Genomic DNA, 110,420 nt, shown 5'->3' on the forward strand with positions numbered 1-110,420 from the left:
CGGTGCCAAAGTCATCAATATAAATTGCATGTCCCGCGTTACGGTATCTGGCGACAATGGGCGCGCTGGTTTTCGGATCGGCGAACTCGCGTTCCGTTAATTCAAGCGCGATTTGCGACGGAGAAATTTGGCTACGGTTTAGCAGCGTGCTTAACAGCGTCGGCAACGTTTCCGACGCCAGATCGGATGCCTCAAGATTGATTGAAATATGTTGTTCGGGATGGGACTTTAACCAACCCCCCATGTCTTCAAAAACGGTTTCGATGATTAGCCGGGTTAGTGGCTCCGTGAGCCCGGTTTGTTCAGCCAGCGCGATAAAAATTTCTGGCGAAAGGAAGGTGCCGTCCGCCTGTTGCCAGCGAGCTAAGGCTTCGGCACCGACAATTTTTCCGCTGCTCAGGGAGACAATAGGCTGATAGTGTACGTTAATTTCGCGATTGTCTATCGCATCCTGGAGACGGTGGCGGGGCGACTGTAGCCGACGCAAAATACGCAGAATAAAGGCTGCGGCCAGCAGACCCGTTACGATGCCCGCCGGTAGCCAGATAAACGCCTGTCGATACCAGCTCCTTTCCAGCGGAGCGGTCGGTGCCCAGCTTACGATAGTAATGCCCATTTCCGGAAAGGGGTGGATAGCATACTGAATGCCTCGGTTTTCCAGCCGCAGGGGCGTCTCATGGTGAATGAGCGGAAGAATAGCGGAGTCAAGGTTACCGCTGCTGGCAACCACAGTATTGCGTTCCCGGCCAATAATAGCGACGTCAATCGGCCATGCGCCAAACGGAATCACATCGATAAAGGACGCCGGGTCGATCATCACGATATAGCTGTCGCTCCCGAGTGCCGCCATATAGCGTTTTATACCCAGATCGTTTTGCGCCGTAAACCAGGCGCGATAACCGTCGCGAGTGATTTTCATAGGCGGAGGGAACGCGGGAATATGGCTCTCTTTTTCAAGTGAGGAGCAAACGGGAATCGAATTTTTAAGGTACAGAACTTCCTGGACATACCGAAAGCTATAAGACACGCGGCGCATGGCGAGTAAATGGGCGCTGCTGCAGGACTCGCCTTTAAAGGAGGCAATATGCGTTAACGCTGCTTTTGCCTGGTCACTGACCCTTTCTGTACGTAGCGCCACCCGGGACGAGAAGATATCCAGCTCTTCATTAAACCTTTTTTCAACTTGACGGTGCGCCAGCCACAGACTCAATCCTATCGGGAAAAGGACAGACAGGATAAGCACTCCCGTTACCAGGCTGACCAGATGTCGTGTTGTCACAGTGATGTCCTTATAAACACAGCGTAGAGAAAGTATATCCGATCGTAAATCGCGCCCTCGAATGATAAAGCTATTTTATCGATTTTACAGATTCAGGCGCCAGGCTAACGCGTTACGCCACGTTGCTTTTGCCGCCAGGAAGAGATCGTGAATGTTTACCGGTTGAAAAAGGATCGTTGATAGCGTATTTTGTTGTTATGTTATAACATAATTGAGGGGGCGCAATGAAACCTGATATTCATCCTGTATACCGCACCGTCGTATTTCACGACACCAGCGCAAATGAATATGTGAAAGTGGGATCAACTATCAAAACTGAACGTGAAATCGAACTGGACGGCGTGACATATCCGTATGTCACTATTGATGTGTCATCAAAATCGCATCCTTTTTATACCGGTAGACAGAAAACGTTTGATAGCGAAAGTAGCGCCGCACGCTTCCAGAAACGTTTTGGTCATTTTATCGGCGCTAAACGGGGGTAAATGAAATGCAGGTGTTAAACTCACTTCGCAATGCAAAACAACGGCATCCGGATTGCCAGATAGTCAAACGCAAAGGACGCTTATACGTGATTTGTAAAACAAATCCGCGTTTTAAGGCGGTTCAGGGGCGTAAAAAAAGACGTTAAAAAACCAACGGTTCAGGGAAAGCAGTGCGTACCAGGGAGGGTGCGCACTTTTTTATTACCGGCTGGCTTCTGCGCGGGCCAGCGTAAAAATATCGTAGAAGGAAAGTTCGCCCTTACGGGCAACCATTTTTTGCAGCTGGACTTTATGTTCATTATCCACCTGTGGAGACTGAAGAATCGTCTCAATGAGCGTGGGGGGAACAAAGCGGGTGTTGTACCATTCGCCGTTGTAACAGACCCGGAGGTCCAGCACATCGATGTCGTTATAGTGATAACGCGGGGCGATGTCGAAAAAGAAGAAGCCATTAAATGCGATAAATAACACCACTAACAGCCACACTGACCCCACCAGCGTTTCTGATTGCAGCATGACCGCCAGCGTCGCAAACCAGGCTGCATACATCGCGATAAATAACCCAGGATGCTTGCGGATAAAACTGATACTAAAACGCGGCCTGTTATCGCGTTTTTCACGGATGTTTAAGTCATCAATAGTTTCGCTAAGCAGGCGCTGTATCTCTGTCATCTTTTGCCTTCATGATTTCTGCGACATAGGGTAATAACAGCCCATTTTAAAGGGAGGTGTAACGTGAAAAAAGTAACAGATTAACCACGAATTAGCATAACAATTATCATTTTGACTACAATTTTTTAATGATTCGCGCCGGATTTCCGCCTACCACGACGTCTGGCGGTACGTTTTTTGTCACCACAGCGCCTGAAGCGACGACGACGTTATCGCCGATGGTTACGCCAGGATTAACGACGGCTCGTCCGCCTATCCAGACGTTATTTCCGATAGTGACGGGTTTACCTAATTCTCTGCCGCTGTTGCGTTCGACGGCGTCCAGCGGGTGCGTGGCGGTATAGATATGTACCCCTGGCGCGAGCATACAATTATCGCCAATATGAATTGGGCAAACATCAAGCATGACGCAGTCGAAGTTAGCGTAAAAGGAGTGACCAAGAAAAATATTATAGCCGTAGTCGCAACGGAAGGAAGGTTCAATATAGGCGTCTTCGCATCGACCCAACAGGTCGCGTAAAATCGCCTGACGCTTATTTATTTCATCAGGCGTAGTATAATTGTATTGATGGATGAGTTGACGCGCCCGCAGTCGATCCTGGCATAAAGTTTCATCGGTCGGGCAATACAGTGCCCCAGCGATCATTTTTTGTTTTTCGTCACTCATCGCGCGCTCCCCTTGGTGGATATTATCGCAATAGAAGCAATAATAAAGTATTAGAGGGAACGTTCCCTGCTATTGGTATGTGATCTATATCACTGTTCTATAATAGCCCGTTGTGTTATTAGCCTGAACGAGGAGGCAGATAACACCTGTGTGTTCTCTAAAAAGTAATGTTGCGTGATTAACGAATGAATTTCCATACTGAAGAGGGGATCTTGTCGTAGAGTTTGTTCATCGTCAATTCTGCAAGACGGTGATCCGCAGCTGAGTAAAATACAGCCAGCTCATTGTCGGATAATTCATATTTATTTTTCTCAATGACGCGCTCCAGAGTGTCAATTGTCTGACAGCGCCGTAAACGCATCAAATAATCAGTTTTAGTTAATGGTTTATCAGACATAAATTCTACCTATGATTGTAATAATTTTTAACAAGACAAACTAACAGGATTGGCCCTGGTGGCGTTGACGAAACAACGGAACAGGCGGTTGCCCGATTTACGCCATTTTTGCAAATCCTGCGTATTAATACCATAGCTGCTGAACAACATAAAGGTGTCGTCCAGGTATTCATCTATCTGCGCAATCAATTTATTGTCTTCATTGTACTTAATTTTATAATTAAGCGCGAAAGTTGCAATATGCTCTATCAGCTCATTGAGCTGCAGGTTGACTGCTGAGGTCGGGTCATTAACCCAGCCATGGTTGCTTTCTTCAAGGTTTGCAAGACAGTCATGATACAGGGTTTCGCAAAGAAATTTAAGCTGTGCTATATCATGTCTTTTGGGTGAGTATTCGTCCATAATGCATCCCCTTTTTAGTGGCTTAAACTAACCGAACACCTTCGGGATGGATACAACTAACTAACCTGGTACTTCCCACGTCACCTTATGATTTAACTATAATCTACTCTAAAAAACTTTTCATCGTCATATTACTAAAAATTACAATTGCGTGAAAGCCGTGTGTCGCCATACTTTTTCGAATTTTAACAGTGAACGTCGGTCGCCTAAAAAGGAACCAGTTTTATTGTTTGTGTAATCATTGGGTTAACGTTTTTTAGCTTTTCAGGCTAAAACAATAGACTCTGACAGGAGAAAATAGCCAGGAATATTCTTAATATTTCTTAATTAATGGCTGAATTAAGAAATGGCCAACTTTCCTAAGAAAAGCCTTTAACGCAGTAAGGATTATACCTTTTATTAATATGGCAAGAAATAATCAATCTAACAATAAGCGTATTTTATGATTTTTGCGTAAAAAAGGCCGCTTGCGCGGCCTTATCAACAGTGAGCAAATCAGCGATGTTCTGTCGAATGACTATGCTCAATATCTTCGCTTTTACGGCTAAAGCGGCGGCGTACCACCACGAAGAAGACCGGTACGAAGAAAATAGCCAGTACGGTTGCCGTTACCATCCCGCCCAGTACGCCAGTACCTACCGCATTCTGCGCGCCGGAACCCGCGCCGGAACTGATAACCAGCGGCATAACCCCCAGCATGAACGCTAACGAGGTCATCAGAATCGGACGCAAACGCATCCGGACGGCCTCCAGCGTCGCTTCTACCAGACCTTTCCCTTCTTTATCCATTAAGTCTTTGGCGAATTCGACGATAAGTATCGCGTTCTTCGCCGACAACCCAATGGTTGTGAGCAGGCCCACCTGGAAGTAAACGTCGTTAGTCAGTCCGCGGAAGGTCGCAGCCAGCAGCGCGCCGATAACCCCAAGCGGAACAACCAGCATTACGGAGAACGGGATAGACCAGCTCTCATACAATGCCGCCAGACACAGGAAGACGACGATCAGCGAGATAGCATACAGGGCAGGGGCCTGGTTGCCGGACAACCGTTCCTGGTAGGACATCCCGGTCCAGTCATACCCAATGCCTGACGGCAGCTTGCTGGCCAGTTCTTCCATCATCGCCATCGCTTCACCGGTACTCTTGCCTGGCGCCGCCTGACCCAGAATTTCCATCGAAGGCAGACCGTTATAGCGTTCCAGACGTGGCGAACCATATTCCCAGCGGGAAGAGGAGAATGCGGAGAACGGCACCATCTGACCATCGCTACCACGAACGTACCAGTCGTTAATATCATCCGGCAACATGCGGTATTTCGCTTCGGACATCACGTAAACTTTCTTCACACGACCGCGATCGATAAAGTCGTTTACATAGCTGCCGCCCCATGCTGCGCCCAGCGTGGTATTAATGTCGCTAATAGACACGCCCAGCGCCTGAGCTTTTTCCTGGTCGATATCGATTTTAAACTGCGGCGTATCTTCCAGACCGTTAGGTCGAACGCCGACCAGCAGATCAGGATATTTCGCCACCTCGCCGAACAACTGATTACGCGCCTGGGTGAGTTTTTCATGACCAAGTCCCGCCTGGTCAATCAACTCGAAGTCAAACCCGGTTGCGGTGCCCAGTTCAACAATCGCCGGTAGGTTAAAGGCGAAGACCATCGCATCTTTAATTTGTGAAAACGCTGCGGTTGCCCGCTGGGTAATCGCTTCAACCTTGTTTTTTTCGCCTGGACGATCGGCCCAGTCTTTCAACGACACGAATGCAATACCGGTATTCTGACCGCGCCCTGCAAAACCGAAGCCGTTGACGGCGAATACCGATTCAACGTTGGCTTTCTCTTTGTTCAGATAGTAATCCGTGACCTCATCCAGCACTTTTTGCGTGCGCTCTTGCGTCGCGCCGGCGGGGAGCTGGACCATTGTCAGGAATACGCCCTGGTCTTCATCCGGCAAGAAAGAGCTTGGCAGACGAACGAACAGATAAGCCATACCGACGACGATAATGAGATAGAGCAGCAGATAACGCCCGGTGCTGCGCAGAATATTGCCTACGCTATCGGTGTAGTGATGCGTGCTCTTATCAAACAGGCGGTTAAACCAGCCGAAAAAGCCTTTTTTCCCTTCGCCATGATCGCCTTTGGCGACAGGTTTGAGCATCGTCGCGCACAGCGCGGGCGTCAGGATCAGCGCGACCAACACCGACAGCGCCATCGCCGATACGATGGTGATAGAGAACTGACGATAAATTGCCCCGGTTGAGCCGCCAAAGAAGGCCATCGGAATAAATACCGCCGACAGTACCATCGCGATACCCACCAATGCGCCCTGAATCTGGCCCATGGATTTGCGCGTCGCTTCCTTCGGCGGAAGGCCTTCTTCCGTCATAACACGTTCGACGTTCTCGACCACCACGATGGCGTCATCCACCAGCAAGCCGATGGCGAGCACCATCCCGAACATCGTCAGCGTGTTTATCGAGAAACCGAATGCCGCAAGCACGGCAAAGGTTCCCAACAACACCACCGGAACCGCAATAGTCGGAATCAACGTCGCGCGGAAGTTCTGCAGGAACAGGTACATCACCAGGAACACGAGGATAATCGCTTCGACCAGCGTTTTTACCACTTCATGAATAGAGATCTTCACGAACGGCGTGGTGTCATACGGGTAGACGATTTTCATCCCTGGCGGGAAGAACGGTTCCATTTTTTTCAGTTCGGCGCGAATAGCGGTAGCGGTATCCAGCGCGTTGGCGCCGGTAGCCAGTTTGATGCCAAGACCTGACGCTGGCTGACCGTTAAATTTCGCGATGACGTCGTAGTTCTCGCCGCCAAGCTCAATTTTCGCTACATCCCGCAGACGAACCTGAGAGCCATCCTGATTCACCTTCAGCAGGATTTTGCCAAACTCATCCGTTGAGGTCAGACGCGTTTGGGCAATAATCGATGCGTTAAGCTGCTGGCCTTTTACCGGCGGCGTACCACCGAGCTGACCTGCCGCGACCTGGGCGTTCTGCGCTTTGATCGCGTTAATCACGTCGACCGGCGTCAGTTGGTATTTGGTCAGCTCTGTCGGATTCATCCAGATACGCATCGCATACTGCGAACCAAACAGCTGGACGTCGCCCACCCCAGAGGTACGGCTGATCGGATCTTTCATATTGGCGGCAACGTAATCCGAAATATCCTCCTGGGTCATGGTGCCGTCGGTGTTAATGACGCCCACTACCATCAGGAAGCTACTTGAGGACTTCTCAACGCTCACGCCCTGTTGCTGTACTTCCTGGGGAAGTAACGGCATTGCCAGTTGCAACTTGTTCTGAACCTGAACCTGCGCGATGTCCGCATCGGTGCCGGATTCAAAGGTCAGCGTGATCTGCACGGTCCCCGTGGAGTCACTGTTGGAGGACATATACATCAGGTTATCGATACCGTTCATATTCTGTTCGATAACCTGCGTGACGGTATCCTGTACCGTTTTCGCATCAGCGCCAGGGTAGGTTGCGGAGATCGTCACTGCTGGTGGCGCAATCGTCGGATATTGCGCTACCGGCAATTTGAGGATCGCGAGCCCCCCTGCCAACATGATGATGATGGCGATCACCCACGCAAATATAGGGCGATCGATAAAGAAATTAGGCATGTCTTAACGGCTCCTGTTTAAGTTAAGACCTGGGCTGAGCAGGTTGATCACCGCTTGCGGCTTGCTGTTTGTTATCCGCGGTAATTTCCTGCACTTTAACCTGTGCGCCAGGACGTACTTTTTGCAGCCCGCTGACGACTACGCGGTCGCCCGCTTTCAACCCGTCAGTCACCAGCCACTTATCGCCGATCGCCTGGCTTGCGACGATTTGGCGGGTTTCCACTTTGTTATCAGCGCCAACCACCAGCACCGTGGCATCGCCGCGTGGAGTACGGGTAACGCCCTGTTGTGGAACCAGTAATGCCGTCGGTTTTGTCCCTTCCTGCAGACGTGCGCGAACGAACATTCCTGGCAATAAGGTGTGATCCGGGTTAGGGAAGATGGCGCGCAAAGTAATAGATCCGGTGGTTTGGTCAACGGTAACGTCGGAGAATTCAAGCGTACCGGATTGCGGGAATTTGATACCGTCGCTGGTCACCAGATCGACCTTCGCTTTGCCGTTTTCCTGCTTCAGCGAACCATTTGCCAGCTCCTGCTTCAGGCGCAGGAAATCATTGCTGGACTGGGTCACATCGACATAAATAGGGTCCAACTGCTGCACTGTCGCCAGCGCCGACGCCTGACCGTTCTGTACCAGCGCGCCTTCCGTTACGGATGACTTACCAATACGACCGCTAATCGGTGAGGTGACTTTGGTATACGCCAGGTTGATACGTGCGGTTTCAACGGCGGCTTTTGCTGCGACAACGGCGGCAGTCGCTTGTTGCGCGTCAGCCAGCGCCTGATCGTATTCCTGCTTACTGATGTACTGCGTACCCAGCAGCTTTTGATAACGCTTCACCGTCAGTTCAGCGATATTCGCGGCGGCCTGCGCTTTTGCCAAATCGCCCTTAGCGCTGTCGTAAGTCGCCTGGTAGGTCGCAGGATCAATCTGATAGAGAGAGACTCCCGCTTCGATATCACTTCCCTCAACGAAATTACGCTTCAGGATAATGCCGCTTACCTGTGGGCGAACTTCGGCGATACGGTAAGCAACGGTACGACCCGGAAGTTCAGTTGTGATTTGCAGTGGTTCCGTTTTTAGTGTGACAACCCCAACTTCTGGCATCTGCTGGCCGCCTTGCTGGTTCTGTTTGTCGTCACATCCTGTTAGCGCTAAGCTGCCTGAGAGCATCAGAACGACCGCCAGAGGCGTTAACCCTCTGTTTTTGTTCATATGTAAACCTCGAGTGTCCGATTTCAAATTGGTCAATGGTCAAAGGTCCTTAAACCCATTGCTGCGTTTATATTATCGTCGTGCTATGGTACATACATCCATAAATGTATGTAAATCTAACGCCTGTAAATTCACCGACATATGGCACGAAAAACCAAACAACAAGCGCTGGAGACACGACAACACATCCTGGATGTGGCCCTGCGTTTGTTCTCGCAGCAAGGCGTATCAGCAACCTCGCTGGCGGAGATTGCGAACGCTGCTGGCGTGACGCGCGGCGCAATCTATTGGCATTTCAAAAATAAGTCGGATTTATTCAGTGAGATCTGGGAGCTATCAGAGTCCAATATTGGTGAGCTTGAGATTGAGTATCAGGCAAAATTCCCCGACGATCCACTATCTGTATTAAGAGAAATTTTAGTTCATATTCTTGAAGCTACTGTAACAGAAGAACGACGCCGCTTATTGATGGAGATTATATTCCATAAATGTGAGTTTGTCGGAGAAATGGTTGTGGTTCAACAGGCGCAACGTAGCCTTTGTCTGGAAAGTTACGATCGGATTGAACAAACGTTAAAACATTGTATTAATGCTAAAATGCTGCCTGAAAATCTGCTGACCCGTCGTGCGGCGATACTGATGCGCAGCTTTATTTCAGGGCTCATGGAAAACTGGTTATTTGCTCCGCAATCGTTTGATTTAAAAAAAGAAGCTCGCGCCTACGTCACGATCCTGCTGGAGATGTATCAATTGTGTCCGACGCTGCGCGCGTCGACGGTCAACGGCTCCCCCTGATAATATTCCAGGAAAACTCCTGGACATTTTCTGTGTCGCTATTCTGTTTGTTACAGGCGTGATATTCTTGCGACTCAATTATTTCCGGTCTGCTTGCCGGTTCAGACACTTCATTCTCATGACTATGTTGCAGCTTTATAAACGTTCACAGCATTTTGTTTTTATTACAATTAGCGTCCTTATTATCCTGCTGTCCTGTCAGTCTCTGGCGTTTGCCCGGGGGCAAACGAATGGCGACCTGCCGTCAAAAGCGGATGTGCAAAACCAGTTGGATACGCTGAATAAGCAAAAAGATCTCTCCGCCCAGGATAAGCTTGTCCAGCAGGACCTTATTGATACGTTAGCTACGCTGGAGAAAATCGAGCGGGTAAAAGAGGAAACCGTACAGCTACGGCAGAAGGTGGCGCAGGCGCCTGAAAAAATGCGCCAGGCGACGGCTGCGTTGAATGCGCTGAGCGATGTCGATAATGATGATGAAATGCGAAAAACGCTGAGTGCGCTTTCGCTACGTCAGCTTGAGCTGCGTGTGGCGCAGGTACTGGATGATTTGCAAAATTCGCAAAACGATCTTGCCGCTTATAACAGCCAGCTTGTTTCGCTACAGACCCAGCCTGAGCGCGTGCAAAACGCCATGTATACCGCCTCACAGCAAATACAGCAAATCCGTAACCGTCTGGACGGCAATAACGTCGGCGAAGCCGCGCTTCGCCCCAGCCAACAGGTGTTATTACAGGCACAACAGGCGCTGCTTAATGCGCAGATCGACCAGCAACGTAAGAGTCTTGAAGGAAATACCGTTTTGCAGGACACCCTGCAAAAACAGCGAGATTACGTGACGGCCAACAGTAATCGCCTTGAACATCAGCTTCAACTTTTACAGGAGGCGGTCAACAGTAAACGACTTACGCTAACGGAAAAAACGGCCCAGGAGGCCATTTCGCCGGACGAAACGGCGCGTATCCAGGCAAACCCGCTGGTAAAACAGGAACTGGATATTAACCATCAACTCAGCCAGCGTCTGATTGTCGCGACCGAAAACGGCAATATGTTGATGCAGCAAAACATTAAAGTAAAAAACTGGCTCGATCGCGCGCTGCAGTCGGAAAGAAATATCAAAGAACAGATTGCCGTCTTAAAAGGCAGCCTGTTGCTGTCGCGTATTCTTTATCAACAGCAGCAAACTCTGCCCTCCGCCGACGAACTCGAAGATATGACCAACCGCATTGCGGATTTGCGTCTGGAGCAGTTTGAAATCAACCAGCAGCGTGATGCCTTATTCCAAAGCGATGCCTTTGTCGACAAGCTGGAGGAGGGGCATACCAGCGAGGTGAATGATGAAGTTCATGATGCGTTGCTTCAGGTGGTGGAGATGCGCCGTGAGCTATTGGATCAGCTAAATAAACAGTTGGGTAACCAGCTGATGATGGCGATTAACCTGCAAGTTAACCAGCAGCAGCTGATGAGCGTCTCGAAAAATCTGAAAGCCATTCTGACGCAGCAGATTTTTTGGGTGAACAGTAACCGCCCTATGGACTGGGACTGGCTTAAAGCGTTCCCCCAAACGTTAAAAGAGCAATTCAGCGCCATGAAAATCACGGTGAACTGGCAAAAAGCCTGGCCCGCGGTATTTATTGCTTTTTTGGCCGGGTTGCCGCTCTTGCTCATCGCCGGTTTAATCCGCTGGCGTCTGAAATGGTTAAAAGCGTATCAACAGAAGCTGGCCGCCGCCGTGGGATCGCTGCGTAACGATAGTCAGCTCAATACGCCAAAAGCTATTCTGATCGATCTGATCCGCGCGCTGCCGGTGTGCCTGATTATCCTCGCGATTGGATTGATCCTGCTGACCATGCAGCTAAATATCAGCGATCTGCTCTGGGCCTTTAGTAAAAAGCTCGCGATGTTCTGGCTGGTCTTTGGGCTGTGCTGGAAGGTGCTGGAAAAAGAAGGCGTGGCGATACGCCATTTTGGTATGCCGGCGCAGTTGACCAGCCACTGGCGTCGCCAGATTGTACGCATTAGCCTCGCATTGCTGCCGCTGCACTTTTGGTCTGTGGTGGCGGAGTTGTCGCCGCTGAATCTGATGGATGACGTGCTGGGGCAGGCGGTTATTTTCCTCAATCTGCTAGTCATAACATTGCTGGTGTGGCCACTGTGCCGGGAAAGCTGGCGCGATAAAGAATCTCACGGCATTCGACTGGTGACCGTGACGATTCTTTCCATTATTCCAGTGGCGTTAATGGTATTAACGGCGACCGGCTATTTCTATACCACCCTGCGCCTGGCGGGGCGCTGGATTGAAACCGTCTATCTGGTCATTATCTGGAACCTGCTTTATCAAACGGTGCTGCGCGGGTTAAGTGTAGCGGCGCGCCGGATTGCCTGGCGACGCGCGCTGGCTCGTCGTCAGAACCTGGTAAAAGAGGGAGCGGAAGGGGCGGAGCCACAGGAAGAACCCACCATCGCGTTGGAGCAAATTAACCAGCAAACATTACGTATCACGATGCTGCTAATGCTTGCCCTGTTTGGCGTTATGTTCTGGGCGATTTGGTCCGATTTGATCACCGTATTCAGCTATCTTGATAGCATCACGCTGTGGCACTACAACGGCTCCGAAGCTGGCGCTGCGGTGGTGAAAAGCGTGACGATGGGCAGCTTGCTATTTGCCATTATTGCCGCGATGGTGGCCTGGGCGCTCATCCGCAACTTACCCGGCCTGCTGGAAGTGCTGGTGCTTTCACGCCTGAATATGCGCCAGGGGGCTTCGTATGCGATCACCACGATCCTTAACTACGTCATTATCGCTGTTGGCGCGATGACAGTATTCGGATCGCTCGGCGTCTCGTGGGATAAACTCCAGTGGCTGGCGGCGGCGTTGTCGGTAGGTCTCGGTTTTGGGCTACAGGAGATCTTCGGTAACTTTGTCTCGGGTTTAATCATCCTCTTCGAACGTCCGGTACGCATTGGCGATACGGTAACGATCGGCACCTACTCCGGCACGGTCAGTAAGATTCGTATTCGCGCCACCACTATTACCGATTTTGATCGTAAAGAAGTGATCATTCCGAACAAAGCGTTCGTAACGGAGCGGCTGATTAACTGGTCCCTCTCCGATACCACGACACGTCTGGTGATCCGGCTTGGCGTGGCCTATGGCTCGGATCTGGAGAAAGTGAAAAGAGTCCTGCTACAGGCGGCGATGGAGCATCCGAAGGTGATGCACGATCCGGAACCTGCCGTATTCTTCACCACCTTTGGCGCCAGCACTCTGGATCATGAACTGCGTCTGTATGTGCGTGAATTGCGCGATCGTAGCCATACGGTGGATGAACTGAACCGCGCGATCGATCGACTGTGCCGTGAAAATGATATCAATATCGCCTTTAACCAGCTTGAGGTGCATCTGCATAACGCGAAGGGCGATGAAGTCACTGAAGTGAAGCGCGATCTCAACGGCGGCGATCTGGCGCCGGCGGCAAGCTAAAAGGCGGTGGGCCGCGCGCTTTATGAGTGCGCGCGGCGCCGCTAATGCGAAAGCGTAGAAAGCTCTTCCGGCGTAATGCCGGTGACGCTGGCGATGAGCCCGGGTTCCAGCCCGTTGGCAAGCATTTTGCGGGCAATAGCGCGCGCTTCGGCCTCACGGCCTTGTGCTAACCCTTGCTCAAGCCCTTTTCGCAACCCTTCCGTTCGGCCTTTTTCTTCCAGCCATTCCGCTATTGTCATCAGTTGTTCCTTATACTGCGGCGCGCCCTGCGCCAGTTGACGAATTAGCGCCCCGGGTTCTGCGGCGTTTCCTGCTTTCAACATATAGTTGATCAACACACTGAGCTGCGCGTCCGTCAAATGATCCTGCGTTAAAAGCGTGATAAGGGGGTCGAGCAGTTCGCTTAAATCGCGTTGACGAATATGTTTTTGCAGGAGCTCTAACATCGCTATCCGCCGATGCTGCAAAAGCTGATTATCCGGCATTATCGTTAGGTCGACCAGCGCAAATTCATGACTGTATAAGGCCTTCGCCATATCCGGTTTCACAAACATATTATGCCAGTTAAGGCTATAGGGCCACGGGCTTTCCGGACCGTGATAAAAGAGGATTGGCACCACCAGCGGCAAGGTATCATGGCCGGCATCCAGATGACGCTGCATGGCGGCAATGGCGTAACGCATCAGGCGAAAAGCCATCAGCCGGTCTGATTTGCTCTGATGTTCAATGAGCGCGTAAACATACCCGGGGCCGTGTTGGGTATGCAGAGAGTAGAGAATATCTGAATAGCGGCTGCGTAAATTGTCTTCAACAAAACTCCCTGACTCCAGCTTCAGTGAATCCAGATCGCAGATTGCAAGAAAGTCTTCTGGCAAGTGGATAGCCAGAAAGTCGCGGGCGACCTCTTTTTGCATCAGCATCTGTCGGAATACCGCATCGTGCGGCGTGGTGGGTAGACGTTCCATGCCCCGTCCTTTGTTGCCTGACTGTAGCGACCACTTTGTCAGCGACAACGAGGACAAACCAGAGGGCAATTACTCTGTTTGCGAGTCGTCTTCCGTACTTTTTAACTTGTTTTCATAATCACGCATAACTATTTCCAGCGCGCGTAGCACCGTTCGTGCCGGTAAGCGATTCTCTTCAAGCAGAACAATTAAATCCACGGCCAGTTTGACTTCATCAGGGGCATTTTCAAGCGACATACTTTCTCCAGGGTTAACGGGTTAAACGCGCCAGGACGTTTTCTATTTTCTCCAGCGCATGTCGGCAACGCGCCAGCCGTCCTTCATAGATCTCGACTTCCTTTTGCAGCGTTTGTTGCTCGACAAGGCCGGTCGCCTGCGCCAGACGAATTTTGCGCTCCTGTGTCATCGCCAGTAGTCGACGTTCAAACTCCTGATGCTGTATTCGTCTGCGCTGCCAACGGCCAAGCCCTGGCGCGGCGGTGTCCCATTGGCGCAGCGACCAGGCGGCGGTTTCACGCGATATCGCCTCCAGTTGCGAAGCCAGATGTTCCGCCAGCCAGGCGACTTGCGGCAGTTGCTCATGTTTTACCGCCTGACGCAACGCGGCGAGATTGGCGTCAGCCTCTTCCAGATACCCCTGCAACAGAGTACTGCGGGTACGGAAAAGGTGTCGGTCAAAGCGCGCGCTTAACGTCGCATGTTGCGCCAGCGGCGCGCAGCGTTGGCGTAGCGTCGCCAGCCTCTCTTCCAGCGTCTGTAACAGCATAGCGGTTTTCAATTCAACACCCCGATGAAAATAAGACAGGCTGTGCTACAGTAGCCTTCTGTTTGATAACGATTCGCATTATGCAACGTACTATTTTAATCATCATTGGCTGGCTGGCGGTAGTATTAGGGACCTTGGGCGTGGTTTTGCCCCTGTTGCCGACTACGCCGTTCATTTTACTGGCGGCCTGGTGTTTCGCCCGCTCGTCGCCGCGTTTCCATGCCTGGTTGTTATACCGCTCATGGTTTGGCGGTTATCTGCGCCACTGGCAGCGCTATCGGGCCATGCCGCCGGGAGCGAAACCGCGAGCGATCGCGTTGATATTGCTGACCTTTGGTATCTCGCTGTGGCTGGTGAATATGATGTGGGTGCGGGCGCTGCTGTTGGTTATTTTGGCCTGTCTGCTGATTTTTATGTGGCGGATACCGGTGATTGATGAAAAGCAACAAAAGCGCTGAAGCACACGAATCGCTGTTGCAATTGTCGTTCACAGCCAGTAAATTCGACCGTTTTCGAGCACAGGCGCAGGCGGTCAAAGAGTAACCGAGCGTTACCCCTGACCGAAAAGTATTGCGCCGTGAGTAACACCGTACTTAGCAGGCATATATCCATGACCGCGACTGCACAGCAGCTTGAGTTTCTCAAAAACAGCATCAAAAGCATTCAGGATTACCCGAAACCGGGCATTCTTTTCCGTGATGTCACCAGCTTACTGGAAGACCCGAAAGCCTACGCGCTCAGTATTGAACTGTTGGTTGAGCGTTATAAAAATGCGGGTATCACCAAAGTGGTCGGCACCGAAGCGCGTGGCTTCCTGTTTGGCGCGCCGGTTGCGCTTGGGCTGGGCGTTGGTTTTGTTCCGGTACGTAAACCGCGCAAATTACCGCGTGAAACTATTGCCGAGACCTATGAATTAGAGTACGGCACCGATCAGCTGGAAATCCATGTCGACGCGATTAAACCTGGCGACAACGTGCTGGTCGTGGACGATCTGCTGGCGACTGGCGGCACCATTGAGGCGACCGTGAAGTTGATCCGTCGTCTGGGCGGGAAAGTCACCGATGCGGCGTTCATCATCAATTTGTTCGATCTGGGCGGCGAGCAGCGTCTGGAAAAGCAAGGAATTACCTGTTATAGCCTGGTGCCGTTTCCAGGGCATTGATTCAGGCTATCCGCACTGCTATTTTAGCCAGAGAGACAACCTCGCTGTATCGGCGAGGTTGTGTTAGCATTACCCTTCTATGAATCCACCTTCCAGCGTTTCAGAGCCTGCCAATGAGTTATCAGGTCTTAGCCAGAAAATGGCGCCCACAAACCTTTGCTGACGTCGTCGGCCAGGAACATGTGCTGACCGCACTGGCGAACGGCTTGTCGTTAGGGCGCATTCATCACGCATATCTTTTTTCCGGCACGCGCGGCGTCGGTAAAACCTCTATCGCCCGACTGCTGGCGAAGGGGCTGAACTGCGAAACCGGTATTACCGCGACGCCGTGCGGCGTTTGCGATAACTGTCGGGAAATTGAGCAGGGGCGTTTTGTCGATCTCATTGAGATTGACGCCGCTTCGCGTACCAAAGTCGAAGACACCCGCGACCTGCTGGATAACGTCCAGTACGCGCCTGCGCGCGGTCGCTTTAAAGTCTATCTGATCGATGAAGTCCACATGCTGTCGCGCCACAGCTTTAATGCGCTACTTAAAACGCTTGAAGAACCGCCAGCGCATGTGAAATTTTTACTGGCGACCACCGATCCGCAGAAGCTGCCGGTGACCATTTTGTCGCGCTGCCTACAGTTTCATCTCAAAGCGCTGGATGTTGAACAGATTCGCCATCAGCTTGAGCATATTCTCAATGAGGAACATATCGCTCACGAACCCCGCGCGTTGCAGTTGTTATCGCGTGCGGCTGACGGCAGCCTGCGCGATGCATTAAGTCTGACTGACCAGGCGATCGCCAGCGGCGACGGGCAGGTTTCGACGCAGGCGGTAAGCGCCATGCTCGGTACGCTGGACGACGACCAGGCTTTGTCATTAGTCGAGGCGGTGGTTGACGCTAACGGCGAACGCGTCATGTCGCTTATCAACGAGGCGGCGGCGCGCGGTATTGAATGGGAAGCGCTGCTGGTCGAAATGCTTAGCCTGCTGCACCGTATTGCGATGGTGCAACTTTCGCCTGCCGCGTTAGGCAGCGATATGGCGGCTATCGAGCAACGGATGCGCGAACTTGCCCGGACGGTGCCTCCCGGCGATCTTCAGCTCTATTATCAGACGTTGTTGATTGGTCGCAAAGAATTGCCCTGGGCGCCGGACCGGCGGATGGGCGTTGAAATGACGTTACTGCGTGCGCTGGCGTTTCACCCGCGTATGCCCTTGCCGGAGCCTGAAACGCCGCGGCAGTCTTTTGCGCCCGTGGCCCCAACGGCGGTAATGACGCCGCCGCAGGTGCAGCAGCCGTCGGCGCCCGCGCCGCAGACATCGCCAGCGCCGCTGCCGGCGTCTACCAGTCAGGTGCTGGCGGCGCGCAATCAGCTACAGCGCGCGCAGGGAGTAACCAAAACAAAAAAGAGTGAACCGGCAGCCGCATCCCGCGCGCGGCCGGTGAATAACTCTGCGCTGGAGCGGCTGGCCTCGGTTTCGGAGCGCGTACAGGCGCGTCCGGCGCCGTCTGCGCTGGAAACGGCGCCAGTAAAGAAAGAGGCTTATCGCTGGAAGGCCACCACGCCGGTAGTGCAAACCAAAGAAGTGGTGGCTACGCCAAAAGCGCTTAAGAAAGCTCTGGAGCATGAAAAAACGCCGGAGCTGGCGGCTAAACTGGCGGCGGAAGCGATTGAGCGCGATCCGTGGGCGGCGCAGGTAAGTCAGCTTTCTTTGCCTAAGCTGGTGGAGCAGGTGGCGCTCAATGCCTGGAAGGAGCAGAACGGCAACGCGGTTTGTCTGCATCTGCGCTCGACGCAGCGGCACCTCAATTCCAGCGGCGCGCAGCAAAAGCTGGCGCAAGCGCTCAGCGATCTGACGGGAACGACGGTTGAACTGACCATCGTTGAAGATGATAATCCCGCGGTGCGTACGCCGCTGGAATGGCGTCAGGCCATTTATGAAGAGAAACTCGCGCAAGCGCGTGAGTCAATTATTGCGGATAATAACATTCAGACGCTGCGTCGATTCTTCGACGCCGAGCTGGATGAAGAGAGTATCCGCCCCATTTGATCGTAAGCCTGGCTTGCGATTGTGAACCATCAAGAGAGAGAGCTTATGTTTGGAAAAGGCGGTCTGGGCAATCTGATGAAGCAGGCCCAGCAGATGCAGGAAAAAATGCAGAAAATGCAGGAAGAGATTGCGCAGCTGGAAGTGACCGGCGAATCCGGCGCGGGTCTGGTGAAGGTTACCATCAACGGTGCGCATAACTGCCGCCGCGTGGAAATTGACCCAAGCCTGCTGGAAGATGACAAAGAGATGCTGGAAGATCTGGTCGCTGCGGCCTTCAACGATGCGGCGCGCCGCATTGAAGAGACGCAAAAAGAGAAGATGGCCTCCGTCTCTTCCGGTATGCAACTGCCGCCAGGCTTTAAGATGCCATTCTGATGCAAACCAGTCCGCTGTTAACTCAGCTTATGGAAGCGTTGCGCTGCCTTCCGGGCGTTGGCCCTAAGTCGGCGCAGCGGATGGCGTTTACCCTGTTGCAGCGCGATCGCAGCGGCGGAATGCGCCTGGCGCAGGCGCTGACCCGGGCGATGTCGGAAATCGGCCACTGCGCCGACTGCCGCACCTTTACCGAGCAGGATGTTTGTAATATCTGTTCGAACCCGCGGCGTCAGGAAAACGGCCAGATTTGCGTGGTGGAGAGTCCTGCGGATATCTACGCCATTGAGCAGACCGGGCAATTTTCCGGGCGGTACTTCGTGCTGATGGGCCACCTGTCGCCGCTGGACGGCATCGGGCCGGATGATATCGGTCTCGATCGTCTGGAACAGCGGCTGGCGTCAGAAAAAATTAGTGAGCTGATCCTCGCGACCAACCCGACGGTTGAAGGGGAGGCTACCGCGAACTATATTGCCGAGCTGTGCGCGGAGGCCGGCGTCGAAGCCAGTCGTATCGCCCACGGCGTGCCGGTTGGCGGCGAACTGGAGATGGTCGACGGTACGACGCTGTCCCACTCGCTGGCGGGACGCCATAAGATTATTTTCTGAACAAACGGAGGCGGCATTCGCGGCCTCCGCTTGAAATCACACCCGCTTGTCCCCATCTCACCCTCAACGTATTTTTACCATTAAAAATGGCATTGTTGAGGTCTATCCACATGAAAGGACAAGAAACGCGTGGTTTTCAGTCAGAAGTTAAACAGCTTCTGCACCTGATGATCCATTCTCTTTATTCCAATAAAGAAATCTTCCTGCGTGAACTCATCTCTAACGCCTCAGATGCGGCGGACAAGCTGCGCTTCCGCGCTCTGTCAAACCCGGACCTGTATGAAGGAGATGGCGAGCTGCGTGTGCGCGTCTCTTTCGATAAAGATAAGCGTACGTTGACCATTGCCGATAACGGCGTGGGGATGAATCGTGATGAGGTGATTGACCACTTAGGCACCATTGCCAAGTCCGGCACCAAATCTTTCCTCGAATCAATGGGGTCCGATCAGGCGAAAGATAGCCAGCTCATCGGTCAGTTTGGCGTAGGCTTCTACTCCGCGTTTATTGTGGCCGATAAAGTGACCGTACGTACCCGTGCGGCAGGCGACAAGCCGGAAAATGGCGTGTTCTGGGAATCGGCAGGCGAAGGCGAATATACCGTTGCCGATATCACCAAAAATGACCGTGGTACGGAAATCACCTTACACCTGCGTGAAGGCGAAGATGAATTCCTCGATGACTGGCGCGTACGCTCGATTATCAGTAAATATTCCGATCACATCGCATTGCCGGTAGAGATTGAAAAACGGGAAGAAAAAGACGGCGAAACCGTGATTTCCTGGGAGAAAATTAACAAGGCCCAGGCGCTGTGGACCCGCAACAAGTCGGAAATTAAAGACGACGAGTACAACGAGTTTTACAAGCACATCGCGCATGATTTCACCGATCCGCTGACCTGGAGCCACAACCGTGTGGAAGGTAAGCAGGAGTACACCAGCCTGCTGTATATCCCGTCGCAGGCGCCGTGGGATCTGTGGAACCGCGATCACAAACATGGTTTGAAGCTGTACGTACAGCGCGTGTTCATTATGGACGATGCCGAGCAGTTCATGCCGAACTATCTGCGTTTCGTGCGCGGCCTGATTGATTCTAATGACCTGCCGTTGAACGTCTCCCGTGAAATCCTGCAGGACAGCACGGTAACGCGTAATCTGCGCAGCGCCCTGACCAAACGCGTTCTGCAAATGCTGGAAAAACTGGCGAAAGACGACGCGGAAAAATACCAAACCTTCTGGAAACAGTTCGGTCTGGTGTTGAAAGAAGGCCCGGCGGAAGATCACGCCAACCAGGAAGCGATCGCTAAACTGTTGCGCTTTGCCTCCACCCATACGGACTCTTCCGCCCAGACCGTGTCGCTGGAAGATTACGTCTCCCGGATGAAAGAAGGGCAGGAAAAAATCTACTACATCACCGCAGACAGCTATGCGGCGGCGAAAAACAGCCCGCACCTGGAACTGCTGCGTAAGAAAGGCATCGAAGTGCTGCTGCTCTCCGATCGCATCGACGAGTGGATGATGAACTACCTGACCGAGTTTGACGGTAAAGCATTCCAGTCGGTCGCTAAAGCCGATGAGTCCATCGAAAAACTGGCGGATGAAGTCGACGAAAACGCGAAAGAAGCGGAAAAGGCGCTTGAGCCGTTCGTGGAGCGTGTCAAAACCCTGCTGGGCGATCGCGTGAAAGAGGTGCGTCTGACACACCGTTTAACCGACACGCCGGCGATTGTCACCACCGATGCGGATGAAATGAGCACCCAGATGGCGAAACTGTTCGCCGCGGCCGGTCAGTCCGTGCCGGAAGTGAAATACATCTTTGAGCTCAACCCGGATCATGTGCTGGTCAAACGCACTGCCGATACCGAGGATGAAGCGCAGTTTAAAGAGTGGGTCGAGCTGCTGCTGGATCAGGCGCTGTTCGCTGAACGCGGTACGCTGGAAGATCCGAACCAGTTTATCCGCCGTATGAACCAGTTGCTGGTGTCCTGATAACGCTCATCTGATTGCCGGATAGCGACGCGAAGCATCTTATCCGGCCTACGGACGGGTACTGTTTTGTGACTGCCGGATGGCGACGCGAAGCGTCTTATCCGGCCTACGGGCGGGTACTGTTTTGTGACTGCCGGATGGCGACGCGAAGCGTCTTATCCGGCCTACGGCGGGTACTGTTTTGTGACTGCCGGATGGCGACGCGAAGCATCTTATCCGACCTACGGGCGGGTACTGTTTTGTGACTGCCGGATGGCGACGTGAAACGTCTTATCCGGCCTACGGACGGGTACTGTTTTGTGACTGCCGGATGGCGACGCGAAGCGCCTTATCCGGCCTACGGCGGGTACTGTTTTGTGACTGCCGGATGGCGACGCGAAGCGTCTTATCCGGCCTACGGCGAGTACTGTTTGTAGGCCGGATAAGCGCCAGCGCCATCCGGCATTTTTTATAATGCCTTCTCTTTTCTGGATTTCTCTTCGTTAACCGTTTCAGCATCAGGCGGCTTCCTTGAGCGAAATGCGTGATGGTGGTATCGTTTAGCGCTTTTTAAAAAATATCGACAACCTTTGAGGGGATTTTCGTAATGCGTATTATTCTGCTTGGCGCTCCGGGCGCGGGTAAAGGAACTCAGGCTCAGTTCATCATGGAGAAATATGGTATTCCGCAAATCTCCACTGGCGATATGCTGCGCGCCGCAGTGAAATCAGGCTCCGAGTTGGGCAAACAGGCGAAAGATATCATGGACGCCGGTAAACTGGTGACCGATGAACTGGTGATTGCGCTGGTTAAAGAGCGTATCGCCCAGGAAGACTGCCGTAACGGTTTTCTGCTGGACGGTTTCCCGCGCACGATCCCGCAGGCTGACGCGATGAAAGAAGCGGGTATTGTGGTGGATTACGTGCTGGAATTCGACGTACCGGACGAACTGATCGTTGACCGTATTGTGGGTCGTCGCGTACACGCCGCCTCTGGCCGCGTTTACCACGTTAAGTTTAATCCGCCGAAAGTAGAAGGCAAAGATGACGTCACCGGTGAAGATCTGACGACCCGTAAAGACGATCAGGAAGAGACCGTTCGCAAACGTCTGGTGGAATATCATCAGATGACCGCGCCGCTGATTGGCTACTACCAGAAAGAAGCGGAAGCGGGCAACACCAAATACGCTAAAGTTGACGGTACGCAGGCCGTTGCCGACGTGCGCGCAGCGCTGGAAAAAATCCTCGGTTAATTTTTTCGCGTAGTGAACCGCTTATCAGGCCTGCTGTTATCCCACAGGTCTGATAAGCGTAACGCCATAGGCAATCGGTGCCGGATGGCGGCCTGAACGCCTTATCCGGCCTGCTGGTATCGTTAGCGCCATTCGGCAAATTCTCGTCTTACCTCTCGCAGCAATTAGTTCTTCTTTATCGCTTTTCCGCTACAATTATCAACAATTTGAATAGATAAGAGGCGGCAATGCGTCAGACGAAAACCGGTATCCTGCTGGCTAACCTTGGCACGCCAGATGCCCCAACTCCCGAAGCGGTAAAGCGCTACCTGAAACAATTTTTAAGCGACAGACGCGTGGTGGATACTCCTCGTCTGCTGTGGTGGCCGCTGCTGCGTGGCGTTATTTTACCGCTGCGTTCGCCGCGCGTCGCGAAACTCTATCAATCTATCTGGATGGATGGCGGTTCGCCGCTCATGGTATATAGCCGCGAACAGCAACAGGCGCTGGCCGCGCGGTTGCCAGACACGCCCGTCGCGCTGGGGATGAGCTACGGCTCGCCCTCGCTGGAAAGCGCTGTCGATGAACTGTTAGCAAGCGACGTCGACCATATCGTCGTGCTGCCGTTGTACCCGCAATACTCTTGCTCAACGGTGGGCGCAGTCTGGGACGAACTGGGGCGGATACTGGCGCGTAAACGCCGTATTCCCGGTATCTCATTTATTCGCGATTACGCGGATGACGGCGCTTATATCGATGCGCTGGCGAAAAGCGCGCGTGAGTCGTTCGCCAGACACGGCGAGCCGGATGTGCTTCTGCTCTCCTATCACGGCATTCCACAACGTTATGCGGATGAAGGCGATGACTACCCGCAGCGCTGTCGCGATACCACGCGCGAACTGGTTTCCGCATTGGGACTGCCGCCGGAAAAGGTAATGATGACGTTCCAGTCGCGCTTTGGCCGTGAACCGTGGCTGACGCCGTACACCGATGAAACGCTAAAAATGTTGGGTGAAAAGGGGACTGGCCATATTCAGGTCATGTGTCCGGGGTTTGCCGCGGATTGTCTGGAGACGCTGGAAGAGATAGCGGAACAGAACCGCGAGATTTTCCTTGAAGCGGGCGGTAAAAAATATGCGTACATTCCGGCGCTGAACGCGACGCCGGAACATATTGATATGATGCTGAAACTCACGGCGCCGTACCGTTAACGCGGTGTCTTCATCCTCGCCATAAAGAATCGCGCGCCGTCCTGCAAGGCATCGTCGGCGATTGTCATCATTCGCGAATAGTGCAGGAAGGCGTGCAGCGTGCCGGGATACATTTTGTATTCGCAGGGCTGCTGGTGCGCCTGTAATGTCTGGTGCAGCAAGCGGCTGTCATCAATGAGCGGATCAAACTCCGCGCTGGCAATAAAGCAGGGCGGCACATCGCGCGTGAGATCGTTATTAAACAGACAATACCAGGGCGATTCCCGATCTTCATCGTTACGCAGATAGGCCTTTTCGTACATGTCCAGATCTTCACGCGTCAGGCCGTCCCACGCGCCGCCGAACAGACGGCGGCTTACCGAGTCCTGCAACCCATACAGCCCATACCACAACAGAATCGCGATAACGTTACCGCAGCGAATGTGCTTATCACGTAGCCAGAGCGCGCTGGCAAGCGCCAGCATGGCGCCTGCGGAATCCCCGGCGAAACCGATTTTCTCCACGTTGAGCGAGTATTCATCGGCATGTTGAGAGAAGTAGCTGCATACCGCGACGGTTTCTTCAATGGCCTGCGGATAACGCGCTTGCGGCGACAGCGAATAATCAATACCGATCACGGTGCAGCCGGTATAACGCGCCAGCAGACGCATTATCCGGTCATGCGTATCCAGGTTACCGAGGATAAATCCGCCGCCGTGCAGATAGTATAAGGTGGCCTGACTGGTCGGCTGCGGCGAGTAGAGCCGGGTTGTTACATCGCCATAAGGCGTAGGGACGGCGCAGGTGCGGGTGGTCATGGACGGCGCGTCGGCATTCCAGAAACGGCGCTCAAGAAGATAATACTGACGCTGGGTCTCAATATCGCCATCGGCAGGCCAGGGGGGAAGGCCTGGTTGCTGGAAGTTTACGACGGCTGTCATTTCGTCAGACAGTCGGATGAGTACGGGAATTTTATTTTCCGGCTTCATAAAACGCTCCTTGTGAAAGTGAACCATTGTAAAAAACGCGGCTGGAGAAACTGCGATCTCGTCGTCCGATATTGAAACGCCATCGTCCGTCGCGCGCAGCGGGGGGAATGTGCTACCATGCAGCGCTCCGTTATTCATCCGTAAGCACAATCATGAAATTTCCCGGTAAACGTAAATCCAAACACTATTTTCCCGTCAATGCGCGTGACCCGTTGTTGCAACAAATTCAGCCAGAACAGGAAACCAACGCCTCCTGGGTCGTCGGTATCGACCAGACGTTGGTGGATATTGAGGCGAAAGTGGATGACGATTTTATTACACGCTATGGATTAAGCGCCGGGCATTCTCTGGTGATAGAAGACGAGGTGGCGGAGAAGCTGTATCAGGAACTGACGCGGGAAAATCTGATCACCCATCAGTTTGCTGGCGGCACCATAGGCAATACGATGCACAATTACTCGGTACTGGCGGATGACCGTTCGGTGTTACTGGGCGTGACGTGCAGCAACATTGAGATTGGCAGCTACGCTTATCGCTACCTGTGTAATACTTCCAGTCGTACCGACCTGAATTATCTGCAAGCGGTAGATGGCCCGATTGGCCGCTGTTTCACGCTGATTGGCGAATCCGGCGAGCGTACCTTCGCTATCAGCCCCGGCCATATGAATCAGCTACGGGCGGAAAGTATTCCGGAAGCGGTGATCGCTGGCGCTTCCGCGCTGGTGTTGACCTCATATCTGGTGCGCTGTAAGCCTGGCGAACCGATGCCTGACGCGACGATGAAAGCGATCGAATACGCGAAAAAGCATAACGTGCCGGTTGTCATGACGCTGGGCACCAAATTTGTGATCGCCGATAATCCGCAGTGGTGGCAGGCGTTTCTCAAAGAGAATGTCTCGATTCTGGCAATGAATGAAGAAGAAGCGGAAGCGCTGACCGGCGAAAACGACCCGCTGCTGGCGGCGGATAAGGCGCTGGACTGGGTCGATCTGGTGTTATGCACCGCCGGGCCGATAGGGTTATATATGGCAGGCTTCACCGAAGAGGAAGCAAAACGTAAAACCCAGCATCCGCTGCTGCCGGGGGCTATTGCTGAATTTAACCAGTATGAATTTAGCCGGGCAATGCGCCATAAAGATTGTATTAATCCGCTGCGCGTTTATTCGCATATTGCGCCGTATATGGGCGGGCCGGAAAAAATCATGAACACCAACGGCGCGGGCGATGGCGCGCTGGCGGCGCTGCTGCACGATATTACGGCGAACAGTTACCATCGTAGCAACGTACCGAACTCCAGTAAGCACAAATTCACCTGGCTGACCTATTCGTCGCTGGCGCAGGTGTGTAAATATGCTAACCGTGTCAGTTATCAGGTACTGAACCAGCATTCTCCGCGTCTGACACGCGGGCTGCCGGAACGTGAGGACAGCCTGGAAGAGTCGTACTGGGATCGCTAATCTGGCTTGCCCGATGGCGCTGCGCGCATCGGGCCGTCCGGAAAACCCTTAACTGGCGACGACTTCACCTGCGGGCGGCGTTTCAAGCAGTTCCAACATCGCCCGGGCAATTTCTCGCTCGCCCATCACTACCTGATTGGCTCCCCGCTCGGTAATATATTTCACTTCATCATCATAGTGTGCGCGGGCGATTATCTCGATATCAGGGCTTTTTTCTCGCGCTGAGGCGACAATCTCACCGGCTTCGTAACCGTTGGGGATGGTCAATAACAGCCAGCGGGCGCAGTCCAGATGCGCCAGATTCATGATTTCTTCGTTAGCGGCGTTGCCCAGCACGGCGCGAATCCCGCGTTCGCGCAGTTCATCCACGCGGGTACGGGACGTTTCGATAACCACCAGCGGAATCCCCGCCGCCAGTAATTTTTCTCCCAGCAGACTGCCTACGCGGCCAAAACCCACCAGCAGGGCATGATTACAGATATCCACCGGAATTTGCTTCTCTTCTTCGATAGCCTCTTCCAGAGTTTGCTCTTCCAGCGTTTCGGTTTTCGCCAGATACTTCTCCAGCAGGGTAAACAGTACGGGATTAAGCATAATCGACAAAATAGCGCCTGCCAGCACCAGGTTCTGTCCCGCTTGCGGCAGCAGGTTGAGCGCCATGCCGAGTCCGGCGAGAATAAAGGCGAACTCGCCGATTTGCGCCAGGCTGGCGGCAATGGTCAGCGCGGTTCGCGGCGAGTGGCCGAACATACGCACCAGGAAAAACGCAGCGATCGATTTACCAAAGACGATAATGGCAAGCGTCGCCAACACCGCCAGCGGCTGTTGAATCAAGACTAGCGGATCGAACAACATGCCGACGGAAACAAAAAACAGGACGGCAAAGGCGTCGCGCAGCGGCAACGTATCGTGCGCCGCCCGGTGACTCAGTTCCGACTCATTAAGCACCATTCCAGCGAAGAACGCGCCCAGCGCAAAAGAGACGTCAAACAGTTCTACCGCGCCAAACGCAATGCCTAACGCCAGCGCCAGTACGGAAAGGGTAAATAATTCGCGCGAGCCGGTGGCGGCGCTGCGGGCCATAATCCACGGCACCAGGCGGCGTCCGACCAGCATCATGATGGCGATAAACGCCACCACTTTACCAATGGTTATCCCCATATCGACTGCCAGCGAGGCTATGCCGACATCGCCTTTTTCCACCATGCCGGCAACGGCGGGCAGCAAGACCAGCGTCAGCACCATCACCAGATCTTCGACAATCAGCCAGCCGATGGCGATTTGTCCGCGCTGGCTATCAAGGAGTTGCCGCTCCTCAAGCGCGCGCAGCAGGACGACGGTACTGGCGGTAGACAGACAGAGACCAAAAACGATGCCGGTCATTAATGACCATCCCAGCACGGCGGAAAGCGCCATACCCAGCAGCGTCGCCACCGCTATCTGAGCGACAGCGCCGGGGATGGCGATAGACTTTACCGCCATCAAATCCTTCAGCGAAAAATGCAGCCCGACGCCGAACATCAATAGAATCACGCCGAGCTCCGCCAGCTCCGGCGCCAGTTTGGTATCCGCAACAAAACCCGGGGTAAAAGGTCCCGCCAGAACGCCCGCTAACAGATATCCCACCAGTGGAGAAATACGCAATTTGTTGGCAATCATGCCGAGAATAAAAGCGAGCACAAGGCCGCCGACAATGGTGGTGATAAGCGGGGTAGCGTGATGCATTCCGTCTCCTTTGGTTGCTGGACTCCAAAACTCCGGGTAATAGTTTATGACAATTTCAATCAGGATGTTTATAAAAAATGGTTGTGTTTTATAAAAATATACGATCTGAAGGCAAAAAGAGCACGGAACGTAAAAGTGATAAGTATGGGATGGGCAAAGCATGATGGCATCGGGATGTACAGGCGGTTAAAGCGTACCTTTAACCGCCATAAAATCACGCTTTATGTCGATTATCAGGTAAGAATATGGTCAGTATCCCCAGAAGCGGCAGGAAAGCACAGATTTTATAAACTAAATAGATACTGGTATGGTCGGCAATCAGCCCCAGCACCGCTGCGCCCAGGCCTCCCATCCCGAAGGCAAACCCGAAAAACAGGCCGGAAACCATACCGATGCGTCCTGGCAGCAACTCCTGGGCATACACCAGAATGGCGGAAAACGCCGACGCGAGAATAAAGCCGATAATCACCGTTAAAATCCCCGTCCAGTACAGCGTGGCGTAGGGTAAAACAAGGGTAAACGGCGCGACGCCGAGAATAGAGCCCCAAATCACATATTTCCTGCCGATTTTGTCGCCCACCGGCCCGCCGATAACCGTCCCGGCAGCCACCGCAAACAGGAAGGCAAACAGATGGAGCTGCGCGTTTTGTATTGATAATCCGAATTTTTGCATCAGATAAAAGGTGTAATAGCTACTGATGCTCGCCATATAGAAATATTTCGAGAAAATGAGTAGCAATAATACGCTGACCGCCAGCACGACTTTATTGCGCGGCAGCGGGTTAGCGATTATCGCTTTTGGCTTGCCTTTCGCTATCCGGTGCTGGGCTGCATACCAGCGGCTGATCTGCGCCAGCACCACGATCGCCAGCAGCGCGGCCAGCACAAACCAGGCGACATTCCCTTTGCCATAGGGCGCGATAATCACGGCGGCCAGCAGCGGGCCCAATGAACTGCCGAAGTTACCGCCGACCTGGAAGATAGACTGCGCCAGACCATGACGTCCGCCGGAGGCCATGCGCGCCACGCGGGATGATTCCGGGTGAAAAACGGACGAGCCGGTACCCACCAGCGCCGCAGCGAGCAATACGCCGCCAAAACTTCCCGCCATTGCCAGCAGTACCAGCCCGCTCAGGGTAAAACACATGCCGACAGGCAGCGACCACGGCATGGGATATTTATCCGTCCAGTAGCCGACGACCGGTTGCAGTAGCGATGAGGCGAGCTGGAACGTCAGGGTGATCAAACCTATCTGGACGAAAGTCAGCGAAAACTCCGCCTGCAACAGGGGATAAATGGCTAAGATTAGCGACTGGATCATATCGTTCAGCAGATGGGAAAGACTGATCGCGCCCAAAATACCAAACGAAGTACGTGCTTTAGCGGCCGCTGCGGGCGCGCCGGCTAACGGCTGGGTTGGTTCACTCATGGCCATAGAAAGTCACTTAAATTTTATGCGATGTTGGAGATAGTAGGATGTGTAATTATTACTTGCCTAACATACCTGTGAAATGTGTTTGAAGGAAGTCTCAATTCTGAAAACATATTTGTCTATTATTGCAAGGAAAGGTAATTTCTGCGGTTGATATTGAGTCAGGGAGAGAAAGATGAAATTTTTGAAACGGGGTGTGGCGCTGGCGTTACTGGCGGCGTTCGCGCTGACGACTCAGCCTGCACAGGCTTACGAAAAAGATAAAACCTATAAAATTACTATCCTGCATACCAACGATCACCACGGTCACTTCTGGCGCAGCGAATATGGCGAATATGGTCTGGCGGCGCAAAAAACGCTGGTGGACAGTATCCGTAAAGAGGTGGCGCAAGAGGGGGGAAGCGTCCTGTTGTTATCCGGCGGCGACATTAATACCGGAGTGCCGGAATCCGATCTCCAGGATGCGGAGCCCGATTTCCGCGGGATGAATCTGATTGGCTACGACGCTATGGCCGTCGGTAATCATGAATTTGATAATCCGCTCACCGTATTGCGCCAGCAGGAAAAGTGGGCGAAGTTTCCCTTTCTTTCCGCCAATATTTATCAAAAAAGTACCGGCGAGCGTCTGTTTAAGCCGTGGGCTATTTTTACACGCCAGGATATAAAAATCGCGGTAATCGGCTTAACCACCGATGACACGGCGAAAATAGGCAACCCGGAATATTTTACCGATATTGAGTTTCGTAAACCTGCTGAAGAAACAAAGGTGGTGATTCAGGAACTTAATATGAATGAAAAACCGGACGTGATTATCGCGACCACGCATATGGGACATTATGACAACGGCGATCACGGTTCGAACGCGCCGGGCGACGTTGAGATGGCGCGTAGCCTGCCTGCCGGTTCGCTGGCGATGATTGTAGGCGGTCACTCACAAGACCCGGTATGTATGGCGTCGGAAAATAAAAAACAGGTGAATTACGTACCGGGAACGCCCTGCGCGCCGGATAAGCAAAATGGTATCTGGATCGTGCAGGCGCATGAGTGGGGTAAATATGTGGGCCGCGCGGATTTCGAATTCCGTAACGGCGAGATGAAAATGGTTAACTACCAGCTTATTCCGGTAAATCTCAAGAAAAAAGTGACCTGGGATAACGGGAAAAGCGAGCGTGTACTTTACACGCCGGAAATCGCCGAAAATCCGCAAATGCTCTCGTTATTAACGCCGTTCCAGAATAAAGGTAAAGCGCAACTGGAGGTGAAAATTGGTAGCGTGAATGGCCTTCTTGAAGGCGATCGCAGTAAGGTCAGATTTGTCCAGACCAATATGGGACGGGTGATTCTGGCTGCGCAGATCGCGCGCACCGGCGCCGATTTTGGCGTGATGAGCGGCGGCGGTATTCGCGACTCGATTGAGGCGGGAGATATTACCTATAAAAGCGTGCTCAAGGTACAGCCGTTCGGCAACATTGTGGTGTATGCCGATATGAGCGGCAAAGAGGTGGTTGATTATCTCACCGCCGTAGCACAGATGAAACCGGACTCCGGCGCCTATCCACAGTTCGCCAATGTGAGCTTTGTCGCCAAAGAGGGCAAGCTCACCGATCTGAAAATCAAAGGCGAGCCTGTTGATCCGGCTAAAACCTATCGCATGGCGACGCTGAGTTTCAACGCCACGGGCGGCGATGGTTATCCGCGCATCGATAACAAACCGGGATACGTGAATACCGGGTTTATTGATGCGGAAGTGCTGAAAGAGTTTATTCAGCAGAATTCACCGCTGGATGCGGCGGCGTTTACGCCAAAAGGCGAGGTGAGCTGGCTGTAGCGGTACGGATAGCCATCACTGCCTGATGGCGCGCAGCCTTAAGGCCTACGGATTATGTCTGCTGTAGGCCGGATAAGGCGTTTGCGCCGCTATCCGGCAATGTATTTTACGCAGGCTTAATCCCGACGCGCGATATCAGCGAATTTAGCACCCAGGATGGCGGCCAAATCGTCAGCCGCCAGTTCAATATCCAGCCCGCGTTTACCACCGGAAACATAAATAGTGGCAAACGTGCGGGCTGGCGCGTCAATCAGCGTGGGCAGCCGTTTCTTCTGTCCCAGCGGACTGATCCCGCCGACCAGATATCCCGTGGTGCGTTGCGCCACCATCGGGTCGGCCATATCGACCTTTTTCGCGCCCAGAGCTTTGGCGACTTTTTTCAAATCCAGCTGTCCGGCTACAGGCGTCACGGCGACGGCCAGTTGCTTCATATCGCCATTCACGGCGACCAAAAGCGTTTTATACACCTGATCGGCGTTTAGCCCGAGCTTACGCACCACTTCATCGCCAAAGTTAGTTTCATTCGGATCGTGATCGTAGGTGTGAATGTTAAACGGAATCTTGTTTTTTTCGAGTAACTTAACTGCGGGTGTCATAACGTTCCTTCTTACTACAGACGTGATTTGCCATCAGCATACGCCCGAAAGCGGACTAAAAAATAGTATAATCTTGTGCATTAGGTCTTGGCAGTTGCGGCAACTTTGAGCGACAATCTGAAGATCCGAAGCGAAAGCGTCGGGATAATAATAACGATGAAATTCCTCTTTGACGGGCCAATAGCGATATTGGCCATTTTTTTATTTCAATATTTGCGGTAGGTTGCCTTCGCCGTACAGATGTAGCGCCCCTACGGCTACCACGTAGCGTCCCGGCGGCAGTGCCAGCAGCGCGTCGCGCCAGGCTTCATTGCGTTTCACCATCAGTACATCATACAGCGGTTGGCTAAACGTTCTGGGGAGCGAAGCGCCGACGCTGGTCGGCGGCTGTTCAAGCCACCAGCCGATCATCACCTGCAAAAGCCGTGCGTTGGTGTGCCAGTGCGTCAGCGTGTCGTCGAGCAGCGCCATCCCGCCATCGGGCAGATCGCATAGTAGTTCGAGCTGGTGTTTCGCCCCTTCCAGCTCTTGCACTGGCAGCGACATTTCGCGGGCAGCCTGTAATAGCTGATAATCAATGCCATAGTCCGGACGCAATCCCAGCCGTTGCGCCTGCGTGGCCTGTAGCACCATAGCTATCTGCCATAAAGGTTGATTATCAAAATGGATCAGCGGCATACCCAACTCACTGACCCGTTTTTCCAGTGCGCTTAGCTGCCCGGCGCTGAGACGTTCGACCAACGGCGGGCATTTGGGGAGATTGCTGAATGGCGTTTCGTTACCAGAAATATCCGCTTCAACGACCAGCGCATCGGCCTGGCGTAGCTTTTTCACCAGCTTTGCTGGAAGAGGAGCCATATCGCGCGTTCCCATATGGATACTGCCAACCAGATGCAGATGACGACCACCGGGCAGGGAGAGATCGATAGCAGGCCAACTATTTGGGGTACCACGCAGCGCGCGCCATAAACGTTTAAGTTGATTTAATAGCTCCATACGCGCTCCCTTTGAAAAAGCTCATGCTAGCGCGTTGGAGAAAAGGGCGCAATGCGCCCTGACGGGACGTCAACGATCGGTCGGGTTATTCGCTGCCGTCGAGATAGGCCGTTCTGGCGATGGTCATTTCAAGCTGGCATTTATAAATACTGATGCGCTTTTCAGCAGGTATGGCCTCGGATTTTGCATCGCTAAGTTTGCCGCACTGCTGCTCTTTTTTGGTCACCCAGACTCGCTGCTCTTGTTTTAATGCCGTTCGGGCAGAGGCGGGTAGCGATTTCCAGACCTGATTAAGCTCGCGATCTCTACTCTCAAATTTCTTTGCTGCGATTTCAATCAGTGAGTTATTTTTTTTCTTTATAATGCTATCACCAGATACCGTCATTCTTGCCATTACATAAATAGATCGCGCCAATTTATCGGTTTTTTGCACAGAGGTGACAACAATATCTTTGTTGTTGTCTGCTAGCTGAATATTGTAGTTAACCTGTTTCCAGGTCACCGTATTGTTTATTACCTGTCCATCCCCTTGTGAAATATAGAATAGAGTATTTGGTAAGTCTTTCATTAATTTAAATAATGGCTGAGGAATACCCATGGCGACGGTAGCCGAGCAAGTTCGTAGGTTGGCATTTTCTGCTTGAGGGTTCTGCGTTATTACATCACTGAATTGAACAGGAATAGCCCGGAGTTGCTGCTCGTATTGAGTCTGGGGGATATCGAAGAAAAGCGTGGAGGGCTCTTTAATATAGTCTTGCTGTAAACGACCTAATGCTTCATTGTAAATCCATTCTTTTGCCGCCGTGACTGCATTATCGTTGCCACATTTTAACTCTGGAGTGGAATCAAATAACCCTGCATAACTGACGGCGGGAGAAAGCAGGAAAAGAAGCGTAACTGCTTTTCTAAACATAAATAACACATCCTTATGATTCAAAAAAACATTATAAAATGTTGTTTTTTATTTTTCTACAGGATGTGCGGTTAAATTTTTATATATTGATACGGTAAATTACTGATGGCTTAATAATATATCAGGCAGCTGATGCTGCCTGATATAGCGTTTTTACGCTTTCGGTTTAAAACGCAATAGCCGGTTGGCATTGCTTACGACGGTAATGGAAGACAGCGCCATTGCCGCGCCCGCTACTACCGGGTTTAACAAGGTACCGGTAAACGGCCACAGAATACCGGCGGCCACCGGGATACCAATGCTGTTGTAGATAAATGCGCCAAGCAGGTTTTGCTTCATATTGCGCAACGTCGCGCGCGAAATGGCCAGCGCATCCGCCACGCCCATCAGACTATGGCGCATCAGCGTAATCGCCGCGGTTTCAATCGCCACATCGCTGCCGCCGCCCATCGCGATACCGACGTCCGCCTGCGCCAGCGCGGGCGCATCGTTGATACCATCGCCGACCATCGCAACCTGACGACCCTGGCTTTGCAGACGTTTAATCGCATCGGCTTTGCCATCCGGCAGAACGCCCGCAATGACTTCGTCAATACCCGCTTCTTTGGCAATCGCGTTAGCCGTCGTTGGGTTATCCCCGGTGAGCATTACCAGACGGTATCCGGCGTTGTGCAGGCGTTCAAGCGCGGCAATACTATCGCTGCGCAATGGATCGCGTACCGCCAGTAACGCCGCCGCTTTACCGTCAATCGCCAGCAGGACCGGAGTCGAGCCTTGCGAGGCCTGCGCGGTGATTTCCGCCGTCATATCATCCGTGGCGACGTGCTGTTCGTTCAGCAACGCCTGGTTCCCCAGAAGCAGTTGATGGCCTTCCGCTTCACCGCTGACGCCCAGTCCGCGCAGCGTTCTGAAACCGTTCACCTGCGGCAGTTTATCATCGCCGGCTTTTTCCAGAATCGCATGGGCCAGCGGGTGGCTGGAGCCTTGTTCGAGCGCGGCAGCCAGACGTAATGCCTGAGCTTCCTCAACGCCGTTAAAGGTTTTTATCGCCACCACTTGCGGCTTGCCTTCCGTCAGCGTCCCGGTTTTATCAAAAACGAGGGTATCCAACGTACTGGCGCGTTGCAGGGCATCAGCGTCGCGTACCAGCACGCCGAATTCGGCAGCGCGGCCTACGCCGGAAATAATCGACATTGGCGTCGCCAGGCCTAATGCGCAAGGGCAGGCGATAATCAGTACGGTGGTGGCGATGACCAGCGTATAAACAATTTGCGGCGCCGGCCCGAAGAAATACCAGATAGCGGCGCTGAACAGCGCAATGGCCACGACGACGGGAACGAATACCGCGGAGATTTTATCGGCCAGTTGGCCAATTTCCGGTTTACTGCTCTGCGCCTGGCGTACCATGCGAATAATGCGTGACAGCGTGGTATGACTGCCCACCGCGCTGGCGCGGAACAGGACGCTGCCGTCCTGGACGACGGTGCCGGCATGAACGCTGTCGCCTTCGCCTTTTTGCTGCGGAATGGGTTCGCCGGTCAGCATGGCTTCATCAAGCCACGCTTCGCCCTGGGTAATTTCGCCATCCACCGGCACGCGATCGCCGGTAGTGAGCCGCAGCAGCATCCCTGGCTGAACGTCCGCCAGCGGGACGCTTTTTTCGCCGTCTTCTGTCACGACGCGTGCGGTGGGCGGGGTGAGATCGAGTAATTTTTCCAGCGCTTTTGAGGAACGCTGACGGGCGCGCGCTTCCAGCATGTGTCCGAGATTAATCAAACCGATAATCATCGCGCTGGCTTCGTAATAGAGGTGCCGCGCTTCCATCGGGAACCACTGCGGCCACAGGTTGACGCTCATGGAGTAGAGCCAGGCGACCCCGGTGCCGAGCGCCACCAGCGTATCCATCGTCGCCGTGCCGTTCAGCAGGCTTTTCCACGCGTTACGGTAAAAGTGACCGCCCGCAAAGACCATCACCGCAAGCGTGATCAGGCCAATAGCCAGCCACAGGCTGCGGTTGTCGCCGGTCACCATCATGTTATCGCCGATCATCCCCCAGACCATGACCGGTATACCGACCGCCAGGGCGACGATGGCCTGCCAGCGAAAACGTTTCATGGTGGCGATGGCGGTTTCCTGCTGGCGCTCGCGGCGTTTGATGTCATCTTCAATCGCTTCTGCGCCGTAGCCGGCTTTTTCCACCGCCTGCACTAAATCAGCGGCGGACGCGCTGCCCATCACCAGCGCAGTGCGTTCCGCCAGGTTTACCCGTGCCTGCGTGACGCCCGGTACGCTTTGTAGCGCATGTTGTACGCGGGTGACACAACTGGCGCAGCTCATGCCGCTTAACAGCAACTGTTGGCTTTCTTCATCGGCCGTCGCTACCGGAAGCTCATGAGGAACCGCTGCCAGTGCTTCCGACGGGATTGATGACTCCGTCAGCGGTTTAGCCTTTGGGTGGCTTAACGTCGCGCCATACCCGGCTTGTTTGATGGTTTCAATTAACGCGTCCGCACTGGCGGTACCGGTAACGTGCGCTTCGGTTACGGTGACGTCCGCCAGCTCAACATCCGGACGTTGTTCAAGACTTTCTTTCACGCGTTTAACGCAATGACCGCAGGACAAACCGTCCAGGGTCAGGTCGATAGTTTGAGACATAGTAAAAACTCCTTTATGATTGGTCATCAATTCATTGACCTTAGTAATCGTAGTGACTCACTGTGATAAAGGTTAAACCTTCCAGCAAGGTTAAGGTCAAGGGGGAAATATGAATATTAGCGATGTGGCGAAAAAAACCGGTTTAACCAGCAAAGCCATTCGGTTTTATGAAGAGAAAGGGCTGGTGACGCCGCCATTACGTAGCGAAAATGGTTATCGCACCTATACGCAGAAGCATTTAAACGAGCTGACGTTGCTGCGACAGGCGAGGCAGGTGGGGTTTAATCTGGAAGAGTGTGGCGAACTGGTCAATCTGTTTAACGATCCGCGACGCCATAGCGCAGATGTGAAAAAGCGGACGCTGGAAAAGGTCGCGGAGATCGAGCGCCATATCAGCGAGCTGCAATCAATGCGCGATCAATTGCTGGCGCTGGCGGAGAGTTGTCCCGGCGATGACAGCGCCGACTGCCCGATTATTGATAATCTTTCTGGCTGCTGTCATCACAAGGCGCAAAAGCCACGTTGATTAAACGGCACGAATGCGTAAGGTGATGCCTTCCACGGCGATCACTTCGACATGCGTACCTGCGCGCAGGTCTTCGTCAGCGCATACCGGCCACGAGCTGTCGCCGACACGCATATGACCCCGTCCGTTAACTAACGCGGCATCAAGCATAAACCGGCGGCCTACCAGTTGTTGTCCGCGTTGGTTAAGGCGGCTGTCGGTCGGCTTCTGTTTCCGCACGCGACGCGCCAGCCAGCGCCACCAAAGCCAGGCCGCCAGCAACGTTAAGGCCGCAAACAGCACGCCCTGCCATTCCCAGCCGAGCGGTAAGAGCCAGACGGTTAAGCCGGTAATCACTGCCGCCACGCCGCTCCACAGCAAATAGCCGTTACCGCCGAGCATTTCCGCAGCCAACAACAGGCCGCCGAGGCTAAGCCAGAAGATATGCGGATGTACCAGAATCATCGCTATCATGCTTTTTTCCGTTCGCTGGCGCTGTCCTTAACCAGCTCGCTGATCCCGGCGATAGCGCCCATCAGACTGCTGGCATCCAGCGGCATCATGACCACTTTGCTGTTATTCGCCGAGCCGATTTGCTGTAACGCTTCGGTGTATTTCTGCGCCACGAAGTAGTTTATCGCCTGAATATCCCCGGCGGCGATGGCTTCAGACACCATCTGCGTAGCGCGGGCTTCCGCTTCGGCGGAACGTTCGCGGGCTTCCGCCTGCAGGAAAGCGGACTGACGTTCGCCTTCGGCTTTCAGAATCTGCGACTGTTTTTCCCCCTCGGCTTTCAGTATTTCCGCCTGACGTACCCCTTCGGCCTCAAGGATATAGGCGCGTTTGGTACGTTCCGCTTTCATCTGGGCATTCATCGAGGAGATCAATTCCGCGGGCGGGCGGACATCGCGAATTTCGATACGGGTAACTTTAATTCCCCACGGGTTGGTGGCTTCATCAACAATATGCAGCAGCCGTGTGTTGATGCTGTCGCGCTGGGAGAGCATTTCATCCAGCTCCATCGAACCGAGCACCGTACGGATATTGGTCATGGTCAGGTTAATGATCGCCAGTTCCAGGTTACTGACTTCATAAGCGGCGCGCGGCGCATCGATAACCTGAATAAAACAGACCGCATCGATAGTGACGTTGGCGTTATCTTTTGAGATCACCTCCTGCGACGGAATATCCAGCACTTGCTCCATCATATTGATCTTGCGGCCAATTCTGTCCATAAACGGTACAACAAGGCTTAATCCCGGCTGCAAGGTTTTGGTGTAACGTCCAAAGCGCTCCACCGTCCACTGGTATCCCTGCGGAACGATTTTGACGCCCGCGCCGACGATCACCAGCGCGACGAAAATGAGAATAGGGATAAGAATGAGCATAGCTAAACCTCCTGTTGCGTTGTCCATAAACCGATTTTGCTGACGAATTAAGCGAATTATACCTGATTCAGTAAAGCATGTTCCCCCCTTATTAATTACAGGGATACACTATCGCTATAAAAATATGAACAACGGATGCGCAATAAATGACAGAACGTAGCATGTTGCTTGAGTTAAAGCAGGTCGGTTACCGGACTGCGACGACAAAAATAGTGAATAACATCAGTTTTACGCTGCAACGCGGCGAATTTAAGTTAATTACCGGTCCTTCTGGCTGCGGAAAAAGTACGTTGTTGAAAATGGTGGCCTCGCTAATAAGCCCTGATATCGGCGTGATTCTTTTTGAGGGGCAGGATATTACTACTCTGAGTCCGGAAGCCTATCGCCAGCAGGTTTCTTATTGCGCTCAGACGCCAGCGCTATTTGGCGATACGGTTTACGATAACCTGATTTTTCCCTGGCAAATTCGCCATCAGCGCCCGCAGCCGACAGCCTTCGCAGACGATCTGGCGCGTTTTGAACTGCCGGAGACGATTCTGCAAAAACCGATTACCGCGCTTTCCGGTGGAGAAAAACAGCGTATTGCTCTAATTCGTAATCTACAGTTTCTGCCGAAAATACTGTTACTCGACGAAATAACCAGCGCGCTGGATGAACATAACAAACGGAATGTGAATGATATTATTCATCGCTATGTTCGCGATAAGCAGGTCGCTGTCTTGTGGGTAACGCATGATAAAGATGAAATTCAACACGCGGATAAGGTGATAACGTTAACGCCATCTGCCGGAGAGATGCAGGAGGCGCGTTATGAACGAGCATAATATTACCAATACCTCGCTGGCGTTATCGATGCTGCTAGTGGTGGTCGCGATGCTCATCAGTCACAAGGAAAAGCTGGCGCTGGAAAAAGATATTCTGTGGAGCGTATGCCGGGCGGTGATACAGCTCATTATTGTCGGCTATGTACTGAAATACATCTTTGGCGTTAATCATGCCGCCCTGACGCTGCTAATGGTGCTGTTCATCTGTTTTAACGCCGCCTGGAACGCGCAAAAGCGCAGTAAATATATCGATAAGGCATTTCTCTCCTCGTTTATCGCCATCACCGTCGGCGCCGGACTAACGCTGACGGTACTGGTGCTTACCGGTTCGATTGAATTTGCGCCGATGCAGGTGATTCCCATCGCTGGCATGGTCGCCGGCAATGCGATGGTGGCGGTAGGGCTGTGCTACAACCAACTGGGGCTGCGTTTTCACAGCGAGCAGCAGCAAATCCAGGAAAAGTTAAGTTTGGGCGCAACGCCGAAAATGGCCTCCGCCGGGCTTATCCGCGATAGCATCCGCGCATCGCTTATCCCGACGATCGACTCGGCAAAGACCGTTGGGCTGGTGAGCCTGCCGGGGATGATGTCCGGGCTGATTTTTGCCGGGATCGATCCGGTAAAAGCGATTAAATATCAAATTATGGTAACGTTTATGCTGTTGTCGACAGCCAGCCTGTCTACCATCATTGCCTGCTATTTAACCTACCGGAAGTTCTATAATTCGCGTCATCAGTTAGTAGTGATGCCGCTCAAGAAATCATGATAGTTGCCGGATGATGGCGCAAGCGCCTTATCCGGCCTGAGGACGACAGGTAGGCCAGATAAGCGCGCCATCAGGCAAGAGAGGATTAATACAGTAGCGCGTACAACTGGCGGCGGTATTTCGACGCCAGCGCGTCGCCGGTGCCGAGCGCGGCAAGGATCTCCTGGAAGGTTTTGCGCGTCTGTCCCTCGGCGGCGGCAAGATCTTTTCTCAGATGGCTGAACAGCAATTCCAGCGCTTCTTCATTACGTCCGACCTGGTGCAACTGCAACGCCAGTTGCGTTGCCAAAGCCGCATCCTGCGGATTCTCCGCGACTTGCTGCTGAAGTTGCTGAATTTCCGGCGTATCCGCCGCCTGTTTAAGCAGTTCGATCTGCGCAACCAGCCCCTGATAACGGGTATCCTGATCCTGTAGCGGGATAGTTTTTAATACCGCTTCGGCCTCTTCAGAGCGGTTCAGCGCAATTTGCGCTTCCGCCAGTAACAGGCCAATCTCACTGTTCTGCGAAGAGAGCTGCCAGGCGTCTTTGAGCAACGGCAGCGCGTCAATGTAGTTGCCCTCCTGCATTAACTGCATCGCTTGCTGCGCTTTTAGCTCTTCTTCACGCGGCAGTACTTTATCCAGCAGAGCGCGGATCGCCTCTTCCGGCTGCGGCCCCTGAAAACCATCGACCGGTTGGCCATTCTGGAACAGATAGACTGTCGGGATGGCGCGCAGACCAAACTGAGCGGCGATCATCTGTTCGGCGTCGCAGTCCAGCTTTGCCAGAATAAACTGACCGTGGTACTGGGCAGCCAGACTTTCCAGCACTGGCGTTAATTGCAGACAGTGTTGGCTGCGTTCAGACCAGAAATAGAACAGTACCGGCGTGGTCATGGACTGCTCTAAGGTCTGCTGCAGGTTGGATTCATTAATATTGACAATGTTCTGTACGGACATGGCGTCGCTCTCTTTTGTCTGTGTCACGTTTACATGGGGGCTGACGGGCGCGCTTCAACTCAGCTTTGTAAAATTTTATCCAGCATCCGGCCCGGCAATAGGCGTTTCAGCGCCATCACTGCCCAGGTGACCAGCGTAACGGGATAGCGCAGCCTGGGTTTATCGCTTGCAAAAGCATGACGTACTTTCGCTACTACCGCGTCAGGATCGCGGGTGAAACGTGCGGCGATGCCGGGATTTTCTACCGGTTTATCACGCTGCGTCTGGTTAACGTTATCCGTAAAACGGGTACGAATTGGTCCCGGTTCTATCAGACTCACTTTAATGCCTGTGTGCCGTAGCTCCATACGTAGCGCGTCAGACCAGGCTTCGAGCGCATATTTGCTGGCAGCGTAAGCGCCGCGCCCTGGGGTGGAAATCAGCCCCATCACCGATGAGGTCATCACAATGCGTCCTTCGCCATGCGGCAACATGGCCGGAAGTAAGCGCATAGTAAGCTGATGCGCGCCGAAGAAATTACTGGAAAACTGTTGCTCCATCTGCTCACGGCTGATGGTGGAAAGGGGGCCATACACGCCGTAGCCGGCATTGTTAAAGATCCCATACAGACGATTATCGGTCAGGGCGATCACTTCATCGGCGGCACGATCCACGCTTTCAGGGGAGTCGAGATCGATCAACACGCCGGTAAATCCCATACTGTTCATCCGGGCGACATCATCAGGTTTGCGGCAGCCCGCCAGGATTTGAAAGCCCTGGCGTTTAAGTTCAAGCGCGCTGTCCAGACCGATTCCGCTGGAACATCCTGTTATTAAGACCGATTTTTGCATAACTTTACCTGTCAGGATCTCCGTTGATTTAAGAGTCGTGGTTAACTATATCCGTCATACTTCAAGTTGCCTGTGCGTTCGTTTACTCCAGTCACATAGGTATCTATGCTCCTGGACATTCTCTTACGTGCCGCCCTCATGCAACTCGAATTATTCAGGAGAGAAAAGGGGTCAACTGCTTCGCCATCCAGTCGGCAATAAACGGCTGGGCGTCGCGGTTGGGATGAATGCCGTCATCCTGCATCCACTGCGGTTTCAGATATACCTCTTCCATAAAAAACGGTAACAGAGGAATATCGAACTCTTTGGCGAGCTTAGGATAAATGGCGCTAAAGGATTCATTATAACGGCGACCGTAGTTAGCGGGCAGATGAATTTGCATCAGTAACGGTTGGGCATCGGCGGCTTTCACCGTCTGAATGATTTTACGTAGCGTCTGTTCGGTTTGCGCAGGCGCAAAACCGCGTAGGCCATCGTTGCCGCCAAGCTCCACCACTACCCAGCGCGGGTGATGCTGTTGCAACAGTGCCGGCAAACGCGCCAGTCCCTGCTGCGAGGTATCTCCGCTTATACTGGCATTAACGACCGACGTTTTGTTTTGCCATTTATCATTAAGGAGCGACGGCCATGCCGCGCTGGCGGCCATACGGTAACCGGCGCTGAGGCTATCGCCCAGAATTAATAAGGTGTCTGCGGCGGCGGCACGGAAAGTTAACAGGATCAAAAACAGGAAGGGCAAATGCCAGCGGAAAACAGTGTTGAAGTTCATCGTCTCAGGAAGTCCGTCGGTCAGGGTGAGCATGAGCTTTCCATCCTTACCGGAGTTGAACTGGTTGTCAAACGCGGCGAAACCATTGCGCTGATTGGCGAATCAGGATCGGGAAAATCTACGCTGCTGGCGATTCTCGCCGGACTGGATGACGGCAGTAGCGGAGAGGTCAGTCTGGTCGGGAAACCGCTTCACCAGATGGACGAAGAGGCGCGGGCGCAGCTTCGCGCTCAGCATGTCGGTTTTGTTTTTCAATCCTTCATGCTTATTCCTACGCTTAACGCGCTGGAAAACGTTGAACTACCGGCCCTGCTACGCGGTGAAAACAGCGGTCAGAGTAAGGCGGGGGCGAAAGCGCTGCTCGAACAACTGGGACTGGGAAAACGGCTTGACCACCTTCCGGCACAGCTTTCCGGCGGCGAACAGCAGCGCGTAGCGCTGGCGCGCGCGTTTAACGGGCGTCCTGATGTGCTGTTTGCCGATGAGCCGACGGGCAACCTTGACCGTCAGACCGGAGATAAAATCGCCGACCTGCTATTTTCGCTTAACCGCGAGCACGGCACCACGCTGATTCTGGTGACGCACGACCCGGCGCTGGCGGCGCGCTGCGACCGGCGGCTGCGGTTGGTCAACGGTCAGTTACAGGAGGAGGCATGATAGCCCGCTGGTTCTGGCGCGAATGGCGCTCGCCGTCGCTGATTATTGTCTGGCTGGCGTTGAGTCTGGCGGTGGCCTGCGTACTGGCGCTCGGCAGTATCAGCGACCGGATGGAAAAAGGGTTAAGTCAGCAAAGCCGCGAGTTTATGGCAGGCGATCGGACGCTGCAAAGTTCGCGGGAGGTACCGAAAGCCTGGCTTGAAGAGGCGCGTAAACGCGGTCTTAACGTGGGCGAGCAGTTAACCTTTGCGACCATGACGTTTGCCGGCGATACGCCGCAACTGGCCAGCGTGAAGGCGGTAGATAGCGTTTATCCGATGTACGGCGAATTGCAAACCCGTCCTGGCGGAGTGAAACCGCAGCCGGGTAGCGTACTGCTGGCGCCGCGTCTGATGGCGCTGCTTAATTTGAAAACGGGCGATACCATTGATGTCGGCGACGTGACCTTGCGTATTGCCGGTGAAGTGGTGCAGGAGCCGGATTCCGGATTTAACCCTTTTCAGATGGCGCCGCGTCTGATGATGAATATGGCCGATGTGGCAAAAACCGGTGCGATACAGCCGGGGAGCCGCGTGATGTGGCGGTATAAATTCGGCGGAACGCCGCAACAGCTTGCTGGCTATGAAAGCTGGCTGTTACCGCAGCTTAAACCGGAACATCGCTGGTACGGGCTGGAGCAGGATGACGGGGCATTGGGGAAATCGCTCGAACGTTCGCAGCAGTTTTTGCTGCTTTCGGCGTTATTAACGCTACTGCTGGCGGTAGCTGCCGTCGCGGTGGCGATGAGCCATTACTGCCGTAGCCGCTACGATCTGGTGGCGATTTTAAAAACGTTGGGCGCGGGCCGGGCCCAGTTGCGTAAACTTATTATCGGACAGTGGTTGATGGTGCTGGGGCTTTCCGCCGTCACGGGAGGCGCGATTGGGTTACTGTTTGAAAACATATTGCTGGTGCTGCTAAAACCGGTACTGCCCGCCGATTTGCCGCCCGCTAGCCTGTGGCCCTGGCTGTGGGCGCTGGGCGCGATGACGGTCATCTCTCTGCTGGTCGGTTTACGGCCTTATCGATTGTTGCTGGCGACCCAGCCGCTACGGGTGCTGCGCCGCGATGTTGTCGCTCGCGTCTGGCCGTTAAAAATTTATTTGCCTGTCGCCTGCGCCGTCGTGGTGGCGCTGCTCGCCGGATTGATGGGCGGAAGTATGCTGTTGTGGGCGGTTCTGGCGGGCGCCGTGATACTGGCGCTGCTGTGCGGTCTGGTGGGCTGGATGCTGCTTAACGTGCTGCGCGGCATGACGTTGACGTCGCTACCGCTGCGTCTGGCCGTCAGCCGACTGCTGCGTCAGCCGTGGTCAACGTTGAGTCAGCTTTCGGCGTTTTCGCTTTCGTTTATGCTGCTGGCGCTCTTGCTGGTGCTGCGCGGCGATCTCCTTGATCGCTGGCAACAGCAGCTCCCGCCGGAAAGTCCGAACTATTTCCTTATCAATATTGCTTCAGATCAGGTCGCGCCGCTGAAAGCCTTTTTGGCGGAACATCAGGTGATTCCGCAGACGTTTTATCCGATTGTGCGGGCGCGGTTAACGAAGATAAACGGTAATCCGACGGAAGGTCAGCAGGATGAGTCGCTCAACCGTGAACTGAATTTGACCTGGCAGGATACGCGCCCGGCGCATAATCCGCTGGTCGCCGGTCACTGGCCGCCAAAACCGGGCGAAGTCTCCATGGAAGAGGGGCTGGCGAAGCGGCTGAACGTCAAACTCGGCGATAGCGTAACCTTTATGGGCGATACCCAGGCGTTTAGCGCTAAAGTCACCAGCCTGCGTCAAGTGGACTGGGAAAGCCTGCGGCCCAACTTTTTCTTCATTTTTCCTTCCGGGGCGCTGGACGGGCAACCACAAAGTTGGTTGACCAGTTTTCGCTGGGAGAATGGCAACGGCATGTTAACGCAGCTTAACCGCGAGTTTCCTACCGTCAGCCTGTTAGATATCGGGGCGATCCTGAAACAAGTGGGACAGGTGCTGGAGCAGGTCAGTCGGGCGCTGGAGGTGATGGTTGTGCTAGTCACCCTCTGCGGCATGTTGCTATTACTGGCCCAGGTACAGGTCGGGATGCGTCAGCGCCATCAGGAGCTGGTGGTGTGGCGCACATTAGGAGCCGGAAAGAAACTGTTGCGTACCACACTCTGGTGCGAATTCGCCATGCTGGGGTTAGTTGCCGGGCTGGTCGCCGCGATTGGCGCGGAAACGGCGCTGGCGATCTTACAAATCAACGTTTTTGATTTCCCCTGGGAGCCGGACTGGCGTTTATGGGGCGCACTGCCGTTTTGCGGCGCGCTGCTGCTTTCCGTATGCGGCGGCTGGCTTGGCGTTCGTTTGCTGAAAGGCAAAGCGCTATTCCGACAGTTTAACGGATGATTCATGATGTGAATAATTTCGCGCCGGTTTTTAAAACGGCGCGTACTTTTTTAGTCGCACAAATTGATAACTCCTTGATTTTTAGTAGCACAAATCATTAAAAAATACACAACACGTAAGGTTTTATAACAGTTATTATTTGCCTGCTAAATGATTTGGATTGGCTATCTATCAAGGAAAATATAATGACAATTAAAATAACAGCGTTGGCGGCATCGATCGGCGCGGCAATGGCTTTCATGCCTTTCGCCACTCAGGCGGAAATCACCGTTTTAAAACAAGATCCCCAGGCGGGTAATCCACTCAGCCGACTCAATTTCACCGTCGGCGGGAGTATTCGTCCGCAGTTCCAGAATATGACCGGCAATGACGGCGCGAACGGTTATAAACGTAATGGTTTTGATGGCGGGACGCGTTTCCGCTTCGCCGCGGATTATTATCTGTTTGATGATATCAGTTGGATTAGCTATTACGAGCTGGGCGTCAATATCCCTGCGGTATTTGACTGGGATAACCATTATGCGAAGGGCGCGACTGATACCACTCGCCGTATGCTGTATACCGGCTTCAAGAGCGCGACGTGGGGAACGCTGACCTTCGGTCAACAGAACAGCATTTATTACGATGTGGTGGGCGTAAAAACCGATATCTGGGATTACGACATGATAGGTCAGGCGCCGGGCAACGGGATTAACGGCGACTACGATGGTTCTTATCGCACGCGTAAGTCATTGAAGTATAAGAAAAGCATTGGCAATGTCGATCTCTACGCATCTTATCTGTTCAGCGACGATTATAATGCCAATAACGGCCTGAATTACAAGCGTAAAGGCGGCGGTTCTTTAGGCGCGGATTACCATCTCACCGACGATCTGACCTGGGGGACGGCATGGAACTATACCCGTGCGGAGATGCGCGGCAACGGCAATAAAACTTACGATCAAAATATTGTCGGTACCGCGTTAAGCTGGACGCCGGAAAACTGGACTATCGCCGCAGGCGGCGGTTGGTATCAGAACTTTATGACGACCAAAAAAGTGTCTGTGAATGATTACTTTGCCGGCGATGCGTGGGGTCTGGAATATTTTGTCGGTTACGCTTTCCCGATTGGTCAGTATGCCGTGAAAGCTATTCAACCGTACTTTATGGGCGACCGCATTGAATATGTGAATGGCCGCGACTATCTGCGCACCGATAACGGCGTGGGGATCACCTTCCAACTGGATTATGGTTTCCGCGTTGATTATGAACATGTTTTCACCTCCAGCACTGACAATCTGGGCGATATGAACCTGGTGCGTCTGCGTTACGATTTCTAAAGCGTTTTCCTCTGCCGGATGTTGGCGTTAAGACCTCTTATCCGGCATTTCCCTTTACGCCATTCCCGCCTGACACACGCCTGAGCGCCTGCCTCGTACATTTAACGACACACCAGGAAACATCATGAAATAATTTCAAGGACAGCAGGCTGTGATCTGTGTCATGTTAAGAAATAGCCTTTCGTTTGGGCCAAAACAGACGATGCCGCATGAACGGCATCCGGCACAGCATCACACTATTTAAAATGGAGAAATTATGGGATTGCGTCAGAGTTTACGCATTGCGGCCAGCACGCTATTACTGGCCTGCGGATTACAGTTTGCCCATGCCGATAGTTCCCCGCAAACGATCGTATTTGGCGTCGCGCCAGGGCCGTATGGCGACATGGTGAAGCAGGCGATTGCGCCGACATTAAAAGAAAAAGGGTATAAGGTCGTGGTGCGCGAGTTTAGCGACTATGTCCAGCCCAATATGGCGTTAGCTAATGGCAGCATCGACGCCAACCTCTTTCAACATACCCTCTATTTTGACAAATTCACCGCTGACAAAGGGCTGAAGCTCAGCAAACTTATTGTGGTACCGACCGCCGGGATGGGCTTCTATTCACGTAAAATCAACAGCCTGGATGCGCTTAAAAAAGGGGACATTATTACCCTCTCCAACGATCCGACCAACCTGGCGCGCGGCCTTCGCTTCCTGCAATCGTTGGGGCTTATCACGATTAAGGACAATATCGATCCGACCAAAGCCTCTGAACGAGATATCGCCAGCAATCCAAAAGGACTGGTTTTCAAACCGCTGGAAGCCGCACAGCTACCGCGCACGCTGGATGGCGTGACCGGCGCGCTGGTTAACGGGAACTTTGCGGTGGCGGCAGGACTCGATCTCTCCAGCGCGATTAAGCAGGAACACCTGGATGAGAACCTGAAAAATATCATTGCGGTACGCAGTGAAGATGCCGATAAGCCGTTTGCCAAAGATATTGTCGAGGCGGTGAAATCGCCGGCTTATCGCGCGGTTATCGACGATCCAAAGAATATTTATAGCGCCTTCCAGAAACCGGAATGGATGACCGCGACACCCTGATCGCAGCGGTGGCCATCCCCAATTTCTGAGGTGAATATGATTGAAATAGAAAAAGTCTGCGTCGATTTTACCGCCGGGCGCGGTACCTCCACGCGCGCGGTGGATGATGTGAGCCTGCATATCGCCGCGGGCGAGATTTTTGGCATTGTCGGTACCAGCGGCGCAGGAAAAAGCACGCTGCTGCGTACCCTGAACGCCTTAACGCGTCCCAGCCAGGGGCGCGTCAACGTCAACGGCGTGGAAATTTCGGCGCTGGACGGAAAAGCGTTACGCCAGGCGCGGCAGCGTATTGGTATGATTTTCCAGCATTTTAACTTAATGCATACCCGGACAGTGGCGCAAAACGTTGCGTTTAGCCTGAAAGCGGCTGGCTGGGAACGCAGCAAAATCGCGCCGCGGGTGGCGGAAATTTTAACGCTGGTGGGCCTTGCCGATAAAGCGAACCGTTTCCCGGTACAGCTCAGCGGCGGGCAAAAACAGCGGGTGGGGATAGCCCGCGCCATCGCTAACCATCCGGATGTTTTGCTGTGTGATGAACCGACTTCCGCGCTGGATCTGGAAACTTCCGCCACGATTCTGGCCCTGCTCAGACAGATCAACGCACAGCTCGGGATTACTATTGTGCTGATCACCCATGAAATGAACGTGATCAAATCTATTTGCGATCGAGTGGCGGTGATGTCGGGCGGTAAGGTTGTGGAATCGGGCGAGGTGTTTGATGTGTTTGCCCACCCGCAACACGCTTTCACACAGCAACTGGTGTCTCATACCCTTAATTTGACCCTGCCGGAACGTTTACGGGAACACCTGCCCGGGCAGTTGCTGAAAATTTTGTTTATCGGCGATTCGGCGGAGCAGCCGGTACTGTCGGAGGTGGCGATCAAGTTTGGCGTCGCGGTCAATATCCTGCATGGCAAGATTGAATATATCGGCGAACGCGCGTTGGGCATTCTGGTGGTGCAATTAACCGCGCCGCATAATCCAACGGCGGTGGCCGCCGCCGTGGAGCATATCCGTCAACGTACCGCACAGGTGGAGGTGATCCGTGGATGATTTATTGCCGGATTTAACGCTGGCGTTCAATGAAACTTTCCAGATGTTGAGTATTTCAACGGTGCTGGCGATTCTTGGCGGTCTACCGCTCGGTTTTCTGATTTTTGTCACCGATCGTCATCTGTTCTGGCAGAACCGTTTTATTTATCTCGTCGCCTCGGTTCTGGTGAATATTATCCGCTCGGTGCCATTTGTTATTTTACTGGTGCTGTTACTGCCGCTAACGCAGCTTTTGCTGGGCAATACCATTGGCCCGATTGCAGCCTCCGTCCCGCTGTCGGTGGCCGCAATCGCGTTTTATGCACGCCTGGTAGATAGCGCGCTCCGTGAAGTCGATAAAGGGATTATTGAGGCGGCGCTGGCATTCGGCGCTAGTCCGATGCGTATTATCTGTACCGTACTGTTGCCGGAAGCCAGCGCAGGGCTGCTGCGCGGCCTGACGATTACATTGGTAAGCTTAATCGGCTACTCGGCGATGGCCGGGATTGTCGGCGGCGGCGGGGTAGGCGACCTGGCGATTCGCTATGGCTACTACCGTTACGAAACCGAAGTGATGGTTGTTACCGTGGTGGCGTTGATTGTGCTGGTTCAGGTCGTTCAGATGCTGGGCGACTGGCTGGCAAAACGTGCCGACAAGCGCGACAGACACTAAGCCGGCGTCAGCCGGCAATAAAAGTAAGCTATTGCGCTTTTAGCCAGTTGGCAACGTCTTGCCATGGGCCGCGAAAAACGATATTCGCGGCTTTTTTCTCCAGTTGATAGCGATACATTGGGTCGTAATATTCGTTAAGTAGCGGAACCAGCCATGCCATATGGCCGTCGGTGCTGCCGCTGGATAATTGCTCTGCCAGCGCCCTATCCAGCGTGTCCGTCAGTTCGGCAAAGCGTTGCAACCCCAGACGGCGGCGAATAGCGAACAGTCCATGATGAAGATATTCACTATACGCCTGCCAACCGGCTTCATCGCCGTAGGCGTGGGTGAAGTCGTGATGCATACGGATGAAATACTCTTCACGCAGTCGTTCCAGACGAAGCGCAAACGGATCTTCCACTACCGCAATGGGGGCCTGCGCCATTCTTTCGCGTAAACACTCAGGCAGATGGTTGGCGCCGATCGTTCGCCCTTCATCTTCCAGTACCCACCTTTTTAGCGTCTGACGCGCGTTAATTTTCAGCAATTCAACGGCAAGTTTGTTTTCAAAACTGGCCTGGCTGAGCTGGGGGTTCAGCGTGCGGCCAAAAGAGGAGCCGCGATGACGCGCAAGACCTTCCAGATCCACGCCGTTGGGCTGTTGTCGCACCAGTTGCGTTTTGCCGCTGCCCGTACAGCCGCCAATTAAAAGTATCGGTTTTTGCGCCAGTTGCCAGGTCGCCTGAATTGCTGTCTGGCGCAGCGCTTTATAGCCGCCTTCAATAAGCGGGCAGTCAATCCCTGTTTCTTGCAGCCAACGTTGTACGATATGTGACCGCTGACCGCCGCGCGCGCAGCACAGATACCCGTTGGGGAAACGTTGATACGCGGCTTTCCAGGCCTCAAGCCGCTGCTGGCGAATGTCCCCGCAAACCAGCCGATGCCCCAGCGCTAACGCCGCATCCGCGCCCTGACGTTTGTAGCAGGTGCCGACGGCGGCTCGCTCGTCATCCATCATCAATGGCAGGTTGATAGCGCCCGGCATGGCGCCCTGTTCAAACTCAATCGGCGCGCGTACATCAATTAAAGGCGTATCGGCAAGGAGGAGCGCGCGATAGTCCGTTCCATCGTTCATGTGTAATCCCGAAAAACAAAACAGCAATAGCGAGATTTTACGCGCTGAGGGAGGAGCCGGGAAAGGGGAAGATCATTCTCCCGGCATTTTATGTGTTATTTAAGCTTACTTTGCGCCCAGATAATGCCGCTGGCGTATTCGCCCGGCAGGAGCGGAGAGAGCGCTTCCAGGGTGGCGCTAAGACGTGACGTATCGCTGTCGGTCAGATTCAGATGGCCGACTTTTCGCCCCGGACGTACCGCTTTATCATACCAGTGCAGATGTACCAGCGGCAGCTTCAGCCAGTCGTAATTCAGCTCGCTGCCGATCAGATTGATCATCACCGACGGGGCGTTAATCACCGGCGCGGGCAACGGCAGGCCGGTAATCGCGCGCAAATGCAATTCAAACTGACTGATGCTGGCGCCATTTTGCGTCCAGTGTCCGCTGTTATGCACGCGCGGCGCCAGTTCATTGATTAACAGGCCTTCCGGCGTGATAAAACATTCCATCGCCATTACGCCGACGTAGTTCAACGCCTGCATAATTGCTGACAGCATCGATTCCGCCTGCTCCTGCTGTTCGGCGTTCGCCTGTGGGAACGCGACGCTGGTCCGCAAGATGCCGTCCTGATGCAAATTGTGCGTTAGCGGGTAAAACACGGTACTGCCGTCATGAGCGCGCGCGCCGACTAACGACACTTCGCCGGAAAAATGGATGCCGCGCTCAACAATACATTCGCCATAGCAGTCATCCGGCAGTTGCCCGATTTCGTCCGCGCGTAGACGCCACTGCCCGCGACCGTCGTAGCCGCCAACGCGACGCTTAATAATCGCCAGTTCGCCCAGGCGGTCAAAGATGCCGGACCACTCGTCGGCGCTGGTCAGCAGTTGCCACGGCGCGGTCGCGAGTCCCAGTTTATCGAAAAGCTGTTTTTGTGTCAGACGGTCGGCGATGATCGGAAATACATCGCGATTGACGAAGGCCGGGTGGCGCGCCAGCTCGCGGGTAAGCGCGGTTTCCGGCCAGCGCTCAATCTCTGCGGTAATGACGCTCTGCTGTACCGGAACGGCGGTAGGCTCTGCATCCAGGCCAACCGGCCAGACGGCGATACCCAGCGGTTCGCCCGCCTGGCGCAGCATTCGGCCCAGTTGTCCGTTGCCGAGAACGCAAACTTGCTTCATAGCGTCCCCCGCGGATCGGGATTTTCCAGAACCTCATCGGTTTGCGCTTTGCGCCAGTCGGCAATGCGCTGATGCAGTTCCGCGTCGTGTTGCGCCAGAATCTGCGCGGCGAGCAGGGCGGCGTTCGCGGCACCGGCTTTGCCGATCGCCAGCGTACCCACCGGAATGCCGCGCGGCATCTGCACGATGGAGTAAAGGCTATCCACGCCGCTTAGCGCAGCGCTTTGTACCGGCACGCCGAGTACCGGGACCAGCGTTTTTGCCGCAATCATTCCTGGCAGGTGCGCCGCGCCGCCCGCGCCGGCAATAATCACTTGATATCCGTTCTCTTCCGCCGTTTCGGCGAAGCTGAACAGTTTATCGGGGGTGCGATGGGCGGAAACCACTTCTACATGGTGCGGGACATCCAGAATTTCAAAAATTTCGGCGGCGAATTGCATGGTAGCCCAGTCGCTTTTGGACCCCATCACGATGGCGACACGCGCCAGATTATTGCGGGAAGACATGCGTCTTAAAACTCCTGTGGTGCGGGACACGCTGCTTTTGAGGTGTCAGAGAATAGCATGATAATCAGGCAAGGAAAACGGTTGCGTGTGCGCCGTAACGGACGATTCGACGAACATTTACAGGGGGAAGGCGATTAACTCCACGTTGTCCGGCGTGACTTTTACCATTGAACCTTCATGATGCCATGCGCCTAACACCACGCGGAACGCGGGCTGGCCGTTGGCGGAAAGTTCATGCACCGCCGGGCGGTGGGTGTGACCGTGAATCAGCCACTGTACGCGGTGTTTTTCCATTTCGGCGACGACGGTCTGCGCATTGACGTCCATAATATCCAGCGATTTGCTGCTGTTGGCGGCTTTACTGCCGGCGCGCATTCTGGCGGCGATACGGCGGCGGATAAACAGCGGCAGGGTAAGGAACAGCCGTTGAACCCACGGATTATGGACTTTGGCGCGAAACGCCTGATATCCGGCATCATCGGTACAGAGCGTATCGCCGTGCATAATCAACACATTGCGGCCATACAGGTCGAGCACTTTTTCCTGCGGCAGTAGCGTCATGCCGCTTTCGCGGGCAAAGCGTTTGCCAATCAGGAAGTCGCGATTACCATGAATAAAGAAGCAGGGGACGCCGGAATCAACCAGCGATTTAATGGCAACGGCCATTTCACGATGTAGCGGGTTGGGGTCGTCGTCGCCAATCCAGGCCTCGAAGAGATCGCCAAGAATATACAGCGCGTCGGCCTGGCGGGCTTCTACGGCTAAAAAACGCAGAAAACCGGCGACGATCGCCGGTTCTTCCGTTTGCAGATGCAAGTCTGCAATAAACAGTGTCGCCACGATTACTCGCTGACGGTCACGTTTTCAATGATGACGTCTTCTTTTGGTACGTCCTGGTGCATACCGCTACGGCCAGTGGCGACGCCTTTGATTTTATCTACCACGTCCATACCTTCTACAACTTCCGCAAAGACGCAGTAGCCCCAGCCCTGCAGACTTTCGCCGGAGAAGTTCAGGAAGTCGTTGTCTGCCACGTTGATGAAGAATTGCGCGGTAGCCGAATGTGGTGCCTGAGTACGCGCCATCGCCAGCGTACCACGGGTATTTTTCAGACCATTGTTGGCTTCGTTTTTGATCGCCTCTTTGGTGGCTTTCTGTTTCATGCCCGGCTCAAAGCCGCCGCCCTGAATCATAAAACCGTTAATCACACGGTGGAAAATGGTGTTGTTGTAAAAACCTTCGCGGCAGTAGTCCAGGAAGTTTTTAACTGTTTCAGGCGCTTTATCATCAAAGGTTTTGATTACGATATCGCCGTGATTAGTGTGGAAAGTAACCATTTTTGCATCCTGTTCCAAGAGAGTGGTGCTTTAGCCCGCAATGGGGCACATATAGGGGCTTGTTATAGCATAACCGTAAGCTGCGATCACCTTGCAAAGTGTGCTGCTTCGATTACGAATAATATGTATCATACGGAGATTATTACCCACACACGTCTATACGGAATCTTCGATGTTAAAAATTTTTAATACACTGACGCGCCAAAAAGAGGAATTCAAACCCATTCATGCCGGGGAAGTCGGCATGTACGTGTGTGGTATCACCGTTTACGATCTCTGCCACATTGGCCACGGACGCACGTTTGTCGCTTTTGACGTTGTCGCGCGCTATTTGCGTTTTCTCGGTTATAAGCTGAAGTATGTGCGTAACATTACCGATATCGACGATAAAATTATTAAACGCGCCAATGAAAACGGCGAAAGTTTTGTCGCGCTGGTCGACAGAATGATTGCGGAAATGCATCAGGACTTCGACGCGCTGAATATTCTGCGTCCGGACAGCGAGCCGCGTGCGACGCACCATATTCAGGAAATTATCGAACTCACCCGCACCTTAATCGAGAAAGGGCACGCCTATGTGGCGGATAACGGCGATGTGATGTTTGATGTACCGACCGATCCGACTTATGGGCAGCTTTCCCGTCAGGATCTTGAGCAGCTTCAGGCGGGCGCGCGCGTGGATGTCGTTGACGTGAAGCGTAACCCGATGGACTTCGTGCTGTGGAAAATGTCGAAAGAGGGCGAGCCGAGCTGGCCGTCGCCGTGGGGCGAAGGGCGTCCGGGCTGGCACATTGAATGTTCGGCGATGAACTGCAAGCAGTTGGGCAACCATTTTGATATTCACGGCGGCGGTTCCGATCTGATGTTCCCGCACCATGAAAACGAGATTGCCCAGTCTACCTGCGCGCATGACGGCGAATACGTCAACTACTGGATGCACTCCGGTATGGTGATGGTGGATCGCGAGAAGATGTCCAAATCGCTGGGCAACTTCTTTACCGTGCGCGACGTGCTGAAATACTACGATGCGGAAACCGTGCGCTACTTCCTGATGTCCGGGCATTACCGTAGCCAACTGAACTACAGCGAAGAGAACCTCAAGCAGGCGCGCGCCTCGCTGGAGCGGTTATACACTGCATTGCGTGGAACGGATAAATCAGCGGCCCCGGCGGGCGGCGAAGCGTTTGAAGCGCGTTTCGTGGAGGCGATGAATGACGATTTCAATACGCCGGAAGCCTACTCCGTCCTGTTTGACATGGCGCGTGAAGTCAACCGTCTGAAGGGCGAAGATATGACCGCCGCGAATGCGATGGCGTCTCATCTGCGGAAGATTTCCGGCGTGCTGGGACTGCTGGAGCAGGAGCCGGATGTTTTCCTGCAAAGCGGCGCGCAGGCGGATGACGGTGAAGTTGCGGAAATTGAAGCCTTGATTCAACAGCGTCTGGATGCCCGTAAAGCGAAAGACTGGGCGGCGGCGGACGCGGCGCGCGATCGTCTCACTGAAATGGGTATTATTCTGGAAGATGGCCCGCAGGGCACCACCTGGCGGCGTAAGTAATTGCCGTATTGCCGGATAAGACGCAGGGCGTCTTATCCGGCCTACCTGAGATGAAATCTACAGGTCGGGTAAGCGTAGCGCCGTCCGACATTAGCGAGCCCGCTTTTCGTCCCCTATACGCCATCTGTGCCAGCCCAATATCCCCATTAGCACGCCTCCCGGTAGCCACACCCATAGCAGCTCCGAAATAATCACCTGATGCCCATACGGCGTGGCGTAGCTTGAAAGCGCGAACGGCGCGACTTTAATCACCTGCCAGGGCGCAAAAAAACGTTCATCTGACCACGGCCACAGCCATCCGACGCCTTTACCACCCGTGGTTATCGAATCCAGCAGGCTGTGCGACAACAATGAAACGGTTAAAAATAGCCAGCAGCGCACCTGCCCAGCTCGAAACCATCGTCGTCCCGCGAGTACGCACAACAGGGGGAGGACGAATGCGAAAAGTAAAGAGTGGGTAAATCCGCGATGGCCGAACACGTTGCCGTAGGCGACGCCAAATTTAAAGGCCAGCACGTCGGCATCGGGGAGCATCGCCAGCAAAACACCGGCAAACAGCAGGCGAGGAGGGATAACTTTCAGGCCTAAGCCTGCGCCAAGACACAGAGGAACGGCGGCGTGGGTGATAACGGTAGGCATAGCGATGGTTCACAGGGAAATAGCCATGCTAGCAGTTGGAACGCAGAGGATTAAGTGGATGATTATCTGAAAAGACAGCGTAATCAGGCCGGATAAGACGCTTTGCGTCGCTATCCGGCACTCTGTATCAGGCCACGACGTTCACACTTTGGCCTTCGAAGCTAACGGTTTGCCCGGCGACAATTTTGCAGCGTTTACGCGTTTCAACCGCGCCATCAACCTTCACCAACCCGTCGGCAATGGCGATTTTCGCCTGCGCGCCGCTTTCGCTCCAGCCTTCCAGCTTGAGCAGATCGCACAGCTCGACGTGCGGGTGCTTGCCTAAAGAGAATGTCGCCATGTTATTTTCCTTGTGGATCGTGATATTCAATGCACGCCTGCAGCGTGTTTTCGATAAGCGTGGCGACCGTCATCGGGCCGACGCCGCCCGGTACTGGCGTGATGTATGACGCGCGCGCCGCGGCTTCGTCAAACACGACGTCGCCAACGACCTTGCCATTTTCCAGACGGTTAATACCGACATCAATCACAATTGCGCCTTCTTTAATCCATTCGCCGGGAATAAAGCCCGGTTTACCTACGGCGACAATGAGCAAATCAGCATGCTCGACATGGTGACGCAGATCTTTGGTAAAGCGGTGCGTAACGGTAGTCGTACAGCCAGCCAGCAGCAGCTCCATGCTCATTGGGCGTCCAACGATATTGGACGCGCCAATGACCACCGCATTCAAGCCGTAGGTATCAATATTGTAACGCTCAAGCAGGGTCACTATACCGCGGGGCGTACAGGGACGCAGGCGCGGCGCACGCTGGCACAGACGACCGACATTATAAGGATGAAAACCGTCTACGTCTTTATCCGGCGCGATACGCTCCAGCACTTTAACGTTGTCGATGCCTGCCGGTAAAGGCAACTGCACCAGAATACCGTCGATCGTGTTATCTGCATTCAGAGTATCGATAAGCGCCAGCAGTTCGGCTTCGCTGGTGGTTTCTGGCAGGTCATAGGAGCGGGAGACGAATCCCACTTCGTCGCACGCTTTACGTTTGCTTGCGACATAAATCTGTGAGGCCGGATTGCTGCCGACCAACACCACAGCCAGGCCGGGAGCGCGAAGACCCGCTGCGACGCGTGCCTGAACTTTTTGAGCAACCTCAGATCGCACCTGCTGCGCAATCGTTTTACCGTCAATAATCTTTGCTGCCATCAGAGAGAAGATTCCATCTGTTACTTCAAGTCAAAGGGGATAACGCTATTTTGTCAGAAGCGGGCCTCGCTGTCAGTTAACGTTTGTGTTTCCGATGCAAACGCGACGTCTCCCCCGTTCGTTGCCGATGCTGAGACGTGACTCGTAAGCGCGCCATGATTAACCAAAAAGAAACAATTCATCACCCTGGCTATGGTTACCGTAATCCCTCGCCGTTAATAGCATCGGGCGGCATAATGCGACATTTTATACAAAATAAGATTAGACCCTTCTTATATCCCAATAAGAATTAGCTTAGGTCATTAAAAGAGTTTGCGGCTATTTTTTATTTAGCGAAATGTTTAATTTATTACCGTGACGAAATGTCATATTCGCAAAGATTAATTACTGCGTCTGATACTCAGGGGAGAAACAGAAAACTAATTAATCTGCGATATCTATCTTTACAGGATGCAGAGATAACTTTTCTGACATGCTATGTCGATAATAATTCAAACGGAGCCGACAGGATGCCGAAACCGGGTGTGTGTAATTCAAGGGAAATCCATGAAATATAAATTAATGACCTCTACTATTGCGAGTCTGATGTTTGTCGCTGGCGCAGCGGTTGCGGCTGATCCTACTCCGGTGAGCGTGAGTGGCGGTACTATTCATTTCGAAGGTAAACTGGTTAATGCAGCCTGTGCCGTTAGCACTAAATCCGCCGATCAAACGGTGACGCTGGGTCAATACCGTACCGCCAGCTTTACGGCGATTGGTGATACGACCGCGCAGGTGCCTTTCTCCATCGTCCTGAATGACTGCGATCCAAAAGTGGCGGCCACCGCTGCCGTGGCTTTCTCTGGTCAGGCAGATAACACCAACACTAATTTGCTGGCGGTCTCCTCTGCGGACAATAGCACTACCGCAACCGGCGTCGGGATTGAGATTCTTGATAACACCTCCTCACCGTTGAAGCCGGACGGCGCGACCTTCTCGGCGAAGCAGGCGCTGGTTGAAGGCACCAATACGCTGCGTTTTACCGCACGCTATAAGGCAACCGCCGCCGCCGCGACGCCAGGCCAGGCTAATGCCGACGCCACCTTTATCATGAAATACGAATAATCCCGTCAGGGAACGCCAGGGAAGGGAGGCGCCTCAACGGAAGAGGCTATCGGGGATAAAAGAGAACATAGCAGATGATAAGGAAAGGCGCGGCGCTAGTGGGGCTTACTTTGATGTCGCCCGTTATTGCGAAGCCGGTAATGGTGGAGAGCGGGCGTATTCACCTGCGCGGACAACTGGTCAATGGCGGCTGCGCTGTCGCCACAGAAAGCCAGGATTTGCGCGTACTGATGGGACAGTACCGCACGAATGCGTTTACCGGTCCTGGCAGCTTCGCTCCCGTCAGCGTTCCATTTTCGTTACGGTTAATCTCCTGTAGCGCGGAGGTCTGGCGTCATGTCGGCATTGCGTTTGCCGGCGTTACGCCTGCGGAAGATCCCCATGTTTTTCTGGCCAGCGGCGAAGGTATCGGTAATGCCGGAATCGGCCTGGCGTTATTTGATGACCAGCAGCGGCAAATCATACCTAACACATTACCGCTTCATTACGCGCCCATTTTAACGTCAGAAATGACTTTGCATTTTACCGCCCGCTATCGGGCAATTTCAGAAAATATGACGCCGGGACGAATTCATTCAGAAGTGTGGTTTACGCTGGTTTACCCATGAATTTTCTTGCCGACGTGACTCAATGCAAAAGGTATTTTTTACCATGCTGAATAGTATAAAAGTAGGCTTTATTGTTCTTCTCACGTTATTTACTTCGCTGAACGTACAGGCGGCGGGGGGGATTGCATTAGGCGCCACGCGAGTTATTTATCCCTCGGCGGCGAAGCAGACTTCTCTGGCAATCAGTAATAGCGATACTCAAGAACGTTACCTCGTCAATTCATGGATCGAAAATAACGCCGAGCAGAAAGAAAAAACGTTTATCGTTACGCCGCCTTTATTCGTCAGCGAACCCAAAAGCGAAAACACGCTGCGTATTATCTACGCCGGGCAACCGCTACCCGGGGATCGGGAGTCGTTATTCTGGATGAACGTGAAAGCCATCCCGTCGGTCGATAAAAGTCATATTGAAGGAAAAAACGTTCTGCAACTGGCGATTCTGTCGCGCATCAAACTGTTCGTGCGTCCGGCGAATTTGCCGCAGACGCCGGAAGACGCGCCGACCTTGCTGAAATTTTCCCGTGTCGGCAACCATCTCAAGATAACCAACCCATCTGCTTATTACCTCACGCTGGTCAATATCAGCGTGGGCGCGAAAAAGATTGATAACGTGATGATCGCGCCAAAAAGCGACATGCAAATTCCCTTACCGACTGGCGCGCAGGGCAGCGTGACATTTCAGACCGTCAATGATTACGGCGCATTGACGTCGGCGACAACGGCCAGTCTCGGTTAAGCAGAGAGCGTGAAGCCACACGAGAACACGATGAAGAAGACAACCTGGTTTGTAGGGCGATTTCCCGGCTATGTATCACCGTTAAGCGGCGTGGCGCTGTCGGTGCTGGCGGCGCTGTGTCCGCTGACGAGCCGCGGCGAAAGTTATTTCAACCCTGCGTTTTTGTCGGCGGATACCGCGTCCGTGGCGGATTTATCTCGCTTTGAAAAAGGTAATCATCAGCCTCCCGGTATTTACCGGGTGGATATCTGGCGTAACGACGAATTCGTAGCGACGCAGGATATTCGTTTTGAGGCGGGCGCCGTGGGCGCCGGCGATAAATCCGGCGGCCTGATGCCTTGTTTTACACCGGAGTGGATTAAACGGCTGGGCGTGAATACCGCGGTGTTCCCTGTCTCAGATAAAGGCGTCGATACCACGTGTATTCACCTTCCTGAGAAAATCCCGGGCGCGGAGGTCGCGTTTGATTTCGCGTCGATGCGCTTAAACATTAGCTTGCCGCAGGCGTCATTGCTCAACAGCGCGCGTGGCTATATCCCGCCGGAAGAGTGGGATGAAGGGATACCTGCCGCACTCATTAATTACAGTTTTACCGGTAGCCGCGGAACAGACAGCGATAGCTATTTTTTGAGTCTGTCGAGCGGCTTGAACTATGGCCCCTGGCGGCTGCGTAATAACGGAGCCTGGAACTATTCGAAAGGGGACGGCTATCATTCGCAACGCTGGAACAACATTGGCACCTGGGTACAGCGCGCCATCATTCCGCTAAAAAGCGAACTGGTCATGGGGGACAGCAATACCGGGAACGATGTTTTCGACAGCGTCGGCTTTCGCGGAGCGCGGCTGTACTCTTCTGACAATATGTATCCCGATAGCCTGCAGGGCTACGCCCCCACGGTCAGAGGGATCGCCCGGACGGCGGCAAAGCTGACGATACGACAGAACGGGTATGTTATCTACCAAAGCTATGTGTCGCCGGGCGCGTTTGCGATTACCGATCTTAATCCTACCTCTTCCAGCGGCGACCTTGAGGTGACGGTAGATGAAAAAGACGGTAGCCAACAACGTTACACGGTGCCTTACTCTACCGTTCCGCTATTGCAGCGTGAGGGCAGGGTGAAGTATGACCTGGTGGCCGGGGATTTTCGCAGCGGCAATAGTCAGCAGTCTTCGCCATTCTTTTTCCAGGGAACGGTGATTGCCGGCCTGCCTGCGGGGCTGACGGCTTACGGCGGTACGCAACTTGCCGATCGTTACCGTGCTGTGGTGGTCGGGGCGGGGCGAAATTTGGGCGACTGGGGTGCCGTGTCGGTCGATGTCACACATGCGCGTAGCCAACTGGCAGATGACAGCATCCATCAGGGGCAATCGTTGCGTTTTCTGTACGCCAAATCGCTGAATAATTACGGGACTAATTTTCAATTGCTGGGTTACCGCTATTCCACGCGCGGATTTTACACCCTGGATGATGTGGCATACCGCAGTATGGAAGGGTACGACTACGAATACGATAGCGACGGACGCCGCCATAAAGTGCCGGTGGCGCAGAGCTACCACAATCTCCGCTACAGCAAAAAAGGCCGCTTTCAGGTCAATATTTCGCAAAACCTGGGAGATTACGGGTCACTGTATCTTTCCGGCAGTCAACAAAATTACTGGAATACGGCGGATACCAATACCTGGTATCAACTGGGATACGCCAGTGGATGGCAAGGCATAAGTTATTCGCTGTCATGGTCGTGGAGCGAGTCGGTGGGGATCTCAGGCGCCGATCGCATTCTGGCATTCAATATGTCCGTTCCGTTTAGCGTTCTGACCGGACGGCGTTATGCGCGCGACACTATTCTTGATCGTACTTATGCCACGTTTAACGCCAACCGCAACCGCGACGGCGACAATAGCTGGCAGAGCGGCGTGGGCGGCACGCTTCTGGAAGGACGTAATCTGAGCTACAGCGTGACGCAGGGGCGTAGCAGTACCAATGGTTATAGCGGCAGCGCCAGCGCTAGCTGGCAGGCGGCGTATGGCACGCTGGGCGTGGGATATAACTACGATCGCGATCAGCATGACTATAACTGGCAACTTTCCGGCGGCGTGGTCGGTCATGCGGATGGTATTACGTTTAGCCAACCGTTGGGCGATACCAATGTCTTGATTAAAGCGCCGGGAGCGAAAGGCGTGCGCATCGAAAACCAGACCGGCGTGAAAACGGACTGGCGGGGCTATGCGGTAATGCCCTACGCCACGGTATATCGCTATAACCGCGTCGCATTAGATACCAACACGATGGACAACCATACCGATGTCGAAAATAACGTCAGCAGCGTGGTGCCGACTGAAGGCGCGCTGGTGCGGGCCGCTTTTGATACGCGGATAGGCGTAAGGGCAATCATTACCGCGAGGCTTGGCGGACGTCCGTTACCGTTTGGCGCGATAGTACGAGAAACCGCCAGCGGCATTACCAGTATGGTCGGCGATGACGGACAAATTTATCTGAGCGGCTTGCCGCTAAAAGGTGAACTGTTCATCCAGTGGGGAGAGGGGAAAAACGCGCGTTGTATCGCCCCTTACGCCCTAGCGGAGGATAGCCTGAAGCAGGCGATTACGATAGCCAGCGCAACCTGTATCCGTCCGGCGTCATAAAAGGAAAAATAGAGATGAAAATATACTCAGCGCTATTGCTGGCGGGGACCGCACTCTTTTTCACCCATCCCGCGCTGGCGACGGTTTGCCGCAATTCAAACGGGACGGCGACCGATATCTTTTACGACCTGTCAGATGTTTTCACCAGCGGCAATAATCAGCCGGGACAGGTGGTGACGCTGCCGGAAAAATCAGGTTGGGTCGGCGTAAACGCGACGTGCCCGGCGGGGACAACGGTGAATTATACCTACCGAAGCTATGTATCAGAATTACCGGTACAAAGCACCGAAGGAAATTTTAAATACCTCAAGCTGAATGACTACCTTCTGGGCGCGATGAGCATCACCGATAGTGTCGCTGGCGTATTTTATCCGCCCCGTAACTATATTCTCATGGGCGTCGACTATAACGTGTCGCAGCAAAAGCCGTTTGGCGTGCAGGACTCAAAGCTGGTTTTTAAATTAAAAGTGATACGGCCTTTTATTAATATGGTGACGATCCCCCGCCAGACAATGTTTACCGTCTATGTGACGACCTCTACCGGCGACGCGTTGAGCACGCCGGTATATACCATTAGCTACAGCGGCAAAGTGGAAGTACCGCAAAACTGTGAAGTGAATGCCGGACAGGTCGTGGAGTTTGATTTCGGCGATATCGGCGCGTCGTTATTTAGTCAGGCGGGAGCGGGTAATCGTCCGCAAGGCGTCACGCCGCAAACGAAAACCATTGCTATCAAATGTACTAACGTCGCGGCGCAGGCCTATTTATCGATGCGGCTTGAAGCCGAAAAGGCCTCAGGGCAGGCGATGGTGTCCGATAATCCGGATTTAGGTTTTGTAGTTGCTAATAGCAACGGTACGCCGCTCACACCCAATAATTTGTCGAGTAAAATTCCGTTTCATCTTGATGATAACGCCGCCGCTCGCGTAGGTATTCGCGCCTGGCCGATCAGCGTGACGGGGAATAAACCGGCGGAAGGGCCGTTTACTGCGCGCGGCTATCTACGAGTCGATTATGATTAAGGAGGTATAATGATCCTTCGGCGCGTTTTCATCACTATTGGTTGTGTTTTGTTCAGCCCGCTGAGTCAGGCCAACTCATCTCTGGGCGAAGTGAATATTGAACTGCGCGGTAACGTGGTGGATTTTACCTGCGCCGTGGTGGCGGGCGACAGTAACAAATCGGTTAACCTCGGCACCTGGCCGACAAAACAACTTCACGCCGCCGGTGACGCCACGCAACCGGTAGCCTTTAGCCTAAAACTTGAAGGCTGCCCGCCGGGGTCGGCGTCTATAACGTTTTCCGGGACGCCAGCGCCCGGCACGGCATTACTGGCGCTTGCTGATACGGCAATGGCGCAAAAACTGGCGATTGAAATTCGCGATGGCGATCAACGTCGATTGCCGCTTGAACAGGCCAGCAAGGCCGTCGATATTGACAACAACGGCAATGCTACCCTGAAATTCTATGCGAACTATATCGCCTTAGCCGATGGCGTGCAGCCCGGACTTGCTAACGCGGATGCGACCTTCCTGATCAATTACAATTAGTGTCCGTTATTGTGGCTCCCGAACGATAATTCGTCGGGAGTACATTTACAATAATTCGTGTGATTTGGCGTAATCTATAAGCTCAACGATAGAGTGAAGGCCAAGTTTAGAAAATATATTGGCCTTATGCGCGCTGATAGTCTTGTTACTCAATAAAAGTTGCTCGGCAATTTCTTTGTTAGACATTCCATTGGCCAGATAGCGCAGCACGGTAACTTCGCGGTTAGATAGTGGCATATCATGGTGCCCGCCTTTGGGGGGACGGGTATTACTGATAAAGTTAAGCGTCTCAGATGGAAAAAAAGAATAGCCGGATAAAATCATTTTTACCGCATTATAAATATCATTGAGGTCTTTGCGTTTACTTACAAATCCGTTTGCGCCCGCTCTTATTGCTCTTCCGGCATAAAAAGCCTCTGATTTCGACGATAAAAAAAGTATCCGGGTATGTTCCTGGATAGATTTGATTCGTTTAAGTAAGGTAAAGCCGTCGGTGCCCGGTAATTCAATATCCAGAATGACAAGATCAACAGGATAAGTGCGCAGATACTCTATCGCTGTTCGGCTATCATCCGTTTTCAGGACAACCTGAATATTGCTATTTTTACCGAGTAAAACTTCGATCGACATTCTTACAATAGGGTGTTCGTCCATAATGATAACAGATGCAGGTTTCATTGTTGTATGCCTCAGACTGTTATGCGTCCTTCGTTTTAGAATAAGCGTCAGACACCTTAAAGATTGTGAAATAGCCAGATCTACACACCACACGGTGGAGCAATAATAAAGAATGAGACCTCCCTGTTGACTGGCTATTTTGCGTAAGAGTAATAAATATGTGGAATATCCATTTCGCACCAACAAAAAAGAAATTTCTGATTAAGTAAAGACAATATGGATTATACCTGGTCTGATTTCTCGGAAAAGTCTTGCGAAATGCGAATTATGGATAGCGGGTAGGATGTTCTGTGGCGTTATAGAAAATTTGTTCGTGGTGGAGCTATTTTCTTTAGAGTTGACATTAAGTGGTTTAAACTGTTGTTTTTAAGTATAAAAATAATATGAAAGACTAATTGTTTAGTATTTGTTATGTAATAACAGAAAGATGTTGACGCTGGAGACCGCAAAAAACAAGGAGGAACAGGGGACGATGTAAGAAAAAATTTTTTGTCGCTTACCAGGACGAGTTGTAAATATTAATTTTATGTGAAATATTTACATTTAATGGCAGTGAAAATAAGTAATTTCTTAAAAAATCTTATTCACCAAAATGTTACTTCGTTAAAAAATGTCGTGGAAAGTAACGTTTAGCTGCTGGATCAGCCGAAGAAAGCTTTGCCTGTGGGGAAGGTGAAGGAGGGTGATAAGTTGTTTAAGCCGGTAAACCACACGATGATAAGGTACGCTTTGCTGACGTGCTATTTCTTTTAAAGAGGCGCCTTGCGCTAAAGTTTCAATCATCAACCAGTCAGTACGGCTAAAGCTTTCCGATAAGCGAGGTTCGGCGGCTGATAACAAGGCTTCGCGTACTGAGGCCAGATTTTGTCGTCGCGACAGAACAAAAAAACGCCCAGCCATACGGATAAACTGAGCTATAGCGGGGGTTTTATCTGATACCAGCAGGTAAATCTGGATATCGCTTTGTTGCCAACTGAGCGCGCGTAGCTGGTTAAGCGCCTCAATACAGGAGACAGGTAGCATCTCCATATCTACAATCAGTTGTCTGAGCGACCCCTTTTCAATCCACAAAGAAATGTCATCTAATGAGCGGAATGCTGCGGTGCGTTTTCCGGAAAATAAGTAGTGACTGAGCGAATAGCCGAGGTAGTTATCGGTTGTAACTATTGCCTGAGAAATGATACCAACCGGCAAGGCATAATTGAGCTGTTGGTTCAGTAACTCAAGGCGATCAAATATCTGCGGCGTTGGAGAGTGATAACGGCAGGCGCAGTCTTTGGCATTTCTTAAACGGCGGTGTCTTTCCCTGCGTGGTACGCTGCGCATCCTGCTTTTTCCATTGCTCTAATATATATCTGGTAATATGGCTGGCCATAAATAACCTTGTCCCATCGTTGCACCAGCGTAAAAAGCAATGCTTCGTTGCTCTGATGTTTCAATGCCTTCCATCAGCATTAACTGCTGAAAAAAAACTTCGCTATCATGTTCTGACGGAAGTTGCGTCAGGACCTCATAGCTGATTAATTGCGCAGTTGAGAGATTAACGATTGGCTCAGATTTTAACAATCCGCTGTTAAGATATGAATGGCGTGTTGGCGAAGACGCCCGGTGTGGGGGATTTATCCTTTCCTTTAATAAAGTACCCTGTGCCACCAGACACTCCTCCAGGCATTTATGATGCAGCCATATATTTTCGGCTCCTGAATCTATCAGGATATTATGGGCATCATTGTGGCAGCGTTAAAAAAATGCCTGTAGGTATCGTTACTTAATTATTGGTGAGATATTTCGTAAGCCTTGTAAAAAGTTAAGCGAGTTTACTTACTGAGTAAGAAATGAAGGTTAACTCTAATATACTTTAAAAACTGCTGCTCCGTTTTAACATGTAATTTTCGCATAATGCTCCGGCGGAGTGACTTTGTCTGCTCTTCAGAAAGTGAAAGTAAAGCGGCCGTTTCGCTTAAATGATAACCGCTGGCGATCAGTTTTAATAAGTGACGTTCTGTTACTGAAAAATGGCGAGTCGTGCAGTAGTGGCAGACGCCGGAAGGGACGCTATGTCGAAGCGCTCGCTTATGTAAGATCAATATCATTTTCCGGGTAATTTCTTCAACATCATCTTCCCGATAAATATGCGGCAGCATATACAGACATGGTCTGAACATGAGCTTTTCTTTATCGCATTTATTACAAATAATTACCCGTAGCTGATGTTGGGTATGCATAGGTATCTGGTAACAGCCTGCGCTGAACCAATCATCATCCAGGGCCAGGAAAGCGATATCGGCATTATCTATCTCTTCTGGCGGCAGAAAGTCAATTTCCTGCTGCCATTGATTCGCCAGACGCGTCATGATGATTTTCAACCCATGCTCAAAGTGACTGTTTTGTTCCTTAATAGCGATACGCAGCATAAAAAATATCCTACACGGCAGGTGAATCATGGTGAAATATTAAAGAAACTTATTGATTTTCTAAATACTGGCGGCCTTAATTCCCACTTTATGCGTGCTGAGATGTGTCCAGGCGATTTCCTGGAACCTGGCATAGCGCCAGAAAAGACGATATTCGTACACTTAGTCAGCAACCAGAACAAAAGCCATTGACTCAGGAGTGCCTGACCGTATAATTCTCGCGTTTCGTCTACACGAAGTCTTCACTTCACAAGGCGCCCTTAGCTCAGTTGGATAGAGCAACGGCCTTCTAAGCCGTGGGTCGCAGGTTCGAATCCTGCAGGGCGCACCATTATATATCAACTGGTTACGCCTCTTTAATTCCCTCCTTATTTTCCATATGGGACATATTTGTGACATCATCACTGAAAATCGAGTCAATTTGCTTCGCGTGTTCCGTTAAATGATTCGGCGCAAGGTGAGCATATCGGCGCACCATATCGATGCTCTCCCATCCTCCCATTTCCTGCAGAACAGAAAGCGGCACTCCGGACTGAATTAGCCAACTGGCCCACGTGTGCCTCAGATCGTGGAAACGGAAATCCTCAATTCCAGCCCGGCGGCAAGCTGCATTCCATGCTCGCTGGTCATCGACGCGCATCTTTCTGATAGTCGGAGTCTTTGAGCCATCGGGCCGGATGCCTTCTTTCGTATGCACGAACACCCATTTATGATGCTTACCAATCTGGTCACGCAATACCTTACAGGCAGTGTCATTTAGCGCTACGCCAATAGCGCGGTTTGACTTGCTGTCTTCAGGGTTCACCCAGGCAACACGACGTTGCATGTCAATCTGTTGCCATTCCATATTGATGATGTTAGACCGCCTAAGTCCTGTTGCCAGCGCAAATTTAACAACAGATTTCAACGGTTCAGGGCATTCATCAATCAGGCGTTTTGCCTCTTCTTTCTCCAGCCATCTGACGCGTTTGTTTCTGACGGCTGGAACCTTGATTACAGGCGCTTTCTCCAGCCATTTCCAGTCACGTTCTGCTGCACGCAGAATAGCCTTCATTAATGCCAGGTGTTTGGCCTTAGTGGAGGTTGTGACCGGTTTAGCTGAATAGATTGGTGCAGGTTCTCCATTCTTCTGCGCCGCGGCAGCTTTGATTTTCCATATCTCAAGCTGTTTGCGGTTGCTCATCTTGTTTACTGCTAAGTAAATCTTTTGCTCGGTTACATCCTTTAACCGTACTCCCTCAAAATGCGCCAGCCAGAAAGCCATACGGCTACGGTCATCTTTCAGTGATTTCTTCTCCGCTTTTTCCTCAAGCCAGCGCATGCAGGCATCATCAAACGTTACATCAGGGAAATCACCAAGCCTGTCTACTCGCCACAATTCAGCTTTGCGCTTGTCATGTAGCTCAGTAGCGAGCCGCTTGTCGGAAGTCCCAAGGCTTTCCTTAATTCGCTTCCCGCCCGGTGTCGAGTAGGACGCGTACCATATTTCACCTCTGCGGAAGATAGACATTTTCTTTCCTCTTTTATGTCATCACCCGCGCTCACCTTAACAGTATGCAGCGGAGATTGAAGCGCCGCAATGCAGGCTTGTCGTGTGGTGAGGTAAGGAGATTTCGGTTTGGTGGGGTCTTTGCGTGTTGCCTGAAGGCGGCCTGTGCGAATCCAGTTTGTGGCGGTAGGTCTGGATATTTTGAGAAATGCACAGGCCTCATCGAGTGTGAGGCTGTGTGATTCCATGGTTACTCCTGCTCAGAAAGAAGCTCATTTATCCATTTATATGTTTTTGGTGCTCGCTTATCTGGCCTCTTAAGCTCAAGCTTAAGCAGAGCAATAAGTGAATCCCACTCACGTAAAATCGGAGAAAACCGCTTTACCTTTTTCGCTATGAGCGGAAAGCTATCTTTAATTTCAGGTATTTCATCTACGAGCATCATGCATCTTCGCAAATCGGCAGGGTCTCTTGGTGCGTCAAACCGTCCGTGGTAGAAGTTCTTTTCCAGCCCAAGAGCAATAGAAGCCATAGTTGCACTACTTATGCCAACATGGCCATTCGATTGCCATTTCAAAACCTTCATAGCTAAATCTGACATTTATCATCTCCATAAAACAAAACTCGCCGTAGCGAGTTAAGATAAAAGAAATCCCCGCGAGTGCGAGGATTGTTATTCATTGCCGATATTCACCTTTATCGCGAACACCTTTACCGGTTTATCGCCGAAGTGGGGATGTGTGATTGTCTTGATTTCATATCCGTCATACGTAATATCAATTCTGCGGCTGGAATCGTCGCGCTTCGGATATCCCTTCGTGATAATCAGGCGGTCATACTCCCGGAACATAATTCGCTTATTCCAGTAGTCATTACACAAGCGATACTCTTCCGTTTTCTCTCCGCGAATCATGGCGTCGAAGTATTCACCTTTGACGGCAAGTTGCAGGTTAGCCACGGTTAACCTCCTGCTGCGGTGCTGCTGGCATTTCACGCCAGTGCGTAACTGAGTACGGATCCGGATATTCGGTGCCATCATTCCAGCGATTGCCATTCCACATTGCAGACCACATCTCACCGTCTTCATACATGACAATTACCGGAATTAACTTATCCGGCATTCGCTCACTACAGCTTATCCAACCATCCGGAGTTACCGGAGAATTGCCACCCTGAACAGTAGGCATATCCGGACCTTTGCGAATCGCCCTGGCAAGATCGATTGGGTCGTCGTACAACCAGTCACCTGTTTGCGGATGATTGGCTTCTGCCAATTGTGCAGCCCACTCCAGGCCGTCTTTGTGTCCTTGCAGATAGTCCAGCGGTAACTCATCACTATTACTTACAGGTTCGGCCTGAAGCATGGCGGCGCGATAGGCGTTCCAGCCGACAGCTTTTCCGTGTTCAAACGCGCTGTCAAAGTCATCATCAATTTCCATCGCAGCGGGCACAGATACCGGCGCTGGCGGGGAGGCGAGCATGGACATCAACGCGCATATGGTGTCCTCGCTGATTTCAAACATACCACTGGTGTTCTGCGTCGATGCTTTCATCTCTTCGATAATGCGCTCTTTCGTAAATTCAGCCATATCCCTACTCCCCCTTTATGCTGACATTAACGCCAACTTTGCGAATCTCATCGGCGCATCTGTTGATAATATTTCTGTGAAAATCACAAAAAATTTTCGCCGACTGTGGCCCTAACGGGTGAACATCTTGCGTACGCGGCAGTACAACCTGCCGCGCCTCCAGCTCGGCAATCCGCTTCTCTGCGGCTTCCAGCTCATCCAGCAGCGCTTCAGCAGCGATATATATTTCCTGTCTCTTACGGTCTGCCGGATCGTTGTAGTGGTCTTGCATGTAGCGGAACTCTTCACGCAGCACCTGTTTGTCGATGTTGCTCATTGGGCTACTCCTTTGCGAAGCTGGGCGGCGATACCTTCGAGAACGCCATCGGCGAATGAGCGATCAAAATCGCCTTCCGGCGCATCAGCCATAAATTCTGTGGAGGTCAGTATCATTCGTGCGATGTCCGCAGCGTTCTTTGCTGTGTCGTCGATAAATCCTGCATCCCATGCGGCCAGCATTCGGTTAGCAACAAAGTAAGCGCCTTCCTTGTGAGCCTGCGCCCGCATCTCCGCCAGAAAAGCGTCGGTGGCTGGGGTGCCTACCGACTTGCGAAGAATGTTATAGGCGGTCATCATGGCTCGTTCCGGGACGTCATCGTCAGAATAGAACGCATCAAGGCATGACATCATCGCTGCCAGCTTTGGCTCTTGGTATTTCAGCGTCTCATTCTCCGCGGCCAGTGCCGAAAACTTCTCGTGCGCCAACTTAACAACTGCATCACCCTGCTTAAGTGACTCCATTGCTTTATCGTTATCCTCCGCCAACGCCGCGTATTTAGCCTCAAGCTCCGCATAATCACTATGACGCACCATATCAGTACAGAATGATTCTCCTGTTATTAGTGGTGATAACTGGTCGCTGACAATCGTGTATATTTTCACTTCTTTCATTTCTTCCCACTCCGCCACATCGCATTCAGATATTTGTTTTGATTCACTGATGGAAAACTATTTCGCTTAAGCATTTCTTCGCGTGGGATATCGTTGATGGGTTTGAAGCGGTGTCGAATAATCATTTCAGATGGAAGGATTCCGGGGTCGTAGGACAAACCTCTCATGATGAATTCCTCAGTTATTGCTGATAGCGCCGTAACGCGAACGGTAATTTTTAAGGCGCGGGTCTATTTCAATGAATTTGGTGTAAGTGGCTTTTCGGAATGGTCGGATTGCTGTTTCGTTTATTCGGTCTTTTTCCTGTTTTTCTGCGAGTTGTATATCGCGTCGGTACATCCGTTCTGCTTTTGTTTCTGGTGGCAGATCGATAAACGTGTCGAAATTGTTTTTGATATTTTCCAGCACCTCCGCCTTGGAGCTACCGGAGCAGTTGCGCGGGTCATCCGCACCATACAGAGGTGCAGGCATAATTTACTCCAGGGTAGGTTATCCGAATAATGTGGTACGTATAGGGTTATTTCTTTCGTAAACGTGATAGCCTGCTTTTTACCGACTCTTCACTTCGCCCGAGAATTTTTGCTACATTTCTTTGTGTATAGCCTGATGAGATAAGCGTCTGCATTCTTTTGTCTTCGTCGTCGCTCCATCTTGGCTTAACGAATGCCGTTTTTAATGACAGTTTTTTTGCTATGTAATAAAACTGATTTATGTTTAGGCCCAGATATTCTGCTGCACGGCAAGCTACCATGCGACCGCAAACTGACTCCATCTCAGCTGGAGTTATGTTTAATCTTCTCATTAAGCCACCTGTTTAAGCTCATTTATTCTGATATTCATTACCTGAACGCATTTTGTCTGCGCATCATCGTGACCAGCCAATAATTGCCAGTCATGCTGATATCTCTCAATTAGCTTTTTCTTGTCAGTTTCTGTTGCTGCATAATCGCTGAAGTCTTTCAGGATTTGTTCGCAGTCAACCGATGGAGATTTCTGGTTGGTATTTTCTGGTGATGGTTGATTGCATGATGCTGGCATGGCCCAGTCCGGCAGCGATGGAGGGAGCCAGTAAAATCCTGTTCCATCCTTCAGTTTTGCCCTGTGCCATCCTTGTTTCTTATCTCTGGATATCTGCGCAAATCCTTCCTCAAGATTATACAGATACCGTCCTATTCCCCACTGAACGGCTGCGCGCTTCATTGCTCCTGAACGACCGCCTTTGACGGCTTCTACCTGCGTGTTTTCAGCGGCATCCCATTTAGTTACCCATTCGGAATCAATCTTGATTGATATTCCGCATTCAACGCCGCCATTGTTTGGAATATCGCGATATTCATTGCGCCATCCGGCCTTTCCGCAAACATCGTCCAGGCGTTTCATGATTGCCCTGTTCGTGACATAAGCCAGCACCATAGCCCATAACTTCCCATCGCGTGTTTTCCCGCTTTGCTGTATTCGCCACTCAATATCTTCAGCAGCGAACGGTTCATCTAACAGATCCAGATTCATGAGTAATACCCCGCAAATTCATCCCAGCTAATAATCGGATTCTGCCGTTCTGCGGCTAAGTTAATTTGCTGCTCCACTTCTTCCTCAATTTCAGGAGGAATGAGGGCAATAAACTCGTTATCATCAAAATCATGCAACATGACGCGCCTCCCATTCTTCGTCCTGCCACTTATCCCAACCAAGAGCTATTCCTGCAGCCCATGTATACGCATCAGACATTCCCTGTTTTGTATCCGGAAATACTTTCTCATATAGCTTGTTGAACTCCCTGTTTCCTTGCTGAACAAGAATTGTTCCGTTAACAGGCGTAATGGTCATGGCGTGGTACTCCTGGCTGATTAAGAATTTCACCGAGACGTTTCCATCCGGCCCGTAATTTTCTGGTGATACGCTCTAAAAGTGATTCATTAAGTTGGGCGATACCCATGACGGCACCGCCCGCGATAGCAAATGTCATCGTGGGACTCTCCATTTTCATTTATTGGCATAGCTAAAACGCCTCGATATGAAGCGCTGTGGATATGCGATAAAACAGCCGCACTCAGGCGGCTGTTGTTGTTTCTTCTTTCAGGCTTTCGATATATTCACGCGGGTCGTCGTAACACTGGCATTCGCTATACCAATCCACCCAGCGATCCGTAAGCTCCATTTCTTCCAAATCCTGGTCAGTAAGGCTCTCATCCCACATCTCAAGGCCGTTAGCGTTGCAGTAATCAGGTTTGATGTTGTTGTCATACTGAAATGCGTCATAATCAGCCAGTGCATCCATCACTCGCACACCCTCTTCAACACTTGCTACTTCTACAATGAATGGCTTCATAGGAACTTGCGGGATATGCCAGACACGTAATTTCATATTTCCTCCAGGTAAAAAGAATGCCGCCCATATAGAGCGGCAAATAACATCAAGGGATGATTTTTCGATTAACCAGAACGAGTCGTCGTCCTCGTTTGGTTACGAGCGATATTGCTCGCAATGCGGAATCACAGAATCCGCATTAAGTGCATCACTCACACTCTACAAACTCACCATCTTTATCCAGTTGATACCATGTATTCGGCATAATACCGTTCTCGCCAACCTTGCTTGCTCGAATATGAATTAACTCGCCATCTTCATCTCGATAGCAAAGCACAATAGCTCCGCCTTCAGATGCCCTGGCTTTTCCTTCTATTCCGAGTGATGCCGCTACGGATTGCGATCCAGACACTTCCGCTGCTGACCGGTCGCCAGTGTTGGTTGCTGCTGACCGGTCGCCAGTGTTGGTTGCTGCTGACCGGTCGCCAGTGTTGGTTGCTGCTGATCGGTTACCAGTGTTGGTTGCTGCTGACTGGTAGCCAGTGTTGGTTGCTGCTGACCAGTCGCCAGTGTTGGTTGCCGCTGACCGGTCGCCAGTGTTGGTTGCTGCTGATCGGTCGCCAGTGTTGGTTGCTGCTGACCGGTCGCCAGTGTTGGTTGCTGCTGACCAGTCGCCAGTGTTGGTTGCCGCTGACCGGTTGCCACACATGATCTGCTGCTCAAGAGACTTATCTATCTTGCTCCAAATCCATTCGATACCACGTTGAATGAACTGAGGAAGCGTTAACTCATCCTTAATTGTGATACTGGAACTGGCTATTTTAGTGTCACCTCCTTCTTCACTGTCTGTAATACCAAAAGATATTGTTTCCGCATAGCGGCTTTCTGCCGGCGGATAATAACTGAAAACATCGAAAGGACATTCACAGGCGTGAAATCCAGAACCGCAAGCCTCTACTTTTCCATCGTGATGGAAGGTTTCACCGATTGCAAACTGAAAGCCACGGCACTTTAGGTCTTTGTTAAATCCCTTGAATGTCACAATTTCTTTGGTCATGTTGTTATTCCTTAAATTTTGGCAATAAAAAAGGCCGCATTGCGACCTGATTAGATATTTGAAGTGAGATAAAAGAAGACCAACTATGTAGCCTTTAGTTTTTCCAGCTCTCTGGCAATCATTGCCGTGGTTCTGATTGCCCATTTATCGACAATCTTTCCATCTTCCCTAACAAGAGCCATTTCCTCAGGCTTCACCATGCATTCAGCATCAAGCTTGCAGCCTTTGCATTTCACAAAGCGACTACACCATTGGTTGGTATCAATAGTCGTAGTCATATTGGTAGTCCTGGTATTGTTCCATCACATCCTGAGGATGCTCTTCGAACTCTTCAAATTCGTCTTCCATATCTCATCTCAATCGTAATAATCCGGAATTGATTTTCCGCGCTGCTTCTGTACGGCGTGGATTTTATTTCCGAGCGGATTAGCATCGTGGTAGTAAATGCGATGATTTTTACTGTCTGCTGGTTTGCGTATCTCGTTCTCAAACACGATTGCAGCACGCTCAATTTGACGCTTGTACTCTTCCAGTTGCCAGAATGCATCTTTCGCCATGAACTGAAGTGATTTTGCGTCTTCAATACGCTTGGGCGTTTCGTGTTTTCCTTTGGCCTGAATCTGGGCGCGGCTAAGGGTAGGGCGGTGTAATACTTCTGAGCTTGCCGTTACCGCATTCTGAAGGGCTGCACGGCGCTCACGACGACGACCTGCTGCTGAACCATTGAAAACTGTTCTGCGCGTCATAGTGACCTCCTGATGAACTTTGGTGATGCGATGCCAGATGCTTATCTTCTGGTTGTCTCGATGGACTGCAATTCATCGCATCCCAAAGCTCACTTTGGTCGTTCCGGCTTTTCAGCCGCGTAGATTCATCACTGAATCGTTGTATGTTCACCATCCTGGTGAGTAGTGTGTCCTGTTGATGTGTTTAGTATACGTATAGTAAACATCATTGCAAATACATTTTGTATCCTCATAGTTGTTTTGTTTACATTATGTTGATTTTTAAAGTGATTTATTTTTTTAAATCCTCTATGCCATACTGTCCTGAACAAAAAACGAGCGAGGAATCTGTGTGAAAAGTGAGGATGAGTTCTTTGCGGAGCTTCACCCGCAAGTGGTTGAGGTTCTCGGTACTGCGCTGATGCAGGTACTGGTAGAGCAGCGCGAACCTTCGCGTGAAGCTTTGATAGAAATGATTCAGGTGCTGTGGCAGGAAGAGGATGTGGACTTGGCTGTAGAACTGGCTATTGATGTTCTGACACTGCCGAAAGAGTAGGGATCTTTGTGGTTACAAGGTGGCGGGCAAATGGATGAAATAGCTATGCGTTTGCGTAATTATCAATGAGTTACGTTGGCGGGCGAATTGTTTACGTAGGGATCGGCAGGCAGTGAACCCCAGCTCGGCGTCAGGGTTACTTTATGTAGTATTTAGAAAAAACGGCTATTAGAACAGTAATAACAAGGGCTATGACAATTTTCCAAGTCTGACCATTCAGCTCTTTGTGTAAATCTTCCTTTGTACACATTGTGGCCTTGATAACAGCTAGATCAGTGCTAATAGAAGCTATTTTCTCTTCCAATTTTTCTACACGTTTTAGCATGTCATCACCACCGCCATTGCCACCACCATGCCGTGAGTATGCATCATCAGTGAAGTGGTGTCCAATTTGGCGAGAGATGTCTTGATTTGGACGAAGCTGAGTAACGGTGTTATTGGAACTCATTGCGAACCACTCCAGCACGCTTAATATCGAAAAAAGAGCTTTTCACATCAATGATTTCTTTGGTGTCTGGATTAACCAGTGATGCTCTAACTTCAAATATTCCAGGGTTAATAATTTCAACCTTAGGAAACGTTATTTTTATGGATGCCGACACAACAGTTTCTCCATCACCAGCTTCTGCAACGGTGAAAAACATATGGTTGGAAAATTTCTTTGTATCAATTGGAATTGGTGTCTCATTGTCATTGAACACCTCGATGCCAACGGAGTATTTCTTGGCCGCTCTAAGACCGATAAAAAAAATACCGAATGACAAATCCACTTCATATGAGTCTTTTGCCATCTCATAGATGAGGACTGGGGCTCCTGATTTGCTGCCATCTATCGCGATCGGGATAACATAAGAAATACGTTCTTTAATCATTTGTATATCACCCAAACATCCCTTATCCATCATCACCCGAATATCTCATCAGGCCATTGGCTGGCTACAACCTTACCTACAACCCTGCATTGTTCGTTACATGGCATTATTGGGAACTGAGGGTTTAGCGGTTGTAGGAATACTTGTCCGCTGTCTTTGATGAGCTTCTTAAAAGTGAACTCATCACCACATAACCTTGCAATGCAAAAATCGCCTGGGTCTACAGGAACTTCTGGGTCTACAAGAATCAGCATTCCTTCAGGAAAGCTTGGTCGTGATCCCGCTGGAGCCGTCATTGAGTGGCCTTCAACTTCAAGCCAAAAAGATGAATCACTGGCTTTTTTGGTCGTACTAATCCAGCATTCTGCATCTCTCTCGGTGAATGTGCGAAATTCTGGTGTAAACATTCCAGCCTGAACGTGAGAGAAGAATGGGTATTCAAATTGAGGTTTAACAGGCTTTTGTTCTGTTGATTCTCCAACGCTAAAGGTTCCGTCAGCGTTGAACCTCACGTCTGTAACTCCAAGATATTGAAAAATTGCTCCAATTTCTTGTATTGATGGGTTCCTTCTTCCGTTAAGCCAATGACTAACAGCACCTTTGGTTACACCAAGGTGTTCAGCAACTTTATCCTGATTCAATCCAAGCTGATCAATCCTTTGCTTCGCTATGTCATACCAGTTCATTTTCATCCTTAAATTATACAATTTGTATCAAACAAGAACAGTCACAACTCGTAAACTATGTATTGCGATATTGAATACGATGTGTATACTTATTGGTGAGGAGGATCCTATGAATAATATTCGCAATTTTCGCGAGCGCTTCGGTTTAACGCAGGAAGATCTTGCGAAAGTACTCGGTTGTACGCGTGGTGCAGTTTGTCATTACGAGACAGGCAGAAGGGGAATGGACATCAATCTTTGTCGCGCTTTTATCAATGCGTTCAAAGAATACGGTTACGAACTAACCATAGACGATCTTTTTCCACCAAAGGCTGCGTAAGCAACACCACTTCCAACAACGGACATTCGTCCTACGTCGCTGAAAAGCGAACTCCAGATAACAAATCAACCACAGGTTTATGCGCCAGTGCGCATAGCCACAACTAACTATTAACTACAGGAAATACTAAGTAATGGAACTCACAAATCACAGCAAAAAGATACGCGAAGTGGAAACAGAGCTTCGCGCCCGACTCGTATCAATGGGTCAGACAAATTTTGCAAAGATGGCGGGATGGTCTGATTCAAAAGTAAGCCGCCTGAACATTCAGGATATGGCGGTGACGTTCGTTCTTCTGGAGAAGGTATGGGAGACGAGTTTAATCAGGGAAGTAGCAAGGCAAGCGGTGGAAGCTGTGATGCCGAGAAATAAAAAACGCCCGGCGGCAACCGAGCGTTCTGACCAAATCCAGATGGATTTCTAAGGGCATCAGGAGAGGTAATTATGACAAAACGTAGTAAGAAATACCAGGAAAAAGAAGAGATTCGACATCCTGATTCACCTGAGGGATTAGTGGTAGCCGCAGCAAATAACAGGGCGTTCGCAGAGCGCCTTGTTGGTGTTTACAGACTAGCCAAAGCAGGAGTGAAACATGGGCGTCGTTAAGTTAGCAGACTACAGACCGTTAGAACCGGTCGTGGAGCGTAATGTGGCAGATCTCGATGATGGTTACGCCAGACTATCAAATATGCTGCTTGAGGCTTATTCAGGTGCAGATCTGACCAAGCGACATTTTAAAGTGCTGCTTGCCATTCTGCGTAAAACCTATGGGTGGAATAAACCAATGGACAGAATCACCGATTCTCAACTTAGCGAGATTACAAAGTTACCCGTCAAACGGTGCAATGAGGCCAAGTTAGAACTCGTCAGAATGAATATTATCAAGCAGCAAGGCGGCATGTTTGGACCAAATAAAAACATCTCAGAATGGCGCATCCCTCAAAATGAGGGAATATCCCTCAAAACAGGGGATAAAACATCCCTCAATTTGAGGGAGTGTTATCCCTCAAAACAGGGGGACACAAAAGACACTATTCAAAAGAAAGAAATACAAGATAAAAACATTATGTCCGAAAGCGTTCGGACGGAGTGTGAAAAATCATCTGGCCGTCACGAAGAAACCGATAAGGCATTCGAGGAAATATTCTGGTGTGCCGGTATGCGGAAAGCCGGGAAGAAAAACGCAGCTTCGGCATTCAGAACACAGTTCAGGGAATGGCGTAAAACTACCAGGGGTACGGCAAGCGAGTTTGCCACGATGCTGGCAGAAGACATCGCATGCAGGAATGGTAAGCAGTTCGGATTCGACAGGTTGTTACCATCAAGCTACCTGAACGGTCAGCGCTGGAACGACGAAAAGCCAGAAACAATTCAACCACAATCCAAACCATCATCCGCAATCACCGTATCGAAAACTGGCTACGTGTTTTTCGACAGGTGAATCATGAAATCCAGAATCAAATCGTTACTTATCGCTGGCTATAACCATGGCTGGCTTAGTTCTGCATTCGTTGAGTTCTGGTTTAACCGTCTCGATCTGAGGTCAGCGTAATGACTCCAAGTGAACTGAGCGACCTGCTATGGGCGCAGGTTGACAGGGTGGCTCCGCACCTGTTGCCAAACGGCAAGAAAGATGGGCATGAGTGGGTTGCCGGCAACGTCAACGGTGACAAGGGGAACAGCCTTAAGGTTAACCTTAGCGGTAAGAAAAAATGGGCTGATTTCGCTGAGGGCGACGGCGGTGACATGCTTGATTTGTGGATGGCCTGTCGGGGAATAAATCTGCATCAGGCTATGCAGGAGGCAAAGGCATTTCTCGGTATCAAGGATGATGATCACCATTTCGACGCCAGACGTGAGAAGAAATTTTCCAGACCTGACCGCAAGAAAATCGTCCGTTACGTTACCAGAACAGAATCCCATCTTGAGTACCTGCAATCGCGTGGCATATCTCCAGAAGTCGTAAAGCGGTACGAGGTTGTCAGCGGCAAGGTGTGGAATGGAGAGCGAGAACTGGATGCTTTGGTGCTTCCGTACAAACGCGATGGTGAGTTGTTGCAGGTCAAGAGAATCAGCACCGAACGTCCGGACGGGAAGAAAGTCATCATGGCAGAAGGTGACTGTGAACCCTGTCTGTTCGGATGGCAGGCTCTCGATGCTGGCGTGAGGGCGGTTGTGCTTTGCGAAGGCGAAATTGATTGCATGAGCTATGCGCAATACGGAATTCCGGCGCTATCTGTCCCGTTCGGTGGCGGGAAAGGCGCTAAGCAACAGTGGATTGAGTTTGAATACCATAACCTCGACAGGTTTGAAGAAATATTCATTTCGATGGACGGTGATGATGTTGGTCGTGAAGCTGCAAGGGAAATCGCAAGCCGACTCGGTGAACATCGCTGCCGTCTGGTTACACTGCCGCACAAAGATATCAACGAATGCCTGATGAACGGCGTCGCTGAGGATGAAATCTGGCAGTACATCGGTACAGCGTCATATTTCGACCCCGAAGAGCTTTACAGCGCCCGTGAGTTTTATCAGGACACCATCAATGCTTTCTACGGCAAGCAGCAGTATCTGTTTAACCCACCGTGGGAAACGCTGGCTTACAACTTCCAGTTCCGTGAGGCGGAGTTAACGCTTGTCAATGGCGTGAACGGTCACGGAAAAACGGAGGTTGTCGGGCATATGGCACTTGAGGCCATGAGACAGGGGATAAAAACATGCGTCGCATCGCTTGAACTGAAGCCCGGGATTCTGCTTAAACGCCTGACCCGGCAGTCTACATGTTGCAAAATGCCGCCAGTTCTGGAAATCGAATCAGCATTTAAGTTTTACGATGACCGGCTCTGGTTATTTGGCCTGACAGGTACGGCCAAGGCGGAACGCCTGATTGAAATTTTCACATATGCCAGACGGCGATACGGCATCCAGTTATTCATCATCGACAGCCTCATGAAGTGCGGGATTGGCGATGACGATTACAACGGGCAAAAGGCGTTTGTTGACGCGCTGTGCGACTTCAAGAATAAAACCAACTCTCACATTATCCTCGTCACTCACTCCAGAAAGGGAGACAGCGAGGAGAAACCTACCGGAAAGATGGACGTAAAAGGCTCAGGAGCGATTACAGACCTGACAGATAACCTATTTATCATCTGGCGCAATAAAGCTCGCGAGAGAGCGTTACAGCGCGTTCAGGCTGGCGAGCAAATTAACGAGAAAGACCAGCAACTTCTTGCTGCGCCCGCATCTGTTTTAATGCTTGAGAAGCAGCGAAACGGGGAAGGGTGGGAAGGCGGTGTGCCGTTATTTCTTGACGAGCAGTCTCACCAGTTCCTGCAAATGGAAGGTGCGTCACCATACAACTACATAGCTAACATGCCGAAGTCGGAGTATGACGAAGTGTGGAGGCAGGAGAATGTTACGGAGTACTGAATGAACAACCAAATAATACCTGAAATGCTTTTGAATCCCCGCTTCATTGCTGTTTTGAACAGATGTATCGACGAAGAAGAGCTCATTATGCAATTTGAAAGGTTGTCAGGTGTCACTCGACCACCAAAGGGGCAACATCCAATAGAGCTGATGGTTGATAAAGCGACAGGATTTTCTGATGAGCAGTGGAAACGGTTTTTTGAGGCATTTATCCCGTTCGTCTATGAGTTTATATGGCTCACATGGAGAGACCGTGACAATGAGGAGTGCTGGCAATGACCATCTACATCACTGAGCTAGTAACAGGCCTGCTGGTAATCGCAGGCCTTTTTATTTGGTGGAGAGGGAAGACATGAAAAAACTAACCTTTGAAATTCGATCCCCAGCACATCAGCAAAATGCCATTCACGCAGTACAGCAAATCCTTCCAGACCCAACCAAACCAATCGTAGTAACCATTCAGGAACGCAACCGCAGCTTAGACCAAAATCGGAAGCTTTGGGCTTGCCTTGGTGATGTCTCACGTCAGGTTAACTGGCATGGACGATGGCTGGATGCAGAAAGCTGGAAGTGTGTGTTTACCGCAGCATTAAAGCAGCAGGACGTTGTCCCTAACCTTGCCGGGAATGGCTTTGTGGTAATAGGCCAGTCAACCAGCAGGATGCGTGTAAGCGAATTTGCGGAGCTATTAGAGCTTATACAGGCATTCGGTACAGAGCGCGGCGTTAAGTGGTCAGACGAAGCCCGGTTAGCACTGGAATGGAAAGCGAGGTTTGGAGACGCCGCATGAAACACTGCTACCGCTGCGGAGAAAGCAAAGACGATTATCGATTCCGGCCAAATCAACCTTATTGGCACCAATGGTGTATCAGATGTGAGCGGTCGCCAGTGGGTAATTTCCCGCTGCCAGAGACGAAGGAGGACGTATGGCACGACAGCGACGAAGTATCACCGACATAATCTGCGAAAACTGCAAATACCTACCAACGAAACGCTCCAGAAATAAACCAAAGCCAATCCCAAAAGAATCTGACGTAAAAACCTTCAATTACACGGCTCACCTGTGGGATATCCGGTGGCTTAGAGAGCGCGCGAGGAAAACGCGATGATTGACCCCAATCGAAGTTACGAACAAGAAAGTGTCGAGCGAGCTTTAACGTGCGCTAACTGCGGTCAGAAGCTGCATGTGCTGGAAGTTCATGTGTGTGAGCACTGCTGCGCAGAACTGATGAGCGATCCGAATAACTCAATGTACGAGGAAGAAGACGATGAATAGCGTCAAGTCATATTCACCCAGAGAGCAGGACTACATCAGGCGTGTAGCTGGTAAGGTTCCTGCAGACGTTATGGCTGCAGCCATTGGAAGAACCAGAAACAGCCTGGTTAACTGGGCTAATCGCCATGGAATAAGCCTGAGAGTTCCTTATGGAATACTTAAAAAGCACTGGCCTGAATATGCTGAAAAAATGACAAAAGGTGGACACAATGGCGCTAAAGAGAGATAAGTTTGATGACGTTTTCTCCCAACTGGTTAGGGAGCGAACGGACTGGCAATGCGATTACTGCGGACGATCATTTCACCACGAAAGACAAAAACTCCACTGTTCCCACTTCAAATCCCGACGACACAAAGCCACCAGATACCATCCCTATAACGCCTTCGCCCACTGCGTTGGCTGTCACCGAAAACTTGAAGAAGACCCATACGAATTCACCGCGCATGCGGAGATTGTCTATGGGGAGATGACAATAGAGCGTGTAGCGCGTCTGGCGTGTGTTCCTGTGCGCTTAAAGACATGGCAGATGGATGAGCTATACCAGCACATGAAGAACGAACTGAAGCGGTTACAGGAGCTAAGGGCGCATGGTGTTACAGGGCGCATCGATTTCACATTACCAGACTGGTATCAGGACGGAATTCAACTCCGCATGGGGGAATCTCAATGTGCAGCATAACCAGCATTAACCAGGCGAAACAGCAGCGTGAACGTGACGAAGCTGAATTGCGCAGCGTCAGAGAGATGACGGAGCAACACCAGAAGGCAATGGATTATCTGCATGAGCGAGAGCGTGAACTGGTGAACCGGCTTGGATTGAACAAGCCGGCGGGAGGCGACGCTGCATGAGACTCGAAAGCGTAGCTAAATTTCATTCGCCAAAAAGCCCGATGATGAGCGACTCACCACGGGCCACGGCTTCTGACTCTCTTTCCGGTACTGATGTGATGGCTGCTATGGGGATGGCGCAATCACAAGCCGGATTCGGAATGGCTGCATTCTGCGGTAAGCATGAACTCAGCCAGAACGACAAACAAAAGTCTATCAACTATCTGATGCAATTTGCACACAAGGTATCGGGGAAATACCGTGGCGTTGCAAAGCTTGAAGGAAATACTAAGGCAAAGGTACTGCAAGTGCTCGCAACATTCGCTTATGCGGATTATTGCCGTAGTGCAGCGACGCCGGGCGCAAGATGCAGAGATTGCCACGGTACAGGCCGTGCGGTTGATATAGCCAAAACAGAGCAGTGGGGGAGAGTTGTTGAGAAAGAGTGCGGAAGATGCAAAGGTGTCGGCTATTCAAGAATGCCAGCAAGCGCCGCATATCGCGCCATAACGATGCTAATCCCAAACCTTACCCAACCCACCTGGTCACGCACTGTTAAGCCGCTGTATGACGCTTTGGTGGTGCAATGCCACAAGGAAGAGTCAATCGCAGACAATATTTTGAATGCAGTCACGCGTTAATAGCATGATTGCCACGGATGGCAACATATTAACATCATGATATTGACTTTTTGAATAAAGTTGGGTAAATTTGACTCAACGATGGATAAATGCACTCGTTAAATAAAGCCCTGAGTTTAACCGCTCGGGGATTTTCGCGTTTTAAGCACGACATTTCTGAAAGCGCCCTATCACCAATAACCAGAACACATCCAGATACCCTTGCTCATTCGTGGCGACGGGGTAGGGCGTTTTACACAAAAGAAAACCCAGCACTATGGCTGGGATTCGTGAAAATGGGCGGCAAGAGACTGCGCTAACAGCCTCCTGCCTGATTTGCTCATGCCATTAGTCACGAACAAACCACGTTACTAATCACTGTATCCTGGATTTGTTCTATCAGTAATCGACCTTATTCCTAATTAAATAGAGCAAATCCCCTCAATGAAGGGGTAGAGCATGTACCGTATGGACAAAATCAGAGAATGGTTCAGTTACAGCTTCGGAGGACTGACTGCGATGGGTGGCATTCTCTCCCTGAATGACTGGGCTGTCATCATTGGTATTCTTTGTACTGTCGGCACATTTGGCATCAACTGGTACTACAAACGCAAAGAGCGTGAGGACAGATTGAATGGCAATGTCACCGGCACTACGAAATAGCGTAATGGCGGCGATAAGTGGCGGGGCTATTGCTATAGCATCTGTGTTAATCACTGGCCCCGGTGGTAACGATGGTCTGGAAGGTGTCAGATACAAACCATATAAGGACGTAGTCGGTGTGTTGACTGTGTGTTATGGCCACACCGGAAAAGACATCATGCCTGGTAAAACGTATACCGAAGCAGAATGCAAAGCCCTCCTGAATAAAGACCTTATCACTGTCGCCAGACAAATTAACCCGTACATCAAAGTAGATATACCGGAAACAACGCGCGGCGCTCTTTACTCGTTCGTTTACAATGTGGGCGCAGGCAATTTCAGAACATCGACGCTTCTTCGCAAAATCAATCAGGGTGATATCAAAGGTGCATGTGATCAGCTACGTCGCTGGACATACGCTGGCGGTAAGCAATGGAAAGGCCTGATGACTCGTCGTGAGGTTGAGCGTGATGTCTGTTTGTGGGGTAAGCAATGAGCAGATTAACCTCGATTATCTCCGCTCTGGTTATCTGCATCATCGTCTGCCTGTCATGGGCTGTTAATCATTATCGTGATAACGCCATCACCTACAAAGTCCAGCGCGACACTGTTACTCAAAAGCTGGCGCTGGCGAACGCGACAATTACCGATATGCAAACGCGCCAGCGTGATGTAGCAGAACTTGACGCCAGATACACAAAGGAGCTTGCTGATGCGAAAGCTGAGAATGATGCTCTTCGGCGCAAGCTTGATAATGGTGGTCGGGTGCTCGTCAAAGGAAAATGCCCTGTGTCATCCTCAGCCGAAACCTCCAGCGCCTCCGGCATGGGCAATGATGCCACCGTCGAACTCTCTCCAGTTGCTGGACGAAACGTTCTCGGTATCCGGGACGGAATCATCAGCGACCAAGCAGCACTGAGAACGCTTCAGGAGTACATCAGGACGCAATGCCTGAAGTAATTTCCATCACATAGAAATTTAACAAGTGACTTTCAGGAAAATGCCTCGCATTTGCGGGGCTTTTTTACATCTGCAGTAAACCGCGCATCGCAGCGCGTAACAATCCCGAGTCTTTCAGAAAGCTGAGCCTGAGAACTGCCGTATATGGTGGCGACCATCTCGGGGCGGCTTTTCTGTGCGAACAGGCTCATCTTTCTAAAAGGTAAGACGCTATGAATATCGTTCCACTAAATTACAAAGGCGAACCTATCCGCTTCAATACTGATGGCTGGATTAATGCCACTGATATTGCAAAACGTTTCGGGAAGCGTCTGGATCACTGGTTGTCCAACACTGAAACTCTCGAATACGTTAGAGCTCTGGATGAGGTTTATTCAGGTGAGCCATCGAAAATTCTACATACCCGTGATTCCGGGTATGTAAAAACAAGCAAGGCACGAAAGGACAGGGGCGGCGGAACATGGCTGCATCCAAAGTTATCAGTTGCCTTTGCAAGATGGTGCGATCCGAAATTCTCCGTATGGTGCGACCTGCACATTGATAGTCTGCTTCGCGGTGAACTGACTGAGCAGCAGAAATATGAGCAAGCATGTCGCATTCGCGATGACCGGAAATCAAAAGCCAGCAATGGGGCAAGAGAGATGGCTCGCTGGCGATGGGATAAGCCGGTTATTGAAGCAAATGTTGAGTACTGGCGCGAGCAACTGCAGTTGACTCTCGATATCGCGTGCTGATGGCAAACGCAAAACTGCGTTATCGGAAAAATCAAAGCATTACGAGAGCTGAGCAACAGCTATCCATTACAAAGCCCATCTACGGGTGGGCTTGATAATGAAACCGGAATTTATTCTGGGTAACCAGTTACGGCAGTACCACGAAACAACCCAAGCCAGTAAGTGGGGAAATAACACTGGCAGCCACTGAAAGATGAACCTCCTGCCTTATGGCAAAAAAGATTCTTTGTGGTGGCGGACTGATGGAAAGACATCGGTTATTGCAGAGACCATTCAATGAGTGGTCTCGATAATGGCTTATACCCTACACGGGATAACTTAACTGATATCCCTTTTAACGGATAAACGGAGCCAACAATGGCAGAGATTATTCCCATGACTGAAGAACAGAAATTCCAGTTAGAGATTTACAAGCTGGTCATGAACCAGAACGCAGCCGCAGAAGAAGCATTTCAATTCATCGGCACGGACGAACTGAAGCTTGAGCTATTCAAAATTCACTTTCAGTCAGGCGGCGCTAATTCTGATATCACGACCCGCACTATCGAAGCGGTGCGTAAATCGAAGGAAGCGTTAGACCTGTTCACTACCGGAGCATAACGAATGGCAAAGACGAAGTGGCCTAAACTTCCCCGGTTCTTCGTGCCATTGTTCCATAGCGCCAATGTCTACCTGTGTCGTTCAAAGGAAGAGTGGGGTCAGGCTTGTATTCATCTTGGAGTTGATAGCGGCGGGAATGAGGTGCTGGCGGGGGCAACACAGTCATATTGCAATACCGAAACAGGCGAGAACCTTTACCTGCTTGGGGTATTCAATGGAAATGCTGCCACACTGGTTCATGAATGTGCTCACGTCGCATTTTATGTCTGCCGAGATGTTGGTGTAACCACTCATCCTGGCGACGCAAACGAAACCTACTGCTACATGCTTGACAGAATGTTCAGTCACTTCCTGCCGTTCTTTCATGAACCAGAAAAAGAAGGAGCCAAGTAATGGCAAACCCAAACTTCACGCCATCATGGCCTCTCTACAAAGATGCTGACGGTGTATATGTGTCTGCTCTTCCGATTAAAGCTATCAAATACGCTAATGACGGAAGTGCAAACGCAGAATTCGACGGCCCGTATGCTGACCAGTACATGTCAGCGCAAACAGTAGCCGTATTCAAGCCAGAGGTTGGCGGATACCTGTTCCGGAGCCAGTACGGCGAGCTGCTCTATATGAGCAAGACAGCATTTGAAGCTAAGTACACTTCTGCAAGCGGTTCAGTAACGAATGCAGAGACGGCGGATAAGTTATCTACTGCTCGCACTATCACACTAACCGGCGCTGTCACAGGTTCAACGTCCTTTGATGGTTCGGCTAACGTGACTATCGCAACAACATCAGGAAGTTAACTTATGGCAGCACCAAAGGGAAACCGATTCTGGGAGGCCCGCAGTAGTCATGGGCGTAACCCGAAATTCGAGTCGCCTGAGGCGCTGTGGGCTGCTTGTTGTGAATACTTCGAGTGGGTGGAGGATAACCCACTATGGGAGATGAAGGCTTTCTCATATCAAGGAGAAGTTACACAAGAGCCTATCGCCAAGATGAGGGCGATGACCATCACTGGGCTAACGCTATTCCTCGATGTGACGCTTGAGACATGGCGACAATACAGGGTGAGAGAAGACTTATCTGAGGTCGTTACGCGAGCAGAGCAAATCATCTACGACCAAAAATTCTCCGGCGCAGCCGCTGATCTTCTCAACGCTAACATCATCGCCCGCGATTTGGGCCTCAAAGAGCAGTCGCAAGTTGAAGACGTGACACCTGATAAGGGAGATCGCGATAAGCGCCGCTCTCGTATCAAGGAGCTATTCAACCGTGGAACTGGACGCGATTCTTGATAACCTGAGCGACGAAGAGCAAATCGAATTGCTCGAGCTACTCGAAGAAGAAGAGAACTACCGAAATACACACTTGCTATATGAGTTTGCGCCATACAGCAAACAGCGTGAGTTCATCGACGCAGGTCATGACTATCCAGAGCGATGTTTTATGGCTGGTAACCAGCTTGGTAAGTCATTTACTGGCGCTGCTGAAGTCGCGTTTCACCTTACCGGGCGATACCCGGGAACGAAAGGTTATCCGGCTGATGGTAAATATGGCGGAGAGTGGAAAGGTAAGCGTTTCTATGAGCCAGTTGTCTTCTGGATTGGCGGTGAAACAAACGAGACTGTAACCAAAACGACTCAACGCATCCTGTGCGGGCGTATCGAAGAGAATGATGAACCTGGCTATGGGTCAATCCCGAAAGAGGACATCATTAGCTGGAAGAAGTCTCCGTTCTTCCCTAATCTTGTTGATCACCTTCTTGTTAAGCACCACACGCCAGAAGGCGTCGAAGATGGCATCTCAATATGCTACTTTAAGCCTTACTCACAGGGCCGCGCCCGCTGGCAGGGCGACACAATTCACGGCGTCTGGTTTGACGAAGAGCCGCCATATAGCATCTATGGCGAAGGTCTTACCCGTACAAACAAATACGGGCAATTCTCAATTCTGACGTTTACCCCGCTGATGGGGATGTCTGACGTTGTTACCAAGTTCCTGAAGAATCCCAGTAAGTCGCAGAAAGTGGTCAACATGACCATCTATGACGCTGAGCACTACACCGACGAGCAGAAAGAGCAAATCATCGCATCCTATCCTGAGCATGAGAGAGAGGCGCGTGCTCGCGGTATTCCTACGATGGGTAGCGGTCGAATATTCCAGATACCGGAAGAGACGATTAAGTGCCAGCCGTTTGAGTGTCCCGATCACTTCTATGTTATCGACGCTCAGGACTTCGGCTGGAACCACCCGCAAGCTCACATTCAGCTTTGGTGGGACAAAGACGCAGATGTTTTCTATCTGGCGCGTGTATGGAAGAAATCAGAGAACACTGCCGTTCAGGCGTGGGGTGCTGTTAAGTCGTGGGCTAACAAAATACCTGTCGCGTGGCCTCATGACGGTCACCAACACGAAAAGGGCGGTGGTGAGCAACTTAAAACCCAATATGCGGACGCCGGGTTCTCTATGCTTCCCGAACACGCAACGTTCCCGGATGGCGGTAACTCAGTAGAGTCAGGCATTAGTGAACTTCGTGACCTGATGCTTGAAGGAAGATTCAAAGTATTCAACACATGCGAACCATTTTTTGAAGAGTTCCGCCTATATCATCGCGATGAAAACGGCAAGATTGTCAAGACCAACGATGATGTGCTCGATGCTACTCGCTACGGCTACATGATGCGCCGCTTCGCCAGGATGATGCGCGATATCAGAAAGCCGAAAGAAAAGAAAATCCCCGCACCGATTAGACCAGTACGCAGAGGACGATAATGGCTATGGCTTAAGAAAATCTGACGCTGAGTGCTGCAATGCGTCGATGAACTTAAGTTTATGGTTGTATGCCTCTTCGGCTGTAGGGAAGCCGCTTTTTGTGTATCTCTTCCCGTCAATGACGAATTGCCACATGTAGTTTTTGGTATCAACCCTGAATGTCACACCCTTGAATCCAGATGAGTTGTCTTTATCTATTCCGCGATTCAGGCCATTCATTTTCTTATTGGCTGCGCGAAGGTTGGCTATCCGGTTATCCGATTTGTTTCCATTGATATGGTCAATTAGATCTGTGAATTCTCCGTAATAGTGAGCCCAGCACAGGCGGTGAACATAATAGAGCTTATTCCCAACCCTCACATCGAGGTATCCGTTCCCGTGAGGGCATCCAACTGGCTTGCCATTCAGATCTGTCCTGCGAGTTCTGTTTATTGCCGTGAGGATTCCGGTATCCGGGTTATATGAAAACAGGCTTCGAATCTCATCAATGGATAGCTTTTTCATATTATTTCCTTTGGTAAGTAATCCCATTAATTTTATCACGGCATCATTATGGATAACAAAGAAAATCGTTTAGAAGAAATACTGACTAAGTTCGACTGCGATTGGACTGCCAGTGATGAGATCAGGACGGAAGCGAAGAGCGACTTATTCTTTTCTCGCCTATCTCAATGGGATGACTGGCTATCACAATACACAACCCTGCAATATCGCGGGCAGTTCGATGTTGTACGACCAGTGGTGCGCAAACTCGTTTCTGAGATGCGTCAGAACCCTATTGATGTTCTGTATCGTCCAAAGGATGGAGCAAGTCCTGACGCCGCTGATGTGCTTATGGGTATGTATCGTACAGACATGCGGCACAACACGGCAAAAATCGCGGTCAATGTCGCTGTTCGTGAGCAGATTGAATCAGGCGTAGGTGCGTGGCGTCTGGTCACTGACTACGAAGACCAAAGTCCAACGAGCAACAATCAGGTTATTCGTCGTGAGCCTATCCATAGCGCTTGCTCCCACGTTATCTGGGACAGCAACAGCAAGCTGATGGATAAGTCTGACGCCCGTCACTGCACAGTTATCCACTCAATGAGCCAGAATGGTTGGGAGGATTTCGCAGAAAAATACGACCTCGATGCGGATGATATTCCATCATTCCAGAACCCCAACGATTGGGTATTTCCATGGCTGACGCAGGACACAATTCAGATCGCTGAGTTTTACGAAGTGGTCGAGAAGAAAGAGACGGCGTTTATCTACCAAGACCCGGTTACGGGTGAGCCGGTAAGCTACTTTAAGCGCGATATTAAAGACGTCATCGATGACCTGGCTGATAGTGGATTTATCAAAATTGCAGAGCGCCAGATTAAGCGTCGCCGGGTATACAAATCGATTATCACCTGCACTGCTGTACTCAAAGACAAGCAGCTCATTGCTGGCGAGCATATCCCCATTGTTCCGGTGTTCGGAGAGTGGGGCTTCGTTGAAGATAAAGAAGTGTATGAGGGTGTCGTCCGCCTGACAAAAGACGGCCAGCGTCTGCGCAACATGATTATGTCGTTCAACGCCGACATCGTGGCCCGCACTCCGAAGAAGAAGCCGTTCTTCTGGCCTGAGCAGATTGCAGGCTTTGAGCATATGTACGACGGTAACGACGATTACCCATACTACCTGCTCAATCGCACTGACGAAAATAGTGGAGACCTTCCGACTCAGCCGCTGGCATATTATGAAAACCCGGAAGTGCCGCAAGCCAACGCCTACATGCTGGAAGCAGCAACCAGCGCAGTAAAAGAGGTTGCCACTCTCGGAGTTGATACAGAAGCGGTAAATGGCGGACAGGTTGCGTTTGATACCGTCAATCAACTGAATATGAGGGCTGACCTTGAGACATACGTGTTTCAGGATAATCTGGCTACCGCCATGCGCCGTGACGGAGAGATTTACCAGTCGATAGTTAATGACATCTACGATGTTCCTCGCAACGTTACGATTACCCTTGAGGATGGCAGCGAGAAAGATGTTCAGCTAATGGCTGAGGTTGTTGACCTTGCTACTGGAGAAAAGCAGGTACTAAACGATATCAGGGGGCGCTATGAGTGCTACACGGATGTTGGACCATCATTCCAGTCCATGAAGCAGCAAAACCGCGCAGAAATTCTTGAGTTGCTCGGCAAGACGCCACAGGGAACGCCAGAATATCAACTGCTGTTGCTTCAGTACTTCACCCTGCTTGATGGTAAAGGTGTTGAGATGATGCGTGACTATGCAAACAAGCAGCTTATTCAGATGGGCGTTAAGAAGCCAGAAACGCCCGAAGAGCAGCAATGGTTAGTAGAGGCGCAACAAGCCAAACAAGGTCAACAAGACCCGGCAATGGTTCAGGCTCAGGGCGTACTCCTGCAGGGGCAGGCTGAACTGGCTAAAGCTCAGAACCAGACGCTGTCCCTGCAAATCGATGCAGCTAAAGTCGAAGCGCAGAACCAGCTTAACGCTGCCAGAATCGCAGAAATCTTCAACAACATGGACCTCAGTAAACAATCTGAGTTTAGAGAGTTCCTTAAAACCGTTGCTTCATTCCAGCAGGACCGCAGCGAAGACGCTCGCGCAAATGCTGAGTTACTCCTTAAAGGCGATGAACAGACGCACAAGCAGCGAATGGACATTGCCAACATCCTGCAATCGCAGAGACAAAATCAACCTTCCGGCAGTGTAGCCGAGACACCTCAATAAGAGAGAGTTAATCATGGAACCAACCACCGAAATTCAGGCAACTGAAGACTTAACCCTGTCCGGCGATCATGCAGCGGCATCTGCTGATAGCTTAGTTGTCGATAATGCCAACGACAATGCAGGTCAGGAAGAGGGCTTTGAGATTGTCCTGAAGGACGATGAGACAGCACCAAAACAAGACCCGGCAAAGAACGCAGAATTCGCCCGCCGCCGCATCGAGCGCAAACGACAGCGCGAGCTTGAGCAGCAGATGGAGGCAGTTAAACGCGGAGAATTGCCGGAGAGTTTACGGGTAAACCCTGACCTTCCTCCTCAGCCAGACATTAACGCCTATCTGTCAGAAGAAGGCCTGGCTAAATATGACTACGACAACAGCCGTGCGCTTGCCGCTTTCAATGCTGCTAATACCGAATGGCTAATGAAAGCGCAGGACGCCCGCAGCAATGCCGTAGCAGAACAGGGCCGCAAGACTCAGGAGTTTACCCAGCAATCAGCGCAATACGTCGAAGCTGCCCGCAAACACTATGACGCGGCGGAAAAGCTCAACATCCCTGACTATCAGGAGAAAGAAGACGCATTTATGCAACTGGTTCCGCCTGCGGTTGGGGCAGACATTATGCGCCTGTTCCCGGAAAAGTCCGCCGCGCTCATGTATCACCTGGGGGCAAACCCGGAGAAAGCCCGCCAGTTACTGGCGATGGATGGGCAGTCCGCGCTGATTGAACTCACTCGACTATCCGAACGCTTAACTCTCAAGCCTCGCGGTAAAAAAATCTCTTCCGCTCCCCCTGCTGACCAGCCGATTACCGGTGATGTCAGCGCAGCAAATAAAGATGCCATTCGTAAACAAATGGATGCTGCTGCGAGCAAGGGAGATGTGGAAACCTACCGCAAGCTAAAGGCAAAACTTAAAGGAATCCGATAATGGCTTTGAACGAAGGTCAAATTGTTACACTGGCGGTAGATGAAATCATCGAAACCATCTCCGCAATCACTCCAATGGCGCAGAAAGCCAAGAAATACACCCCGCCTGCTGCTTCTATGCAGCGCTCCAGCAATACCATCTGGATGCCTGTAGAGCAAGAGTCACCCACTCAGGAGGGCTGGGATTTAACTGATAAAGCGACAGGGTTACTGGAACTTAACGTCGCGGTAAACATGGGAGAGCCGGATAACGACTTCTTCCAGTTGCGTGCTGATGACTTGCGAGACGAGACTGCGTATCGTCACCGTATCCAGTCAGCAGCTCGCAAGCTGGCGAATAACGTTGAGTTGAAAGTCGCAAACATGGCCGCCGAGATGGGATCATTGGTTATCACTTCGCCGGATGCAATCGGCACTAATACCGCTGATGCCTGGAACTTTGTGGCCGATGCAGAAGAACTGATGTTCTCCCGCGAACTTAACCGCGACATGGGCACATCGTACTTCTTCAACCCGCAGGACTACAAAAAGGCGGGTTATGACCTGACCAAGCGTGATATCTTCGGGCGCATCCCTGAAGAAGCATACCGCGATGGCACCATTCAGCGTCAGGTCGCTGGCTTCGATGATGTCCTGCGCTCTCCGAAACTTCCTGTGCTGACCAAATCCACCGCAACTGGCATCACTGTATCCGGTGCGCAGTCCTTCAAGCCTGTCGCATGGCAACTTGGTAACGATGGCAACAAAGTTAACGTTGATAACCGTTTTGCTACCGTCACCCTGTCTGCAACTACCGGCCTGAAACGCGGCGACAAAATCTCGTTTGCTGGCGTTAAGTTCCTCGGTCAGATGGCTAAGAACGTGCTGGCGCAGGACGCGACTTTCTCCGTGGTCCGTGTTGTTGACGCTACTCACGTTGAAATTACGCCGAAGCCAGTTGCGCTGGATGATGTTTCCCTGTCTCCTGAGCAACGCGCCTACGCCAACGTTAATACCTCGCTGGCTGATGCAATGGCAGTGAACATTCTGAACGTTAAAGACGCTCGCACTAATGTGTTCTGGGCTGACGATGCTATTCGTATCGTGTCTCAGCCGATTCCGGCTAACCATGAACTTTTTGCAGGTATGAAAACTACCTCATTCAGCATCCCTGATGTTGGCCTGAACGGTATCTTCGCTACGCAGGGTGATATTTCCACCCTGTCCGGCCTGTGCCGTATTGCGCTGTGGTACGGCGTAAACGCGACACGACCGGAGGCAATCGGTGTTGGCCTGCCTGGTCAGACTGCGTAACTAACAGGGGCTGCGGCCCCTTTCTTTATGGAGTGGCTATGAAAATAGCAATCTATAAGCCCGGTGGAAGCATCATGGTATGGGGCGTCATGGCTCAGATGAAGGTCATCGACTCCAGCGAACTTCCGGAATATGTCAAAGATGGCTGGCTTGATCATCCATCAAAGCTGCTGCCCGTGGAAGCAGATGATGTTAAGCCACGCAAAGGCCGCAAGCCTAAGGCGGTAAGCGATGCAGATAAAGACTAAAGGCGATCTGGTCAGGGCTGCGCTTCGTAAGTTGGGCGTGGCATCAGATGCAACCCTTACCGATGTCGAACCTCAGTCTATGCAGGATGCCGTTGATGATCTGGAAGCGATGATGGCGGAGTGGTATCAGGACGGGAAAGGCATCATTACCGGCTATGTATTCTCAGATGATGACAATCCTCCTGCTGAAGGTGACGACCATGGCCTTCGCTCCAGTGCAGTCAGCGCCGTATTCCATAATCTGGCCTGCCGCATTGCTCCTGATTATGCGCTTGAGGCTACTGCCAAAATTATCGCCACTGCTAAATACGGAAAAGAGCTTCTCTATAAGCAAACCGCCATTTCCAGAGCCAAACGAGCGCCTTACCCGTCACGCATGCCGACAGGCAGTGGAAACAGTTTCGCCAATCTGAACGAATGGCATTATTTCCCCGGAGAACAGAATGCCGATTCAACAACTCCCCATGATGAAGGGAATGGGTAAAGACTTCAAGAACGCCGATTATATCGACTATCTGCCAGTGAATATGCTGGCAACACCCAAAGAAATCCTTAACAGCAGCGGCTATCTCCGCTCATTCCCCGGCATTACCAAACGTTATGATATGAACGGCGTATCGCGTGGAGTTGAGTACAACACCGCTCAGAATGCTGTTTATCGTGTTTGTGGTGGCAAGCTCTACAAAGGAGAAAGCGAAGTTGGTGATGTTGCCGGAAGTGGTCGCGTATCAATGGCACATGGTCGGACATCACAGGCGGTAGGCGTTAATGGCCAACTGGTCGAGTATCGCTATGATGGCACGGTTAAAACCGTCTCAAACTGGCCTGCAGACAGCGGATTCACGCAGTATGAGTTAGGTTCAGTGCGTGACATTACGCGCTTACGTGGGCGTTATGCGTGGTCAAAAGACGGCACTGATTCATGGTTTATCACTGACCTCGAAGATGAATCGCATCCTGACCGCTACAGCGCACAATATCGCGCAGAGTCGCAGCCTGACGGCATCATCGGCATCGGAACATGGAGAGACTTCATCGTCTGCTTTGGTTCGTCAACGATAGAGTATTTCTCACTGACAGGCGCAACCACCGCTGGCGCTGCGTTGTATGTCGCACAGCCATCGTTGATGGTACAGAAGGGCATTGCCGGAACATACTGTAAAACGCCGTTCGCTGATTCATACGCCTTTATCAGTCATCCGGCTACTGGCGCACCTTCCGTCTACATCATCGGCTCAGGGCAGGCATCGCCAATTGCGACCGCCAGTATTGAGAAAATTATCCGCTCATATACCGCTGAAGAAATGGCGACGGGTGTGATGGAGACTTTGCGCTTCGATTCTCATGAGCTTCTGATTATTCATCTCCCTCGCCATGTTCTGGTTTACGACGCATCGTCCAGCCAGAACGGACCTCAGTGGTGTGTGCTGAAAACCGGGCTTTACGATGATGTATATCGCGGCGTCGACTTCATGTACGAAGGAAACCAGATAACGTGCGGCGACAAATCAGAAGCGGTGGTCGGACAATTGCAATTCGACATCAGCAGCCAGTACGACAAACAACAAGAACACCTACTGTTTACGCCCCTTTTCAAAGCAGATAACGCCAGATGCTTCGACCTTGAGGTTGAATCATCCACTGGTGTTGCTCAATACGCTGACCGCCTGTTCCTCTCTGCAACCACTGACGGCATCAATTACGGGCGTGAGCAGATGATTGAGCAGAATGAACCGTTCGTTTACGACAAGCGTGTTTTGTGGAAGCGAGTAGGGCGCATCAGGAAAAACATTGGCTTCAAATTGCGCGTTATCACGAAGTCACCTGTCACTCTGTCTGGCTGCCAGATAAGGATTGAGTAATGGCGGATTCGAATCTCAATGTGCCGGTAATCATCCAAGCTACACGACTCGACACATCAGTTCTTCCACGCAATATCTTCTCGCAGTCGTATCTGCTTTACGTTATCGCACAGGGCACTGATGTTGGTAACGTGGCGAACAAGGCCAACGAGGCCGGACAGGGCGCTTATGATGCACAAGTCAGGAACGATGAGCAGGATGTGATTCTCGCTGACCATGAGCAACGAATTTCTGCTGCGGAAGCAACACTTGTTAATCATGAGGAGCGAATCAGCCGGGCAGAATCAACTCTTCAGGAACATGAAACACGAATCACTCAGAATGAAAGCGATATTGCGTCGCTTGATACCAGAGTTCAGTCGCTGGAATCGCAGGTTTCAGACCATGAAACGCGCATCGATGCTCTGGAGTATGCCACTACTCGCAAGAAGTCAGAGGTTGTTTACTCTGGCGTATCAGTAACCATCCCGACAGCGCCGACCAACCTTGTTAGCCTGCTGAAAACGCTCACGCCGTCATCCGGCACGTTGGCACCATTCTTCGACACCGTTAACAACAAGATGGTTGTGTTCAACGAGAACAAAACCTTGTTCTTCAAGCTGTCGATTGTCGGGACGTGGCCCAGCGGAACCGCAAACAGGTCAATGCAGCTAACATTCTCCGGTTCCGTTCCTGATACGCTGGTCAGCAGTCGTAATGCGGCGACAACAACCGACAACATCCTGTTAGCTACGTTCTTCAGCGTGGATAAAGACGGCTTTCTTGCCACAAATGGAAGCACGTTAACCATTCAGTCAAATGGTGCGGCGTTTACTGCCACAACCATCAAAATCATTGCGGAGCAGTGATGGAAATAAAGCTCATCGACAATCCGGTGAAGCTTGCAGAATTCCTCAACAACCCGGCAAACACGGGAAATATCGTAGACAGTGGAGATAAATACTACATCAAGCCTGATGCGGTATATCTCGGCATCTACGAAGGATTAGTGCTGGCTGGCGTTCATGAAGTGCGTAACTTCTGGCATAGCGTTGTTGAATGTCATGCGGTGTACGACCACGGATTCCGTGGTGAATATGCACTGCAAGGGCATCGATTATTCTGCAAATGGCTTCTCGAAAACTCACCATTCCTTAACAGCATCACCATGGTTCCTGACACAACGAAATACGGACGGGCAATTATCCGTTTGCTTGGCGCTACCCGTGTTGGTCACCTTGATGATGCTTATACCAGCAATGGAAAGCCTGTGGGCATCACGATTTATCAGTTACCGCGCTCAAAATACGAGGAGCTAACGAATGTTAATTTTCCAGATTGCCAATAAGCACCTCAGCAAAGCTGTTTACTGCAAAGGTGGCAGTGATGGCGGTTCAAAGGCACAGGCACGCGCAACTGAAAAGGGCATCGAATTGCAGCGTGAAATGTGGCAGACGAACATGCAAAACCTTGCACCGTTCACGCCACTCGCTCAGCAGTACGTATCACAGTTGCAAAATCTTTCCTCTCTTCAGGGGCAAGGTCAGGCGCTTAACCAGTATTACAACTCCCAGCAGTACAAAGACCTTGCAGGTCAGGCGCGTTACCAGAGTCTGGCAGCAGCAGAGGCAACGGGTGGATTAGGCTCTACAGCAACAGGAAACCAGTTAGCAGCAATCGCACCTACACTCGGTCAAAACTGGCTGTCAGGTCAGATGAACAACTACAACAATCTGGCAAATATCGGCCTTGGCGCTCTTACAGGTCAGGCAAACGCCGGGCAGAACTATGCCAACAACGTCAGCCAATTGTATCAACAGCAGGCGGCAGCATCTGCGGCTAATGCGAATAAACCATCAGGATTTCAGAGCGCCCTGGGTGGAGCGGCAGCAGGTGCAGCTGCAGGTACTGCAATCATGCCTGGTTGGGGTACAGCAATTGGTGCTGGCGTCGGTCTTCTTGGTTCACTTTTTTAATGGAGGTGTCTCTTGGCTACATGGCAACAGGCTGGTAATTCAGGCGCGCTTCTTGCCGGGTTAGGCGGCATGAACTCCAACGCTCCAAGAGCAAGTGATGCAGACGCCACGCTTGCATACATTCGACAGAATAACGAGATGGAGCGTTCAGGACGTAATAACGTTGGCTTGCAGGCTTTGCAGGGCATTTCATCTGTCATGGATATGTATAAGCAGATGGATCAGCAGAAGCGACAGCAAGAGTTTCAGCAGGCTTATGCTGATGCATATACATCTGGTGACCGCGATGCAATGCGAAAACTGGCATCACAGTATCCTGAGCAGTTTGACGCTGTAAGAAACGGCATGAAATTTGTCGATGAAGACCAGCGTTCCTCTGTCGGCACACTGGCAGCAAGTGCCAGACTGGCAGCTTCATCTCCAGAAGCCATGATGTCATGGTTGCAGAACAACTCATCTGAGCTTACTCGTGCCGGAGTAGACCCTCTGGATGTGGCGAAAATGTATCAGCAAAATCCACAAGGTTTCACAGAGTTTGTTGATCACCTTGGGATGGCTGCGCTTGGTCCTAATGATTATTTCAATGTTCAGGACAAAATGGCTGGTCGCCAACTAGAGAAAGGGCGATTGGATGAAAGCATTCGTCAGGCTGATATGGAGAATGCGAGAGGATGGGCAAATATCCAGAACGCTCAACTAGACAGGGCTCAGCGGGCACAAATGCATAATGATAACGTAGCCCTGAAGTTGCAGGAATTAGGGATGAAACAACAGGAAAGCGGAAAGATTGACCCAAAACTTGTTCGAGATCTGAATAGTGATATTAATGGGTTCTCAAAGAATTATTCTGCAATGCGCAGTGCTTCTGACAACCTACAAGCCCTTGGGAAGCGCAACACTCCAGCAGCGCAGTTGGGAATGATTTTCAACTATATGAAATCGCTGGATCCGCAATCTGTGGTACGCGAAGGTGAGCAAGTGCAGGTAAAACGCACTGATGGAATATTCGGCACACTTGGTAACTATGTTAGCCAATTATCTAACGGCAAGATGCTGAATAATGAGCAAGTCCAAGACTTAATCAACACCTCAAAACTGATGGCAAATACTGAAGGCGAAAAGTTTAATCAGCAAATGGATGATTATCTTTCAACTTATGGAGATTCTCTCCCCAGCGGACTAACTAAGCAATTGCAATCCAGAAAAGCCAAGCTGTATGAAGATATTCAGCAGCCTGCGCAACAACAGACACAACAAGCAACATCTGGCGGTCAAACATTTCGAGAAGGTATGACCGCGAAAAATCCTAAAACTGGTCAGAAAATTATTTACAGGAACGGACAATGGCAACCAATGTAGGTTTACCAGAGGGGTTTGTTCTGGATGAACAGCCTGATAACTCACAACTTCCTGATGGCTTTGTGCTTGATTCCCAACCAGAACAGCAGCAATCTCCTTTGGTTTCACCAGAGGAAAATTCCAGACAGGAAAATGTTGTTAATAATGCTAACGGTTTCGACCGTTTTATGTATGGCGTTCTCAGTGGATTGATGGATGTTGGTAAAGGTGTTGGCCTGTTTCAGGATATGACACCAGAAGAGCAAGCCGCAATTCAGTCTCTACAGCAGAAGTTAGCGGCAAAACCATCAACCGCACAAGATGTTGGTGAGTTTGTTGGACAAGCAGCGCCATTTGTTAGTGGTGGTGGGATTATTTCTCAGGTTCCGAAAGGGGCGGCAAGGCTGGCTGCCGCCGCAGGGCTTGGTGCGGTTGAAGGTGGTGTTGTTGCTAACGGAACCGGTGGCAATGTAACTACAGGGGCGGCTATAGGTGCTGCCGCTGGTCCAATTGCTGAATTGGCATCTCCAGTGATTAGCAAAGCAGCCAGTGCGGTTACGAAGAGGTTTAGGCCTCCATCGGCAGAAATGTCTCAGGCATCTGAACTTAGTGGAATGGCGAGGGTTGCAACGAAAGCTACAGATGTGAATCCAATAACAGGAAACAGATCTGGTTTAAATGCTCTCGCGGAAGCTGTTTCACCAGATGATTCTGTGCTACAGGCCGCCCGCAATCTTGGGATGGAGGATGCCTTAACTCCCGGCATGTACTCCAGCAACCCTTCTTACCGCGCGTTTGAAAATGCTTTAGCTGCAACCCCAGGGAATAAACTGTTCCACGCACAGCGAGAGGCCATTAGTAGGCTTGGAGAGCAGGCAGATAAATTTATTAATGATTTTGGTGGGAGCGTTGATAAGGACTTTATCAATCAAAAGGTCAAAAGCTCTTATGAGGAGTTAAGATCAAACCTGAAGCGCCAAGAAGACACTCTATACAATCAAATTAGAGCAAAAATTCCAACAAGAGCTACCGTAGATACCACCCATACCACTAACGCCATTGAGGATATTGCAGATGATGTCGGTGGGCTGGAAAAACTAAAATCGCTATATCCTCAACTGTCAAAGACCTTGGAACAAATAGACCCAAACACCGCCCCGACTTATGGTCTTCTTGATGCAGTTCGACGGCAGGTTGGAAGGGCTCTTGGCAAAGAGATGGATAAAGGGCCATATAGCGGCATCGACGCTCGGCACCTTGGAATTATTGAAAGCGCACTGATACAAGATCAGGGAGCCGCTGCTGCCAAATATGGTGCAGAGGATACATGGAATTTAGCTAGAGAGATCGGGAGAAAGAGATTCGCAGTGCAGGCAGCCGCTGTTCAAAATCTTGGCAGAGACTTGGATAAAGGAATAGTGCCGCAATTACAGCAAGCTATCGTCGATATGTCTCAAGGAAAGGGCGGTGATTTCCGTCGCCTAGTTTCAAATCTTCCTGATGACATGGTGCAACCAGCTGTTGCCACCGCAATGAATAGGGCTTTCACTACGTTCGCTAAATCTCCCGGGCAGTCACTTGGTGTTCCTGGATTTGTTAAGTGGTATGGAGGGCTATCAAGAAACAAATCAAATATGCAGGCATTGAGCCGGGCAATTGGCTATCAGGCTACGCGTAGGTTGAGAAACATCTATGAGGTGGCTTCTGGCATGCAAAGGGTGGGCAGCGAGAAGGTGTATTCCTCCTCTCAAATTGACCGGATGATGAATCAGTTCGCAGGAGAGAAGGGAATGCTTGGGCGTATATATGGAATAGGAAAAGACGTGGCTAAAGCAGAAGGGCTAACCACAGCCATCGGAGCGCCTGGAGCCGGTACGGCAGGGGTACTCTTTAGCCTCCTCCGTTCTGGTAAAAATTCAAGAATGGCTGCCGCTGATGAATTAATAGCATCTCCGGCTTTTAAAAATCTCTCAAAAAGGATTGCCTCAGGTCACGCCAGCACCCCAGCATCTAGGAAATCGGTGGATGCTTCAATGCAGAAAGTGAAACCATATAGGGATTGGGTAAATACGCTATCAGCGGACGAGAAGAAAAATCTAGCCCGCGTTGGTATTGTCGCTTTTCTCAGTAGTAACGATTCTTTGCCCACAGAGCAACAAGCAGGGCAACAATAATCCAACCGACTGTTACCATATTAACCTCCCGATAGCCATGGATGGCTATTCTGACATCCTTTTTAATTTATTGTATGACTCTATAGAATCTGTGCACAACTTCATGAACTCTTGAAGTGACATTCCTAGGCGAGAAATTTCCGTATTCAAAAAACGTTCAATAAATTCATCTCCGCCGGGCATCTGTGTTGCTTCTTGAAAAGCAAACATTTGTTTAAATGTTCCACACATACCAGCAACTTTAGCTGTAACTAACATGTCGTTAGCAAATTTCAGATCCTTATCTTGCGATTGTGCAAGACCACTAATTAGAAAACAGAATGCACCTATAACCCATCGCTTCACACCAACCTCCTTAGTTTTGCGCAGGATACCAGATGAAATGGTCTTCAAAACTGGATGTCTTCAGCATCATCGCCAAAAACATTTTTATATGCATCTTGCCTTAAGCTCCTGAGAGCTTGATACATTTGCGAATGAGAACTGATGCTATCTAGTAAGTAGAAAATTGCTTTGACTAGCTCATTCTCCCACCGCTCAAACTCTTCTTTGTTTGATGGCCTGTTCCCGGAGAGGTTTGAGTAAATCTTCATAATCCTGGAGTTATCAACCTCAGCAGGCACCGGAGACTTCAATGCATCATCAATGATAAACACTAGTTCTGTATTCATTGATCTGCCGTTTTCCTTTGCTCTTAAGGCTATAGCATCCCGCATTCCTGCCGGAAGCCTGATATTGAACCTATCCATTTCATGACTAGGGAACTTGCTCATATGACCTCAACGTAAAGATGTTTACTAAACAATAGCACCAACTTGACATCAAAATAAATGGTGTTAAATTGGTTCTAGAACCAAGTTGGTATCATTGTGGGAGGATTACTTATGAAAGATGTGCTTTACACAGGTCGTAAAAGTCAAAGTTTCCAGCTTCGTTTGCCAGCGCGAATGAAGGAGGAGATTAGACGTGTTGCTGAAATGGATGGAATTTCTATCAACTCTGCGATTGTGCAGCGACTGGCTAAAAGCCTGAGGGAGGAAAGAGTTAATGCCCAGTAAAAATAGTGAAGCCCGGCAGTGCGCGAACACAAACCGGGCCTCTATGTCAGTAACCGTATGCAAGGAAACTAACATGAGCATTGTAGCAAAAGCAGATTACAACTTCCACGGAGTTGAGTTGGTGCCCACCCGTGATATGCATGGTGTTTGGTTTACATCATCTAATATTGCATCTGCACTTAAATACGCAAATAGTCGTGCAGTAACAATGATTTATAACAAGTATAGCGATGAGTTTAGCGCCGGAATGACTCAGGTACTCGAAGTGAGTACCTCAGGAAATTATCGCAAAAAAGTGCGAGTTTTCTCACTACGCGGTGCCCACCTAATCGCTATGTTTGCTCGCACTCCGGTAGCCAAAGAGTTCCGCCGCTGGGTGCTGGATATTTTGGATCGGCAGGCAGAATGCTCACCGATTGCAAAACAGTTTACTGACGAAGAACTGGTTAATCTCTGCTACTTACAATTGTGGATGGAGAAGAGTCAACAAATGTGCAAACACATCTACCCAGGAATGAAGCAAATTGGTTCTGAGCTTTCAGGAAGGATTTACGATATTGCATATGAGACTCGCTACATGTCAGAAGAAACCAAGAAATCACTTCTTCGTGAAATGAAGAATCTTGATACCAACAATTTTGTCGTAAAGAACGCTCAGCCAATGCTGGCAAAACTGCGCGGCGAGGAATGGATTCATTGATTGGTGCGCCGGACGGCGCAAAAAGAAAACCGCCAGTGTGCTGCTGGCGGCCTATGTCACACCCTTACTACCACATAAGGAATGCCTAATGACTTTTAAGAATGTAGCAAACATCGGATCCGTTGTCACGGATAAAACCATTGACAGCCAAAGTCTTCTGATGATGGTTAATGAAGCTCGCAAGTTATGTGGAGAGCCATCAGTACGTAACAACAAATTCATCGAGAAAATTGAGGATGAATTGGAGGGCGAGACCTACACAAAAAGTGTAGGTCGGAAAAACGGGGCTGACATTGATGTTATCTCCATGACTATCAAGCAGGCGCTTCGTGTTGCTGCTCGCGAATCTAAAGCAGTTCGCCGAACACTTGTAGACAAACTTGAAAGTATGCAGGAAGCACACATTAAAAGCGGTAAATCAGCGAGTGGACTTGTTGAGTATCGTCAAGCGCGAACACTGAAAATGACGGTTGAAGCTGTTACCAATCTGTTCGATCTGATGCCAAATCTTGCGCCGGAAGCAAAGCAGACTGCTGCAGCAAGCATAATCAACCCGCTCGTTGGTTTTAATGCAATACCTCTTCCGGCAATAGAAGAGCATTACTACTCAGCAGGGGAGGTTGCAGAGCAGCTTGGAGTAACGGCCAACAAGATTGGTCGCATTGCTAACGCAAACAACCTCAAAACTGAGCAGTACGGGAAGTTCTTCCTGGATAAATCGGCGCATTCCAGCAAACAGGTAGAGGCGTTCCGCTACAATTCTGAAGGCGTTAAAGCACTACAACACCTGCTACATGGCTCAAATGTGGCGTAACATTTTATAATGAAAACTAAACCCGCTTAATCGCGGGTTTTTTCTTTCCTTAGAATTTCAGCCGCAACTTCTTTTACTCGTTCCGAGATTAATGAGGCCAGCCTCTCTTCTTCATCACGATACCCGCTTACAGGTGATGGTTTGGAGAGTGATTCTTCCATCGTAGCCACAATTTCGGAATTGATAGACCTGTTATTCATTTTTGCACGCTGCTTAATCTTAGCGTGCAACTCGTGTGTAAGCCTCAAGTGGAACTGCGCCTCATCGTATTTGCTGTACATCATCAATGCCTCACCAAATGGGTGGAATGGCATCGTAAAACCCACTGTACAAATCAACAATCGTACCGTTTCGGTATGTAACAAATGCCAACCGTAGCCATGCTGCGGCCATTCCTTGTATCTGGAGCAAATTAAATGACAGACATTACAGCCAATGTTGTAGTGAGTATGCCTTCGCAACTCTTCACTATGGCGCGTTCTTTTAAAGCCGTAGCCAATGGCAAAATTTATATCGGTAAAATTGACACTGACCCTGTAAATCCTGAAAACCAGATTCAGGTTTATGTGGAAAACGAAGACGGTTCTCACATTCCTGTTTCGCAACCAATCATCATTAACGCTGCTGGTTACCCTGTATATAACGGACAGATTGCAAAGTTTGTGACTGTACAGGGCCACTCTATGGCTATTTACGATGCATATGGCACTCAACAATTCTACTATCCGAGTGTGCTTAAGTATGATCCAGACCAGTTACAAGTTAAGTTAGCAGATCCATCAGATGGATTTGGAGATTCCCTGGTCGCTGTAAAACAACCAGGAGATGGGACAGTAGCCAGAACTGTTCATGATAAAATGGCTGAGAATTATACCTTTGAAGATTTTGGCGCAAAAGGTGACTGGGTTACCGATGATACAGCTTCGTTAAATGCTGCTGCGCTGTTCTCGCAGACAACAGGCAATACTATTTACGGGAGCGCCCAAAAAGGATACAAATTCACTTCTGGAATTCAATTAGTAAATCAAACAACCAACGTCTCGGCAAAATTCGAGGGCGCTGGACGTGAGCGTTGTTTCCTCGTGCCAGTGGGGTCGATGGATGCCGCAATAAAAATTTGGGGTACTGGATGGGGTGCTTCTGGACAGGGTGCGGTATTCGGGGCGGTGTTTAAAGGTTTCGAAATACGAGCTAATGGACTCACCGGTAACGCTCTAGATATCAGACGTGCAGGTTTGTGGTGTGACTTTTCAGATCTAAGGATAACAGACCCTAATGGAATAGGGTTGTACCACGAGGCCGTCTTTGATCACAGTTACCGTGATATAGAAGTGCGTTCGGCAACTGGTTTGGGGATTAAAACCTATGAGCCTAAACCTACTGATACACAGGGGTTTCAGGAGAATAGTTTCCTGGAGTTTCATAACGTCAACGTACTATCATCAAACGGAAAAACAACGCAATGGGAAATTGACGGCGGAGACGCGTTCAGTTTTTATAAGTGCAAACCGTCTGAAGGAACAATTGGAATTGACATAAAGGGGATTGCTAAGGGATTTACTTTCTACCAGACATACTGTGATGGGCAAACAGATAACGCCACTATAGAAAATATTGGTATTAGAGTTGCATCGGGGTGCCATGAGATTAACGTATATGGCGGTCGTTTCTGGAATACTAAATATGCTATAGACCAGGGCGCTGGCGGCTGTTCAATTAAAGGTGTAAACATCGCATATGATTCCCCGACTGGTGCAACTGTTTACCATTTGCTCGCTAGAAATAGCATTGACCGCCCTCTTGATTTTGACCCATACATGAGTATCCTTAATGAAGGTGGCGTGCCAAACTTTTACACTTACCGCGCTGTTGACGCCAATCAACACAGTTACACGCCTACATTATCTAATGTTAACATAGGATCGGGTTTTACATTCGGCGCATACAATAAGTTCGGAAACAAAACAAGGGTTTTTGTTCACACTGAATTGGGTGCTGGAAGTTCTATTACAGGAGCCATAGCTATCACGGCGCCACATATCTCGTCAGTAACATCTTTTGTTAGTGGTACTCTTTTTGATGCGTCAGACAATAAATCATATCCTATTCAGGGCTACATAAAATCAGGAGAGCAGGGTATGACACTTACGTATTCAGGGGGGCTAGTTAATGACATAAACCCATTCGCTCTATCATCCGGTGATATGATACATATTGACGGTGAGTATTGGTCTTGATTTATGCGGCGAAAAATCGCCGCATCTTCTTCTAATTATTCACTTTGTAGCATACCATGAATATTTGTTGTTCTCTCTGTAATCCTTTTCATAGTCTGTCTTGTGTATATACCATAGGTAATACTTTGTATTTTTTCAGGGTTAATGAATCCCAATGGGACTTGAGATATGTTTGATTCATCAATCCACAGACTGTTATTCCCAAGATCTGCTATCAGCACTTTGCCGTCATCCATATTGATGTGTAGGTATATTTCATTGCCTGATAATAATGACGTATTTTTATTAAATTTGGCGATTAGTCTGTATTGTGAGAATACAGTGTCACGGTAAATGAATATTTTATCTATAGATAATTCATTATTTAGTACAAAAGGACCTTTAAAAAAACTTGCTCTTCGAACTTGCGAATAATCAAAGTCAGGCGAGTAAGTTCCTATATAACTTAAACCAAAGAAGCTAGACATAGAAGGGCTATGAAAATAATCAATTGAATCTGAGGCTTTTAATAAAGGAGTGAAATAAAATGAAGGTATGTAAGCTGTATTGTTACCAGAACTTTTATCATTTACTACCATATCAACCCTGATTTGGGATTGGTAATAATTTGCAAATAAAGAGTTTGTGAATAGATAATAAGACAATAAGAATATTGGGGTGCAAAATGACAATATGGCAATCTTTAATATTTTGCCTGTTATATCGTCTATATTTATAGATGAAAAAACAAATGAAGCTGATATTAATGTTAAAATTAATGAACCGTTCAGTGCTCTATCTGGTATAGATGGTGACAGTGCAAATGCACAGTTTGCAATTATTGAAAAAATCAAAAATATAAATGAATATACTAAATGATTTCTACTGTGGCGATCTTTTGTTGAGCATGCCGATATAATCATAAAAACAGCAATGACTATATACACCTGCCAATAAACCTGCAACGTGCCTTCAAATCTATTTATGAAATGGTCAGCTATTTTATTTTGAAGCGGTGTGTCAACCCACCCAGGAAATGTTGAAGCACGAGAATAGTTACCAGGGCTAAGCAGTAAGATAGATGCGCCAATAACGCTACCAATTACCCCAAAGAAACAAAATTTAAGGTTGTTTTTTTTATATAAGTAAATTGAGTGGCATATTGATATCAGTACCACAATAATAGAGGTATTTTCATTTGAACAGCCAGCAATTATTGAAAGTAAAAAAACAAGGGAGTAATTTAATTTACTGTCATTTTGTATCCTTGCTATTGCATATAAATATATAAGTATGAATAAGTTTGTCCATAAGTAATTGGCTGTACCAACAACCCAAAATGATGTTTGTCCTAAGTTTGGGTTCGCAATCCAGTACAGCATTATTATTACAGAGAAATTAAACCATGAGCATTTATCTTTTTTTAGTAGTGCGTAAGGAATAGCGGATATTAATAATGAAACGCTTACAAGGCATATTGCATTAATAATACCAATAACTTTTGTAGGGAAAAACACTAAAAGAAATGGGCTTATCATGTCCGCAACAACCCTTCCGCTCCACCCTAGGTAATGCGTGATTTCTGCATTAATCGACATTCCTTTTAGAATGTAGTGATAATCATCAGAGTGCATTGGAACATGAACCGAAGGAACTAAAATAATAATAAAGAATAAAATAACTGAAAAAAAGTGCTTATTTAGCATAATCATCAAGTCCTATTTTTCAAAATATATCGCGGGCGTTTTTTTATTTCTGTATAAATTCTTCCGATGTACTCACCAAGGACACCAATGCCTATTAACTGTACTCCTCCAAGGAAAAGTATTGAAACTAACAATGATGGATATCCTGGAACACTATTTCCGAATAGAAGCTTGTCTAAAATCATCCATGCTCCATAAATGAAGGACGCGCTGGCAACAGCAAGACCGATGTAGGTCCACATTCGCAACGGGAATGTTGAGAAACTTGTTATACCTTCAAGTGCCAGGTTCCATAGTTTCCAGCCATTAAATTTTGAGTTGCCGGCAACACGCTCAGCCCTTGAATACTCAACAACATCAATTTTTCCACCTACCCATGACAAAACGCCTTTCATGAATAGATTGCGCTCAGGAAGTAGTTTTATGTTTTCAACAACTTCTCGCGACATCAAGCGGAAATCACCAACGTTTTCTTCGATTTTAGGGTTGCTAATTTTGTTGTGTAGCTTATAGAACCACTCAGCCGATTTGCGCTTTAGCCTTCCATCGGTAGAGCGGTCTGCTCTTTTAGCCAGAACCATATCAGCGCCATCTAGCCACCTATCAATGAGTTTAGGAATAACATCGATAGGGTCTTGCAGATCAACGTCGATTGGGATAACAGCTTCACCAGTAGCATTATCAAGACCTGCGAATAGGGCTGGCTCTTTGCCAAAGTTTCTAGTGAACGATAGTGGTACCACTAATTTATCAGATACAGCAAGCGCATTGATGATTGATTCTGTCGAATCGCTGCTTCCGTCATTGATGAAGACTATCTCAACTTCATGCTCCTTTAGGCCTTCAAACTCGCGTACCGTTTTATAAAAAATAGGTATCGTGGCCTCTTCGTTAAAGACCGGAACGACTAAAGAAATTTTCATTTCGTATCCCTAAAGACAATGAATTTTGAATAGATAAACCCTGCTACCAGGCTGAGTCCAGAGAATGCAATCAGGGTGATTAGCGCTGGCGCGTGAAGGCGATCTGCAATGTAACCAGTCAGTGCCGCCATAGCCCCCATAAAGATGACAAACGCTACATACCGGCCAGTTGTTGCTTTGGATTTAAATGTCCATTTGGCATTGACAAAAAAGCTAAATGTCACCGCAACGCAGAAAGCGACAAGGTTAGATATAGCTTGGTTCATGCCAATCAAACTGAGCATCACTCCGAAGCACACCCAGTGGATGGCTGTATTCAGCACACCAACAGAAACATAACGACTAAATAGCTTTAACATATAAAAATCAGTGAATTCTTAGAGGGCGAAAGTCTATCATCTGAAGATGTATCGATCGAGCTATGATGCCAGAAGGTGAGACAAAAGCGGGACACACAAAGCTTTGCATCGGTTTGCAAGGCTTTGCATGTTTTTCGAAGATGGGACTTGTGAGCGCGGTATTGATGGGGTATGTTGTTGACTTAGAAGGTAGTTCTAGGAACTTCTAAGCCGTGGGTCGCAGGTTCGAATCCTGCAGGGCGCGCCATTGATAAATCAAAGAGTTACATCAAAAAGCCTATCATCTAAAATTATCCTGCAGTGTAAGTATCAGGGTAAGTTTTAATCATCCCTGTATTTGCGCATTATCTCGCAACAGGTGTTGTTACGGGTGCTGTTTAATTTCCCTCAAATAAAACTCTTAAATCCAACCCTGAAGTGTTTGTAATACAATAAAACTTTGTGCTTCCCTAAAAAGGAGTCGGGTCATTGTGATTCCGTCTTGCTGCTTAGTCTGTCAACCGCTGTATTTTCGGGATTATCGCCTACGTAGAGCGTCTATTAGCGTTGAGACCGTCACGGGGCAGGTTGCAGAGTCGACGTCGGAGAAGCGTTATTGATCATTACCAGCGTTCCCTTTGCGCTGGTCGGCGGCATGATTACCGCGCCGCTGCTGTCGCTGTTCATCATTCCGGCAGCCTACAAGCTGATGTGGCTGCGCAGGCATCGTCGCCTTGCGGCATAACGTGTGTCGCCCGCCTGCGGCGTCAAACTGTAGGCGGGTTCAGCCTACGTTTATCGTCCGAGCGCGTTGACCCGTTTGCGGTACTCGCCTGGTGTACAACCGAATTCACGGACAAAAGCTTTGTGAAAAGAAGATTCGCTCGCATAACCTACCGACTCGGCAATCACCATCACCGGCAGCGCTTCACGCGACAGGGTCTGGGCGGCGATTTGCAGGCGCAGCGTTGTTAACACGGCTAAGGGCGTTGTAGCGGACACGTCGCGAAATAGCTGGGCGAAGCTCGCCCGCGACATGTGTACCCGTTGCGCCAGTGTTTCGACCGTCCAGGGATGCGCCGGTGTTTCCAGCATGTGAAGGATCACGCGGCCCAGCCGGGGATGCAGCAATAAATTGAGCACGCTTTTCGCCGTGCCAGCCTGCGATAGCCAGTCGCGAACGGCGAGGGTAAACAGCGTGGCGCACTGCTGACTGTATAAGACATCAGCGCCAGGTAAATGGCGTTCTGACTCCTGCTGTAACAGCAAAATGGCGGCGTTAAGCCAGATACTGGCGGGGCTATGCGGCGGCGGGGCAAGACATAACACTTCCGGCAACGCGGTAAGGAAATAACGTGACGT

At 50.7% G+C, this 110,420-nt stretch carries 132 protein-coding genes, 1 tRNA gene, 2 pseudogenes and 1 other annotated feature (2 of these 136 only partly in view); of the genes and pseudogenes, 72 read left to right on the forward strand and 63 right to left on the reverse strand.

What is annotated here, in order from left to right:
• Window positions 1-1,279: the 5' portion of an EAL domain-containing protein gene (locus NA197_RS09055; RefSeq protein WP_052932475.1), read on the reverse strand. 272 nt of this gene lie to the left of the window's left edge; only the first 1,279 of its 1,551 coding nucleotides appear in the window; it begins with the start codon at window positions 1,277-1,279; the stop codon falls past the left edge of the window.
• A 224-nt stretch (window positions 1,280-1,503) separates the two neighbouring features.
• Here NA197_RS09055 and NA197_RS09060 point away from each other — a divergent pair, with 224 nt between their 5' ends.
• Together NA197_RS09060 and ykgO are read left to right on the forward strand one after the other, a co-directional pair.
• Window positions 1,504-1,764 carry a type B 50S ribosomal protein L31 gene (locus tag NA197_RS09060; RefSeq protein WP_000801415.1) on the forward strand — a complete coding sequence of 87 codons (261 nt, stop codon included), beginning with the start codon at window positions 1,504-1,506 and terminating at the stop codon, window positions 1,762-1,764.
• A 5-nt stretch (window positions 1,765-1,769) separates the two neighbouring features.
• Window positions 1,770-1,910 carry a type B 50S ribosomal protein L36 gene (gene ykgO, locus NA197_RS09065; protein ID WP_001197749.1) on the forward strand — a complete coding sequence of 47 codons (141 nt, stop codon included), beginning with the start codon at window positions 1,770-1,772 and terminating at the stop codon, window positions 1,908-1,910.
• 55 nt (window positions 1,911-1,965) lie between these two features.
• Here ykgO and NA197_RS09070 read toward each other — a convergent pair whose 3' ends face one another.
• From NA197_RS09070 to acrA, 6 genes are all read right to left on the reverse strand, one after another.
• Window positions 1,966-2,436, reverse strand: coding sequence for a YlaC family protein (locus NA197_RS09070; protein ID WP_000136181.1), 471 nt, complete (start codon window positions 2,434-2,436; stop codon window positions 1,966-1,968).
• 115 nt (window positions 2,437-2,551) lie between these two features.
• Window positions 2,552-3,103 (reverse strand): maltose O-acetyltransferase, encoded by a 552-nt coding sequence (maa, locus tag NA197_RS09075; protein WP_001278793.1) that lies wholly within the window; start codon window positions 3,101-3,103, stop codon window positions 2,552-2,554.
• Between the two features lie 178 nt (window positions 3,104-3,281).
• A complete protein-coding gene (locus NA197_RS09080; RefSeq protein ID WP_001280991.1) occupies window positions 3,282-3,500 on the reverse strand; it encodes an HHA domain-containing protein in 219 nt (72 codons plus the stop codon).
• Between the two features lie 27 nt (window positions 3,501-3,527).
• Window positions 3,528-3,902, reverse strand: a complete 375-nt coding sequence (gene tomB / locus NA197_RS09085) for an Hha toxicity modulator TomB (RefSeq protein ID WP_000344807.1) — start codon at window positions 3,900-3,902, stop codon at window positions 3,528-3,530.
• Window positions 3,903-4,397: 495 nt separating this feature from the next.
• A complete protein-coding gene (acrB, locus tag NA197_RS09090; protein ID WP_001132508.1) occupies window positions 4,398-7,547 on the reverse strand; it encodes an efflux RND transporter permease AcrB in 3,150 nt (1,049 codons plus the stop codon).
• Between the two features lie 22 nt (window positions 7,548-7,569).
• The gene (acrA, locus tag NA197_RS09095; protein ID WP_023214889.1) at window positions 7,570-8,763 is read right to left on the reverse strand and encodes a multidrug efflux RND transporter periplasmic adaptor subunit AcrA; all 1,194 of its coding nucleotides are present in this window, start codon (window positions 8,761-8,763) and stop codon (window positions 7,570-7,572) included.
• 141 nt (window positions 8,764-8,904) lie between these two features.
• On the opposite strand from acrA, the gene acrR reads away from it, so the two are divergent.
• Together acrR and mscK are read left to right on the forward strand one after the other, a co-directional pair.
• Window positions 8,905-9,558: a multidrug efflux transporter transcriptional repressor AcrR gene (gene acrR, locus NA197_RS09100; protein ID WP_000101755.1), complete on the forward strand. Its 654-nt coding sequence runs from the start codon at window positions 8,905-8,907 to the stop codon at window positions 9,556-9,558.
• 118 nt (window positions 9,559-9,676) lie between these two features.
• The gene (mscK, locus tag NA197_RS09105; protein WP_000178244.1) at window positions 9,677-13,039 is read left to right on the forward strand and encodes a mechanosensitive channel MscK; all 3,363 of its coding nucleotides are present in this window, start codon (window positions 9,677-9,679) and stop codon (window positions 13,037-13,039) included.
• Between the two features lie 41 nt (window positions 13,040-13,080).
• Here mscK and NA197_RS09110 read toward each other — a convergent pair whose 3' ends face one another.
• The 3 genes from NA197_RS09110 to priC form a co-directional block, all read right to left on the reverse strand.
• Window positions 13,081-14,004 (reverse strand): Rpn family recombination-promoting nuclease/putative transposase, encoded by a 924-nt coding sequence (locus NA197_RS09110; RefSeq protein WP_000440515.1) that lies wholly within the window; start codon window positions 14,002-14,004, stop codon window positions 13,081-13,083.
• A 69-nt stretch (window positions 14,005-14,073) separates the two neighbouring features.
• A complete protein-coding gene (gene rsmS, locus NA197_RS09115) occupies window positions 14,074-14,241 on the reverse strand; it encodes a pleiotropic regulatory protein RsmS (RefSeq protein ID WP_000051161.1) in 168 nt (55 codons plus the stop codon).
• Between the two features lie 13 nt (window positions 14,242-14,254).
• Window positions 14,255-14,782, reverse strand: coding sequence for a primosomal replication protein N'' (gene priC, locus NA197_RS09120; protein ID WP_001519637.1), 528 nt, complete (start codon window positions 14,780-14,782; stop codon window positions 14,255-14,257).
• A gap of 68 nt (window positions 14,783-14,850) precedes the next feature.
• Here priC and NA197_RS09125 point away from each other — a divergent pair, with 68 nt between their 5' ends.
• The 10 genes from NA197_RS09125 to hemH all read left to right on the forward strand — a co-directional run bounded on the left by NA197_RS09125 (window position 14,851) and on the right by hemH (window position 23,360).
• A complete protein-coding gene (locus tag NA197_RS09125; protein ID WP_001189857.1) occupies window positions 14,851-15,228 on the forward strand; it encodes a DUF454 family protein in 378 nt (125 codons plus the stop codon).
• A 152-nt stretch (window positions 15,229-15,380) separates the two neighbouring features.
• Window positions 15,381-15,932: an adenine phosphoribosyltransferase gene (gene apt / locus NA197_RS09130; protein ID WP_000127350.1), complete on the forward strand. Its 552-nt coding sequence runs from the start codon at window positions 15,381-15,383 to the stop codon at window positions 15,930-15,932.
• Between the two features lie 113 nt (window positions 15,933-16,045).
• The gene (gene dnaX, locus NA197_RS09135) at window positions 16,046-17,974 is read left to right on the forward strand and encodes a DNA polymerase III subunit gamma/tau (RefSeq protein ID WP_000121967.1); all 1,929 of its coding nucleotides are present in this window, start codon (window positions 16,046-16,048) and stop codon (window positions 17,972-17,974) included.
• Window positions 17,307-17,371, forward strand: a sequence feature (DnaX frameshifting element). (Overlaps the previous gene by 65 nt.)
• A gap of 45 nt (window positions 17,975-18,019) precedes the next feature.
• Complete coding sequence (locus tag NA197_RS09140) at window positions 18,020-18,349, forward strand: YbaB/EbfC family nucleoid-associated protein (protein WP_000467098.1); 330 nt, start codon at window positions 18,020-18,022, stop codon at window positions 18,347-18,349.
• The gene (gene recR / locus NA197_RS09145; RefSeq protein ID WP_001195023.1) at window positions 18,349-18,954 is read left to right on the forward strand and encodes a recombination mediator RecR; all 606 of its coding nucleotides are present in this window, start codon (window positions 18,349-18,351) and stop codon (window positions 18,952-18,954) included. Before NA197_RS09140 ends, recR begins: the two co-directional genes overlap by 1 nt.
• A gap of 110 nt (window positions 18,955-19,064) precedes the next feature.
• Entirely contained in the window at window positions 19,065-20,939 is a 1,875-nt protein-coding gene (htpG, locus tag NA197_RS09150) for a molecular chaperone HtpG (RefSeq protein WP_001523272.1), read from the forward strand.
• Between the two features lie 126 nt (window positions 20,940-21,065).
• On the forward strand, window positions 21,066-21,203 hold the full coding sequence (locus NA197_RS09155) for a hypothetical protein (RefSeq protein WP_162803764.1): 138 nt from the start codon (window positions 21,066-21,068) through the stop codon (window positions 21,201-21,203).
• On the forward strand, window positions 21,200-21,355 hold the full coding sequence (locus NA197_RS09160) for a hypothetical protein (RefSeq protein WP_179110468.1): 156 nt from the start codon (window positions 21,200-21,202) through the stop codon (window positions 21,353-21,355). Before NA197_RS09155 ends, NA197_RS09160 begins: the two co-directional genes overlap by 4 nt.
• A 170-nt stretch (window positions 21,356-21,525) precedes the next feature.
• Window positions 21,526-22,170, forward strand: a complete 645-nt coding sequence (gene adk / locus NA197_RS09165) for an adenylate kinase (RefSeq protein ID WP_001220237.1) — start codon at window positions 21,526-21,528, stop codon at window positions 22,168-22,170.
• 227 nt (window positions 22,171-22,397) lie between these two features.
• Window positions 22,398-23,360, forward strand: a complete 963-nt coding sequence (hemH, locus tag NA197_RS09170) for a ferrochelatase (RefSeq protein WP_001250078.1) — start codon at window positions 22,398-22,400, stop codon at window positions 23,358-23,360.
• Here the strand turns inward: hemH and aes are convergent.
• Entirely contained in the window at window positions 23,357-24,328 is a 972-nt protein-coding gene (gene aes / locus NA197_RS09175) for an acetyl esterase (RefSeq protein WP_064043168.1), read from the reverse strand. The two genes, hemH and aes, sit on opposite strands and share 4 nt — an antisense overlap.
• Before the next feature lie 152 nt (window positions 24,329-24,480).
• Between aes and gsk the strand changes: the two genes are divergently transcribed.
• Complete coding sequence (gene gsk, locus NA197_RS09180; protein WP_438796683.1) at window positions 24,481-25,785, forward strand: inosine/guanosine kinase; 1,305 nt, start codon at window positions 24,481-24,483, stop codon at window positions 25,783-25,785.
• Between the two features lie 48 nt (window positions 25,786-25,833).
• On the opposite strand, the gene ybaL is transcribed toward gsk, so the two are convergent.
• Together ybaL and NA197_RS09190 are read right to left on the reverse strand one after the other, a co-directional pair.
• Entirely contained in the window at window positions 25,834-27,510 is a 1,677-nt protein-coding gene (gene ybaL, locus NA197_RS09185) for a YbaL family putative K(+) efflux transporter (RefSeq protein ID WP_000546202.1), read from the reverse strand.
• Window positions 27,511-27,724: 214 nt separating this feature from the next.
• Window positions 27,725-28,945 (reverse strand): MFS transporter, encoded by a 1,221-nt coding sequence (locus tag NA197_RS09190; RefSeq protein ID WP_001251593.1) that lies wholly within the window; start codon window positions 28,943-28,945, stop codon window positions 27,725-27,727.
• Between the two features lie 172 nt (window positions 28,946-29,117).
• Here NA197_RS09190 and ushA point away from each other — a divergent pair, with 172 nt between their 5' ends.
• Complete coding sequence (gene ushA / locus NA197_RS09195; protein WP_064043169.1) at window positions 29,118-30,770, forward strand: bifunctional UDP-sugar hydrolase/5'-nucleotidase UshA; 1,653 nt, start codon at window positions 29,118-29,120, stop codon at window positions 30,768-30,770.
• A gap of 116 nt (window positions 30,771-30,886) precedes the next feature.
• On the opposite strand, the gene ybaK is transcribed toward ushA, so the two are convergent.
• From ybaK to copA, 4 genes are all read right to left on the reverse strand, one after another.
• A complete protein-coding gene (gene ybaK / locus NA197_RS09200) occupies window positions 30,887-31,366 on the reverse strand; it encodes a Cys-tRNA(Pro)/Cys-tRNA(Cys) deacylase YbaK (RefSeq protein WP_000186618.1) in 480 nt (159 codons plus the stop codon).
• A gap of 201 nt (window positions 31,367-31,567) precedes the next feature.
• Window positions 31,568-32,362, reverse strand: a complete 795-nt coding sequence (locus NA197_RS09205) for a TraB/GumN family protein (protein WP_000421861.1) — start codon at window positions 32,360-32,362, stop codon at window positions 31,568-31,570.
• Window positions 32,363-32,447: 85 nt separating this feature from the next.
• Complete coding sequence (locus NA197_RS09210; RefSeq protein WP_001523411.1) at window positions 32,448-33,275, reverse strand: lysozyme inhibitor LprI family protein; 828 nt, start codon at window positions 33,273-33,275, stop codon at window positions 32,448-32,450.
• Window positions 33,276-33,428: 153 nt separating this feature from the next.
• Window positions 33,429-35,930 (reverse strand): copper-exporting P-type ATPase CopA, encoded by a 2,502-nt coding sequence (gene copA / locus NA197_RS09215; protein WP_000083909.1) that lies wholly within the window; start codon window positions 35,928-35,930, stop codon window positions 33,429-33,431.
• A 109-nt stretch (window positions 35,931-36,039) separates the two neighbouring features.
• On the opposite strand from copA, the gene cueR reads away from it, so the two are divergent.
• Complete coding sequence (gene cueR / locus NA197_RS09220; RefSeq protein WP_001026760.1) at window positions 36,040-36,456, forward strand: Cu(I)-responsive transcriptional regulator; 417 nt, start codon at window positions 36,040-36,042, stop codon at window positions 36,454-36,456.
• Here cueR and NA197_RS09225 read toward each other — a convergent pair whose 3' ends face one another.
• Entirely contained in the window at window positions 36,457-36,909 is a 453-nt protein-coding gene (locus tag NA197_RS09225) for an NfeD family protein (RefSeq protein WP_020898488.1), read from the reverse strand. It lies immediately after the preceding gene.
• Window positions 36,906-37,823, reverse strand: coding sequence for an SPFH domain-containing protein (locus tag NA197_RS09230; protein ID WP_000906146.1), 918 nt, complete (start codon window positions 37,821-37,823; stop codon window positions 36,906-36,908). The genes NA197_RS09225 and NA197_RS09230 overlap by 4 nt, the downstream gene beginning before the upstream one ends.
• Before the next feature lie 146 nt (window positions 37,824-37,969).
• Here NA197_RS09230 and fetA point away from each other — a divergent pair, with 146 nt between their 5' ends.
• Together fetA and fetB are read left to right on the forward strand one after the other, a co-directional pair.
• Window positions 37,970-38,647, forward strand: coding sequence for an iron efflux ABC transporter ATP-binding subunit FetA (gene fetA, locus NA197_RS09235; protein ID WP_000140195.1), 678 nt, complete (start codon window positions 37,970-37,972; stop codon window positions 38,645-38,647).
• On the forward strand, window positions 38,634-39,413 hold the full coding sequence (gene fetB / locus NA197_RS09240) for an iron efflux ABC transporter permease subunit FetB (protein ID WP_001002130.1): 780 nt from the start codon (window positions 38,634-38,636) through the stop codon (window positions 39,411-39,413). The genes fetA and fetB overlap by 14 nt, the downstream gene beginning before the upstream one ends.
• Window positions 39,414-39,498: 85 nt before the next feature.
• Here fetB and cnoX read toward each other — a convergent pair whose 3' ends face one another.
• The 3 genes from cnoX to tesA form a co-directional block, all read right to left on the reverse strand.
• The gene (cnoX, locus tag NA197_RS09245) at window positions 39,499-40,353 is read right to left on the reverse strand and encodes a chaperedoxin (protein WP_000116060.1); all 855 of its coding nucleotides are present in this window, start codon (window positions 40,351-40,353) and stop codon (window positions 39,499-39,501) included.
• Window positions 40,354-40,412: 59 nt separating this feature from the next.
• Entirely contained in the window at window positions 40,413-41,183 is a 771-nt protein-coding gene (locus NA197_RS09250; RefSeq protein ID WP_001172804.1) for an SDR family oxidoreductase, read from the reverse strand.
• Window positions 41,184-41,337: 154 nt separating this feature from the next.
• Entirely contained in the window at window positions 41,338-41,952 is a 615-nt protein-coding gene (gene tesA, locus NA197_RS09255; protein WP_001010574.1) for a multifunctional acyl-CoA thioesterase I/protease I/lysophospholipase L1, read from the reverse strand.
• Here tesA and ybbA point away from each other — a divergent pair.
• The 6 genes from ybbA (at window position 41,923) to NA197_RS09285 (ending at window position 49,131) form a co-directional block, all read left to right on the forward strand.
• The gene (gene ybbA / locus NA197_RS09260; RefSeq protein WP_001110598.1) at window positions 41,923-42,609 is read left to right on the forward strand and encodes a putative ABC transporter ATP-binding protein YbbA; all 687 of its coding nucleotides are present in this window, start codon (window positions 41,923-41,925) and stop codon (window positions 42,607-42,609) included. The two genes, tesA and ybbA, sit on opposite strands and share 30 nt — an antisense overlap.
• Window positions 42,606-45,020 (forward strand): putative ABC transporter permease subunit YbbP, encoded by a 2,415-nt coding sequence (gene ybbP / locus NA197_RS09265; RefSeq protein ID WP_064043170.1) that lies wholly within the window; start codon window positions 42,606-42,608, stop codon window positions 45,018-45,020. The genes ybbA and ybbP overlap by 4 nt, the downstream gene beginning before the upstream one ends.
• Window positions 45,021-45,205: 185 nt before the next feature.
• Entirely contained in the window at window positions 45,206-46,339 is a 1,134-nt protein-coding gene (locus NA197_RS09270; protein ID WP_000152862.1) for a porin, read from the forward strand.
• A 256-nt stretch (window positions 46,340-46,595) separates the two neighbouring features.
• A complete protein-coding gene (locus NA197_RS09275) occupies window positions 46,596-47,426 on the forward strand; it encodes a MetQ/NlpA family ABC transporter substrate-binding protein (protein WP_000524317.1) in 831 nt (276 codons plus the stop codon).
• Between the two features lie 36 nt (window positions 47,427-47,462).
• Window positions 47,463-48,479 carry a virulence-associated ABC transporter ATP-binding protein SfbB gene (gene sfbB / locus NA197_RS09280; protein WP_000569667.1) on the forward strand — a complete coding sequence of 339 codons (1,017 nt, stop codon included), beginning with the start codon at window positions 47,463-47,465 and terminating at the stop codon, window positions 48,477-48,479.
• Window positions 48,472-49,131 carry a methionine ABC transporter permease gene (locus NA197_RS09285; RefSeq protein WP_000342247.1) on the forward strand — a complete coding sequence of 220 codons (660 nt, stop codon included), beginning with the start codon at window positions 48,472-48,474 and terminating at the stop codon, window positions 49,129-49,131. The genes sfbB and NA197_RS09285 overlap by 8 nt, the downstream gene beginning before the upstream one ends.
• Window positions 49,132-49,159: 28 nt before the next feature.
• On the opposite strand, the gene mnmH is transcribed toward NA197_RS09285, so the two are convergent.
• The 5 genes from mnmH to ppiB form a co-directional block, all read right to left on the reverse strand.
• Complete coding sequence (mnmH, locus tag NA197_RS09290) at window positions 49,160-50,245, reverse strand: tRNA 2-selenouridine(34) synthase MnmH (protein ID WP_064000532.1); 1,086 nt, start codon at window positions 50,243-50,245, stop codon at window positions 49,160-49,162.
• A gap of 95 nt (window positions 50,246-50,340) precedes the next feature.
• The gene (purK, locus tag NA197_RS09295; protein ID WP_001577736.1) at window positions 50,341-51,408 is read right to left on the reverse strand and encodes a 5-(carboxyamino)imidazole ribonucleotide synthase; all 1,068 of its coding nucleotides are present in this window, start codon (window positions 51,406-51,408) and stop codon (window positions 50,341-50,343) included.
• Window positions 51,405-51,914, reverse strand: a complete 510-nt coding sequence (gene purE, locus NA197_RS09300) for a 5-(carboxyamino)imidazole ribonucleotide mutase (RefSeq protein ID WP_064043171.1) — start codon at window positions 51,912-51,914, stop codon at window positions 51,405-51,407. Before purE ends, purK begins: the two co-directional genes overlap by 4 nt.
• Window positions 51,915-52,031: 117 nt before the next feature.
• Window positions 52,032-52,754 carry a UDP-2,3-diacylglucosamine diphosphatase gene (gene lpxH / locus NA197_RS09305; protein ID WP_050068235.1) on the reverse strand — a complete coding sequence of 241 codons (723 nt, stop codon included), beginning with the start codon at window positions 52,752-52,754 and terminating at the stop codon, window positions 52,032-52,034.
• A gap of 2 nt (window positions 52,755-52,756) precedes the next feature.
• A complete protein-coding gene (ppiB, locus tag NA197_RS09310) occupies window positions 52,757-53,251 on the reverse strand; it encodes a peptidylprolyl isomerase B (protein ID WP_000255991.1) in 495 nt (164 codons plus the stop codon).
• 172 nt (window positions 53,252-53,423) lie between these two features.
• Between ppiB and cysS the strand changes: the two genes are divergently transcribed.
• A complete protein-coding gene (gene cysS, locus NA197_RS09315) occupies window positions 53,424-54,809 on the forward strand; it encodes a cysteine--tRNA ligase (RefSeq protein WP_000912377.1) in 1,386 nt (461 codons plus the stop codon).
• 90 nt (window positions 54,810-54,899) lie between these two features.
• Here the strand turns inward: cysS and NA197_RS09320 are convergent, their stop codons facing one another.
• The 3 genes from NA197_RS09320 to folD all read right to left on the reverse strand — a co-directional run bounded on the left by NA197_RS09320 (window position 54,900) and on the right by folD (window position 56,656).
• A complete protein-coding gene (locus NA197_RS09320; protein WP_064000534.1) occupies window positions 54,900-55,448 on the reverse strand; it encodes a metal-dependent hydrolase in 549 nt (182 codons plus the stop codon).
• Window positions 55,449-55,575: 127 nt separating this feature from the next.
• A complete protein-coding gene (gene ybcJ / locus NA197_RS09325) occupies window positions 55,576-55,788 on the reverse strand; it encodes a ribosome-associated protein YbcJ (protein ID WP_000190278.1) in 213 nt (70 codons plus the stop codon).
• A gap of 1 nt (window position 55,789) precedes the next feature.
• Complete coding sequence (gene folD / locus NA197_RS09330) at window positions 55,790-56,656, reverse strand: bifunctional methylenetetrahydrofolate dehydrogenase/methenyltetrahydrofolate cyclohydrolase FolD (protein ID WP_000729165.1); 867 nt, start codon at window positions 56,654-56,656, stop codon at window positions 55,790-55,792.
• Window positions 56,657-57,202: 546 nt separating this feature from the next.
• On the opposite strand from folD, the gene fimA reads away from it, so the two are divergent.
• The 6 genes from fimA to sfmF all read left to right on the forward strand — a co-directional run bounded on the left by fimA (window position 57,203) and on the right by sfmF (window position 63,297).
• Entirely contained in the window at window positions 57,203-57,760 is a 558-nt protein-coding gene (gene fimA, locus NA197_RS09335) for a type 1 fimbrial protein subunit FimA (RefSeq protein WP_064043172.1), read from the forward strand.
• Between the two features lie 74 nt (window positions 57,761-57,834).
• Complete coding sequence (gene fimI, locus NA197_RS09340; RefSeq protein WP_023227361.1) at window positions 57,835-58,368, forward strand: type 1 fimbrial protein subunit FimI; 534 nt, start codon at window positions 57,835-57,837, stop codon at window positions 58,366-58,368.
• 43 nt (window positions 58,369-58,411) lie between these two features.
• Window positions 58,412-59,104, forward strand: a complete 693-nt coding sequence (gene fimC / locus NA197_RS09345) for a type 1 fimbria chaperone FimC (RefSeq protein WP_023227362.1) — start codon at window positions 58,412-58,414, stop codon at window positions 59,102-59,104.
• A gap of 30 nt (window positions 59,105-59,134) precedes the next feature.
• Complete coding sequence (locus tag NA197_RS09350) at window positions 59,135-61,747, forward strand: fimbrial biogenesis usher protein (protein ID WP_064043173.1); 2,613 nt, start codon at window positions 59,135-59,137, stop codon at window positions 61,745-61,747.
• Between the two features lie 14 nt (window positions 61,748-61,761).
• The gene (fimH, locus tag NA197_RS09355; RefSeq protein ID WP_023234227.1) at window positions 61,762-62,769 is read left to right on the forward strand and encodes a type 1 fimbria D-mannose specific adhesin FimH; all 1,008 of its coding nucleotides are present in this window, start codon (window positions 61,762-61,764) and stop codon (window positions 62,767-62,769) included.
• A 9-nt stretch (window positions 62,770-62,778) separates the two neighbouring features.
• Window positions 62,779-63,297, forward strand: a complete 519-nt coding sequence (sfmF, locus tag NA197_RS09360) for a fimbria assembly protein (RefSeq protein ID WP_000603410.1) — start codon at window positions 62,779-62,781, stop codon at window positions 63,295-63,297.
• Window positions 63,298-63,342: 45 nt separating this feature from the next.
• On the opposite strand, the gene fimZ is transcribed toward sfmF, so the two are convergent.
• The 4 genes from fimZ to fimW all read right to left on the reverse strand — a co-directional run bounded on the left by fimZ (window position 63,343) and on the right by fimW (window position 66,389).
• Window positions 63,343-63,975, reverse strand: a complete 633-nt coding sequence (gene fimZ / locus NA197_RS09365; RefSeq protein ID WP_000801272.1) for a fimbria biosynthesis transcriptional regulator FimZ — start codon at window positions 63,973-63,975, stop codon at window positions 63,343-63,345.
• 603 nt (window positions 63,976-64,578) lie between these two features.
• Window positions 64,579-65,301, reverse strand: a complete 723-nt coding sequence (gene fimY, locus NA197_RS09370) for a fimbria biosynthesis regulator FimY (RefSeq protein WP_064000537.1) — start codon at window positions 65,299-65,301, stop codon at window positions 64,579-64,581.
• A gap of 18 nt (window positions 65,302-65,319) precedes the next feature.
• The gene (locus tag NA197_RS09375) at window positions 65,320-65,631 is read right to left on the reverse strand and encodes a diguanylate cyclase (RefSeq protein WP_031622541.1); all 312 of its coding nucleotides are present in this window, start codon (window positions 65,629-65,631) and stop codon (window positions 65,320-65,322) included.
• 161 nt (window positions 65,632-65,792) lie between these two features.
• Complete coding sequence (fimW, locus tag NA197_RS09380; RefSeq protein WP_064043174.1) at window positions 65,793-66,389, reverse strand: fimbria biosynthesis transcriptional regulator FimW; 597 nt, start codon at window positions 66,387-66,389, stop codon at window positions 65,793-65,795.
• Window positions 66,390-66,643: 254 nt separating this feature from the next.
• On the opposite strand from fimW, the gene NA197_RS09385 reads away from it, so the two are divergent.
• A tRNA-Arg gene (locus tag NA197_RS09385) sits at window positions 66,644-66,720 on the forward strand.
• A gap of 15 nt (window positions 66,721-66,735) precedes the next feature.
• Here NA197_RS09385 and NA197_RS09390 read toward each other — a convergent pair.
• The 18 genes and pseudogenes from NA197_RS09390 to NA197_RS09475 all read right to left on the reverse strand — a co-directional run bounded on the left by NA197_RS09390 (window position 66,736) and on the right by NA197_RS09475 (window position 74,508).
• A complete protein-coding gene (locus tag NA197_RS09390; protein WP_057518244.1) occupies window positions 66,736-67,899 on the reverse strand; it encodes an integrase in 1,164 nt (387 codons plus the stop codon).
• A gap of 131 nt (window positions 67,900-68,030) precedes the next feature.
• Window positions 68,031-68,126, reverse strand: a pseudogene (locus NA197_RS09395) (helix-turn-helix domain-containing protein); the annotation flags it as partial.
• 2 nt (window positions 68,127-68,128) lie between these two features.
• Window positions 68,129-68,479 (reverse strand): hypothetical protein, encoded by a 351-nt coding sequence (locus NA197_RS09400; protein ID WP_064043175.1) that lies wholly within the window; start codon window positions 68,477-68,479, stop codon window positions 68,129-68,131.
• A 72-nt stretch (window positions 68,480-68,551) separates the two neighbouring features.
• Entirely contained in the window at window positions 68,552-68,836 is a 285-nt protein-coding gene (locus NA197_RS09405; protein WP_023230809.1) for an ASCH domain-containing protein, read from the reverse strand.
• Window positions 68,829-69,467, reverse strand: a complete 639-nt coding sequence (locus tag NA197_RS09410) for a DUF551 domain-containing protein (RefSeq protein ID WP_226996208.1) — start codon at window positions 69,465-69,467, stop codon at window positions 68,829-68,831. The genes NA197_RS09405 and NA197_RS09410 overlap by 8 nt, the downstream gene beginning before the upstream one ends.
• Before the next feature lie 4 nt (window positions 69,468-69,471).
• Window positions 69,472-69,783 carry an ead/Ea22-like family protein gene (locus NA197_RS09415; RefSeq protein WP_065314766.1) on the reverse strand — a complete coding sequence of 104 codons (312 nt, stop codon included), beginning with the start codon at window positions 69,781-69,783 and terminating at the stop codon, window positions 69,472-69,474.
• A complete protein-coding gene (locus NA197_RS09420) occupies window positions 69,780-70,397 on the reverse strand; it encodes a hypothetical protein (protein ID WP_060644596.1) in 618 nt (205 codons plus the stop codon). Before NA197_RS09420 ends, NA197_RS09415 begins: the two co-directional genes overlap by 4 nt.
• Window positions 70,394-70,564: a DUF2737 family protein gene (locus NA197_RS09425; protein ID WP_072222367.1), complete on the reverse strand. Its 171-nt coding sequence runs from the start codon at window positions 70,562-70,564 to the stop codon at window positions 70,394-70,396. The genes NA197_RS09420 and NA197_RS09425 overlap by 4 nt, the downstream gene beginning before the upstream one ends.
• Before the next feature lie 10 nt (window positions 70,565-70,574).
• Window positions 70,575-70,868 (reverse strand): phage anti-RecBCD protein, encoded by a 294-nt coding sequence (locus NA197_RS09430; RefSeq protein ID WP_020899486.1) that lies wholly within the window; start codon window positions 70,866-70,868, stop codon window positions 70,575-70,577.
• A 46-nt stretch (window positions 70,869-70,914) separates the two neighbouring features.
• Complete coding sequence (locus NA197_RS09435; RefSeq protein WP_064042979.1) at window positions 70,915-71,199, reverse strand: sigma-70 family RNA polymerase sigma factor; 285 nt, start codon at window positions 71,197-71,199, stop codon at window positions 70,915-70,917.
• Window positions 71,199-71,906, reverse strand: a complete 708-nt coding sequence (locus tag NA197_RS09440; RefSeq protein WP_001046968.1) for a Rad52/Rad22 family DNA repair protein — start codon at window positions 71,904-71,906, stop codon at window positions 71,199-71,201. The genes NA197_RS09435 and NA197_RS09440 overlap by 1 nt, the downstream gene beginning before the upstream one ends.
• The gene (locus NA197_RS09445; RefSeq protein WP_000902092.1) at window positions 71,903-72,046 is read right to left on the reverse strand and encodes a hypothetical protein; all 144 of its coding nucleotides are present in this window, start codon (window positions 72,044-72,046) and stop codon (window positions 71,903-71,905) included. The genes NA197_RS09440 and NA197_RS09445 overlap by 4 nt, the downstream gene beginning before the upstream one ends.
• Entirely contained in the window at window positions 72,036-72,224 is a 189-nt protein-coding gene (locus tag NA197_RS09450; protein ID WP_000156731.1) for a DUF5444 family protein, read from the reverse strand. Before NA197_RS09450 ends, NA197_RS09445 begins: the two co-directional genes overlap by 11 nt.
• Window positions 72,205-72,363 (reverse strand): protease FtsH-inhibitory lysogeny factor CIII, encoded by a 159-nt coding sequence (locus NA197_RS09455; protein ID WP_000141641.1) that lies wholly within the window; start codon window positions 72,361-72,363, stop codon window positions 72,205-72,207. The genes NA197_RS09450 and NA197_RS09455 overlap by 20 nt, the downstream gene beginning before the upstream one ends.
• Window positions 72,364-72,447: 84 nt before the next feature.
• Complete coding sequence (locus NA197_RS09460; protein ID WP_000776963.1) at window positions 72,448-72,762, reverse strand: Superinfection exclusion protein; 315 nt, start codon at window positions 72,760-72,762, stop codon at window positions 72,448-72,450.
• 151 nt (window positions 72,763-72,913) lie between these two features.
• Window positions 72,914-73,762, reverse strand: a complete 849-nt coding sequence (locus tag NA197_RS09465; RefSeq protein ID WP_371062094.1) for a DUF7666 domain-containing protein — start codon at window positions 73,760-73,762, stop codon at window positions 72,914-72,916.
• An 83-nt stretch (window positions 73,763-73,845) separates the two neighbouring features.
• Window positions 73,846-74,040, reverse strand: coding sequence for an antirestriction Ral family protein (locus NA197_RS09470; protein WP_000213981.1), 195 nt, complete (start codon window positions 74,038-74,040; stop codon window positions 73,846-73,848).
• Between the two features lie 78 nt (window positions 74,041-74,118).
• On the reverse strand, window positions 74,119-74,508 hold the full coding sequence (locus NA197_RS09475; RefSeq protein ID WP_046722388.1) for a hypothetical protein: 390 nt from the start codon (window positions 74,506-74,508) through the stop codon (window positions 74,119-74,121).
• Between the two features lie 331 nt (window positions 74,509-74,839).
• Here NA197_RS09475 and NA197_RS09480 point away from each other — a divergent pair, with 331 nt between their 5' ends.
• On the forward strand, window positions 74,840-75,043 hold the full coding sequence (locus tag NA197_RS09480; protein WP_000834165.1) for a hypothetical protein: 204 nt from the start codon (window positions 74,840-74,842) through the stop codon (window positions 75,041-75,043).
• 136 nt (window positions 75,044-75,179) lie between these two features.
• Here the strand turns inward: NA197_RS09480 and NA197_RS09485 are convergent, their stop codons facing one another.
• From NA197_RS09485 to NA197_RS09495, 3 genes are read right to left on the reverse strand one after another with little or no spacing between them, the layout of a single operon-like run.
• Window positions 75,180-75,491: a hypothetical protein gene (locus NA197_RS09485; protein ID WP_000097748.1), complete on the reverse strand. Its 312-nt coding sequence runs from the start codon at window positions 75,489-75,491 to the stop codon at window positions 75,180-75,182.
• Window positions 75,478-75,948 carry a hypothetical protein gene (locus tag NA197_RS09490; RefSeq protein WP_000968836.1) on the reverse strand — a complete coding sequence of 157 codons (471 nt, stop codon included), beginning with the start codon at window positions 75,946-75,948 and terminating at the stop codon, window positions 75,478-75,480. The genes NA197_RS09485 and NA197_RS09490 overlap by 14 nt, the downstream gene beginning before the upstream one ends.
• The gene (locus NA197_RS09495) at window positions 75,948-76,601 is read right to left on the reverse strand and encodes a LexA family protein (protein ID WP_001104735.1); all 654 of its coding nucleotides are present in this window, start codon (window positions 76,599-76,601) and stop codon (window positions 75,948-75,950) included. Before NA197_RS09495 ends, NA197_RS09490 begins: the two co-directional genes overlap by 1 nt.
• 109 nt (window positions 76,602-76,710) lie before the next feature.
• On the opposite strand from NA197_RS09495, the gene NA197_RS09500 reads away from it, so the two are divergent.
• The 22 genes from NA197_RS09500 to NA197_RS09605 all read left to right on the forward strand — a co-directional run bounded on the left by NA197_RS09500 (window position 76,711) and on the right by NA197_RS09605 (window position 88,779).
• Window positions 76,711-76,920: a helix-turn-helix transcriptional regulator gene (locus tag NA197_RS09500; protein ID WP_001059982.1), complete on the forward strand. Its 210-nt coding sequence runs from the start codon at window positions 76,711-76,713 to the stop codon at window positions 76,918-76,920.
• Between the two features lie 133 nt (window positions 76,921-77,053).
• A complete protein-coding gene (locus NA197_RS09505) occupies window positions 77,054-77,344 on the forward strand; it encodes a CII family transcriptional regulator (RefSeq protein WP_000424138.1) in 291 nt (96 codons plus the stop codon).
• A gap of 20 nt (window positions 77,345-77,364) precedes the next feature.
• On the forward strand, window positions 77,365-77,526 hold the full coding sequence (locus NA197_RS09510; RefSeq protein WP_000166968.1) for a hypothetical protein: 162 nt from the start codon (window positions 77,365-77,367) through the stop codon (window positions 77,524-77,526).
• Window positions 77,513-78,361: a replication protein gene (locus tag NA197_RS09515; RefSeq protein ID WP_015995303.1), complete on the forward strand. Its 849-nt coding sequence runs from the start codon at window positions 77,513-77,515 to the stop codon at window positions 78,359-78,361. The genes NA197_RS09510 and NA197_RS09515 overlap by 14 nt, the downstream gene beginning before the upstream one ends.
• Before the next feature lie 110 nt (window positions 78,362-78,471).
• Window positions 78,472-80,352, forward strand: coding sequence for a toprim domain-containing protein (locus NA197_RS09520; protein WP_015995304.1), 1,881 nt, complete (start codon window positions 78,472-78,474; stop codon window positions 80,350-80,352).
• Entirely contained in the window at window positions 80,353-80,631 is a 279-nt protein-coding gene (locus NA197_RS09525; RefSeq protein WP_001064628.1) for a hypothetical protein, read from the forward strand.
• Between the two features lie 73 nt (window positions 80,632-80,704).
• Entirely contained in the window at window positions 80,705-81,142 is a 438-nt protein-coding gene (locus NA197_RS09530; RefSeq protein ID WP_000736922.1) for a recombination protein NinB, read from the forward strand.
• Window positions 81,139-81,312, forward strand: coding sequence for a protein NinD (gene ninD / locus NA197_RS09535; protein ID WP_000679702.1), 174 nt, complete (start codon window positions 81,139-81,141; stop codon window positions 81,310-81,312). The genes NA197_RS09530 and ninD overlap by 4 nt, the downstream gene beginning before the upstream one ends.
• Complete coding sequence (locus NA197_RS09540; protein ID WP_000113766.1) at window positions 81,279-81,461, forward strand: NinE family protein; 183 nt, start codon at window positions 81,279-81,281, stop codon at window positions 81,459-81,461. Before ninD ends, NA197_RS09540 begins: the two co-directional genes overlap by 34 nt.
• Entirely contained in the window at window positions 81,458-81,628 is a 171-nt protein-coding gene (locus NA197_RS09545) for a protein NinF (protein ID WP_015995306.1), read from the forward strand. The genes NA197_RS09540 and NA197_RS09545 overlap by 4 nt, the downstream gene beginning before the upstream one ends.
• Window positions 81,621-81,857 carry a hypothetical protein gene (locus NA197_RS09550; RefSeq protein ID WP_015995307.1) on the forward strand — a complete coding sequence of 79 codons (237 nt, stop codon included), beginning with the start codon at window positions 81,621-81,623 and terminating at the stop codon, window positions 81,855-81,857. The genes NA197_RS09545 and NA197_RS09550 overlap by 8 nt, the downstream gene beginning before the upstream one ends.
• A 438-nt stretch (window positions 81,858-82,295) precedes the next feature.
• Complete coding sequence (locus tag NA197_RS09555) at window positions 82,296-82,478, forward strand: hypothetical protein (RefSeq protein WP_015995309.1); 183 nt, start codon at window positions 82,296-82,298, stop codon at window positions 82,476-82,478.
• Window positions 82,475-83,098, forward strand: a complete 624-nt coding sequence (locus NA197_RS09560) for an antitermination protein Q (RefSeq protein ID WP_438796684.1) — start codon at window positions 82,475-82,477, stop codon at window positions 83,096-83,098. The genes NA197_RS09555 and NA197_RS09560 overlap by 4 nt, the downstream gene beginning before the upstream one ends.
• Before the next feature lie 438 nt (window positions 83,099-83,536).
• On the forward strand, window positions 83,537-83,740 hold the full coding sequence (locus NA197_RS09565; protein WP_000286100.1) for a phage holin family protein: 204 nt from the start codon (window positions 83,537-83,539) through the stop codon (window positions 83,738-83,740).
• Window positions 83,718-84,215: a lysozyme gene (locus NA197_RS09570; RefSeq protein WP_024136257.1), complete on the forward strand. Its 498-nt coding sequence runs from the start codon at window positions 83,718-83,720 to the stop codon at window positions 84,213-84,215. The genes NA197_RS09565 and NA197_RS09570 overlap by 23 nt, the downstream gene beginning before the upstream one ends.
• Window positions 84,212-84,679 (forward strand): lysis protein, encoded by a 468-nt coding sequence (locus NA197_RS09575; protein WP_001687043.1) that lies wholly within the window; start codon window positions 84,212-84,214, stop codon window positions 84,677-84,679. The genes NA197_RS09570 and NA197_RS09575 overlap by 4 nt, the downstream gene beginning before the upstream one ends.
• A 212-nt stretch (window positions 84,680-84,891) precedes the next feature.
• Window positions 84,892-85,413 (forward strand): KilA-N domain-containing protein, encoded by a 522-nt coding sequence (locus NA197_RS09580; protein WP_001028469.1) that lies wholly within the window; start codon window positions 84,892-84,894, stop codon window positions 85,411-85,413.
• Window positions 85,414-85,770: 357 nt separating this feature from the next.
• Complete coding sequence (locus tag NA197_RS09585) at window positions 85,771-86,013, forward strand: DUF2560 family protein (protein ID WP_000807788.1); 243 nt, start codon at window positions 85,771-85,773, stop codon at window positions 86,011-86,013.
• 3 nt (window positions 86,014-86,016) lie between these two features.
• Window positions 86,017-86,406, forward strand: coding sequence for a hypothetical protein (locus NA197_RS09590; protein ID WP_015995316.1), 390 nt, complete (start codon window positions 86,017-86,019; stop codon window positions 86,404-86,406).
• Window positions 86,406-86,810 carry a hypothetical protein gene (locus NA197_RS09595; RefSeq protein ID WP_015995317.1) on the forward strand — a complete coding sequence of 135 codons (405 nt, stop codon included), beginning with the start codon at window positions 86,406-86,408 and terminating at the stop codon, window positions 86,808-86,810. Before NA197_RS09590 ends, NA197_RS09595 begins: the two co-directional genes overlap by 1 nt.
• Window positions 86,811-86,813: 3 nt before the next feature.
• Window positions 86,814-87,302, forward strand: a complete 489-nt coding sequence (locus NA197_RS09600; protein ID WP_015995276.1) for a DNA-packaging protein — start codon at window positions 86,814-86,816, stop codon at window positions 87,300-87,302.
• Complete coding sequence (locus tag NA197_RS09605) at window positions 87,280-88,779, forward strand: terminase large subunit (RefSeq protein WP_015995277.1); 1,500 nt, start codon at window positions 87,280-87,282, stop codon at window positions 88,777-88,779. The genes NA197_RS09600 and NA197_RS09605 overlap by 23 nt, the downstream gene beginning before the upstream one ends.
• A 3-nt stretch (window positions 88,780-88,782) precedes the next feature.
• On the opposite strand, the gene NA197_RS09610 is transcribed toward NA197_RS09605, so the two are convergent.
• Entirely contained in the window at window positions 88,783-89,283 is a 501-nt protein-coding gene (locus NA197_RS09610; RefSeq protein WP_000736482.1) for an HNH endonuclease signature motif containing protein, read from the reverse strand.
• A 48-nt stretch (window positions 89,284-89,331) separates the two neighbouring features.
• On the opposite strand from NA197_RS09610, the gene NA197_RS09615 reads away from it, so the two are divergent.
• From NA197_RS09615 to NA197_RS09665, 11 genes are read left to right on the forward strand one after another with little or no spacing between them, the layout of a single operon-like run.
• Window positions 89,332-91,509 (forward strand): portal protein, encoded by a 2,178-nt coding sequence (locus NA197_RS09615; protein ID WP_000368906.1) that lies wholly within the window; start codon window positions 89,332-89,334, stop codon window positions 91,507-91,509.
• A gap of 13 nt (window positions 91,510-91,522) precedes the next feature.
• On the forward strand, window positions 91,523-92,434 hold the full coding sequence (locus NA197_RS09620; protein ID WP_064042980.1) for a scaffolding protein: 912 nt from the start codon (window positions 91,523-91,525) through the stop codon (window positions 92,432-92,434).
• Window positions 92,434-93,726: a P22 phage major capsid protein family protein gene (locus NA197_RS09625; RefSeq protein ID WP_438796685.1), complete on the forward strand. Its 1,293-nt coding sequence runs from the start codon at window positions 92,434-92,436 to the stop codon at window positions 93,724-93,726. Before NA197_RS09620 ends, NA197_RS09625 begins: the two co-directional genes overlap by 1 nt.
• 38 nt (window positions 93,727-93,764) lie before the next feature.
• Window positions 93,765-93,974, forward strand: a complete 210-nt coding sequence (locus NA197_RS09630; protein WP_000684729.1) for a hypothetical protein — start codon at window positions 93,765-93,767, stop codon at window positions 93,972-93,974.
• A complete protein-coding gene (locus tag NA197_RS09635; protein WP_001166098.1) occupies window positions 93,958-94,458 on the forward strand; it encodes a packaged DNA stabilization gp4 family protein in 501 nt (166 codons plus the stop codon). Before NA197_RS09630 ends, NA197_RS09635 begins: the two co-directional genes overlap by 17 nt.
• Window positions 94,418-95,836 carry a packaged DNA stabilization protein gp10 gene (locus NA197_RS09640; RefSeq protein WP_046722397.1) on the forward strand — a complete coding sequence of 473 codons (1,419 nt, stop codon included), beginning with the start codon at window positions 94,418-94,420 and terminating at the stop codon, window positions 95,834-95,836. Before NA197_RS09635 ends, NA197_RS09640 begins: the two co-directional genes overlap by 41 nt.
• On the forward strand, window positions 95,836-96,684 hold the full coding sequence (locus tag NA197_RS09645; protein WP_052942489.1) for a tail needle knob protein: 849 nt from the start codon (window positions 95,836-95,838) through the stop codon (window positions 96,682-96,684). Before NA197_RS09640 ends, NA197_RS09645 begins: the two co-directional genes overlap by 1 nt.
• Window positions 96,684-97,163 (forward strand): DUF2824 family protein, encoded by a 480-nt coding sequence (locus NA197_RS09650; protein ID WP_032198657.1) that lies wholly within the window; start codon window positions 96,684-96,686, stop codon window positions 97,161-97,163. Before NA197_RS09645 ends, NA197_RS09650 begins: the two co-directional genes overlap by 1 nt.
• On the forward strand, window positions 97,138-97,791 hold the full coding sequence (locus tag NA197_RS09655; RefSeq protein WP_032166986.1) for a hypothetical protein: 654 nt from the start codon (window positions 97,138-97,140) through the stop codon (window positions 97,789-97,791). The genes NA197_RS09650 and NA197_RS09655 overlap by 26 nt, the downstream gene beginning before the upstream one ends.
• Before the next feature lie 12 nt (window positions 97,792-97,803).
• The gene (locus NA197_RS09660) at window positions 97,804-99,150 is read left to right on the forward strand and encodes a phage DNA ejection protein (RefSeq protein WP_052942490.1); all 1,347 of its coding nucleotides are present in this window, start codon (window positions 97,804-97,806) and stop codon (window positions 99,148-99,150) included.
• Window positions 99,135-101,303, forward strand: coding sequence for a hypothetical protein (locus NA197_RS09665; RefSeq protein ID WP_052942491.1), 2,169 nt, complete (start codon window positions 99,135-99,137; stop codon window positions 101,301-101,303). The genes NA197_RS09660 and NA197_RS09665 overlap by 16 nt, the downstream gene beginning before the upstream one ends.
• Window positions 101,304-101,348: 45 nt before the next feature.
• Here the strand turns inward: NA197_RS09665 and NA197_RS09670 are convergent, their stop codons facing one another.
• Window positions 101,349-101,648, reverse strand: coding sequence for a hypothetical protein (locus NA197_RS09670; protein ID WP_022630937.1), 300 nt, complete (start codon window positions 101,646-101,648; stop codon window positions 101,349-101,351).
• 44 nt (window positions 101,649-101,692) lie between these two features.
• A complete protein-coding gene (locus tag NA197_RS09675; protein WP_024139083.1) occupies window positions 101,693-102,076 on the reverse strand; it encodes an Arc family DNA-binding protein in 384 nt (127 codons plus the stop codon).
• A gap of 111 nt (window positions 102,077-102,187) precedes the next feature.
• Here NA197_RS09675 and NA197_RS09680 point away from each other — a divergent pair, with 111 nt between their 5' ends.
• The 3 genes from NA197_RS09680 to NA197_RS09690 all read left to right on the forward strand — a co-directional run bounded on the left by NA197_RS09680 (window position 102,188) and on the right by NA197_RS09690 (window position 103,875).
• Window positions 102,188-102,361 carry an Arc family DNA-binding protein gene (locus NA197_RS09680; protein ID WP_000655895.1) on the forward strand — a complete coding sequence of 58 codons (174 nt, stop codon included), beginning with the start codon at window positions 102,188-102,190 and terminating at the stop codon, window positions 102,359-102,361.
• A gap of 73 nt (window positions 102,362-102,434) precedes the next feature.
• Window positions 102,435-103,061 (forward strand): P22AR C-terminal domain-containing protein, encoded by a 627-nt coding sequence (locus tag NA197_RS09685; protein ID WP_322967147.1) that lies wholly within the window; start codon window positions 102,435-102,437, stop codon window positions 103,059-103,061.
• Window positions 103,062-103,149: 88 nt separating this feature from the next.
• Window positions 103,150-103,875 carry a hypothetical protein gene (locus NA197_RS09690; protein ID WP_052942493.1) on the forward strand — a complete coding sequence of 242 codons (726 nt, stop codon included), beginning with the start codon at window positions 103,150-103,152 and terminating at the stop codon, window positions 103,873-103,875.
• A 26-nt stretch (window positions 103,876-103,901) separates the two neighbouring features.
• Here the strand turns inward: NA197_RS09690 and NA197_RS09695 are convergent, their stop codons facing one another.
• Entirely contained in the window at window positions 103,902-104,189 is a 288-nt protein-coding gene (locus NA197_RS09695; RefSeq protein ID WP_042041822.1) for an Arc family DNA-binding protein, read from the reverse strand.
• 102 nt (window positions 104,190-104,291) lie between these two features.
• On the opposite strand from NA197_RS09695, the gene NA197_RS09700 reads away from it, so the two are divergent.
• Entirely contained in the window at window positions 104,292-106,112 is a 1,821-nt protein-coding gene (locus tag NA197_RS09700; RefSeq protein WP_064042981.1) for a phage head-binding domain-containing protein, read from the forward strand.
• A gap of 35 nt (window positions 106,113-106,147) precedes the next feature.
• On the opposite strand, the gene NA197_RS09705 is transcribed toward NA197_RS09700, so the two are convergent.
• The 3 genes from NA197_RS09705 to NA197_RS09715 are packed head-to-tail and all read right to left on the reverse strand — an operon-like array spanning window position 106,148 to window position 109,079.
• A complete protein-coding gene (locus tag NA197_RS09705) occupies window positions 106,148-107,797 on the reverse strand; it encodes a DUF6056 family protein (protein WP_149866156.1) in 1,650 nt (549 codons plus the stop codon).
• A gap of 5 nt (window positions 107,798-107,802) precedes the next feature.
• A complete protein-coding gene (locus tag NA197_RS09710; RefSeq protein WP_015995289.1) occupies window positions 107,803-108,720 on the reverse strand; it encodes a glycosyltransferase family 2 protein in 918 nt (305 codons plus the stop codon).
• Entirely contained in the window at window positions 108,717-109,079 is a 363-nt protein-coding gene (locus NA197_RS09715; protein ID WP_015995290.1) for a GtrA family protein, read from the reverse strand. Before NA197_RS09715 ends, NA197_RS09710 begins: the two co-directional genes overlap by 4 nt.
• Window positions 109,080-109,704: 625 nt before the next feature.
• Here NA197_RS09715 and NA197_RS09720 point away from each other — a divergent pair.
• Window positions 109,705-109,803, forward strand: a pseudogene (locus NA197_RS09720) (cation transporter); the annotation flags it as partial.
• Window positions 109,804-109,853: 50 nt separating this feature from the next.
• On the opposite strand, the gene rclR reads toward NA197_RS09720, so the two are convergent.
• On the reverse strand, window positions 109,854-110,420 hold the 3' portion of the coding sequence (gene rclR, locus NA197_RS09725) for a reactive chlorine-specific transcriptional regulator RclR (RefSeq protein ID WP_000339624.1). The gene runs 288 nt beyond the window's last position; only the last 567 of its 855 coding nucleotides appear in the window; the start codon falls outside the window, past its right edge; the stop codon is at window positions 109,854-109,856.

The organism is Salmonella sp. NW884, assembly GCF_051700745.1.
Taxonomy (GTDB): domain Bacteria; phylum Pseudomonadota; class Gammaproteobacteria; order Enterobacterales; family Enterobacteriaceae; genus Salmonella; species Salmonella enterica.

Excerpts from the sequence above, each read along its gene's own strand:
- NA197_RS09520 (WP_015995304.1), top strand. The coding sequence starts at position 78,472 with ATGACTCCAAGTGAACTGAGCGACCTGCTATGGGCGCAGGTTGACAGG.
- NA197_RS09575 (WP_001687043.1), top strand. The coding sequence starts at position 84,212 with ATGAGCAGATTAACCTCGATTATCTCCGCTCTGGTTATCTGCATCATC.
- mscK (WP_000178244.1), top strand. The coding sequence starts at position 9,677 with ATGACTATGTTGCAGCTTTATAAACGTTCACAGCATTTTGTTTTTATT.
- tomB (WP_000344807.1), bottom strand. The coding sequence starts at position 3,902 with ATGGACGAATACTCACCCAAAAGACATGATATAGCACAGCTTAAATTT.
- ybcJ (WP_000190278.1), bottom strand. The coding sequence starts at position 55,788 with ATGGCGACATTCTCTTTAGGCAAGCACCCGCACGTCGAGCTGTGCGAT.
- NA197_RS09665 (WP_052942491.1), top strand. The coding sequence starts at position 99,135 with ATGGCAACCAATGTAGGTTTACCAGAGGGGTTTGTTCTGGATGAACAG.
- NA197_RS09390 (WP_057518244.1), bottom strand. The coding sequence starts at position 67,899 with ATGTCTATCTTCCGCAGAGGTGAAATATGGTACGCGTCCTACTCGACA.
- ykgO (WP_001197749.1), top strand. The coding sequence starts at position 1,770 with ATGCAGGTGTTAAACTCACTTCGCAATGCAAAACAACGGCATCCGGAT.
- NA197_RS09455 (WP_000141641.1), bottom strand. The coding sequence starts at position 72,363 with ATGACATTTGCTATCGCGGGCGGTGCCGTCATGGGTATCGCCCAACTT.
- fimA (WP_064043172.1), top strand. The coding sequence starts at position 57,203 with ATGAAATATAAATTAATGACCTCTACTATTGCGAGTCTGATGTTTGTC.
- NA197_RS09555 (WP_015995309.1), top strand. The coding sequence starts at position 82,296 with ATGTGCAGCATAACCAGCATTAACCAGGCGAAACAGCAGCGTGAACGT.
- NA197_RS09400 (WP_064043175.1), bottom strand. The coding sequence starts at position 68,479 with ATGTCAGATTTAGCTATGAAGGTTTTGAAATGGCAATCGAATGGCCAT.
- ushA (WP_064043169.1), top strand. The coding sequence starts at position 29,118 with ATGAAATTTTTGAAACGGGGTGTGGCGCTGGCGTTACTGGCGGCGTTC.
- apt (WP_000127350.1), top strand. The coding sequence starts at position 15,381 with ATGACCGCGACTGCACAGCAGCTTGAGTTTCTCAAAAACAGCATCAAA.
- ybaL (WP_000546202.1), bottom strand. The coding sequence starts at position 27,510 with ATGCATCACGCTACCCCGCTTATCACCACCATTGTCGGCGGCCTTGTG.
- NA197_RS09490 (WP_000968836.1), bottom strand. The coding sequence starts at position 75,948 with ATGATGGATAAGGGATGTTTGGGTGATATACAAATGATTAAAGAACGT.
- NA197_RS09525 (WP_001064628.1), top strand. The coding sequence starts at position 80,353 with ATGAACAACCAAATAATACCTGAAATGCTTTTGAATCCCCGCTTCATT.
- NA197_RS09700 (WP_064042981.1), top strand. The coding sequence starts at position 104,292 with ATGACAGACATTACAGCCAATGTTGTAGTGAGTATGCCTTCGCAACTC.
- NA197_RS09485 (WP_000097748.1), bottom strand. The coding sequence starts at position 75,491 with ATGAGTTCCAATAACACCGTTACTCAGCTTCGTCCAAATCAAGACATC.
- NA197_RS09640 (WP_046722397.1), top strand. The coding sequence starts at position 94,418 with ATGCCGATTCAACAACTCCCCATGATGAAGGGAATGGGTAAAGACTTC.
- NA197_RS09230 (WP_000906146.1), bottom strand. The coding sequence starts at position 37,823 with ATGCTCATTCTTATCCCTATTCTCATTTTCGTCGCGCTGGTGATCGTC.
- NA197_RS09225 (WP_020898488.1), bottom strand. The coding sequence starts at position 36,909 with ATGATAGCGATGATTCTGGTACATCCGCATATCTTCTGGCTTAGCCTC.
- NA197_RS09465 (WP_371062094.1), bottom strand. The coding sequence starts at position 73,762 with ATGACCAAAGAAATTGTGACATTCAAGGGATTTAACAAAGACCTAAAG.
- fimC (WP_023227362.1), top strand. The coding sequence starts at position 58,412 with ATGCTGAATAGTATAAAAGTAGGCTTTATTGTTCTTCTCACGTTATTT.
- NA197_RS09410 (WP_226996208.1), bottom strand. The coding sequence starts at position 69,467 with ATGGCTGAATTTACGAAAGAGCGCATTATCGAAGAGATGAAAGCATCG.
- NA197_RS09205 (WP_000421861.1), bottom strand. The coding sequence starts at position 32,362 with ATGGAGCTATTAAATCAACTTAAACGTTTATGGCGCGCGCTGCGTGGT.
- NA197_RS09625 (WP_438796685.1), top strand. The coding sequence starts at position 92,434 with ATGGCTTTGAACGAAGGTCAAATTGTTACACTGGCGGTAGATGAAATC.
- NA197_RS09515 (WP_015995303.1), top strand. The coding sequence starts at position 77,513 with ATGGGCGTCGTTAAGTTAGCAGACTACAGACCGTTAGAACCGGTCGTG.
- sfmF (WP_000603410.1), top strand. The coding sequence starts at position 62,779 with ATGATCCTTCGGCGCGTTTTCATCACTATTGGTTGTGTTTTGTTCAGC.
- NA197_RS09620 (WP_064042980.1), top strand. The coding sequence starts at position 91,523 with ATGGAACCAACCACCGAAATTCAGGCAACTGAAGACTTAACCCTGTCC.
- NA197_RS09655 (WP_032166986.1), top strand. The coding sequence starts at position 97,138 with ATGTTAATTTTCCAGATTGCCAATAAGCACCTCAGCAAAGCTGTTTAC.
- NA197_RS09590 (WP_015995316.1), top strand. The coding sequence starts at position 86,017 with ATGGCAAAGACGAAGTGGCCTAAACTTCCCCGGTTCTTCGTGCCATTG.
- ybbP (WP_064043170.1), top strand. The coding sequence starts at position 42,606 with ATGATAGCCCGCTGGTTCTGGCGCGAATGGCGCTCGCCGTCGCTGATT.
- NA197_RS09505 (WP_000424138.1), top strand. The coding sequence starts at position 77,054 with ATGGAACTCACAAATCACAGCAAAAAGATACGCGAAGTGGAAACAGAG.
- NA197_RS09470 (WP_000213981.1), bottom strand. The coding sequence starts at position 74,040 with ATGACTACGACTATTGATACCAACCAATGGTGTAGTCGCTTTGTGAAA.
- NA197_RS09070 (WP_000136181.1), bottom strand. The coding sequence starts at position 2,436 with ATGACAGAGATACAGCGCCTGCTTAGCGAAACTATTGATGACTTAAAC.
- folD (WP_000729165.1), bottom strand. The coding sequence starts at position 56,656 with ATGGCAGCAAAGATTATTGACGGTAAAACGATTGCGCAGCAGGTGCGA.
- NA197_RS09570 (WP_024136257.1), top strand. The coding sequence starts at position 83,718 with ATGTCACCGGCACTACGAAATAGCGTAATGGCGGCGATAAGTGGCGGG.
- copA (WP_000083909.1), bottom strand. The coding sequence starts at position 35,930 with ATGTCTCAAACTATCGACCTGACCCTGGACGGTTTGTCCTGCGGTCAT.
- ppiB (WP_000255991.1), bottom strand. The coding sequence starts at position 53,251 with ATGGTTACTTTCCACACTAATCACGGCGATATCGTAATCAAAACCTTT.
- aes (WP_064043168.1), bottom strand. The coding sequence starts at position 24,328 with ATGAAGCCGGAAAATAAAATTCCCGTACTCATCCGACTGTCTGACGAA.
- acrR (WP_000101755.1), top strand. The coding sequence starts at position 8,905 with ATGGCACGAAAAACCAAACAACAAGCGCTGGAGACACGACAACACATC.
- NA197_RS09210 (WP_001523411.1), bottom strand. The coding sequence starts at position 33,275 with ATGTTTAGAAAAGCAGTTACGCTTCTTTTCCTGCTTTCTCCCGCCGTC.
- NA197_RS09450 (WP_000156731.1), bottom strand. The coding sequence starts at position 72,224 with ATGACCATTACGCCTGTTAACGGAACAATTCTTGTTCAGCAAGGAAAC.
- NA197_RS09630 (WP_000684729.1), top strand. The coding sequence starts at position 93,765 with ATGAAAATAGCAATCTATAAGCCCGGTGGAAGCATCATGGTATGGGGC.
- NA197_RS09425 (WP_072222367.1), bottom strand. The coding sequence starts at position 70,564 with ATGAGAGGTTTGTCCTACGACCCCGGAATCCTTCCATCTGAAATGATT.
- NA197_RS09475 (WP_046722388.1), bottom strand. The coding sequence starts at position 74,508 with ATGACGCGCAGAACAGTTTTCAATGGTTCAGCAGCAGGTCGTCGTCGT.
- NA197_RS09445 (WP_000902092.1), bottom strand. The coding sequence starts at position 72,046 with ATGTTGCATGATTTTGATGATAACGAGTTTATTGCCCTCATTCCTCCT.
- NA197_RS09695 (WP_042041822.1), bottom strand. The coding sequence starts at position 104,189 with ATGCCATTCCACCCATTTGGTGAGGCATTGATGATGTACAGCAAATAC.
- NA197_RS09540 (WP_000113766.1), top strand. The coding sequence starts at position 81,279 with ATGGCACGACAGCGACGAAGTATCACCGACATAATCTGCGAAAACTGC.
- sfbB (WP_000569667.1), top strand. The coding sequence starts at position 47,463 with ATGATTGAAATAGAAAAAGTCTGCGTCGATTTTACCGCCGGGCGCGGT.
- NA197_RS09430 (WP_020899486.1), bottom strand. The coding sequence starts at position 70,868 with ATGCCTGCACCTCTGTATGGTGCGGATGACCCGCGCAACTGCTCCGGT.
- ybaK (WP_000186618.1), bottom strand. The coding sequence starts at position 31,366 with ATGACACCCGCAGTTAAGTTACTCGAAAAAAACAAGATTCCGTTTAAC.
- NA197_RS09350 (WP_064043173.1), top strand. The coding sequence starts at position 59,135 with ATGAAGAAGACAACCTGGTTTGTAGGGCGATTTCCCGGCTATGTATCA.
- NA197_RS09080 (WP_001280991.1), bottom strand. The coding sequence starts at position 3,500 with ATGTCTGATAAACCATTAACTAAAACTGATTATTTGATGCGTTTACGG.
- NA197_RS09710 (WP_015995289.1), bottom strand. The coding sequence starts at position 108,720 with ATGAAAATTTCTTTAGTCGTTCCGGTCTTTAACGAAGAGGCCACGATA.
- NA197_RS09645 (WP_052942489.1), top strand. The coding sequence starts at position 95,836 with ATGGCGGATTCGAATCTCAATGTGCCGGTAATCATCCAAGCTACACGA.
- NA197_RS09675 (WP_024139083.1), bottom strand. The coding sequence starts at position 102,076 with ATGAGCAAGTTCCCTAGTCATGAAATGGATAGGTTCAATATCAGGCTT.
- NA197_RS09275 (WP_000524317.1), top strand. The coding sequence starts at position 46,596 with ATGGGATTGCGTCAGAGTTTACGCATTGCGGCCAGCACGCTATTACTG.
- NA197_RS09685 (WP_322967147.1), top strand. The coding sequence starts at position 102,435 with ATGAGCATTGTAGCAAAAGCAGATTACAACTTCCACGGAGTTGAGTTG.
- htpG (WP_001523272.1), top strand. The coding sequence starts at position 19,065 with ATGAAAGGACAAGAAACGCGTGGTTTTCAGTCAGAAGTTAAACAGCTT.
- NA197_RS09635 (WP_001166098.1), top strand. The coding sequence starts at position 93,958 with ATGCAGATAAAGACTAAAGGCGATCTGGTCAGGGCTGCGCTTCGTAAG.
- acrA (WP_023214889.1), bottom strand. The coding sequence starts at position 8,763 with ATGAACAAAAACAGAGGGTTAACGCCTCTGGCGGTCGTTCTGATGCTC.
- maa (WP_001278793.1), bottom strand. The coding sequence starts at position 3,103 with ATGAGTGACGAAAAACAAAAAATGATCGCTGGGGCACTGTATTGCCCG.
- dnaX (WP_000121967.1), top strand. The coding sequence starts at position 16,046 with ATGAGTTATCAGGTCTTAGCCAGAAAATGGCGCCCACAAACCTTTGCT.
- fetA (WP_000140195.1), top strand. The coding sequence starts at position 37,970 with ATGACAGAACGTAGCATGTTGCTTGAGTTAAAGCAGGTCGGTTACCGG.
- adk (WP_001220237.1), top strand. The coding sequence starts at position 21,526 with ATGCGTATTATTCTGCTTGGCGCTCCGGGCGCGGGTAAAGGAACTCAG.
- NA197_RS09530 (WP_000736922.1), top strand. The coding sequence starts at position 80,705 with ATGAAAAAACTAACCTTTGAAATTCGATCCCCAGCACATCAGCAAAAT.
- NA197_RS09690 (WP_052942493.1), top strand. The coding sequence starts at position 103,150 with ATGACTTTTAAGAATGTAGCAAACATCGGATCCGTTGTCACGGATAAA.
- NA197_RS09440 (WP_001046968.1), bottom strand. The coding sequence starts at position 71,906 with ATGAATCTGGATCTGTTAGATGAACCGTTCGCTGCTGAAGATATTGAG.
- NA197_RS09420 (WP_060644596.1), bottom strand. The coding sequence starts at position 70,397 with ATGAAAGAAGTGAAAATATACACGATTGTCAGCGACCAGTTATCACCA.
- cueR (WP_001026760.1), top strand. The coding sequence starts at position 36,040 with ATGAATATTAGCGATGTGGCGAAAAAAACCGGTTTAACCAGCAAAGCC.
- NA197_RS09320 (WP_064000534.1), bottom strand. The coding sequence starts at position 55,448 with ATGCCTACCGTTATCACCCACGCCGCCGTTCCTCTGTGTCTTGGCGCA.
- rsmS (WP_000051161.1), bottom strand. The coding sequence starts at position 14,241 with ATGTCGCTTGAAAATGCCCCTGATGAAGTCAAACTGGCCGTGGATTTA.
- NA197_RS09565 (WP_000286100.1), top strand. The coding sequence starts at position 83,537 with ATGTACCGTATGGACAAAATCAGAGAATGGTTCAGTTACAGCTTCGGA.
- NA197_RS09595 (WP_015995317.1), top strand. The coding sequence starts at position 86,406 with ATGGCAAACCCAAACTTCACGCCATCATGGCCTCTCTACAAAGATGCT.
- NA197_RS09495 (WP_001104735.1), bottom strand. The coding sequence starts at position 76,601 with ATGAACTGGTATGACATAGCGAAGCAAAGGATTGATCAGCTTGGATTG.
- cnoX (WP_000116060.1), bottom strand. The coding sequence starts at position 40,353 with ATGTCCGTACAGAACATTGTCAATATTAATGAATCCAACCTGCAGCAG.
- NA197_RS09125 (WP_001189857.1), top strand. The coding sequence starts at position 14,851 with ATGCAACGTACTATTTTAATCATCATTGGCTGGCTGGCGGTAGTATTA.
- fimW (WP_064043174.1), bottom strand. The coding sequence starts at position 66,389 with ATGCTGCGTATCGCTATTAAGGAACAAAACAGTCACTTTGAGCATGGG.
- cysS (WP_000912377.1), top strand. The coding sequence starts at position 53,424 with ATGTTAAAAATTTTTAATACACTGACGCGCCAAAAAGAGGAATTCAAA.
- NA197_RS09510 (WP_000166968.1), top strand. The coding sequence starts at position 77,365 with ATGACAAAACGTAGTAAGAAATACCAGGAAAAAGAAGAGATTCGACAT.
- NA197_RS09615 (WP_000368906.1), top strand. The coding sequence starts at position 89,332 with ATGGATAACAAAGAAAATCGTTTAGAAGAAATACTGACTAAGTTCGAC.
- NA197_RS09435 (WP_064042979.1), bottom strand. The coding sequence starts at position 71,199 with ATGAGAAGATTAAACATAACTCCAGCTGAGATGGAGTCAGTTTGCGGT.
- NA197_RS09110 (WP_000440515.1), bottom strand. The coding sequence starts at position 14,004 with ATGGAACGTCTACCCACCACGCCGCACGATGCGGTATTCCGACAGATG.
- fimZ (WP_000801272.1), bottom strand. The coding sequence starts at position 63,975 with ATGAAACCTGCATCTGTTATCATTATGGACGAACACCCTATTGTAAGA.
- fimH (WP_023234227.1), top strand. The coding sequence starts at position 61,762 with ATGAAAATATACTCAGCGCTATTGCTGGCGGGGACCGCACTCTTTTTC.
- NA197_RS09580 (WP_001028469.1), top strand. The coding sequence starts at position 84,892 with ATGAATATCGTTCCACTAAATTACAAAGGCGAACCTATCCGCTTCAAT.
- mnmH (WP_064000532.1), bottom strand. The coding sequence starts at position 50,245 with ATGAACGATGGAACGGACTATCGCGCGCTCCTCCTTGCCGATACGCCT.
- fimY (WP_064000537.1), bottom strand. The coding sequence starts at position 65,301 with ATGCGCAGCGTACCACGCAGGGAAAGACACCGCCGTTTAAGAAATGCC.
- tesA (WP_001010574.1), bottom strand. The coding sequence starts at position 41,952 with ATGAACTTCAACACTGTTTTCCGCTGGCATTTGCCCTTCCTGTTTTTG.
- fimI (WP_023227361.1), top strand. The coding sequence starts at position 57,835 with ATGATAAGGAAAGGCGCGGCGCTAGTGGGGCTTACTTTGATGTCGCCC.
- NA197_RS09190 (WP_001251593.1), bottom strand. The coding sequence starts at position 28,945 with ATGGCCATGAGTGAACCAACCCAGCCGTTAGCCGGCGCGCCCGCAGCG.
- NA197_RS09560 (WP_438796684.1), top strand. The coding sequence starts at position 82,475 with ATGAGACTCGAAAGCGTAGCTAAATTTCATTCGCCAAAAAGCCCGATG.
- NA197_RS09715 (WP_015995290.1), bottom strand. The coding sequence starts at position 109,079 with ATGTTAAAGCTATTTAGTCGTTATGTTTCTGTTGGTGTGCTGAATACA.
- NA197_RS09460 (WP_000776963.1), bottom strand. The coding sequence starts at position 72,762 with ATGAAATTACGTGTCTGGCATATCCCGCAAGTTCCTATGAAGCCATTC.
- NA197_RS09270 (WP_000152862.1), top strand. The coding sequence starts at position 45,206 with ATGACAATTAAAATAACAGCGTTGGCGGCATCGATCGGCGCGGCAATG.
- ybbA (WP_001110598.1), top strand. The coding sequence starts at position 41,923 with ATGCCAGCGGAAAACAGTGTTGAAGTTCATCGTCTCAGGAAGTCCGTC.
- purE (WP_064043171.1), bottom strand. The coding sequence starts at position 51,914 with ATGTCTTCCCGCAATAATCTGGCGCGTGTCGCCATCGTGATGGGGTCC.
- gsk (WP_438796683.1), top strand. The coding sequence starts at position 24,481 with ATGAAATTTCCCGGTAAACGTAAATCCAAACACTATTTTCCCGTCAAT.
- NA197_RS09705 (WP_149866156.1), bottom strand. The coding sequence starts at position 107,797 with ATGCTAAATAAGCACTTTTTTTCAGTTATTTTATTCTTTATTATTATT.
- acrB (WP_001132508.1), bottom strand. The coding sequence starts at position 7,547 with ATGCCTAATTTCTTTATCGATCGCCCTATATTTGCGTGGGTGATCGCC.
- NA197_RS09600 (WP_015995276.1), top strand. The coding sequence starts at position 86,814 with ATGGCAGCACCAAAGGGAAACCGATTCTGGGAGGCCCGCAGTAGTCAT.
- ninD (WP_000679702.1), top strand. The coding sequence starts at position 81,139 with ATGAAACACTGCTACCGCTGCGGAGAAAGCAAAGACGATTATCGATTC.
- NA197_RS09680 (WP_000655895.1), top strand. The coding sequence starts at position 102,188 with ATGAAAGATGTGCTTTACACAGGTCGTAAAAGTCAAAGTTTCCAGCTT.
- purK (WP_001577736.1), bottom strand. The coding sequence starts at position 51,408 with ATGAAGCAAGTTTGCGTTCTCGGCAACGGACAACTGGGCCGAATGCTG.
- NA197_RS09415 (WP_065314766.1), bottom strand. The coding sequence starts at position 69,783 with ATGAGCAACATCGACAAACAGGTGCTGCGTGAAGAGTTCCGCTACATG.
- NA197_RS09585 (WP_000807788.1), top strand. The coding sequence starts at position 85,771 with ATGGCAGAGATTATTCCCATGACTGAAGAACAGAAATTCCAGTTAGAG.
- NA197_RS09610 (WP_000736482.1), bottom strand. The coding sequence starts at position 89,283 with ATGAAAAAGCTATCCATTGATGAGATTCGAAGCCTGTTTTCATATAAC.
- recR (WP_001195023.1), top strand. The coding sequence starts at position 18,349 with ATGCAAACCAGTCCGCTGTTAACTCAGCTTATGGAAGCGTTGCGCTGC.
- NA197_RS09550 (WP_015995307.1), top strand. The coding sequence starts at position 81,621 with ATGAATAGCGTCAAGTCATATTCACCCAGAGAGCAGGACTACATCAGG.
- NA197_RS09650 (WP_032198657.1), top strand. The coding sequence starts at position 96,684 with ATGGAAATAAAGCTCATCGACAATCCGGTGAAGCTTGCAGAATTCCTC.
- NA197_RS09500 (WP_001059982.1), top strand. The coding sequence starts at position 76,711 with ATGAATAATATTCGCAATTTTCGCGAGCGCTTCGGTTTAACGCAGGAA.
- fetB (WP_001002130.1), top strand. The coding sequence starts at position 38,634 with ATGAACGAGCATAATATTACCAATACCTCGCTGGCGTTATCGATGCTG.
- NA197_RS09545 (WP_015995306.1), top strand. The coding sequence starts at position 81,458 with ATGATTGACCCCAATCGAAGTTACGAACAAGAAAGTGTCGAGCGAGCT.
- hemH (WP_001250078.1), top strand. The coding sequence starts at position 22,398 with ATGCGTCAGACGAAAACCGGTATCCTGCTGGCTAACCTTGGCACGCCA.
- NA197_RS09250 (WP_001172804.1), bottom strand. The coding sequence starts at position 41,183 with ATGCAAAAATCGGTCTTAATAACAGGATGTTCCAGCGGAATCGGTCTG.
- NA197_RS09060 (WP_000801415.1), top strand. The coding sequence starts at position 1,504 with ATGAAACCTGATATTCATCCTGTATACCGCACCGTCGTATTTCACGAC.
- NA197_RS09140 (WP_000467098.1), top strand. The coding sequence starts at position 18,020 with ATGTTTGGAAAAGGCGGTCTGGGCAATCTGATGAAGCAGGCCCAGCAG.